At 59.1% G+C, this 108,321-nt stretch carries 141 protein-coding genes (1 of these 141 cut by a window edge); 121 read left to right on the plus strand and 20 right to left on the minus strand.

Translation table 11 applies throughout. The annotated features are described in order from the left end of the window. Positions 1-74 precede the first annotated feature (74 nt). The 28 genes from SB822_RS00590 to SB822_RS00725 all read left to right on the plus strand — a co-directional run bounded on the left by SB822_RS00590 (position 75) and on the right by SB822_RS00725 (position 22,049). Positions 75-317, plus strand: a complete 243-nt coding sequence (locus SB822_RS00590; protein ID WP_410853667.1) for a hypothetical protein — start codon at positions 75-77, stop codon at positions 315-317. Positions 318-490: 173 nt separating this feature from the next. Continuing rightward, positions 491-853 carry a hypothetical protein gene (locus tag SB822_RS00595; protein WP_410853668.1) on the plus strand — a complete coding sequence of 121 codons (363 nt, stop codon included), beginning with the start codon at positions 491-493 and terminating at the stop codon, positions 851-853. A gap of 178 nt (positions 854-1,031) precedes the next feature. Then, positions 1,032-1,937, plus strand: coding sequence for a hypothetical protein (locus tag SB822_RS00600; protein WP_410853669.1), 906 nt, complete (start codon positions 1,032-1,034; stop codon positions 1,935-1,937). 214 nt (positions 1,938-2,151) lie between these two features. Further along, positions 2,152-2,325, plus strand: a complete 174-nt coding sequence (locus tag SB822_RS00605; protein ID WP_410853670.1) for a hypothetical protein — start codon at positions 2,152-2,154, stop codon at positions 2,323-2,325. 642 nt (positions 2,326-2,967) lie between these two features. After that, positions 2,968-3,567, plus strand: a complete 600-nt coding sequence (locus SB822_RS00610; protein ID WP_410853671.1) for a hypothetical protein — start codon at positions 2,968-2,970, stop codon at positions 3,565-3,567. 191 nt (positions 3,568-3,758) lie between these two features. Further along, the gene (locus tag SB822_RS00615; protein ID WP_410853672.1) at positions 3,759-4,061 is read left to right on the plus strand and encodes a hypothetical protein; all 303 of its coding nucleotides are present in this window, start codon (positions 3,759-3,761) and stop codon (positions 4,059-4,061) included. A 207-nt stretch (positions 4,062-4,268) separates the two neighbouring features. Next, the gene (locus tag SB822_RS00620) at positions 4,269-5,144 is read left to right on the plus strand and encodes a hypothetical protein (RefSeq protein WP_410853673.1); all 876 of its coding nucleotides are present in this window, start codon (positions 4,269-4,271) and stop codon (positions 5,142-5,144) included. Between the two features lie 245 nt (positions 5,145-5,389). Further along, on the plus strand, positions 5,390-6,223 hold the full coding sequence (locus tag SB822_RS00625; RefSeq protein WP_410853674.1) for a hypothetical protein: 834 nt from the start codon (positions 5,390-5,392) through the stop codon (positions 6,221-6,223). Between the two features lie 192 nt (positions 6,224-6,415). Next, complete coding sequence (locus SB822_RS00630; RefSeq protein ID WP_410853675.1) at positions 6,416-7,159, plus strand: hypothetical protein; 744 nt, start codon at positions 6,416-6,418, stop codon at positions 7,157-7,159. A 326-nt stretch (positions 7,160-7,485) separates the two neighbouring features. After that, a complete protein-coding gene (locus SB822_RS00635) occupies positions 7,486-8,037 on the plus strand; it encodes a hypothetical protein (RefSeq protein ID WP_410853676.1) in 552 nt (183 codons plus the stop codon). 164 nt (positions 8,038-8,201) lie between these two features. Next, a complete protein-coding gene (locus SB822_RS00640; RefSeq protein ID WP_410853677.1) occupies positions 8,202-8,585 on the plus strand; it encodes a hypothetical protein in 384 nt (127 codons plus the stop codon). Between the two features lie 252 nt (positions 8,586-8,837). Beyond that, on the plus strand, positions 8,838-9,116 hold the full coding sequence (locus SB822_RS00645) for a hypothetical protein (RefSeq protein WP_410853678.1): 279 nt from the start codon (positions 8,838-8,840) through the stop codon (positions 9,114-9,116). Between the two features lie 236 nt (positions 9,117-9,352). Then, positions 9,353-9,820, plus strand: coding sequence for a hypothetical protein (locus SB822_RS00650; protein ID WP_410853679.1), 468 nt, complete (start codon positions 9,353-9,355; stop codon positions 9,818-9,820). Positions 9,821-10,283: 463 nt separating this feature from the next. Further along, a complete protein-coding gene (locus tag SB822_RS00655) occupies positions 10,284-10,760 on the plus strand; it encodes a hypothetical protein (protein WP_410853680.1) in 477 nt (158 codons plus the stop codon). 240 nt (positions 10,761-11,000) lie between these two features. Continuing rightward, positions 11,001-11,657, plus strand: a complete 657-nt coding sequence (locus SB822_RS00660; protein ID WP_410853681.1) for a hypothetical protein — start codon at positions 11,001-11,003, stop codon at positions 11,655-11,657. A gap of 164 nt (positions 11,658-11,821) precedes the next feature. Continuing rightward, positions 11,822-12,412: a hypothetical protein gene (locus SB822_RS00665; protein ID WP_410853682.1), complete on the plus strand. Its 591-nt coding sequence runs from the start codon at positions 11,822-11,824 to the stop codon at positions 12,410-12,412. A gap of 168 nt (positions 12,413-12,580) precedes the next feature. Continuing rightward, the gene (locus SB822_RS00670) at positions 12,581-13,036 is read left to right on the plus strand and encodes a hypothetical protein (RefSeq protein ID WP_410853683.1); all 456 of its coding nucleotides are present in this window, start codon (positions 12,581-12,583) and stop codon (positions 13,034-13,036) included. A gap of 180 nt (positions 13,037-13,216) precedes the next feature. Beyond that, complete coding sequence (locus SB822_RS00675) at positions 13,217-14,047, plus strand: hypothetical protein (protein ID WP_410853684.1); 831 nt, start codon at positions 13,217-13,219, stop codon at positions 14,045-14,047. A gap of 184 nt (positions 14,048-14,231) precedes the next feature. Then, a complete protein-coding gene (locus tag SB822_RS00680) occupies positions 14,232-14,984 on the plus strand; it encodes a hypothetical protein (protein ID WP_410853685.1) in 753 nt (250 codons plus the stop codon). Between the two features lie 190 nt (positions 14,985-15,174). Continuing rightward, positions 15,175-15,384, plus strand: coding sequence for a hypothetical protein (locus SB822_RS00685; protein WP_410853686.1), 210 nt, complete (start codon positions 15,175-15,177; stop codon positions 15,382-15,384). A 152-nt stretch (positions 15,385-15,536) separates the two neighbouring features. Then, positions 15,537-16,151, plus strand: a complete 615-nt coding sequence (locus SB822_RS00690) for a hypothetical protein (RefSeq protein ID WP_410853687.1) — start codon at positions 15,537-15,539, stop codon at positions 16,149-16,151. A gap of 209 nt (positions 16,152-16,360) precedes the next feature. After that, positions 16,361-16,744: a hypothetical protein gene (locus SB822_RS00695; RefSeq protein WP_410853688.1), complete on the plus strand. Its 384-nt coding sequence runs from the start codon at positions 16,361-16,363 to the stop codon at positions 16,742-16,744. 288 nt (positions 16,745-17,032) lie between these two features. Continuing rightward, a complete protein-coding gene (locus tag SB822_RS00700; protein ID WP_410853689.1) occupies positions 17,033-17,647 on the plus strand; it encodes a hypothetical protein in 615 nt (204 codons plus the stop codon). 197 nt (positions 17,648-17,844) lie between these two features. Continuing rightward, a complete protein-coding gene (locus SB822_RS00705; protein WP_410853690.1) occupies positions 17,845-18,084 on the plus strand; it encodes a hypothetical protein in 240 nt (79 codons plus the stop codon). 324 nt (positions 18,085-18,408) lie between these two features. After that, on the plus strand, positions 18,409-19,872 hold the full coding sequence (locus SB822_RS00710) for an Eco57I restriction-modification methylase domain-containing protein (RefSeq protein WP_410853691.1): 1,464 nt from the start codon (positions 18,409-18,411) through the stop codon (positions 19,870-19,872). A gap of 403 nt (positions 19,873-20,275) precedes the next feature. Beyond that, positions 20,276-20,980, plus strand: coding sequence for a hypothetical protein (locus tag SB822_RS00715; RefSeq protein WP_410853692.1), 705 nt, complete (start codon positions 20,276-20,278; stop codon positions 20,978-20,980). A gap of 182 nt (positions 20,981-21,162) precedes the next feature. After that, positions 21,163-21,399 (plus strand): hypothetical protein, encoded by a 237-nt coding sequence (locus tag SB822_RS00720; RefSeq protein ID WP_410853693.1) that lies wholly within the window; start codon positions 21,163-21,165, stop codon positions 21,397-21,399. Between the two features lie 254 nt (positions 21,400-21,653). Next, complete coding sequence (locus SB822_RS00725) at positions 21,654-22,049, plus strand: hypothetical protein (RefSeq protein WP_410853694.1); 396 nt, start codon at positions 21,654-21,656, stop codon at positions 22,047-22,049. Between the two features lie 87 nt (positions 22,050-22,136). Here SB822_RS00725 and SB822_RS00730 read toward each other — a convergent pair whose 3' ends face one another. Continuing rightward, positions 22,137-22,307, minus strand: coding sequence for a hypothetical protein (locus SB822_RS00730; protein WP_410853695.1), 171 nt, complete (start codon positions 22,305-22,307; stop codon positions 22,137-22,139). 317 nt (positions 22,308-22,624) lie between these two features. Here SB822_RS00730 and SB822_RS00735 point away from each other — a divergent pair, with 317 nt between their 5' ends. The 9 genes from SB822_RS00735 (at position 22,625) to SB822_RS00775 (ending at position 28,765) form a co-directional block, all read left to right on the plus strand. Continuing rightward, positions 22,625-23,248, plus strand: a complete 624-nt coding sequence (locus tag SB822_RS00735; RefSeq protein WP_410853696.1) for a hypothetical protein — start codon at positions 22,625-22,627, stop codon at positions 23,246-23,248. 141 nt (positions 23,249-23,389) lie between these two features. Further along, on the plus strand, positions 23,390-23,842 hold the full coding sequence (locus tag SB822_RS00740; RefSeq protein WP_410853697.1) for a hypothetical protein: 453 nt from the start codon (positions 23,390-23,392) through the stop codon (positions 23,840-23,842). A 276-nt stretch (positions 23,843-24,118) separates the two neighbouring features. After that, positions 24,119-24,361: a hypothetical protein gene (locus tag SB822_RS00745; protein ID WP_410853698.1), complete on the plus strand. Its 243-nt coding sequence runs from the start codon at positions 24,119-24,121 to the stop codon at positions 24,359-24,361. Positions 24,362-24,565: 204 nt separating this feature from the next. Further along, on the plus strand, positions 24,566-25,009 hold the full coding sequence (locus SB822_RS00750; RefSeq protein WP_410853699.1) for a hypothetical protein: 444 nt from the start codon (positions 24,566-24,568) through the stop codon (positions 25,007-25,009). A 178-nt stretch (positions 25,010-25,187) separates the two neighbouring features. Continuing rightward, positions 25,188-25,829, plus strand: a complete 642-nt coding sequence (locus SB822_RS00755; protein ID WP_410853700.1) for a hypothetical protein — start codon at positions 25,188-25,190, stop codon at positions 25,827-25,829. A 187-nt stretch (positions 25,830-26,016) separates the two neighbouring features. Further along, positions 26,017-26,397, plus strand: a complete 381-nt coding sequence (locus tag SB822_RS00760) for a hypothetical protein (RefSeq protein ID WP_410853701.1) — start codon at positions 26,017-26,019, stop codon at positions 26,395-26,397. 231 nt (positions 26,398-26,628) lie between these two features. After that, positions 26,629-27,153, plus strand: a complete 525-nt coding sequence (locus SB822_RS00765) for a site-2 protease family protein (protein ID WP_410853702.1) — start codon at positions 26,629-26,631, stop codon at positions 27,151-27,153. 179 nt (positions 27,154-27,332) lie between these two features. Continuing rightward, positions 27,333-27,992, plus strand: a complete 660-nt coding sequence (locus SB822_RS00770; RefSeq protein ID WP_410853703.1) for a hypothetical protein — start codon at positions 27,333-27,335, stop codon at positions 27,990-27,992. Between the two features lie 116 nt (positions 27,993-28,108). Beyond that, a complete protein-coding gene (locus SB822_RS00775; protein WP_410853704.1) occupies positions 28,109-28,765 on the plus strand; it encodes a DNA ligase in 657 nt (218 codons plus the stop codon). A gap of 37 nt (positions 28,766-28,802) precedes the next feature. Here SB822_RS00775 and SB822_RS00780 read toward each other — a convergent pair whose 3' ends face one another. Beyond that, positions 28,803-29,597, minus strand: coding sequence for a hypothetical protein (locus SB822_RS00780; protein ID WP_410853705.1), 795 nt, complete (start codon positions 29,595-29,597; stop codon positions 28,803-28,805). 34 nt (positions 29,598-29,631) lie between these two features. On the opposite strand from SB822_RS00780, the gene SB822_RS00785 reads away from it, so the two are divergent. From SB822_RS00785 to SB822_RS00825, 9 genes are all read left to right on the plus strand, one after another. After that, positions 29,632-29,760 carry a hypothetical protein gene (locus SB822_RS00785; RefSeq protein WP_410853706.1) on the plus strand — a complete coding sequence of 43 codons (129 nt, stop codon included), beginning with the start codon at positions 29,632-29,634 and terminating at the stop codon, positions 29,758-29,760. Between the two features lie 43 nt (positions 29,761-29,803). Continuing rightward, a complete protein-coding gene (locus SB822_RS00790) occupies positions 29,804-30,964 on the plus strand; it encodes a hypothetical protein (RefSeq protein WP_410853707.1) in 1,161 nt (386 codons plus the stop codon). Positions 30,965-31,302: 338 nt separating this feature from the next. After that, entirely contained in the window at positions 31,303-31,671 is a 369-nt protein-coding gene (locus SB822_RS00795) for a hypothetical protein (protein WP_410853708.1), read from the plus strand. A gap of 319 nt (positions 31,672-31,990) precedes the next feature. Further along, positions 31,991-32,287 carry a hypothetical protein gene (locus SB822_RS00800; RefSeq protein WP_410853709.1) on the plus strand — a complete coding sequence of 99 codons (297 nt, stop codon included), beginning with the start codon at positions 31,991-31,993 and terminating at the stop codon, positions 32,285-32,287. Between the two features lie 187 nt (positions 32,288-32,474). After that, positions 32,475-32,990, plus strand: coding sequence for a hypothetical protein (locus tag SB822_RS00805; protein ID WP_410853710.1), 516 nt, complete (start codon positions 32,475-32,477; stop codon positions 32,988-32,990). A 345-nt stretch (positions 32,991-33,335) separates the two neighbouring features. After that, the gene (locus SB822_RS00810; RefSeq protein WP_410853711.1) at positions 33,336-34,244 is read left to right on the plus strand and encodes a hypothetical protein; all 909 of its coding nucleotides are present in this window, start codon (positions 33,336-33,338) and stop codon (positions 34,242-34,244) included. Between the two features lie 462 nt (positions 34,245-34,706). Beyond that, on the plus strand, positions 34,707-35,702 hold the full coding sequence (locus SB822_RS00815; protein ID WP_410853712.1) for a hypothetical protein: 996 nt from the start codon (positions 34,707-34,709) through the stop codon (positions 35,700-35,702). 375 nt (positions 35,703-36,077) lie between these two features. Further along, positions 36,078-37,073: a hypothetical protein gene (locus SB822_RS00820; protein WP_410853713.1), complete on the plus strand. Its 996-nt coding sequence runs from the start codon at positions 36,078-36,080 to the stop codon at positions 37,071-37,073. 360 nt (positions 37,074-37,433) lie between these two features. Continuing rightward, the gene (locus SB822_RS00825; RefSeq protein WP_410853714.1) at positions 37,434-38,456 is read left to right on the plus strand and encodes a hypothetical protein; all 1,023 of its coding nucleotides are present in this window, start codon (positions 37,434-37,436) and stop codon (positions 38,454-38,456) included. 209 nt (positions 38,457-38,665) lie between these two features. On the opposite strand, the gene SB822_RS00830 is transcribed toward SB822_RS00825, so the two are convergent. After that, positions 38,666-39,226: a hypothetical protein gene (locus SB822_RS00830; RefSeq protein ID WP_410853715.1), complete on the minus strand. Its 561-nt coding sequence runs from the start codon at positions 39,224-39,226 to the stop codon at positions 38,666-38,668. Positions 39,227-39,980: 754 nt separating this feature from the next. Beyond that, on the minus strand, positions 39,981-42,677 hold the full coding sequence (locus SB822_RS00835) for an IPT/TIG domain-containing protein (RefSeq protein ID WP_410853716.1): 2,697 nt from the start codon (positions 42,675-42,677) through the stop codon (positions 39,981-39,983). A gap of 1,085 nt (positions 42,678-43,762) precedes the next feature. On the opposite strand from SB822_RS00835, the gene SB822_RS00840 reads away from it, so the two are divergent. The 6 genes from SB822_RS00840 (at position 43,763) to SB822_RS00865 (ending at position 46,396) form a co-directional block, all read left to right on the plus strand. After that, positions 43,763-44,023, plus strand: a complete 261-nt coding sequence (locus tag SB822_RS00840; RefSeq protein WP_410853717.1) for a hypothetical protein — start codon at positions 43,763-43,765, stop codon at positions 44,021-44,023. Positions 44,024-44,048: 25 nt separating this feature from the next. Continuing rightward, positions 44,049-44,345 (plus strand): hypothetical protein, encoded by a 297-nt coding sequence (locus SB822_RS00845; RefSeq protein WP_410853718.1) that lies wholly within the window; start codon positions 44,049-44,051, stop codon positions 44,343-44,345. A gap of 140 nt (positions 44,346-44,485) precedes the next feature. Next, positions 44,486-45,199: a hypothetical protein gene (locus tag SB822_RS00850; protein WP_410853719.1), complete on the plus strand. Its 714-nt coding sequence runs from the start codon at positions 44,486-44,488 to the stop codon at positions 45,197-45,199. A 31-nt stretch (positions 45,200-45,230) separates the two neighbouring features. Further along, positions 45,231-45,449 carry a hypothetical protein gene (locus SB822_RS00855; protein WP_410853720.1) on the plus strand — a complete coding sequence of 73 codons (219 nt, stop codon included), beginning with the start codon at positions 45,231-45,233 and terminating at the stop codon, positions 45,447-45,449. A gap of 79 nt (positions 45,450-45,528) precedes the next feature. After that, on the plus strand, positions 45,529-45,810 hold the full coding sequence (locus tag SB822_RS00860) for a hypothetical protein (protein ID WP_410853721.1): 282 nt from the start codon (positions 45,529-45,531) through the stop codon (positions 45,808-45,810). A gap of 283 nt (positions 45,811-46,093) precedes the next feature. Continuing rightward, the gene (locus SB822_RS00865; RefSeq protein WP_410853722.1) at positions 46,094-46,396 is read left to right on the plus strand and encodes a hypothetical protein; all 303 of its coding nucleotides are present in this window, start codon (positions 46,094-46,096) and stop codon (positions 46,394-46,396) included. A 101-nt stretch (positions 46,397-46,497) separates the two neighbouring features. Here the strand turns inward: SB822_RS00865 and SB822_RS00870 are convergent, their stop codons facing one another. After that, complete coding sequence (locus SB822_RS00870) at positions 46,498-46,863, minus strand: hypothetical protein (RefSeq protein ID WP_410853723.1); 366 nt, start codon at positions 46,861-46,863, stop codon at positions 46,498-46,500. Between the two features lie 179 nt (positions 46,864-47,042). Between SB822_RS00870 and SB822_RS00875 the strand changes: the two genes are divergently transcribed. The 14 genes from SB822_RS00875 to SB822_RS00940 all read left to right on the plus strand — a co-directional run bounded on the left by SB822_RS00875 (position 47,043) and on the right by SB822_RS00940 (position 56,161). Continuing rightward, entirely contained in the window at positions 47,043-47,405 is a 363-nt protein-coding gene (locus SB822_RS00875; protein ID WP_410853724.1) for a hypothetical protein, read from the plus strand. 42 nt (positions 47,406-47,447) lie between these two features. Beyond that, positions 47,448-47,687, plus strand: a complete 240-nt coding sequence (locus SB822_RS00880; RefSeq protein ID WP_410853725.1) for a hypothetical protein — start codon at positions 47,448-47,450, stop codon at positions 47,685-47,687. A gap of 121 nt (positions 47,688-47,808) precedes the next feature. Beyond that, positions 47,809-48,345 carry a hypothetical protein gene (locus tag SB822_RS00885; protein WP_410853726.1) on the plus strand — a complete coding sequence of 179 codons (537 nt, stop codon included), beginning with the start codon at positions 47,809-47,811 and terminating at the stop codon, positions 48,343-48,345. 474 nt (positions 48,346-48,819) lie between these two features. After that, entirely contained in the window at positions 48,820-49,305 is a 486-nt protein-coding gene (locus tag SB822_RS00890) for a hypothetical protein (RefSeq protein WP_410853727.1), read from the plus strand. Positions 49,306-49,317: 12 nt separating this feature from the next. Continuing rightward, positions 49,318-49,632: a hypothetical protein gene (locus SB822_RS00895; RefSeq protein WP_410853728.1), complete on the plus strand. Its 315-nt coding sequence runs from the start codon at positions 49,318-49,320 to the stop codon at positions 49,630-49,632. Between the two features lie 1,696 nt (positions 49,633-51,328). Next, positions 51,329-51,619 (plus strand): hypothetical protein, encoded by a 291-nt coding sequence (locus tag SB822_RS00900; RefSeq protein ID WP_410853729.1) that lies wholly within the window; start codon positions 51,329-51,331, stop codon positions 51,617-51,619. 452 nt (positions 51,620-52,071) lie between these two features. Continuing rightward, a complete protein-coding gene (locus tag SB822_RS00905) occupies positions 52,072-52,254 on the plus strand; it encodes a hypothetical protein (RefSeq protein WP_410853730.1) in 183 nt (60 codons plus the stop codon). Between the two features lie 131 nt (positions 52,255-52,385). Continuing rightward, positions 52,386-52,742 (plus strand): hypothetical protein, encoded by a 357-nt coding sequence (locus SB822_RS00910; RefSeq protein ID WP_410853731.1) that lies wholly within the window; start codon positions 52,386-52,388, stop codon positions 52,740-52,742. Positions 52,743-52,760: 18 nt separating this feature from the next. Further along, positions 52,761-53,012 carry a hypothetical protein gene (locus tag SB822_RS00915; RefSeq protein ID WP_410853732.1) on the plus strand — a complete coding sequence of 84 codons (252 nt, stop codon included), beginning with the start codon at positions 52,761-52,763 and terminating at the stop codon, positions 53,010-53,012. A gap of 81 nt (positions 53,013-53,093) precedes the next feature. Beyond that, the gene (locus tag SB822_RS00920; RefSeq protein ID WP_410853733.1) at positions 53,094-53,810 is read left to right on the plus strand and encodes a hypothetical protein; all 717 of its coding nucleotides are present in this window, start codon (positions 53,094-53,096) and stop codon (positions 53,808-53,810) included. A 158-nt stretch (positions 53,811-53,968) separates the two neighbouring features. After that, positions 53,969-54,460 carry a hypothetical protein gene (locus SB822_RS00925; protein WP_410853734.1) on the plus strand — a complete coding sequence of 164 codons (492 nt, stop codon included), beginning with the start codon at positions 53,969-53,971 and terminating at the stop codon, positions 54,458-54,460. Positions 54,461-54,711: 251 nt separating this feature from the next. Continuing rightward, entirely contained in the window at positions 54,712-55,185 is a 474-nt protein-coding gene (locus SB822_RS00930) for a hypothetical protein (RefSeq protein WP_410853735.1), read from the plus strand. A 46-nt stretch (positions 55,186-55,231) separates the two neighbouring features. Next, positions 55,232-55,405 carry a hypothetical protein gene (locus tag SB822_RS00935; RefSeq protein ID WP_410853736.1) on the plus strand — a complete coding sequence of 58 codons (174 nt, stop codon included), beginning with the start codon at positions 55,232-55,234 and terminating at the stop codon, positions 55,403-55,405. 447 nt (positions 55,406-55,852) lie between these two features. Beyond that, positions 55,853-56,161 (plus strand): hypothetical protein, encoded by a 309-nt coding sequence (locus SB822_RS00940; RefSeq protein WP_410853737.1) that lies wholly within the window; start codon positions 55,853-55,855, stop codon positions 56,159-56,161. Between the two features lie 88 nt (positions 56,162-56,249). On the opposite strand, the gene SB822_RS00945 is transcribed toward SB822_RS00940, so the two are convergent. Beyond that, on the minus strand, positions 56,250-57,515 hold the full coding sequence (locus tag SB822_RS00945; RefSeq protein ID WP_410853738.1) for an IS256 family transposase: 1,266 nt from the start codon (positions 57,513-57,515) through the stop codon (positions 56,250-56,252). 246 nt (positions 57,516-57,761) lie between these two features. Between SB822_RS00945 and SB822_RS00950 the strand changes: the two genes are divergently transcribed. From SB822_RS00950 to SB822_RS00960, 3 genes are all read left to right on the plus strand, one after another. After that, positions 57,762-57,938 carry a hypothetical protein gene (locus SB822_RS00950; RefSeq protein WP_410853739.1) on the plus strand — a complete coding sequence of 59 codons (177 nt, stop codon included), beginning with the start codon at positions 57,762-57,764 and terminating at the stop codon, positions 57,936-57,938. 70 nt (positions 57,939-58,008) lie between these two features. Beyond that, a complete protein-coding gene (locus tag SB822_RS00955) occupies positions 58,009-58,254 on the plus strand; it encodes a hypothetical protein (protein ID WP_410853740.1) in 246 nt (81 codons plus the stop codon). A 36-nt stretch (positions 58,255-58,290) separates the two neighbouring features. Further along, positions 58,291-58,800, plus strand: coding sequence for a hypothetical protein (locus SB822_RS00960; protein ID WP_410853741.1), 510 nt, complete (start codon positions 58,291-58,293; stop codon positions 58,798-58,800). 123 nt (positions 58,801-58,923) lie between these two features. Here the strand turns inward: SB822_RS00960 and SB822_RS00965 are convergent, their stop codons facing one another. Both SB822_RS00965 and SB822_RS00970 read right to left on the minus strand, forming a co-directional pair. Next, entirely contained in the window at positions 58,924-60,303 is a 1,380-nt protein-coding gene (locus SB822_RS00965) for a hypothetical protein (protein WP_410853742.1), read from the minus strand. Then, complete coding sequence (locus SB822_RS00970; RefSeq protein WP_410853743.1) at positions 60,300-61,733, minus strand: hypothetical protein; 1,434 nt, start codon at positions 61,731-61,733, stop codon at positions 60,300-60,302. Before SB822_RS00970 ends, SB822_RS00965 begins: the two co-directional genes overlap by 4 nt. A gap of 324 nt (positions 61,734-62,057) precedes the next feature. Here SB822_RS00970 and SB822_RS00975 point away from each other — a divergent pair, with 324 nt between their 5' ends. From SB822_RS00975 to SB822_RS01140, 34 genes are all read left to right on the plus strand, one after another. Continuing rightward, positions 62,058-62,351 (plus strand): hypothetical protein, encoded by a 294-nt coding sequence (locus tag SB822_RS00975; protein WP_410853744.1) that lies wholly within the window; start codon positions 62,058-62,060, stop codon positions 62,349-62,351. Positions 62,352-62,684: 333 nt separating this feature from the next. Continuing rightward, complete coding sequence (locus tag SB822_RS00980) at positions 62,685-63,128, plus strand: HNH endonuclease (protein WP_410853745.1); 444 nt, start codon at positions 62,685-62,687, stop codon at positions 63,126-63,128. Between the two features lie 1,061 nt (positions 63,129-64,189). After that, on the plus strand, positions 64,190-64,444 hold the full coding sequence (locus SB822_RS00985; RefSeq protein WP_410853746.1) for a hypothetical protein: 255 nt from the start codon (positions 64,190-64,192) through the stop codon (positions 64,442-64,444). Between the two features lie 42 nt (positions 64,445-64,486). Next, the gene (locus SB822_RS00990; protein ID WP_410853747.1) at positions 64,487-65,287 is read left to right on the plus strand and encodes a hypothetical protein; all 801 of its coding nucleotides are present in this window, start codon (positions 64,487-64,489) and stop codon (positions 65,285-65,287) included. A gap of 835 nt (positions 65,288-66,122) precedes the next feature. Further along, complete coding sequence (locus SB822_RS00995; protein ID WP_410853748.1) at positions 66,123-66,794, plus strand: hypothetical protein; 672 nt, start codon at positions 66,123-66,125, stop codon at positions 66,792-66,794. Positions 66,795-67,000: 206 nt separating this feature from the next. Continuing rightward, entirely contained in the window at positions 67,001-67,579 is a 579-nt protein-coding gene (locus SB822_RS01000; RefSeq protein ID WP_410853749.1) for a hypothetical protein, read from the plus strand. Positions 67,580-67,759: 180 nt separating this feature from the next. Then, positions 67,760-68,584: a hypothetical protein gene (locus tag SB822_RS01005; protein WP_410853750.1), complete on the plus strand. Its 825-nt coding sequence runs from the start codon at positions 67,760-67,762 to the stop codon at positions 68,582-68,584. 201 nt (positions 68,585-68,785) lie between these two features. Next, positions 68,786-69,805: a hypothetical protein gene (locus SB822_RS01010; RefSeq protein WP_410853751.1), complete on the plus strand. Its 1,020-nt coding sequence runs from the start codon at positions 68,786-68,788 to the stop codon at positions 69,803-69,805. A gap of 189 nt (positions 69,806-69,994) precedes the next feature. After that, entirely contained in the window at positions 69,995-70,786 is a 792-nt protein-coding gene (locus SB822_RS01015; protein ID WP_410853752.1) for a phage protein NinX family protein, read from the plus strand. Between the two features lie 281 nt (positions 70,787-71,067). Beyond that, positions 71,068-71,955, plus strand: coding sequence for a hypothetical protein (locus SB822_RS01020; protein WP_410853753.1), 888 nt, complete (start codon positions 71,068-71,070; stop codon positions 71,953-71,955). A 363-nt stretch (positions 71,956-72,318) separates the two neighbouring features. Continuing rightward, on the plus strand, positions 72,319-73,167 hold the full coding sequence (locus tag SB822_RS01025) for a hypothetical protein (protein WP_410853754.1): 849 nt from the start codon (positions 72,319-72,321) through the stop codon (positions 73,165-73,167). 193 nt (positions 73,168-73,360) lie between these two features. Further along, positions 73,361-73,546, plus strand: coding sequence for a helix-turn-helix domain-containing protein (locus SB822_RS01030; RefSeq protein WP_410853755.1), 186 nt, complete (start codon positions 73,361-73,363; stop codon positions 73,544-73,546). Between the two features lie 147 nt (positions 73,547-73,693). Beyond that, entirely contained in the window at positions 73,694-74,170 is a 477-nt protein-coding gene (locus SB822_RS01035) for a hypothetical protein (protein WP_410853756.1), read from the plus strand. A 39-nt stretch (positions 74,171-74,209) separates the two neighbouring features. After that, complete coding sequence (locus SB822_RS01040) at positions 74,210-74,521, plus strand: hypothetical protein (RefSeq protein WP_410853757.1); 312 nt, start codon at positions 74,210-74,212, stop codon at positions 74,519-74,521. 61 nt (positions 74,522-74,582) lie between these two features. After that, positions 74,583-75,146, plus strand: a complete 564-nt coding sequence (locus tag SB822_RS01045) for a hypothetical protein (RefSeq protein ID WP_410853758.1) — start codon at positions 74,583-74,585, stop codon at positions 75,144-75,146. A 271-nt stretch (positions 75,147-75,417) separates the two neighbouring features. Continuing rightward, positions 75,418-75,954, plus strand: a complete 537-nt coding sequence (locus SB822_RS01050) for a FadR/GntR family transcriptional regulator (RefSeq protein WP_410853759.1) — start codon at positions 75,418-75,420, stop codon at positions 75,952-75,954. Between the two features lie 36 nt (positions 75,955-75,990). Then, complete coding sequence (locus SB822_RS01055) at positions 75,991-76,527, plus strand: hypothetical protein (protein ID WP_410853760.1); 537 nt, start codon at positions 75,991-75,993, stop codon at positions 76,525-76,527. 141 nt (positions 76,528-76,668) lie between these two features. Continuing rightward, positions 76,669-77,052 (plus strand): hypothetical protein, encoded by a 384-nt coding sequence (locus SB822_RS01060; RefSeq protein WP_410853761.1) that lies wholly within the window; start codon positions 76,669-76,671, stop codon positions 77,050-77,052. 96 nt (positions 77,053-77,148) lie between these two features. Continuing rightward, positions 77,149-77,388, plus strand: coding sequence for a hypothetical protein (locus tag SB822_RS01065; RefSeq protein WP_410853762.1), 240 nt, complete (start codon positions 77,149-77,151; stop codon positions 77,386-77,388). Between the two features lie 88 nt (positions 77,389-77,476). Next, complete coding sequence (locus SB822_RS01070) at positions 77,477-78,169, plus strand: hypothetical protein (protein WP_410853763.1); 693 nt, start codon at positions 77,477-77,479, stop codon at positions 78,167-78,169. Position 78,170: 1 nt separating this feature from the next. After that, a complete protein-coding gene (locus SB822_RS01075) occupies positions 78,171-78,383 on the plus strand; it encodes a hypothetical protein (protein WP_410853764.1) in 213 nt (70 codons plus the stop codon). Positions 78,384-78,917: 534 nt separating this feature from the next. Then, positions 78,918-79,112, plus strand: coding sequence for a hypothetical protein (locus SB822_RS01080; RefSeq protein ID WP_410853765.1), 195 nt, complete (start codon positions 78,918-78,920; stop codon positions 79,110-79,112). 495 nt (positions 79,113-79,607) lie between these two features. Then, positions 79,608-79,895, plus strand: a complete 288-nt coding sequence (locus tag SB822_RS01085) for a hypothetical protein (protein ID WP_410853766.1) — start codon at positions 79,608-79,610, stop codon at positions 79,893-79,895. A gap of 28 nt (positions 79,896-79,923) precedes the next feature. Further along, positions 79,924-80,922: a CAP domain-containing protein gene (locus SB822_RS01090; RefSeq protein WP_410853767.1), complete on the plus strand. Its 999-nt coding sequence runs from the start codon at positions 79,924-79,926 to the stop codon at positions 80,920-80,922. Between the two features lie 68 nt (positions 80,923-80,990). Beyond that, the gene (locus SB822_RS01095; RefSeq protein WP_410853768.1) at positions 80,991-81,623 is read left to right on the plus strand and encodes a hypothetical protein; all 633 of its coding nucleotides are present in this window, start codon (positions 80,991-80,993) and stop codon (positions 81,621-81,623) included. Then, entirely contained in the window at positions 81,617-81,847 is a 231-nt protein-coding gene (locus SB822_RS01100) for a hypothetical protein (protein WP_410853769.1), read from the plus strand. Before SB822_RS01095 ends, SB822_RS01100 begins: the two co-directional genes overlap by 7 nt. A 272-nt stretch (positions 81,848-82,119) precedes the next feature. Further along, positions 82,120-82,470 carry a hypothetical protein gene (locus tag SB822_RS01105; protein WP_410853770.1) on the plus strand — a complete coding sequence of 117 codons (351 nt, stop codon included), beginning with the start codon at positions 82,120-82,122 and terminating at the stop codon, positions 82,468-82,470. A 369-nt stretch (positions 82,471-82,839) separates the two neighbouring features. Further along, positions 82,840-83,256, plus strand: a complete 417-nt coding sequence (locus SB822_RS01110; protein ID WP_410853771.1) for a hypothetical protein — start codon at positions 82,840-82,842, stop codon at positions 83,254-83,256. A gap of 218 nt (positions 83,257-83,474) precedes the next feature. Beyond that, positions 83,475-84,278: a CsgG/HfaB family protein gene (locus SB822_RS01115; protein ID WP_410853772.1), complete on the plus strand. Its 804-nt coding sequence runs from the start codon at positions 83,475-83,477 to the stop codon at positions 84,276-84,278. A 195-nt stretch (positions 84,279-84,473) separates the two neighbouring features. Then, positions 84,474-84,953, plus strand: coding sequence for a hypothetical protein (locus SB822_RS01120; protein WP_410853773.1), 480 nt, complete (start codon positions 84,474-84,476; stop codon positions 84,951-84,953). A gap of 82 nt (positions 84,954-85,035) precedes the next feature. Then, positions 85,036-85,329 (plus strand): hypothetical protein, encoded by a 294-nt coding sequence (locus SB822_RS01125; protein ID WP_410853774.1) that lies wholly within the window; start codon positions 85,036-85,038, stop codon positions 85,327-85,329. Between the two features lie 155 nt (positions 85,330-85,484). Then, positions 85,485-86,150 (plus strand): hypothetical protein, encoded by a 666-nt coding sequence (locus tag SB822_RS01130; RefSeq protein ID WP_410853775.1) that lies wholly within the window; start codon positions 85,485-85,487, stop codon positions 86,148-86,150. A 140-nt stretch (positions 86,151-86,290) separates the two neighbouring features. Next, positions 86,291-86,521: a hypothetical protein gene (locus SB822_RS01135; protein WP_410853776.1), complete on the plus strand. Its 231-nt coding sequence runs from the start codon at positions 86,291-86,293 to the stop codon at positions 86,519-86,521. A 170-nt stretch (positions 86,522-86,691) separates the two neighbouring features. After that, on the plus strand, positions 86,692-87,441 hold the full coding sequence (locus SB822_RS01140) for a DUF5131 family protein (RefSeq protein WP_410853777.1): 750 nt from the start codon (positions 86,692-86,694) through the stop codon (positions 87,439-87,441). Positions 87,442-87,649: 208 nt separating this feature from the next. On the opposite strand, the gene SB822_RS01145 is transcribed toward SB822_RS01140, so the two are convergent. Together SB822_RS01145 and SB822_RS01150 are read right to left on the minus strand one after the other, a co-directional pair. Continuing rightward, complete coding sequence (locus SB822_RS01145) at positions 87,650-88,519, minus strand: hypothetical protein (protein WP_410853778.1); 870 nt, start codon at positions 88,517-88,519, stop codon at positions 87,650-87,652. A gap of 208 nt (positions 88,520-88,727) precedes the next feature. After that, complete coding sequence (locus SB822_RS01150; protein ID WP_410853779.1) at positions 88,728-89,351, minus strand: hypothetical protein; 624 nt, start codon at positions 89,349-89,351, stop codon at positions 88,728-88,730. A gap of 241 nt (positions 89,352-89,592) precedes the next feature. Here SB822_RS01150 and SB822_RS01155 point away from each other — a divergent pair, with 241 nt between their 5' ends. The 3 genes from SB822_RS01155 to SB822_RS01165 all read left to right on the plus strand — a co-directional run bounded on the left by SB822_RS01155 (position 89,593) and on the right by SB822_RS01165 (position 90,839). Continuing rightward, positions 89,593-90,087 (plus strand): hypothetical protein, encoded by a 495-nt coding sequence (locus tag SB822_RS01155; protein ID WP_410853780.1) that lies wholly within the window; start codon positions 89,593-89,595, stop codon positions 90,085-90,087. Further along, complete coding sequence (locus SB822_RS01160) at positions 90,084-90,443, plus strand: hypothetical protein (RefSeq protein ID WP_410853781.1); 360 nt, start codon at positions 90,084-90,086, stop codon at positions 90,441-90,443. The genes SB822_RS01155 and SB822_RS01160 overlap by 4 nt, the downstream gene beginning before the upstream one ends. 69 nt (positions 90,444-90,512) lie before the next feature. Then, positions 90,513-90,839, plus strand: a complete 327-nt coding sequence (locus SB822_RS01165) for a hypothetical protein (RefSeq protein WP_410853782.1) — start codon at positions 90,513-90,515, stop codon at positions 90,837-90,839. Between the two features lie 54 nt (positions 90,840-90,893). Here SB822_RS01165 and SB822_RS01170 read toward each other — a convergent pair whose 3' ends face one another. From SB822_RS01170 to SB822_RS01195, 6 genes are all read right to left on the minus strand, one after another. Next, positions 90,894-91,349 carry a hypothetical protein gene (locus SB822_RS01170; RefSeq protein ID WP_410853783.1) on the minus strand — a complete coding sequence of 152 codons (456 nt, stop codon included), beginning with the start codon at positions 91,347-91,349 and terminating at the stop codon, positions 90,894-90,896. Continuing rightward, positions 91,346-92,014: a hypothetical protein gene (locus SB822_RS01175; RefSeq protein WP_410853784.1), complete on the minus strand. Its 669-nt coding sequence runs from the start codon at positions 92,012-92,014 to the stop codon at positions 91,346-91,348. The genes SB822_RS01170 and SB822_RS01175 overlap by 4 nt, the downstream gene beginning before the upstream one ends. A 68-nt stretch (positions 92,015-92,082) precedes the next feature. Then, the gene (locus SB822_RS01180) at positions 92,083-92,403 is read right to left on the minus strand and encodes a hypothetical protein (protein WP_410853785.1); all 321 of its coding nucleotides are present in this window, start codon (positions 92,401-92,403) and stop codon (positions 92,083-92,085) included. A gap of 1 nt (position 92,404) precedes the next feature. Further along, a complete protein-coding gene (locus tag SB822_RS01185; RefSeq protein ID WP_410853786.1) occupies positions 92,405-92,908 on the minus strand; it encodes a hypothetical protein in 504 nt (167 codons plus the stop codon). A gap of 179 nt (positions 92,909-93,087) precedes the next feature. After that, a complete protein-coding gene (locus SB822_RS01190) occupies positions 93,088-93,906 on the minus strand; it encodes a hypothetical protein (protein WP_410853787.1) in 819 nt (272 codons plus the stop codon). 164 nt (positions 93,907-94,070) lie between these two features. After that, complete coding sequence (locus SB822_RS01195; protein ID WP_410853788.1) at positions 94,071-94,301, minus strand: hypothetical protein; 231 nt, start codon at positions 94,299-94,301, stop codon at positions 94,071-94,073. A 483-nt stretch (positions 94,302-94,784) separates the two neighbouring features. On the opposite strand from SB822_RS01195, the gene flhD reads away from it, so the two are divergent. Together flhD and SB822_RS01205 are read left to right on the plus strand one after the other, a co-directional pair. Then, positions 94,785-95,108, plus strand: coding sequence for a flagellar transcriptional regulator FlhD (flhD, locus tag SB822_RS01200; RefSeq protein ID WP_410853789.1), 324 nt, complete (start codon positions 94,785-94,787; stop codon positions 95,106-95,108). A gap of 102 nt (positions 95,109-95,210) precedes the next feature. After that, positions 95,211-95,525, plus strand: coding sequence for a hypothetical protein (locus SB822_RS01205; RefSeq protein ID WP_410853790.1), 315 nt, complete (start codon positions 95,211-95,213; stop codon positions 95,523-95,525). 60 nt (positions 95,526-95,585) lie between these two features. Here SB822_RS01205 and fliA read toward each other — a convergent pair whose 3' ends face one another. Next, the gene (gene fliA, locus SB822_RS01210) at positions 95,586-96,332 is read right to left on the minus strand and encodes an RNA polymerase sigma factor FliA (protein ID WP_410853791.1); all 747 of its coding nucleotides are present in this window, start codon (positions 96,330-96,332) and stop codon (positions 95,586-95,588) included. A gap of 581 nt (positions 96,333-96,913) precedes the next feature. Between fliA and SB822_RS01215 the strand changes: the two genes are divergently transcribed. The 6 genes from SB822_RS01215 (at position 96,914) to SB822_RS01240 (ending at position 100,766) form a co-directional block, all read left to right on the plus strand. Further along, positions 96,914-97,318, plus strand: coding sequence for a hypothetical protein (locus SB822_RS01215; protein ID WP_410853792.1), 405 nt, complete (start codon positions 96,914-96,916; stop codon positions 97,316-97,318). Positions 97,319-97,479: 161 nt separating this feature from the next. After that, positions 97,480-98,418 (plus strand): hypothetical protein, encoded by a 939-nt coding sequence (locus tag SB822_RS01220; protein ID WP_410853793.1) that lies wholly within the window; start codon positions 97,480-97,482, stop codon positions 98,416-98,418. Between the two features lie 297 nt (positions 98,419-98,715). Beyond that, the gene (locus SB822_RS01225; RefSeq protein WP_410853794.1) at positions 98,716-98,922 is read left to right on the plus strand and encodes a hypothetical protein; all 207 of its coding nucleotides are present in this window, start codon (positions 98,716-98,718) and stop codon (positions 98,920-98,922) included. A gap of 65 nt (positions 98,923-98,987) precedes the next feature. After that, complete coding sequence (locus SB822_RS01230) at positions 98,988-99,482, plus strand: hypothetical protein (RefSeq protein ID WP_410853795.1); 495 nt, start codon at positions 98,988-98,990, stop codon at positions 99,480-99,482. Positions 99,483-99,605: 123 nt separating this feature from the next. Further along, positions 99,606-100,205 carry a hypothetical protein gene (locus tag SB822_RS01235; protein ID WP_410853796.1) on the plus strand — a complete coding sequence of 200 codons (600 nt, stop codon included), beginning with the start codon at positions 99,606-99,608 and terminating at the stop codon, positions 100,203-100,205. Positions 100,206-100,292: 87 nt separating this feature from the next. Then, complete coding sequence (locus SB822_RS01240) at positions 100,293-100,766, plus strand: hypothetical protein (protein ID WP_410853797.1); 474 nt, start codon at positions 100,293-100,295, stop codon at positions 100,764-100,766. A gap of 62 nt (positions 100,767-100,828) precedes the next feature. Here SB822_RS01240 and SB822_RS01245 read toward each other — a convergent pair whose 3' ends face one another. The 3 genes from SB822_RS01245 to SB822_RS01255 form a co-directional block, all read right to left on the minus strand. Then, positions 100,829-101,146, minus strand: a complete 318-nt coding sequence (locus SB822_RS01245; RefSeq protein WP_410853798.1) for a hypothetical protein — start codon at positions 101,144-101,146, stop codon at positions 100,829-100,831. Positions 101,147-101,339: 193 nt separating this feature from the next. After that, a complete protein-coding gene (locus SB822_RS01250; RefSeq protein WP_410853799.1) occupies positions 101,340-101,672 on the minus strand; it encodes a hypothetical protein in 333 nt (110 codons plus the stop codon). Between the two features lie 1,205 nt (positions 101,673-102,877). Further along, positions 102,878-103,321, minus strand: a complete 444-nt coding sequence (locus SB822_RS01255) for a hypothetical protein (protein ID WP_410853800.1) — start codon at positions 103,319-103,321, stop codon at positions 102,878-102,880. Positions 103,322-103,987: 666 nt separating this feature from the next. On the opposite strand from SB822_RS01255, the gene SB822_RS01260 reads away from it, so the two are divergent. The 7 genes from SB822_RS01260 to SB822_RS01290 form a co-directional block, all read left to right on the plus strand. Beyond that, positions 103,988-104,407 carry a hypothetical protein gene (locus SB822_RS01260; protein WP_410853801.1) on the plus strand — a complete coding sequence of 140 codons (420 nt, stop codon included), beginning with the start codon at positions 103,988-103,990 and terminating at the stop codon, positions 104,405-104,407. Positions 104,408-104,594: 187 nt separating this feature from the next. After that, on the plus strand, positions 104,595-104,909 hold the full coding sequence (locus SB822_RS01265; RefSeq protein ID WP_410853802.1) for a hypothetical protein: 315 nt from the start codon (positions 104,595-104,597) through the stop codon (positions 104,907-104,909). A 176-nt stretch (positions 104,910-105,085) separates the two neighbouring features. Beyond that, positions 105,086-105,523 carry a hypothetical protein gene (locus tag SB822_RS01270; RefSeq protein ID WP_410853803.1) on the plus strand — a complete coding sequence of 146 codons (438 nt, stop codon included), beginning with the start codon at positions 105,086-105,088 and terminating at the stop codon, positions 105,521-105,523. A gap of 250 nt (positions 105,524-105,773) precedes the next feature. Beyond that, positions 105,774-106,703 (plus strand): hypothetical protein, encoded by a 930-nt coding sequence (locus SB822_RS01275; RefSeq protein ID WP_410853804.1) that lies wholly within the window; start codon positions 105,774-105,776, stop codon positions 106,701-106,703. A 318-nt stretch (positions 106,704-107,021) separates the two neighbouring features. Next, a complete protein-coding gene (locus SB822_RS01280) occupies positions 107,022-107,294 on the plus strand; it encodes a hypothetical protein (RefSeq protein ID WP_410853805.1) in 273 nt (90 codons plus the stop codon). A gap of 85 nt (positions 107,295-107,379) precedes the next feature. Further along, positions 107,380-107,649: a hypothetical protein gene (locus tag SB822_RS01285; RefSeq protein WP_410853806.1), complete on the plus strand. Its 270-nt coding sequence runs from the start codon at positions 107,380-107,382 to the stop codon at positions 107,647-107,649. A gap of 248 nt (positions 107,650-107,897) precedes the next feature. Beyond that, positions 107,898-108,321, plus strand: the 5' portion of a protein-coding gene (locus tag SB822_RS01290) for a hypothetical protein (protein WP_410853807.1). 179 nt of this gene lie beyond the right edge of the window; only the first 424 of its 603 coding nucleotides appear in the window; it begins with the start codon at positions 107,898-107,900; the stop codon falls past the right edge of the window.

A 108,321-nucleotide genomic window follows, 5' to 3' on the forward strand; every position in this document is an offset into this window, starting at 1 on the left:
GCTGAGGTACCTGCTTCATCCGAGCGTCGCTCTTCTCCTTTCAGTCCGCCTTTTGAGGCATAAGGAGAAAATTCATGAAGACCCGTTTTATGACCTGCAAGGGTCGCGCGTTCAATCACGTCCCGAACGATTCTGGCGAAAACTGCGAGCATTGGTACGAGGACACCGAAACCGGCCGCCAATTTGATGTCCGCGAATTGCCCACGGCTTACCTCGGTGCCGACCGTGCTGACGTCCTTGCGGGCTGTCAGGACGCGCAACGCCGTGCTATTCGCCGCGCGCTCGCTAATGGACACGACTTCCGTCGCATGATCTGAAATCCCCGCCACTTCGTGGCGGATACGCCGCAGTCAGCCCGATCGCGCCATGCGCTTCGGGCGCCCGTCCTCCGGAACGATACGAGCACGCCGAGCCGAAGGCCGCCTTCGTCTGAGCGTGTTTGCTCGACCTTTCACAACCGTCCCCAAGGGACATGAGAAAGGAGCTATCAATGCGCAAATTCTATGAGGTCTGTTTCCGCTGGAACAACAACGATTCCGAAGAGGGAACGTTTACCGAAACGACCTTCGCGAACGATGAGGATGACGCGGAAAAAATCGTCGCCACCTCGATGGCACACTCTTCGGACTCGGGAATCAATGCGGACGATCCGGATGCGCTCGCGCGCTACGTTGCAGAAGCGAGTGACCGTCTCGAATACGTCACTGATCTCCAACTGTCGATCCCGCACCACATCGAGTCGGTGTTCTTCGACGAACTGTACCCGGATGGGAAGCGTCGCCAGTTGAACATGGAGGCGCTCGCGGAATTGCCGGGCGAGCACCGCGATCGGGTGCTGGCGCCAGCCCGATAGAAAATTGAGCGAACACGGTGGTCCTGCTTGCGCGGGGCCACCGCGCCGCCATCGCTGTCATGACGACTGTGTCAATCCTCCCGGCCTGTCGCTGCGAGTTTTCCGGTGAAGCTGTTCACCCGAGAGCTTGTGATCTCGAGCCTTTTCAACGCCGATATACGGCACGGAGGCCAGTCTTATGAAGGTTCGACTGTTTCATGTTTCAACTTCGGAAGCGGCTATCAGCCATTTTCACCCGCTCGCGCACTTCGGCACGTTCGCCACCGCGCTGCGCCTTGCAAGCTGCACAGCGCTGAAGGATCTGCGGCGCACGTTGTACGAGATCGAGATTGACTTGCCGTCGCTATTCCTGATGACGCCCGATCTGAGCGGCGCTCTTCGTGGAGATCTCCATGTCGCGAGCGCCGTCGCGCAGATTCTTGGAGCACAGCACGGCTGGGGCATTTCGAAGGTACTGCCGAAGACGCTGCTCGACAGTATCGTGGCCTCAGCGATCAATCACGGGCCGAACCGCGCAGCCACGCAGCTCGTGGACGCGTTCAGATCGCACGACTACGCGGCGATCTGTTATCGGAACCGGCACGACTCAGTAGCGGATGACTGGATGCTGCTCAACCGGGACGCTTTTCGGGTTGTACACGTCTCGCACTGGAGTGCGGCCGCCGCAAAGGACGGCTCGGGTTTGCCAGTCACGATGTTCGAGTTCTGGCAGGCACCGCTCGCGGCAATCATCAACGCGCGACTGTTTCTCGTGACCCGCCCGCGCACCGAGTGGACGTACGACGGCAATTTTGTCTGCCGTATGCAGCGGGTGGTCGAAGGTCTGGATGAACAGCAACGCGCACTGGCGGCAGGGTCGTATGTCTCCGCCGCCCTGTTGCGACTTCGCCTCGAAGAGTCGTTGCAACTGGTCGAAGACTGCGTGTCCTTCGGCGCATGCAATCGCGAACAGGCACTACCGGTGATTGACGATCTGCGCGCCGTGATTGACTCGCCGCTAGACGATGAGGCGGCAACCGTACAGGTACGGTTGCGCACTCCTTTCGTTCCGGCCGGCGTGTCGATGGAGCAGCTCGCGGCATAGGTTGTAAGGAAGATGCCGAACACAGCGGGGCCAGCACGGCCCGCTGTGAGTCCGGCAAAACATTTTGAGGCGTTCTGGGGTAACCAGTTCGGTTGGTTACCCAATGACGCTCCCGTCCCGTCGACCAATCAAAGAGACCGGGCACGTGTCGTCAGGTGAGCTTCTACGGGAGCGATCCTTTCCGGTTTTATGTTCCTGGCTATCAGGAGGTTGCATGGTGGAAGTCGAGCAGTGCATGGTTGCAATCCACAACGCACGTGGTGGCCTTCTCACGATCCGCGGGCACGGATGGGTACGAATTCGGCGCGGCCGTATCGTGGACGGGCAATGCACGGGCCTAACCGAATACCTGCTGATGCGCGCGTTCTGGGAGCAAACAGGCTTCTGATTTCTGGTCGCGGTGGCGCGGCCGGTGTATCGGTGGACATCGGAATCTCTGGCGGCTTAGCTTGCATCGTGTGGTGCCCGAGTTAGGCTGAGGCTCTCGCCTCCCTCGGACCGGCCCATGCTATCTGCGATTTTCGTTGCTCTCCTCGTGACGGCGCTTTTTGTCTTCGTCATTGCGCGCCGTGCTGTTCGGCTAATCACGGCCGCCGGGTCGACAGCGCTGTTCGCTCTGCACAGTTTGGGCCTTCCTTCGGATGTCTATCACTGGCATACACCGTTACTTGGCGTCGCCGCTGGTGGCGCGAGCGCACTTTGGCTTGTGCGCAAGGTTCTCCGGACGATGCGCTGAGTCTTTTGGGCAGGCAGCACTTGCCATTCCTATGCTGGAGCTATTACCATTTGCGAAGCCGCTCAAACGGCATCCCCATAGCACTAGAATCCTCCGGACGCCGACGCGTTGGAAATCGCCCTGCGCGGATTTGATGAATATGCACGTGTGTTTGCGCATATATTTGCGCCGCTCCAGCCCTTCCCAATGAGACTTCGTGGTCAGTCACAGCAAGCTGCGCTAAGGCCGCGGTTTTAGCCGAGCTTCGCTCATCTCCTTTTTCTATCGCCCGCACAGGGCATGACGAGGAGAGCCATGAAAACGAAGATGACGTCGCTAGATGTTCAGGATTCGCTCCAGGAGCGAGTGCTGATGTGGAAGGATCAGTTCCCGAAGGATCAACCGGGCTTCTGCGAGCCCTGCCACGCGTACTGGAAGGTCGACCTCGCCTTCGCACTGACGAAACTTGGCGATGCGACGGAGTGGATACGCTTCTTCGACGCTGAAGTCAGCATGTGGGCAGCGGAAGGCGATCCCGGCCGTTTCGACAACATGCTCGATGCACCCATCACGGAGCCGGTGGTCGTGCTGCAACGCTCGGGCAAGCACTACGTGTGGGACGGTAATCATCGCATCGGTGCATCCTTCAAGCGCGGCTTGACGAGCATACCGGCGATCGTTGGGGTGCCCTTCAACGCGGGCGGCCACTATCTGCGCGCCCTGGACGATGGGCAGGCGAAGGTGGAACCGTTCAATGCGAGCTTCGCGAAGTTGTATATGCGCAGGCCCGAGATTGATCCTGCCAAGATCGTCGATCCGTTCAACCGCTTCTTCGCTGAAGGCTGTCCGGAGTTCAACCCCGCAATACTGGTCGAACGCAATCTGGTGACGGGCTTTCTGCCGGCCACCGCGTAGCAGATCGATCTCAAAAAAAGCCAGGCAGTATCCGGAGAAGCCCGATCCCGGCCACCCTTGAAACGGAATAATGTCAAACCGCGCGGCACAATCCCTCGTGGAGGATGCCGCGCGATTGATATGCTATCCGGTCATTCGCCTTCGGATTTTTATGCAATCGAGGCGAGGCACAAGATAAGGAAAGCTCTCAATTGAAGCTACAACTCGACAGATTGACGATGGGCGTCGCACCGGGAAACGACGAGTCAGCGAAGTTGCTCGTCCACCTGCTCGCTGGATATCTGATGGCAGCTATCTGCGACGAAAACAACCCTCATCCCCTGGGCAAGCTGATAGTCGGTCTGCATAACGACAAGGGCTTACTAACTGTCTACTGCACTTCGTTAGAGCGAGCAAAATCGCACGAAGCCGCTATCAAGGAAGGCTGGATGCGAGTCTCCAGATCCGAACGAGTCCAGTTTCTGGACGCAATGCACGAAAATATCGTTGGCTGACAGCGCCAGTAGCAACGGGTTTCGGAATCACAATCACACGCGCGTACGTTCGGTAGAGGCCTGTGCTTCTCCCGAGCGTTGCACACCCTTGTGCAAGAAACTGGGCTATTCTAATCGGATCCTTTGCTAGCGGATTTCTGTAATAACCCACGAATTCATGATCGCTCGCCTCCTTTCAACGCCCTCCACTGGGCAAAGAGGAGTCATATGATCAACGAGGAATATCTTACGACGGCCGTGTGCCCGACCCAGCGCTGGAAGTTCGGCCGCCAACACTGGCGCGTCGATCGCGATGAAGGCTTTCGCAAAAGCGACTTTGCTGTCGACATCGTGCCGGACAGTGTAGCGAAGCGATTTGTCACTGAGCACCATTATTCGGGGAGTTATCCCGCTGCAGTTGAGCGGGTCGGCCTGTTTCACGGCAGCCATCTCGTGGGCGTAGCGGTATACAGCATTCCCATGAACAACGCCGCAATCCCCAAATACACTGGGTGCGACCCTTCGGCCGGACTTGAGCTGGGACGCTTCGTTCTTCTCGATCACGTCCCCTACAATGCAGAGAGTTGGTTCTCCGCAGCATCTCGCAAACTGCTGAAAGAAGTGCGGCCCGCAGTGAAGGCCGTAATCGCATACTCGGACCCGATGCCCCGTGTTACAGAAAGCGGGCGTTCAATCATGCCGGGGCACGTCGGAATCTGCTATCAGGCCGGTGGGGCCGCATATCTAGGCCGCTCGGCTGCACGAACCCTTCACCTGACTCGCGACGGTTTGGTGGTGAGTCCGCGGTCAATCTCGAAGATCCGTCTTCAGGAACAGGGAGCGGCCGGTGCCGAGAAAAATCTCGTGAGGCTCGGTGCTACGCCTCGCGCTTTCGGGCAAGACCCGGCTGATTGGGTCGCGAGTGTACTGGCAAGCGATACGTTTATCCGGGTTCGCCACCCCGGGAACCACACGTACGCGTGGAGCCTGGGACGCACTCGTGAGAAACGGAAGCTCGAAAAGTCGTTCGCAGCCGCGAAGCCGTACCCGAAGCAACTAGACCCGGTTCAACATGGGCTGGACCTCTTCGCTGCGGATGCCTGATATGCACATGGAACCTTTAGGTGATACCGAAGGGCTACTGCGGCGAGTCGACGCCGGTTGGTAGCTCGCTCGCTTAGCGGAAACATGCCACCCGTACCCCATGTCGGGGGTACCGGTGGCTCTTCTAGCCCGCCTTGAGCTCGTGGCACCTTCCGGCCAGCGCTACTTCGAGCGCTGTCCCGAGGCTGTCAACTCTCCGGTTTTGCCAACGCCCGTTCAATGGGCACAACAAGGAGAGCACCCACATGAATCAGCAAGCCATCAATGCACGGAACGTCCCACAGGCACGATCGACCCGTTACTTTGTCTCCTACCAGACCAAATCGAATGAAGTCTGCGACGTAACGATCGAAGCGGACTCGGAGCGTGCAAGTCGTGAGGCTGTGTTGGCTCGCGCCGACTGCAAGGCGATTTTCTCCTCGGGCGAGGTCGTAGCCAAGATGCCGAGTCTGCGGGTTAATCGAGAGACGGGGTATGTCGAGGCAGTGGGAACCCGTCGACTGGTGGCCTGCTTTCGCAGCGATCGTGGAGAGAAGGAGCTGGAAGGTTTCAACCTCGGCTTTTTTGAACCGTCCCTTCACGCGGGAATGGACGAGAAACTTCGCAAGATCGCGGCCGATACGGGATATCGATATCGCCGCGATGACCGGAAGCAGGCTCCAATACCTTCAGAGTTGGCTGTTGAGACCCTACGAGTCGGTGATCGAGTCGACCTGAAGTCGTGCCCGTTCCTCAAGGGGCATAGTTCTGCCGATTTCGAGTATGCAGTGGTGGAGTCTGTCGAGCGGGAAACGCCGGACTGCGTCGCCGTGGGATACGAAGACATCGACGTGGTTGGGTATCCGGTGGGGACCAGGTTGACGGTTTCCCCTGAGACGTTCGCGAGCCGGCGCCCTCACCTCTGCGAGTTCTGCGAGCAGGCTGCGGTAGCGGTGTTGCCGCAGTCAACGGATCAAGGGGCTACCGTCCGGATGGTCCGCTGCTGCGCCAATCACCGTGCGGTATGGTGGGATGGCGCCGACTGGGACGGTCGACATCTCGAGGTCGACATGCCGACCCAAGAGTTGCCTGTCGTCTAGCCGAAGCCTGCGTGTTTGTCCCTGAGCAAGTAGTCGTCAATCTGTAACTCACGCCCGCCGGACGCTCCCCACGGAGCCCGGCGGCCGTTTCAGAAGCGCACCTTCAGGCCAGCGTGTAGCGCGCGCTCGCCTGAGTGTGTCCCACTCTCCGCTTCATCTACGCCCTTGCTGGGCATGACAGGGAGAGAATCAATGAATACGCAACTGAATGAAAGCGCAGATTTAGGCGCAACGCCAGCACCGGGAGTCTTACGTGCTTTCGCTCTTGCTTTCTCGTATTGCTGCGCACCGGTAATGGAGAGCGACGCTAGCGTTCTCACAACCGGCCGCGGCTGGGTTTCGGTCCTGGCACCAGACAGCGAAGCAGCGCGTGAACTGGTGGAGCGTTTCTTTTGCTCGCAAAAGGCAATCAACTCGTTTGAGGCAGCAAACCAGTACCGGATGATTTTTCATAATCTCGGTGAAGCACAGCGGATCATCCCGGGACACGGTGAACCCTACATTGCCCGTCCCAGCGCCGATGCTTTCCATTTCGTCAAGCAAGGGCGCGGGGGGCAAGTCGTCTGGCATTCAGTCTCTTTCGATACCCTGAACGCCTGGGAGAAAATCGAGGGTCGAACTCGCAAGCGAGAGACCCTGAATTGCGGAGAGCTCAACGCGAGGGTCGCGCTCGCCGTGGCCGAGTTCGAGGCATACGTGTTCCCGGACGGTGCGACCCTCACACATCGCGGGTGGGATGAGATGTGGGATGTCAGCGACCCCTATCTCTTCAAAACATTTGTGCGGGTCGAGTGGGCCGATGCCGAACGGGGGGATGACCCGGATGAGGTGATTCTTTGTGTCCGCTTTAATCCAGACGGCACGGTAGCACAGGTAGATGGGGTGCAAAACCACCGCTTTGCGTTCGGCCGGCGCGGTACCGTCCACGCTGCGTAATAGACGCGTACGGCGGGCACTGGAAAGTTGTCCTCGGCCCTGTCGTCGAGCGGTTCAACTGGAAAGCCCAAATTTAGCCCGACTCTCCGCGCCCCTCTCCGGGCGCGGAGAAGAGCGGAACATTGCATTCGCCTGGGTGGAATTGTTATTATGGCCGCTACCGTTCGATCGGTATGCCCTCGAAAAGCCTCACATAGCACCAGCACCCGTCTGCAGAGGTCGCGTCGCAACTTCCGTCGTCTCTGGCCAGCGTTCCAGGAGCGCTTACCAGATATTGGCACCTCTCCCTTTCGATAACGCCTCAAGGGGCAAAAAAGGAGAGATTCATGAATAGCAAATCCGCCGCGCAACAAAACGAAGCAGGTGTCGGTGTTGAGAACGTCGCGTACTTTGCCGGATACGTCAGCTTCAAGGGCGCCCGGATCGACGTCCAGTTCAAGGCGCCAGCAGCGGCAACCGACGCGGAAATGGACGCGGCTTTCGTTGCGGCGCTTCAGCAACAGGCCGATCTCGACTATCTGGTGATCGGTGAGTCGATTGAGTCCAGCATCGACCATGGCCCGAAAAGCGGTGCGCAGCCAACCGGCACAACGACGCCGGCCAGCATCGATATCCAGCAAGTGTCCACCGACGATCTGCTTGCAGAGATCGCTCGACGCCAGGCGCTCGCTCAGGTGCACGGTGCTATCGAGGCGCTCTACGATCAACTCGAGCGCACTGGCAACATGAACCACTTCGACGTCGCCACCGCTCTCACTGCCTATCACGTGTACCGGCTACGGCGAGAATCTGCGAAGGTGTATGGAACGCCGAACGCAGATGAAAGCGCAAAGTACTGGCAAGTGAGGATCGACGAACTCGGCCTCGCGCCGCGGTAAGCCGTTCGCACGCTCAAGTCTGGCTGGCACTGCCCTCTCGGGGGCAGTGCCTCATCAGGCTTATCTCCGATGGCTGTGGCCACTTTCGAGACCGATTTATTGACGGTCTCGTAAGCAGCTCCACCGGTTTTCAACGCCTATCAACGGCACTAACCGGAGTCCATATGAACACTACGACCGACGTCGTCGCACACAACGAGCATTCGGCTTGCACTCAGGCCGTTGAAGCCTCGAAGGCAATCGACGGAAGCATGGCGCACCATCTCCTGTTCCACCTTCTTGATCAGGCTATCGGTGACGTGCGCAGCTTATTCGGCGCGGCGAGACATCGAGACTGTTCGACGAAGGTCACGGTTATCGCGACGTGGCGGCAGCCGGCAGGATGCGAACAGACGACCTACACGAACCTCGACGGCCTCGAGGTTGCAATCGACGAGTTGGAAATCATGGGGCGTGAAGCGGTCCGGATCGAACTGGTCAACGCCGCGCGAAACCTGCGTTTCGCGTGGGAGGTTGAGGGTAACGCTGGGCATTTCAGTTACCACTAGCCCGATACAGCGAGAACCGCGATACAACCCGCCGAACGTCCCCGTGGGCGCGGCGGGCTGCTTCCTGCGGCATGGCTTTGCTTGCACCGCTGGTCGGTGTGTCTATACAATCACCTCGCGCCGTTTTGATCGGCATTACGGAAATGACTTACGCTTTCGGGCACGCTGGGCTCAATCCGGTTGGGTTTAGCCGAGCGTCGTCCGCTCGACCCTTCTTTCACGCCGTCTACCGGCAAACAGAAGGAGTCTTTCATGAAAAAAGCAAATGCTGCGAAGTCTTTATGGATCGCGGCCGTGGAACACGAGAGTGACCCGGGCACTATTCCGGTACTGTTCTATCAGGAAAATGAACCGTCTGACCGGGTGATCAAGTCGCGGTTTGCCCGTGCGGCAAAGCCGTCTGAACTGACGGTCGCCGCAGGGCCGTTTAATCTTTCGGAAATTGCGCGACGTGACCCGCAATGCATGACTGCCTTGCAGTCGTTCGCGTCCGACATGGTGAAACTTGCCGAGGCAGGCCCCAACGCTTGACACGGAGCACCCGCGCCGGGCCGTCCCGCTGGCGTTAGCTAGACAACACGCGCTGCCCTTCGGGGCGGTGCGCCTTCGCCCGCGAATCGCCTTTGGGCGTTGGTCGCAATCGCTGGGCGCGCTGCGCGATAACGAAAATCTGCTGGCCCTTGTGATGAGATCTACTCTCACCAGAACGGCTGTCTGGCCGCTCCAGATTTACCTTGCCTCTTCAGGCATCCAACTGGAGCCTCTCTATGAATCGCAATTCAGGTCTTTTTTCGACCGTCGCAGGTCAGCGCAATATGCCGTCGATGTATGACGTGGTCCTCCCAAAAGCGAAAGAAGTCGAGTCGATGCTTCGCAGCCTGGGTTATACCGGCCGCGGAATCCACGAACTCGTCACTTGCGCTGGCGCGGACCTCGATTGGGATGTATCGAGGGCTGCGAGGAAAGTCGCTTCAATCCGCAATCAGGCTGTGCATGAACCGACTTTCACCATGTCACAAAGGCAGATCGAATCGTTTCGGGACAGCGCAGGGTTCGTCGTGCGTGAGCTCGACAGCATGCTGGCCCGGCGTTACGGCCGCGCCGATGCATCGACGTCTCACACGGGGCTCTCGCGGATCGTCCGGTTCGCCGGTCGGGCGTCGAACGTCACGCTGGCGTTACTCGTAATCGCTGCAGTCGTGGGCATGATCGTATCGAAAATACCCAGTTTTTAACCCGCAATCAGGCCCGCGAGTGTCAGATGACACTCGCGGGTCACATATTCGATCGTGGGCCAGGGAAATTTACCCGAGCACCTTGCATGCACGTCTCGAAGTAGCGTAATCTTGCGACTGGCCACCTCTGTGGCATTACGCCGAGGACTCGAATATGCCGAGTCCCATCAATTGAATAGTGTTTGTGCGGGTTTCTCCGCGTGCTGCCGCATTGGCGCACTGCGTCCGCCAACCACTTCATCTTAATCAAGCAAGCAATCCATCGAGCACGCGACCTCACTCCGGCACACTGGAGATGATCGGCTTTGCACGCCTGCGTTTGCACATCCGCTCCCTTGACCACTCGACCTGAAGCGGCTTGCACCTGGACCAATCCAGCTGCCAGTACCGCTTTCCCCGCCGTCTCGGCACCGAAGTGTTCATTCATCAATTTGAAACGCCCCCATCGGGCATAGGAGCAATCATGCGTGCAATCATCATCGCAGCCGTTCTCGTTCTCGTCAGCAGCCTCACGGGTTGCGCAGGCAACATCGCTGGTATGGGCATGGTCGACGCACCGTCGTTCGAACGCTCGCAGCAGTACCAGTCGCAGAATGTGCAGCATGGCGTGGTCATTCAGACACGTGAAGTGAAGATCGATGCACAGCCGGGTTCGGGCTTGCAGGGCGTTATCGCTGGCGCTCCCGTTTCCCTTCTGGTTAGCCAGATCTTCCACAAGAGCAGCTGGACCACGCAACTCGCAGTCGGCGGCCTCGTCGCCACCGGTACTGCGGCGCTGGCCAACGTTGCAAGTTCGTCGCGCGGCGTGCAGGCGATCGTCCGTCTCGACAACGGACAGATCATCTCTGTTGCGCAGCCGATGGAACAAGGCAATGCAATCCTTCCGGGTATGAAAGTTCTGGTGCTCGGTAGCGGTCGTCTCGTGCAATCGCGGTTCTAAGTCTCATCAGAACTCTGAAAACGACAGCCCCTCATCGCGAGATGGGGGCTGTCCACCCTCCCCGCTTCGTCCTTGTCTGATTTCCGCAATGTGCGCGGTGCCGCCGCACACGGTTTCCCGCCGTCTACCGCTGCGGTTACAACGCCGTCGAGAGCCTTCTGCTAAGTCGCCACTCAGCAGAGTGCGTCTCACCTCTCCTCTTTCTTAAACGCCATTTCGGCAATCGTGAAGGGGATATCCATGAATCGCAACCATCAAACCCGCCTTACCTCGGTCGCAGCAGGAGCAGCGCTGTGCGCATCACAACCGTCTGCGCGTGCCTGGACGACGGCGATCAGCTTCAACGGCATTCGTATGCCGATGGAGTGCGCGGTCAAAGAGCTGGGCGACTGGAAATTCAATTACGATGGCCAACCGTGGCGCACCGTTCAGCTCTTTGTGCCAGGTTTCGCCGGCGGCGGCCATATCGTGGCTGACGCTGCCGTCGTGTTCACCGACGAGGAGTGCTCGACTCCCATCGACGTTGGCGCGGCACCGCCAGCGCGGCAAGTTGGCGCTCGGTATGGCACCAATCTCGCGACACGCAATACGGGAGAGCCCTTCTGGCCGAAGTTTTTTCTGCTGGCTAGTTGCACGTCGATCGACCAGGCAATGGACGCGTACTACCGACCAGAGCGTCTGAACCGGCCTGGCGGAACGCGCGAGCGTCTCATCGCGGATCGGCAGGACGACTTCGACAGCCAGGGTTGGTGCGTGCTGGCGAGTTACCACGATTCCACCGTCGGGGTCACGGCATACGCGAAGGGTGTGGGTAGCGCCGTGCTCGTCTACCGCGATTACATTCCCGAGCGTGAGCGCTGGTTCAACTCCATCGGTACATCGCAGGCCTCAAGCTAACCGGTTCTGATACAGCGCGCGGTTCTCCCCCGGGAGGCCGCCGCGCAGTGTCGCCGCAAAGGTGACAGGACTTTTCGCTGAGAACCTCTTCTTATCGAAGCGTCTCTTTCTGACCTTCCCGGCTTACTAACGCCCGACCGGGCACTACATCCGGAAGCAAAACCATGGACAAAGAAAGCAGTTTCCTGAGCCGCGAGAAGGTCAAGCAGGTTCTGGCCGCCCACGACGAGTCGTGCAACGTCGAAAAGGTCTTCTTTTACCCGAGTCTCGAAGCGCTCGTCGAAACAGTTCGCGGTAATCGCGTCTGGGCAATCGGTGAAATTTTCGTCTGCGCGTTGGACGAACAACGCTTTGTCATCATGAAGCAGATCGCACCGGACAGTTGCGAGATGATGACCGTCACGCACAAGGGCTTCCACGATGTCCTGACTGCATACCGGTTCGAACAGGATGAACTCGTGAAATATGTCACCTCGTGCGTGGGCATCGTCTTCGACGGCGCCTCGCTGGTGCTGGACGAAATCAACGGCTGCTACCTCGGTGTCCACCCGGACCACCCCGGCACCGTCGTGCGGTACGAGCGACACGCTGACGGCTCACCGATGACCGAGAACGCCTGCGACGTCGACCATCTCGTTGAAAAGCAGGACGACCTGCTCGAGCTGGCATTTCCCGGGCAGCAATTTCGCTCGTACGCGATCCTGAACGCGGAAGGCGCCGTCACGAAGCAGTGGACGCCCCGCCGGCGCGGGTAGGTTCAAGGCGTGGACGCGGCGCCCGTGCGGTCCTCCTCGGAGGCCGCACGGCGTTTTCTGGTCATCAGCGCCGCCCTCTCGAGCGCTCCGTTGAGACCCAGGTCTTAACCGAGCGCTTCTGCGCTCCGTCCTTTTCGTGCGCCGGTCACCGGCATAGAAGGGGCATTCATGAACCAGCAAGCTTCAACATTTCACGGACTTCGTCTTGACGCCTTTCCGTTTTGCGAGTCGCCGCTCGATATTCGGTGCGGCTTCGCATTGGCTTCGCTACTGGGGGTCGAGGATTTCGAGTCGTTCAATTCGGTTGGGATTGATCCCATCTCACACTGGGAACATGCAGCTGAACAACTCGGCTATCAGGCGGACGCCGGGGAAGCGCTGCCTCCCCTGTTCGTTGGCACTTCCCTCGCAGACCGGTGGGAATGCGGACGTCGTGATCGCGATCTCACTGATTTCCATGAAAGTCAGGAGGGCACACAGGAGGAGTGGGACGCACTGTCCGCCGAGGAGCAGTCGGCAGAGTGGGATGAGTTTCACGAACTGTGCGCCGCCGGCGTCGGTGAGCGCAGCTACTACTATCGGATCCTGATGGACCGCTGGCTGGTGGGCTACGTCGGCCACTGATGCAATACAGTAAATGTGAGGCTGGTCGTGCTTTCCGCTGCGGAAAGCCGACCTGTCCCGCCCCGTCCGCGATCGTGACGAACCCGTTGTGCTGAAGGTTTCGCCTTCAGCAGAGCGGTGCTCACCCTGCTTCGGTTTTGCGACGCCCTCTCTTGGGCACACAACCTGGAGTAGCCATTCATGAATAGCAATCGCAGTTCACGCGAAGCACTGTTTCGCGAAGACGAAATTTCCCTGCAGTGGATGACATCCGAGACCGTGGGTCTGTTTGCGGCCACGAACGAGCAGATCGCGATCGCGCGGCACGTCCTCTTCGACGGCTGGCGCAAGCGAGCTTTCGAGCGTGATGAGGCACCGCCGGCTGATCTGGCGGGGGCATGCAAATTTGCCAGCCTCTTTTTCAAGATCGCATTCGGTGGGCGGATCGAGGGCGCGCACGAGCACCAGTTCAACGTTCTGAAGGACCGAACCATCGATCTGTCCAATCAGCAGCAGTTTCGCGGCGTCGGGCACGACGAGTCGTTCTTCGGCAACGAGGAGCATCTCGACAGTATGCGCAGCTGCCTGCCGCGTGTGCTGATCTGGATCTCGGCGCTGGACGCCCTTCTGTCGCGGCGTATCTGGTCATCGATCCACGTGGGCTACGGTATCGAGCACCCGCGACGCGACCGGAGTGCGGAATACGAGTGGACGGCCGAAGTTCAGGCAATGTTCTCTCCGCGCTACCGCGTGTTGCGAGACGCGCTCATGGCAAACGGCTTCGAATACACCGTCATAGGCAGTTCTCTGTGTTTCCGGCGAGCAGGCGTTAACGTCTGGTATCAATGTGGCTCGCCGCCTACGCAAAGAACGCTCGATCTGCTGCGGCCGTATTCGCAGTTCACGTTGAAGACGGAAAAAACCTGTCACGAGGTTATCTCCGACCGTCTCCACCGGAGCACGGACGAAGTCCTCTCGCAGATACTGGCGGCATTCGAAGTGCAGGCTCAGGCCTTACTCGAACCCGCCTGACGTAAGTCGCGCAGCACCGCGCCCCTTTGGGGAGCGGTGCCTGCGGCAACGGGCGCGCAGCCTCATCGATCAAATATCACACGCTGTGGTGCTTTCCGCTCAGTCACTTGCCTGACCCGAACGCATCGCGCTCTGGAGTTACCCCGCCGCATTTCCGGCATCTACCAGAGGAGGATTTCAAACCATGAACCAGCAATCCAGCAACGCACTACCCGCAAGCATGACCGTCGCGCCCTCGACGCTTAAGCAGCACACCACGACGGTTGACGGGAGGATTACGCTCCCGGGCGTGTGGACCGAGCTCGAGCCGACGCTGTTCGCGCAGTATTTCAATGGCCGCACCGCCTGGATCGAAGCCTCGCTCCTCAAGGAATCGATCTATTTCGCGGGAAAGGTGGGCATCGTGCTCGGCGGTATCCTGAACGACTCCCAGTTCGTCGATTCGTTGACGGTACCGGACTCGGACCCAACAGCGATCGAGGCTGCTCTCGCGCAACTGATCCAGAAAATGTGCGATACCGCCAAGGTCGTCGACATGCGACCTGATCCTGACCTGCGGCACCCTTCGGTGCTCGAGTTCGGCGATATCGTCGAGACGATTTTTCTGACGGACGAATTCGTTGCTGAGGTGGAGAACTGGGACGAAGGCACGTTTTCATTCTGTGTCGACGATCAGGCCCGCGTGCGAACCGGAACCGGCATCGTCGCCTATGACGATGCGTCCGATGCGGACATGAACTACGTGCCGCGAAACGCCTACGAGGTGACCACTTCTCCGGCGAACTCGCACAGTGCGTATCTGGAAATCACGTTGCCGAACCCCGCCGTCGATCCGGTGCGGTATACGCGTATCCGCGAGGCCATGCTCGATGAAATCAGTCGCCGGATGGCTACGGCCGACGCCGCCAGCGTGTCGCCGACTGTCGAAAACGCTTGATTGCAGCAATCCGTGCCACCTTTGCGGTGGCGCGGGTCTGCATGCGCATTCGCTCCGCATTCGCAACTTTCCACCGTCTTGACGCGTCATCGGTCGCGACACACGTCGAGCGCTGCGGTGAGACTTGCTCACCAGAGCGCTTTCGCTCGCTCCTTTTCTACAACCGCTAGAGCGGTACCAGGAGCAAATTATGAACAGCAATGTCGATCAGCAAGCAGTAGCCGAAAATCCGGACCACGCCGAAATTGCAGCCGAGTTCGCCCGCCTTCGTGCGGTGTCGCCCGGCTTAAGCGCGGCCGTGTTGCGAGAACTCGTCGTTGGCACCTTTTGCCTGAAGTGGTCGATGTTCCAGGACGAAGTGGCCGAAGTGGTTGACTCGTACCTGGCACTCAAGACGTAATCCGCCCAGCGGCCGCCCTCACGGGGCGGCTGCACGGTTTCTTGCGCGCCGGCGGTTACGTGGGGCACATCTAACGTTCGGAGCCGTTGTTACACTATCCTGCCGCAGCTATGCCGCGACAGAATGCAACCGTACTGGGACCGAAACGGACAATGATGAACGCTGGCGAAAACGTGAACCGGATATGGAAGAAGCACCGGCAGGCAATGAAGCCAACACCCGGCAGCTTCAATTCCTGCCGCCCCGTTGAGTTGACCGACGGGACGCGCGTCGAGGCGCTCTATCGTGGTCGACGGGGGCCGATCTGGCGTCTCAACAAGGAGCCGCGCCGGTTTGAGCAGGTTCTCGAATACGCCCACGGGCTTGACGACAGGCTCGCTGGCACAGGCCGCGAGGCGAATGACCAGTCCTCGACATCCAGCGTGCCGCCGCCGGCAGTGAAAGCAGACGAGCCCGCGACTTTACGGTGGCGAATGTCCGTCGCACGGATACTTGGCGGCGCGCTGCTCGTCTGCGCTGTCGCGGCCGTCGTTCTCTATGGACGGACTGTGACTACGACGCCATCGCCCCTTGAACGCGAAAGCATGCGCGCCCAGCTCGCGCGGGACCACGCCCGCTGCGTTGCGGTCGGCCAGCAGTATATGAGGGAACACGCTGCTGATCGTCTCGCGCTCGAGGACGCCGCTAGCGCACAGAGCGCTTGTGACGTTGCAGCGCGTACACAATATCCGAAGTGGTTCCGGGATCACGTCGATTCCGGGTGGTGACGACTGCTCGCAGTTTTGTGGTTGCCCCGCGGCCCCGTTGCCCGCTAGAATTAGGGCGTGCCGTTCGATCGGCAGCCAAAACAATCGCGACAACCGCCTTGTCGGGCAGTTGTGCCCTACCCAGTGCGTTCCGCTGAACCGGCGATGTCAGCCGAGCGCATCGCTCGTCCTCCTTTTAACGCCTTCCACAGGCAATCAGGAGCGACTTCATGAATACCACGAAAAGCAAGCCTTCTCATACTCAGCCTCCCGCGCGCAGCCGCGTGGCCGCGTCTGAGTGGCTCAACCCGAGCCAGATAGCCGTTCTGGAAACATACGACCGAGGCGAGTTCAACCACCTTGTGCGGTGTGCGACGCAGGAGGAGTTCGACGCCCAGCTCGCACAATGCGGTGACAGCCTGCTAAGGTTCCTGATGACGGATCTGTCGGAGCAGCAGGGCTGCACGTCATCGGGCGATGCGATCTCGCAGATCAACGGGTCGATCTCACGCCTGAAAGAAGCGCTGGCCGGTGCTTACAACGCCCAGGACTGGTTCCTCGACGCGACGGCGAGATCGGCACTGCAGAAAGATCCGATCCTCAATACCCAATAAGCCTGTCTGGAAGCGCGTACCCCCAAAGGGACGCGTCTTCCGCTCGCTTACGCAAGCCAACCCGGCTTGCATAAGCGCCGGTTCCTGATGAAACGTCTCCCTCGGGAGCGCTCGCCCCGGCCTGACGCTCGGAGAGCATGCGAATCGCAAAAACATCGTCGCGCATTCTCCCAACGGGAGATTCGCGACGCCCGCGCGGGATTCGGTTGAGACGATCAGTTTCACCCGAGCATCGCACCGCTCTGCGATTCACAAACGCCTTTTTAAGGCATTCACGGAGCGAACGACATGAATGAAAATCTGGCCATTTCCCATAGCGCCATAGCCGAGCAGCAGGTCGCAAACGCGCTGAGCGTACCGAACCTTCTCGCCGTGCTGCGAGAAGCGCGCGCGTGGTTCAGCACGGATGGCCCGCTTGCGAAGCAGATGGACGCGGTCATCGCTGGCGTTTCCGCCGCGAGCAGTCCCGAAGCCACCCTGCGGAGCATCCTGATCACGAAGGCAATCGCCAGCCTGGCCTCGCGCGGCGATATCTATACCGACGATCACGGTCACGAGCCGAGCGTGGCAGCCGCCGGGAACATCGATATCTTGAGCGACATGCTGTGTGGCAGCGAGACTACCGAGATCCTGAAGGGTATCCTGCTCGCCGACAGCGAATCGATCAGCGACGTGACGGTCTGCGTCGATGGGTCGATCCGGTGGGAAGCACCAGCGGATATCGAATGCTGCGGCAGGACATGGCAACTGCGACTCGCTGATGGGACGTTGTTCGCGGTCGACGCGTATGAGCCGATTCAGGATTACGAAGCGCGCTGGGTCGTAAAGGACGCCGCGACTTTCTACCAGCACCTGTTGTCCATCACGCACGACTTGATGACGGTCGTCACCGCAGCAACGTAACCGCGACGAAAAGCAGCGCATCTCGCACTGAGATGCGACTGCTGACGTTGCCACACACCGCCGAAGTGACATCGCCTGAGATAGCTAGGCTAAGCCATCGCTTACCCGAGCTACCCTCGCCCCGGGCAGATCACGACCCGCAAGAGCGACCTCTCCCATTCTTACTGCCTGTACAAGGCATAACTCTGGAGAGCCTCATGAATTCAGCAATCACCCCTGTGAACGAACATCCCACAGCTAGCGTCGGTCCGATCAAACGTCTCGTCTGTTGCTGTTGCAGCGGAGAAGCGTTCGGCCGCCAGTGGTGGAACCGCGACACGGGCTATGGACTCGGCAAGTGCTGCATCGATTTCGCGAGTCGCGGTGTCAGCGAAGAAGAAATGAAGTCGAGCTACGGCGTTCGCGGTATCCACTACGACGTTCCCGAAAACGACTAGGCAGCCCGACGGAAAAATCTGATGCGTCCGGCTCGCCGGCGCATCAACCGCAGTCGTCCGTGCACCGGCCCTGGTGTTTGCATCACAGGGATGCCGTTGCCTTCTCGAACGCGGTGATGAGGCGCACTCATCAGAGTGTTTGCGCGCGTCCTTTTTTAGGCACCGCTGAAGCGGTAAGAAGCAGCGCCTGCCTCTCAGATGCGTCGGTTGCAACGTTGCCTTTCCAAGATTCGATGTGTTCGCTTCGCTGAGGCTCACCTCAGCCGAGCGAATCCCTGCTCTCCGGCTTTTTACGCCCCACTGGGCACAACTGGAGAACCTTTCATGAATCGCGATCTCGACCTTGCAGTGATCTTTCCCGAAGCGGCCGCACCTGCCGTGGTATCTGGTGCCATGCAGTCGCAGCTTCAGTTTTACGATGACGAAGAAAGCATCCGCATTGACGCCGTCGAAAAGTTGCATTTCGCCACGGCCATTTACACGGCCAGCGACGTTGTCGATCAGCTTCTGGAACGACTGGACTGGCCAAATGGCACGAACCGGCTTCTCGACCCGTCCGCGGGCGACGGAATGTTCCTGGTTCGAGCGATCGAGCGTCTGTTCGCGTCGGGAGTCAGGCATGTCGACGTCTGCAGCCTCATCGAGGGCTGGGAGATCCATCCGGGAGCGTGCAGCGATGCGAGGACGCGGGTGTCGGCCGTGTTGATGCAACACGGTTATTCGGCCAGTGATGCAGCGGACGCGGCCCAACGCATGATCGTCAACCGCGATTTTCTGGCGGACGGCCCCATAGGTCCGTACGCTCACACGATCGCCGGAAATCCTCCCTATCTGCGCTTAGTCAATGTCCCCCAGTACCTGCGCGACCTTTACAGCAGCGTCGTGCCGGACTACGCGAAAGCAGATCTTCTGCACAGCTTTCTGGAACGGTGCTCGCGCGCGGTACATCCTGGTGGGCGCATCGCTTTCGTAACCAGCGACAGGTGGCTCGCGAACGCCAATGCCTCGCGGCTCCGTGCGGCATTGGGAGAAAGTCTGTCGCTTGTGCATCTGGAGCGGCTCGATTCAGCCACGGCCTTCTACCGTCCGAAACGGAGGGTCGCCGGATCTCCGCCGCGCATTCACCCCGTTTCTGTCGTAATGGCAGCGGGCAAAGAATGCGGGCAGGCGATATCAGGTGAGCCTATCTATCCGGGCGTGGATGCGTCGATCTACGCGGGCCTTCCCACCCTCGATGAAGTCGCAACGGTTCGTATCGCGCCCTGGCTTGGGACTGCGGGGGTGTTTGTGGTCGATGCTCAGACAGCCAGGCATCTGCCTCCGGAGTATCTGGTACCGGCGGTGGACACGGACGACGTACGCGACGGAAAGCTCGGTCAGCCAACGCGCTGGGCGATCCGCACGCGGCCGGATGAAGAGCCCCCGAAGGAGATCATGGACCATCTTCAACGGAACATGCACAGGATGGCGGCGCGAGGTAAGCAAAAGAAGCTCTGGGTTCCTCCCGAACCGTTTCATTCGCTGAACCTCGATCAGGAATCACTGCTCGTGCCGCGGATAGCGACCGGGCCCAAAACCGTTCGCGTGCCGCCGCAGCACCTGGTTTTGAACCACAATCTCAGCGTCGTAACTGCTGGTGCGGCGAGCTTGAGTGAAATCGAGCGCGCGTTTGCCTCTCCACTTGCGATGCGTTGGGTTCAGGAGCATGCCCCTCGCCTGGAAAATGGGTACTACAGTCTTACGACGACGCTGGTTCGCAAGATGCCGGTAGTCCTTGAACAGCTTTAAGGCTGATTGGTACCCCGGATCGTACTTAGCCAGCAGTATGAGCGTCCGCACACCGTCGAAAGACGGTGTGCGGCGTCTTTTCTGGCCGAGCCAGCCAATGAGGTGCCACGCTAGACCCCTTGCTCTGTCTTGCGCATTTGCAATAGAATACGCAGGCCGCTCGTCGGCATTACTCACACATAGCAGCTCGCGGGTTCCCCGCTACAAGTAAGTCAAACCGCAGTACGCAAGACTGTTTGCGTATGCGCGTCTAGGGCACTCTCTGCCCGTCCAGCAAGCATCGTTGAGATCTCTCTTATGGGGATAGCGCCAGCGGTTTCGCGTAGACGCGAGGCCTTTTTCGCTATTGCCATATCTCTCCTTTTTCAATCGCCTGAGATCAGGCAACAAAAGGAGTGTCAGCATGAACCAACAAGCAAATACGGTCCAACCGTCGTCGCCGACGTATTTCAATGTCGACGGTGTCGAGGCAGCCCAGCCCGACTGGTTCGTTGAGCGTATGAAGGAAATGGAGCGCCTCGCGCCGACCGGCGGACCCATGTCACTGAACAAGCGCGCGGATCTGCTGGAGTGGCTACACATCGAGGGCGTCGTTCCACTCGTCGGCGGCGGTGTAATCCGGAACTGTGTGCTTGGGGCCGATCCCGAAACGCGCGAAGGCGTGGGTATCTCCTTCATCGAAGGCGGTGTGGCGACCCCGATCGTGGTCTGGGGTAAGTCGATACAGGGCGTTCACTTCGAGGAGGCCGCAATATTTGCGCTGAACCGCTACGCGCAAGCGTTGCGCGAAGGCACGAAAATGCCGTCGCCGTCGTCGCAAGCACTGCGGGACCTCTATCCGAGCAAGGGCAGCATGCCGCGCAAGGTGATCGAGCAGCTCTACGCAACACGTGACGCTGAACTCGCCGTGCTCGCGGCCCAGGCGTCGATCGGTGCGGCCGATCTGATCGGTCTGGACTGGAGCGCACGCGCCAAGGTGGCGTCGGAGCAGTTTTCCCGCTGCGACGCGGTGGCGCGCAACTCGCTGCTGCGTGACGGACATCATCACGTTCGCAGTTGCGCTTCGCTTGCACAAGCAGATCTCGTGAAACAGGAAGGCGCCGTCTGACGACGGTAAAGGTGGCTTCACATCCCTCGGGATGTGGAGCCACCACCCTCAACCGGTCCCGCTCGAGTTGTCGCGGTAGACAGCCTGCAGCGATGCTGCGATGAGCCTCATCTCTCATCCGAGCACCGCTCATCTCCTTAACCCCGCCGGCGACGACGGCAATACTCTGGAGAGTCTGTCAAATGAAACATCGAAATTCCGCACGCACAATCAAAACGAACGCGCTCGCGTCTGCGACGCTCCTGCTCGTGCTTTGCGCGACGCTGATGGGCTGCACGGCAGTACAGCCCGCGCAGGCACCGACGACGCGCCCGTCGATCGTTATCACGCAACCCAAGGGCGAGCCCGGCGACTTCATCCTCTGTGAGGACGGCCGTGTGCTGGTGTTCCCCCTTCGCCATCCGAAAACCTGCAGTTGATCTGGTAGCCCATCAGCAGCCCGATCGTCAGCGCCCGGTGCCGTCGCAAGACGCGCGCCGGGGGCTGGATTACAGCAGGCTGCGTGTCTCACGACTTCGGCGCGCAACCTCCATGAACTCGGTAAGCCAGTAGCCGCGCGGCGACAGCCAAGAGCGCGACACGCCTCCCTTACCTCGCCAGAGGACGGAGACGTGTCGCGCCCGATTTCGGGCGCTCACTTTGCCCCTGCGGGGTTGATGAGGAGGCTGGGACGATGCGTAAAATTTTTGATTGCGGTCATAAGGGCCAAGGGCAGTACTGCCATCGCTGCGCAAATGAACAGGCAACACGTGCCAACGCGGACCGGCAAAGACGCGAGGTCCGGGCAGCGACAAGCAGAGTGACAGCGATCGACCTGAGTCCGGTGGCCCATCTGAATTCGGTATCGCTGCGTGCGACAGGTCTGCTGGAACGTCTGGCAGCAGGTGAGCACCCGCTAGCCATGAAGGGCAAGATTCTATCGTGTACGAACGGGAAGGTCTTTTCGATCCCTGTCGGCACTGAGTACAGGCTGCTGGTAGAGAGCAAATCGCTCAGGCCACTCAGGATCGTGTCGCATCAGGCGTACAACACGCTGGCAAACAACAGACCAGGAAAACCCATTCTGTAGGCCATCCGACCGGTTACACGATTGCGCGCGACGGGTGCGCCCGCCGCGCAAAGTGACAGCCCAGGGCTGGCGTTGCCCACGAAACCGTCAGTGGCGGCCGGGGTCGTGAAACGGGTCTTCGTTTAAGCGTTTGCGCAGTGCGGTCGTCGTAATCCCGAATTCACTCATCTTCTCGCGGATTTCCCGAATCATCTGGCGGCGTGCGCCAGCCTTGATCACTTCGATCTTGAGGTTGACCGTGTCGAGTTCGGCTTGCAATTCATACAACGTTGGCATGGAACACCCATTCTCCTTGAATCACGCCGGCCATGGTTGAGAGGTCGGCATCCGGGGGCCCGGGATATTCCGGGTTCCGCCAGGTGATAACGGCGGGAGATTCCCGATACTTTAGGGGCTGCCCCGGAAACAACGGCGTTGCGGTTGGCCGAACAGTTCCCTGTCGCGGCGCTGCCGTTGCCGCGGGCGATAAAGTCGAATCAATACCACGCTCCGTTAAGCCCTCTACCCGGCTTACCAAAGCGCGCCTGCGCCTCCTTTTCGTACACGCCACATCTGATGGCAGAACAGGAGAAATCATGAAACGAAATATGAGCGGCAGGGCAGGAATCATCTGGTCGCGTACACGCAAAGCAACCCGGTGTGTTTCTTCACGCGGCGACGACATCATTGTGTCGGCGGTTGCGAAGCGATTCGGCATACCGCTCGCGGCAGTGCGTGATCTCGTGTCGCTGGAGATCGAGCAACTGCGCGATCGCGATCGCGAAGGCGACAGGATCCCGCCCAACCAGATGGTGCCGGCGGAGTTCCAGCGTCACGAACTCGGCGCGGCAAAGATCGCGTCGTTCAACTCCGAAGTTGAAGAGTCGTATGTCAGCTTCCTCGACGAATTCGACTCCGCATTGCTTGTTACGGCGGAACATGAAGCGGGAATCCGGCGCCATCCAACCTTCCAGAAGTACGTGGAGATGTCGCGCGCGGGGCACGAACCACCGTACATCTACGTGACGTCGGGCGATCGCGAAGGCGTCTACGTCTCGACCAACCGCCGTCGCACGCTAACGGCACAGGAACTCGGGAAGCGAATCAGGGGTTGGCACAGCGTGATTAACGCCGAGACCAACCTTCCGCTGAAGTACGGCGACGTAATCCGCGCCTATCAAGCAGAAAAGACGGTGCGGCAAACTCAGTCCGGGCATTGACGCACGGACGAACCCGGCTCCCCGATATAGGGGAGCCGGGCGCCGCTGCGGAAATTGCCAGAACGTTCTGGTGAGCGATTGCTCACCGAAGCGCTTTGAACCCTTTCGCGTAGCCAGTTCGTCTGGCAGGAGGGTTGGATTATGAACAACAGCAATATGACGTCAGAATCGCGCGGCGCGCTGGTTGGATCGCGAACGCTGCGCGTTACGGCCTTCACAACTTCGAAAGGATCGATCTACACCGTTCACGAAGATGACACGACGAGCCGAAATAAGGCCTATCGGCCGGAACATGGTCGCGACGAGGTCGGTCAGCAGCCGCGTTCCCAGCACACGTTCTATGTGACGCAGGAGCAGGCCGATGCGCTCTCGCTTGTTCAGACACACGGTTCGGCAAAGTGCATCGCGCGGCTCTCGACTGGGCAGTACGGCGTCGCGTACATGTCTGGTAAGGACGCAGGTAAGATCGAGCGCCGCACGGTTGTCGATGCGGCGGCCACGCCGGCGATCGGGCTCCTGCCTGTGGAAGTATGGGAGGGCGGATCTCGGGTGCACTTCGGCAACAACATAGTCGCAGTGCAATCCGCCGGGTAGTGAGTTGGCAGGTCTAAACCGCGGAAATTGGAATCTCCCCGTCGATGCCTTGGGCACTGACGGGGCCTTCCACTCTTTGCGGCAGGTCAGGTAGAATGCCTCAGCCGTTCAAACGGCATTACCAGCAGTGTCGGCGTAACGCCGACGACATGAACTCGGCACGACATATCAAGCCGGATGGCCAGCACGGTCCGATGAGAGTGGGTCGCTCACCAGACTGGAGTTGTACCCGGTGCTCCTTTACCCTGCCTTCCAGGCACCCAAGGAGAAATTGATATGAACCAGCAAGCCGTCGTTAAAGTGCAAGAACTGCGTGGCATCAAGGTTGGAACACGCGTCGTTGTGCAAGACGTTCAGGCTCATCCGCCCGAATGGCACAAGGGCCGAGTTCTTTCTCTCTGGAGCGATAACAGCGCAGCAATTGTGTGGGACGAGCCGATTTATCCCGCGCGCGACCGCCGTCTTTACGACGATTTCGGGCACGTGGATATGCACAACGTGAGCGTCCTCACCTCGTAAAAGCAGTAAGCCTGCCTGTCCTTATGGACGGGCAGGCATCCCGTCCCCGTAAGGTTCGTTTTTTTCTTGTCGACACTCCGGCCCTCCCCTGGCAATTTCCCGCTCCCGCAGCGTGTCCGTTCTGTTGAGTCCAATCTGGATTGACCAGAGCGAGACCTGCTCGTACTCCTTTCAACAGCCATCGCGGCAACAAGGAGAAAAAGCATGAACACGCAACCAGCGAATGTCCCGTCAACCCGCATCACTGTCCCCGTGCCGTCGACCATAGCCTACATGGCCATCGGAGCGCACGCTGTCTTGCGTTCGCGCGGCGAAAATATTGCACTCAACGAATTTAACGGTCAGTGCGGATTCGTCGAGGTGCTTTGCGAACAGGCTCTGTTTGTCGATCGCGTCGCCCAACCCTTCTCTGACGCAGGTGAGCATCCGGGGGTATTCGTCTACGAAGTAGCCGAGCCGTTCGGCAAGGAATACGCGAAGGCGCTCCTCGCGGAAGGCATCGGGGCTGACGCGAAGAAGGTCCTCCGCAACGTAATGCACGAGGCCGGCTATGACAAGGCCGCACTGGCTGCCGCGATCGAAGCAGCTGCATCCACAGACGCTACGCGTCGACGGGAGGCGGTGCCTGCATTTCGTAATCGGGAATAGAACGCCAGGTTAAACCGCGTGCCCTCACGGGCCGCGGACAGCCTCCCGCCTTCAACCACTTCCAGCATGATCAGCGAAGACTCAGGTCTTCGCTAAGCATCGCTGTACGGCTGCGCGGCTTCTAACGCCCCCCTCGGGCAAAACAAACGGAGTTGACATGAAAGACAGCAATGAAGCGGTGAGCGAGATCGGGCTTGTATTTCACCCGCATGTCCGTGAAATTACGGACGCGGCCGCCGACGCGCTGATTGGCATACCGGCAGAGCTCAACGATCGCTTCGGTCATGAGGTCATCGGCGAGCGCGCAGCGCTTTTCTGTACGGTGGAGATCCAAGGCGTGCGCGTGTCGCGCGAGTCCGATGTATCGGAACGCGTGTGCACGGTCGATAACGTGAGTCCGCACTTCTTTTCGTGCTATGCGCGGTTGAAGCCGTTTCAGGACGAACGCGGCGTATCGTGCATCGGTGATTTCGGCACCCACGCGCTTGCGTTGCAGTATGCAGTCGAAATTGCAGGCCAGTACGGCTGGAATATCGACGATCGCGTTCCGGAAAGCCTTAAGAACCCGCCGGTGGCAGGTAGCCAGCCAAGCATGCCGCACAGTCTTTATCGCGTGTCTGCTTACACGGGCAAAAACCACAGCGTGCATCTGGAGCGACGCATCGGAGCTTCCTCCATGCACGCGGCTGCGGCGATTTTCGCGGCATCGCTTGGTGAACAGACGTACCCGGGGCGTGTGGAACGTCCCGCAGATGGTCACCGGGTCATGTCTTACGGTTGGACCGGGCATGGCCAACGCGTCTGGGTGGCAGAAGAATAAGTCTGCTGCCGTCCGCGCCGAACTCGGTTGCTTTCAATCCGGAAATCTCCGCTGCGCGCTTCCCTACCGGGGAGCGCGCAGCGATCCACCGCCTCATAATCCCCTGGCCGCTGTCAACCAGCGCTCAGCGGACTATGTCTTTTCTCCTTTTCCAACGCCATTGCATGGCACGAGTGAGGAGTTTTCTATGAACCAGCACCTGATCCAGAACGACGCGCCTGTACGCGTCGCCAGCGCAATCCTCGTGTTCGAAGACAACGGGGTCGTAAAACATGCGGTCATGTCGGCGAGCGAAGGCAACGAACGGCTCAAGGAAAATGAGCGACAACGTAAGGGAGGATCCATCTTCATTTTCGAAGACGACTCCGCGCAGCTTTATTACGATCTTTCGCCTGATCTTCGCTCGCGCGTCGAGGAAGCGAAGGTCAAACTTCGCCGATCGTTGCACTGGCAGGCGGTGATGGACAAGCATGGGGTGCCGCAAGATCCTGCAATTCGCGCAAGCGTTGCTCAAGTTCTGGAGCAAATCGTCGGTGAGACGCTCACTGCGAAATTCGGCTTGAACTGATATCGCAGTCTAAACATGAAATGCATGGCCCGATCGCTCCTGTTCCGGAGCGGTCGGGCTATTTTTTTTGGACCTGCGGAATTCGCCAGAAATTTGCAAAGGCTGATGGTCTTGTTACATTAACCGTTCGCCGCTATGGGAAGTATTGCGGGCCTCACGCTTAACGGTCAGCTCGCGGCAACAATATTTCAAAGCGGCTCTATCCAGAACTTACTGCGCAAGGAATCTTCAATGTCAATCGTCAATCTCATCAATGCGGCCTGGTCCCATGCATGGTCGATGTCCCCTGGCTATAGCATTCTCAGCGCACTGCTCGCCATCCCGATTTGCTACGGCGCAATCCTGGGGCACGAACTCGCCCACTGGACGACGGCCCGAGCATTCGGACTGCGCGGGTCCATTCGGTTCTTCCCGCGACGACATGTGTCCCGTGTCTGGTTTCTGTCGGTGCTTGGCGTCAGTTTCGACGATGCGGCGTTCTCAGCGCTTGCTCGTTGGCAAGCGCGATGCATCGCCGCGGCCGGGCCGGTGTGGGATATCGCGTTTGCGATGACCTGCCTGACTGTCTGGTCTGCAGTACCGGGAGCCGTCTGGATAGCGGGCGGTGTCGCGCTCGCCGGGGTAGTCTACTTCTTCACGAGCGGAATGAACATTATTCCGATGCCGCTGCGTAACGACGCGTGGATTTTTCTGTGGCCTGAGTCTGCAATCGACGATAAGGCGGTCTTGAAGAGCCGCCCACCCCTCGCTGGCTGAGCGTGAATCCCCGCCCGTCGCGCTGGCGGGGCTTTCGTCGCGGCGGCGTACGGCTTGCTCACGTCATCCCAAAGTGACGCCGACCCATCGCGCGCGTATGATCTCTGACGCTTCCGCTCGGCTTGAGCGGCACTCAATCGGGGATCGGGATGAGATTCGACGCGAATCACAGTTTCAGTATGGACGCGCCGCCGAAAGAGCGCGGCGAATATGCCGTGCGTCTGTCAAATGGCGACGAAACGACGGCGCGATGGGACGGCGCCGGCTGGGTTGGCCTGACGGACGTCGCCGCTTACAGCGGCCGCCTCATGTCGCTTACGCTCGACCAGCAACTCGAGCGCATCTACTCGATCCTCGCGGGGACGGCGCTCCGCACGACAAACGCAACCTCCAGGCTGGCGATATCCCAGGCACACGCTCTGGAAATGGCGCGACACTTCGCATCAGAAGCGGAGGCTCGGGGCGTCAAAAAGTCGCTGGTGGACGCACGACGTCGCAATTCGCTCGGTTTCTATGGCGTCGCTAAGGCGCTCGGCGTCACCGTCGATTCTCTCAAACTGGTCGACGAGCCCGCGCCCCACGAGACAACGCGAACTGACTTTGCGCTGATCGAAGCGTACAACCGCCAATTTCCCGGGCTGTTCCTCGAAACCGCCCGGATGGTTGATGCGCGGCCTGGCGGCCGAACCCTCGAAGAATGGGCAATTGGAGCGCTTGAGGGTCGTCAAAAGGCCATTGCTAAAGCACAACGGAGAGCGCAGAAAGCGGCTGCCGCAGTGGCCGCAAATGAATTGCGGCCGGCAACGGCAACGACGTCGCCTGCTGACGAGGAGGCTTAACGGCGCCCGTCAGATGCGAGCGCGACTGCTCGACGCCGCATCCGGACACATCGGGCATGGCGCACGCTACCATGTGAGAGCGTCGCGGCGCGTATCACCGCGAGAGGAGGACTTGCATGGAGCGTGAGCGGCTGTTCGATCCGACTGACCTGATGCACCCTACGCTGCGCAGACGCCCGTTTTCTGACGCGGACTGGTTGTTCGAGTGGAAGCTCGACGGGTTTCGTTGTCTCGTAGAAAAGTTGGGCGACCAGGTATCGCTAACCAGTCGACAAGGCAAACCTTTCAACCGTTCATTCCCTGAGATCGTAGAGGCCGTGGCGGCTGTCCCTGGCGATTTCGTATGGGACAGCGAACTGGCGATCGGCGACGCTCGGGGGACAACGCCCTTCAGCCAGCTTTTAACGCGTTCCGTCACGACATCCGCACGGAACATCCCCTCCGCCGCGCGGCGGCATCCCTCGCGAATCTTCGTCTTTGACGCGATTCGCTCCGGCAAGCGAGATCTGCGCGGACTGCCGCTTACCGAGAGGAAGGCTCACCTGCGGGATGCATTCGATGACACGCCGATGCTTGTGTATGTCACCGACGTTGAGGGTGTCGGCGAGCTCGTGTTCGATCAGGTCAAGATCTACGACTTCGAGGGGATGGTGGCAAAGCGAAAAGCCTCAAAATATACGCGCGGACGCTCACTCAACTGGATCAAGATCAAAAACGCGGACTATAGCCGGCGGGCCGCGCTTGGTTTCGGGCGTGCCAGCGGGTACGAATAGAGGCACCCTCCTCGTGGGAAAGGTGTCTTTTCGAACCTCAAGCGTCGGCAAGAATGTCTGCTGCCGCCTTCGTTCGACCGGTCTGGATGAGATGAAACAAGCCGCGCTCAATGTCCACGACTCGCAGACCATTTAGGTAGCGGTCCCGGATACTTGCTAGCCGGGCGCACCACGCTTCATAAGCGTCCGAATTCGTCTTGGTCACAGGTATCCGGTTCGAGTACGCCTTGACTGTGGATAGAACAGATGACGCCCGATGCTCCGTTGTTTTCATGATCTGCAGATCGAGCGTCGCCGACTTTTCAGGGTCGAGAAACATCCGCACTTTGCTGACAAACGAGACGCCGGAAAACTCGGGCAGCCCCAACTGCTTAATGTCTAAAAGCGCTGGCCGGGAGTTGCTTGAGAATAAACGCCAGGCGGCTTCCAGTTGATGCGCGGTGACCGACGAACGAAATCGCGCGACGCGAAATTCTGCCCGTCCCATCCTCTGCGCAAAGCCCCACCGGACGATATTGGACAGGCCGTCCTTCACCTCACCGTGGCTTAGCAAATCTCTACGGATTTGCGCCTCCACCTCAACCATTGTTAAATCCTTAACCGGCTTGTTCTCCTTGAAATCGAAATACGCTGGCGGGAAAGCGTAGTCGTCGATGGCGGTGCGGAAGATCTCGATCTGCGGGGGCGTAAGTGGCATGACTGAATGAATGAGGCGCGCAGTAAAGGCACGAATTGGGAATGATGGCGGAAGCGCGAGTGAGTTCAGCAATTTACCATCGCGGGGAAGATGGCAGGGTAACCGTTGAAACGAGTCAGGATCGGTCGTTGCCACGCTACTAAGTGGGGGGCGGTTTTCGTGTTCCTGCGTGCCTCCTTCCCAGATCGGCCCGTATGTGCCTGACGCGCATGAGTTCATCATCGGTTCGATGAGCGATCCACCCGTCGCGTTTCATATCGGACCGGGCGACGAAGATCAGTTTGCGCTCCAGTCATAATGATGGTCCTGAAACCGCCGCTCTCTTATAAGCCATGCCGAAATTGAACCTGCGCACCCTCGATCCGCTTTGGGAAGCAATTCTGGCCGAACCCGCTCCCCGCCGCTACGCGGCCCGCGCGCGCGAACTCGAGCTGAAGGTCGTGGCGGCCGGGTGGGCAATGCGACACGAGATCGAAGACATTATTGTGCTTCAGGATCCGCGCTTGCTGGGACTCGACGTCCGAGATCTTGCCGAATCGTTGGAAAGGCCGTTTGTGACAGTCTATTCCCGGCCGCGCCTTCGCTTCGGAACGTCTGTCGGTCACGAGGCACTATCGGCGCCAGACGTGTGTGCCCTGCTGGTTGCCCTTGAGGCGACAGGGTTCGAAATCGACCCATCGGGGATGGTATCGTCGCTGCTGCCCACGCTCACCGGGAAAAAGCTTCTGACATCGGCGGAACTGGACCTGCTGCACTACGAGCGGGTTCGCCACAAGGCCGAAGTGACCTATTGGAGTGATCGCGAGCCTGCAGGCGACGAAGACGTGCGGGAGTTCAAAACCAGCACGGGCTATCGGGTATGGGCGCTAGCGGGCGCCGACGGCGCTCGCAGGTTCGCCGTCAAGGGCGCCCGCTTCCGAGCGCGTCCGCCCGCGCAGCCGGTCGACTGTCCGGTTTGCGGCTATAGGCACACGCCCGGCGACGCGGAGAGCACGCATTTTCACCGGCTTTTCCATCGCAAGGAAGTGCGTGTCCTTCATGCGGTCGCGAATCCCCGTTTGGCTGGCAGACTCGGAGAGACGCAGGCGCTCGTGCTGGTGCCCATGGCATCGGACCGCTGGTTGCATCAGCTGGTCCATGAGCGGGCGATCCGATTCAAGCGAGAGATGCGCTTCGATTCCATTCAGTACCCTCGCCCGGGAAAGATGGTAGAGGAACCGGCGATGGTCGGATTTCTGTTTATCAACGACGGCCCGGATTTTCCTCCGCACTCGGTCGTGGGCGCCGGCGCGTTTGTAAAACGCGAAGAACGCTGGGAGCTTAACTGGATCTGGGTAATACCGGCTGCGCGCAGGAAGGGCGTGCTTCGCGCTCGATGGCCAGCGCTGGTGGATCGCTTTGGGGACTTTGACATTGAGGCACCACTATCCGATGCGATGGCAGCGTTCGTTCGATCCCATGGCTGCGACCGACAGAAAGCGGGGCTCCTCGCGGATCAGTGAGCGATGTTTGGCAAAAAACGCGCAACTCGCTAGAATGGCGTCAGGCCGCCTCTGCGGCATCCCTCTTCATCTATCCCGGATTCGGCGCGGCGGACCTTCAGCGCGCAGCCAGCGCAAGCTGGACGGGATATCTGCGTTCAACAGGCTTTCCCCTTTCGCGTCACTATTTCGCGCAAGCTGGCCAGACCTCACGCCGATGCTCTCGTAATTGCGGACTAACGTCGTCGAACGCTGCCGTGCCGGGTATTGGGCATAGATTTCCTGACCTATGCCGAGTGTCCCGCACACCTCCGGTTTCTCAAACCGCCCTCTTCGGGCAGAAATTGGAGTAAGACCACATGAACGAGTCAGCTGCGACAATCGCGCCACCGCAGGGCGATCGCATGGCGGTTCTAGTCGCCGATCTGCGCAAGCACGGCTACTGCCGCAGTCCCAACAACATCCACAGTTTGCCGGGGACGACCTGGTACGCCGGTGGTCCGGGCATTCCCGAACCGCCGCAGCACGGTTTCGTCGACGTGTATCTGCACGAAAGCCAGTTGTCTATCATCAAGCACCGGTTCGTCGGAGTACCGTATGTTCGTGGCCGTTACGAACAGGACACGGTCGCACGTTTCGATACCGTCGACGAGTTCATCGAATGGTGCAAGGTCAATGGCGAACTCTCCAAACCGGGCCTTCCGGCTTTCTCCAACTCGTGGGATTAACGCGGCTGATGGTCTGGCCGGCAAACCATGCCCATCGTTCCTACGGCGGACTCTGACTGGTCAGGCTGTCTTTATAACCGTGGCTGGAATCGGGAGTGAATTTGCGACTGGCAGGACAGAAGGTGGTGACCTGATGGTCGGTCGCCGACGTTGTCCTGGCAAGATGGCCCGTCTCTTCGGAGACGGGTCGCATCGCGCAGATCTCGAAACCTTGCGTTTGTCGGGCACCCTCCGGTAAGCCTCTCGTCTCACCCGAGTGTGGACCCCTATCTCCGCGGATTTTTAACCGCCGCAATCTTGCGGCATCACGGAGAGCAAGATGAATATTGAAATTGTGGCCGTCGTTGCGAGTGCACGAGTACAAGGGGGTGACCAGTTGTCGACACCCACGGCAGCAATCGAGGCCCCGCGTACCGAGACCATCGGACTCTATCTCACGAAGAGCGGGAAGGAAGGCGCACGCGTGCAGCGCACGGTGCATGCCAATGGCCGGGTTAGTCACTCGTGGACGGGAGAATGGGGAGCAGGCTCCGGCTCGCTTGAAGGGATTCGGTCATCCCTCGAGTCCACGCTCAAACACAAGCGCGGTTACCAGACCATCATTAAAGTCGCGTAGCGCCCACGTCAACCAGAATGAACCGCTGAAAGCCGTCCACGACGCAACCCTATCGGGTCGCTGTGGGCGGCTTTTCCCGGCACGAACTCGCCTAGCACCTTCTGGCCAGCGCTTACCGCTAACCAGAGCGTCGCTGCTCTCCTGTTCTAAACGCCGCAACGCGGCCGAACTCGAGGAATTGTTAATCATGAACCAGAAATTCAACGAAGCTGGGAAGCTGCCGGACAACGAGCACGGCCGCCTTCGGCTTCGGAAGACGGAAAATCACGGGGAGCTGCAGCAGTCGCTTGACCTCAATGACACAGCCGAACTCGCGCTACGCAAGGGGCGCCGAGAAATATCTGCGCGTCAGGTCGAGGTCGTGATACCCACGCAACGAGATCGGAAACAGCATTTGAACGTGAAATCTGGTGGCACACCGAATATCACGGGTTGGTCACAAGGCGATCGCCTGACGTCGCTAAGTGACGTCAAGGTCGGGGATGTGCTTCTCAACATCAGTGATCAGTTCGACGCGCAGAATCTGGTTCGTATTACCAGGACCGGCAACGACATCGTCAGTCGCGACGAAATCGCCTATGGAGTGTTCTGTGACCCGGTCGACGTGGCCAACACACGGGCACGCGGGGATCTTGAATTCTCGATTTGGAGCTTCGAGCTCCAGGGGACGAGACAAGCGTACTACCGCGCGATCCGCTGCTGATGAATCCCGAGGCGTGCGCAATAGCAAGTTAAACACGTAAGGAACGCTCGCCAACCCTCGAGGGATGGCGAGCGCTGCTACTTGGGCCGCTCCGACGTCGGGCTTGAGGTGCGTCTCCTTGACATCGTCGCGGTGCGGCACGTGGCCGATGGCACGATCAGACTAGAATTGCTATCGGGCCGTTCGACCGGCAGCATCAGAGCTGAGATTGACCCCGGCGTCGAGCGTCGGCGGTGACATGAATTCCCTCTTCCAGCGCACTCCGGCCAGCGCCAACGCTGCCCCGAGCGTAGCTCGTTCTCGTGTTTCTAAACGTCGCAAACGCGGCATCAAACTCGAGACCAAATGATCATGAATCTGAACGCCAACGAAGCTGTGAAACTGTCTGTCGTGGCCCGTTATGTCGATATGGACCGGAAGTGGTATCTGTGTCACGCCGCGAGGTATCAGAACGCCTTTCGTAACGAGGTCAACGGCTTTGGGACCCGTGGTGAAGCCGTTCGGTTTGCTGAGCAGGCGGGCTGCGCAGTTGAGTATCATGAGTACGATCGGCTGCAGGTACACATAGATCGGAACGGCCAGAAGAAAAGCACGCGCATCACTTCGGGTAACGACCCGGACGCTGCAATTGACGATCTGTCGGCCGCCATGCCGGAAGATCGTTCGCAACTGCTGGATGCGGCGATGCGCGCCGTCGAGGATCTACATGCGGCCGTGCTCGCGCTGGACGAGATATCGCTCAATTCCGCGGCCGATCGCTACGACGCGGCAGTCCTGAAGCTGAACGGCGGCACGTCTTTCGGCTGCAACGACCCGTCGAATCCCGAGGCAGGAGGAACTCTCGCCGAAAACCATTGCAGGGCAGCGCCTGGCCTTGTACCGAAGTGGGGGCAACGAGGTGAGTTCCTTATTACCGTTTCAGGAATACCGGCAGTGGTCGAAGTCGATGACGGATTCCGCCGCTTTTATGCCTGTTTCCGTTTTCACGTCGTTAATCCGCATGGGCCATTCATTAGCGAGACTGGGTTTCGCAGCCACTTCGAGGGGTTCGAAAAAGGGAAGACCGTCGAGCAAGTTGCGATCACAGTTTTCTCTGCGCTACTCGCCGAGGAGGGGCACAGGATGCTTACTCCCGAGTACCGCGATCGTAGGGCGAATGAGCCTGTACGACCATGGCTTGACGCATCAAAAGTAGCGACCATGCGGGACATGGCGTTCGAGGAGCCAGGTGGACAATTTGCGCTTGGCTTCTAAACGTCGCCGCACAGGGGAATCGGGCGGGATGCATGCGCCGGGTTGCCCGCTGCGCGGGCATCATCGAGCGTGTGCCCCGTCAACCTGGAAACTCGCCCGCCGCGCCTCCTTTATCAGGGGACGCCGGCGGGCATTTTTTCTCAGCGTGTTCGCAATTTTCCGATGCCGGCGTGCGCCGAGATGTGTTCGATCCGCTATCAGTTGGCCACGTCGTCGAGCGGCGAGTAGCAAGCCGTCCAAGCTCGGTGGCTTGGTGGGCGCCGGCGCCTTAAGGCATACTGGTGACTGCCGTTCGATCGGCACCCCCACTCGCAATACGCCCCGACGCGCGCTGCGCCGCCGGCTATCTGGACTGCCCTCTCGCACCCTTCGGTCAACGCTCAATGAGCGCTAACCCGAGCGTCGCCCGCTCTCTAGTTCAATCACCGCCGCGACCGCGGCAGAACTTCGAGGAGCAACCCCATGAATAACAACCAAAACAAGGCCGCAAAAATGCCGACGATCAAGCGTTCTTTCGGTGCTGTCGTTCCTGGCACGGGACAGATCGTTGGTGGCGGCACGGCGGAAAGCGCGTCGATTCGCACCCTGGTAGAACGCGCTGCCGACATGCTACGTGAGACGTACGGGATGAGCGTGCACACCCGCTTCAACAGTAATGGCCAATCTGGGGGAGCCTACCTCGTCACGGATGGTGCATCGAGCGGCCTTATGTCCAACTCAGACGTCGGCGTAAGCGTGAGTGAGTTCTCGGTCTCGCGTATCAACGATCGGGAACACGTCGTTGTTCTCGGAGGAAACCCGGACGGCCCGGACAAGTTCGTTTCCTTTCACGTGAGCGTGTCTGCCGGATATCTTCGGGACGTGTCGCTTGCCACAAACGGTACGGGGTCCCACCGCTATGCCTACGTCCTGGTACCTTCGCTGGAGAGCGCCGTCGACTGGCTGGCGGGGCACGTGAATCTGGAACAGGCTGCTGGCCGGAAAATGGCAATAGTGCAGAAAGAGATTGTCGAAGTCGGTTTAGCGGGGGACGGCCTTGTGACGTCTAGCGGTGCAATGGCCACGCTGGATCTCGCCACTGGGCTTGTGTATGGCGTCAAGCCGATCAGTTGGCATGACGATGACGACGACAGCGAATCGAGCATTGAAGTTTGCCGGAAGACCATTCCGATTACGCGGAACAAAGACGGCGAGTATTCGATTCCTCCGGATCTACTGGCGGGATTGAAGGAGGCAGTGCTCGACGATCTCAGTGCTGGGCTGAAGGTCCGACGTGCCGATGGTTCGATTCAGGACGGATTTGTCGTCTGGGATGGGGGTGCGGACGTGGCCAAGTGCAACGACCTTGACGGTGCGACACGGGTAGCCCAAGCATTACGGATCAGCGGTTCCGTTGAGCATATCTGGGTGACGAAGGGTTCAGACTTCGAGAACGTCTACGATGATCCGAAACCCTAGCCTCAACCTCACCTGCCGACGTTGAGCGGGTTATCATCAACCTGAAACGCCGCCCGCCGCGCCTCCCCTCCACAAGGGGAAGCCGGCGGGTTTTTTTCGTCGGGCGGTTTTTGCGATTTTCTGAGGGGCGAGCGGCGGATAGGTTACCGTCTAACACGTGGTTGCTTGTCGCGCGCCGCCGACTTCAGGCATACTGGCGGCTGCCGTTAGATCGGCACTACTCCCGCAACATGCCCAACGCGCGACGCGCCGCCGGCTATCTGGAATACCCTTTCGCACCCTTCGGTCAACGCTCGATGAGCGCTAACCCGAGCGTCGCTCGCTCTCTCGTTTAATCAACGCCGCATTCGCGGCAGAACTTCGAGGAGCAATCACATGAATACGACTCAAAACCAAGCTGGGAAAATTACGGAAATCACTGACGCGGATGTCGCCGCAGCGAGGGCGGCTGGCTTTACCGTGCATCACGGTGAGCCTGATTGCCCGGATGTAGATCTGCGCGGCCGGTGGTGGTGGGTTCTCGGCCAACCTGGTTGGTCTGGCTACGACACAGGGGAAGGCGATTTCGAGACGGAACGAGAAGCATGGAGTGACGCGGTTCGCACGCTCCGAAACGATCCGGAGTTAAGCGTGAAAATGCCGCAGACCAGCGCACCCGACCCCGCCGACGTTGCAGAGTGGGTGGGGCTGCACTATCGGCGAAACTTTGACGCAGAGTCTCCCGAGCAACGAAAGGAATGGACGACGCGGTTTGTAGAAGCGCACGCCGAAGCTGCCCAGGATCCAGCAGGCAAAATGCTGGAAGCCACGCTGTCGGACTCCGAGTGGGACAGGTTCGAACGTGCCGGATATAACGCGATTCAACGTCTTGGCTTCGATCTTGGCATCGAGGGCGATGACGAAGCGAAAGTTCGAACTCTTCTCGTGTCACTGCAGGCGTACTGCGTGACATATGCAGTGGACCTTGAGGCGCAGCTGACGAGGGTACGCGAGCAAATCGCATCAGGTGACCTCCAATCGCCTCGTTGGGGAGACTGGGTGAATCTGCCTGAGGTTGCGCCTGTAGCAGGGAAGGCGGATCAGGTTCGCGATAACGTCGGAAAGGCTTTGGCCGTGCCGCATGCGGCCGAAATCCGTAGTGAATCCATGGATGCTTCCGGAGTCGTTGTCGCGAACGCAGCGGTGAGTGGTGCCGCGCCGGTGAGCGCGGCTGTGCTTGACTTGCTAAAAGCGTTGCAAACTCTCATCCCGCATGTCTTGCACTACGCAGCCATGCCTGCGGCTCACCCGGACGCGCATAAGGACGCTGCCAACGCCCGCGCTGTCATCGCCGAGGCAACCGCCCATCAACAGGAGTCAGCGAGCAAGTAAGCATTTAGATGAAGACAGTCTTTAATACAAATTAAATCAGCAATACCGCCCGCGCCGCCCTCCTTCCGGAGGTGTGACGCGGGCTGTTTCTCCCCCCCTTCTCGCAACTTCCCCAGTTCGAGCGGCGGCTTGCAAAAAGGTCCGGACTACACGGTGGCTTGTCGCGCTGCGCCTTTTTGAGCTTAACGACGGCAGCCGGTCGCTCGGCAACATCACATTCGAAACCGGCCTCGGCCTCGCGCCGGCGGCGCGATGAAAATCCCTCTCCGACCATCCGGCCAGCGCCACTCGCCGTTGCCCCGATCGCCGCTAGATCTCCCGTCCTTTAACGGCCCAAACGGCAAACACGTGGAGAAAATCATGAATCAGAAAACCCATGAAGCTGGGGACCTGCAGCCCAGCCAGCAGCAAGAAGCAGATGACGCGCACTATCGCGCACTTGCCAGTGAGGTTGACAACTGGACAGGGGGCTCGGTGTCGGACATTCCCCAAGCCGCCCTCGACCACTTTCCGGAGCTACTTGAAGCCGAAAGTTTGAAACGTACCGTTCCTGAGGAATGCCGGGGCTTGGTGCGAGGCAAGCGCACCGAGGTGGATGTGCGTAACTCGGCCGCGTACACCGAATACTGCGTCCGCTTATTCGCGGTAGACGAAGCCGGACACGCGTTGATCCGGAAAACGAAGTACCACGCTTACGAAGACGTTGACGATCATCGGTTCGAGACTATACCGAAGGGCGAAGCGCTTTCGCTGGTCGCGCAATATCGCAGGGATGCGGCGACCCTGGCGGAACCGCAGCAGGAAGGGAATATGCGGGAAGGCCGTGGCTTTCTCGCAGGCAACCCGAGCTTCAGCTACTACGCCTTCTCGGCCGATGGCTATCTGATAGCGGGCTTCGATCGATCAGACGATGCCACGACCTACGTGAAACGCGACCCGCGCTTGCGTGTGCTTTCCCGAGCTGAAGTGGCCCAGCAGTTCCCGCGCCAATATCAGGAAGCGCTGTATGAGCGGGAGTCGGTTGAAGGAAAAGTTCCGGAAGCAGCAGCCCGCCAGGAAAACCGCCAAAGCGGGAGATCTGAGCGGGCGATTTCGCGCGAAATGCACAAGCGGCTGCTCGCGCGTTACCTTGGGAGCCTGACGCTTGGTGACGCCAAACAGATTTTCGAGGCAATCGAATGCGGCTGGCGAGAGCAGTTGAACGGCAACATGGGCTCTCAACTGAAAGCCGATGAGAAGAAAGTCCAGGCGGTCAACGTCGCCGTGGAGCATATGCTCGCGCACGACCTGAAGTACATCGACGACATTCTGGCGGAGGCCGGGTTCCGATTGGATTCTTTGCAAATCGCCGCGAATTCGTCGGCTCCGACGCTTGGCATGTAGTCACCGACTCCCAACACCCAACCCGCCGCCTCTTCGGAGACCGGCGGGTTTTTTCTTTGGTGTGTTTAGTTGTAGACGGATTAGCCAAGGCCGGTACGTGTTACCACGAGTCGAAACCGACGGCAGGTCGGATCCGGCCTATGCCCCGCCATCAAGCCGAAGGATTATCCATGGAGAAATCCGGGTGGGTAAGCGCTCCCGTTCATGCCTCATTTTGGATGATTCACCAGAAAGACGAACGTCATTCTGGGGCTGTTCGCGAAATTGAACACTGATATCGTCGTGGTACCTGACGGCAAATCTTTGCTAAAGGTATCCGAAGCTCCCATCTGCCTTTTCGTGCAAGCGGCAGGTAAATCATGCGCACCGCACACCGTTACGAACAGTCCGTCCTGGCCCGGTAATCCTTTGGCGCCAGTGAATCCTTTCAAATCCGGAAGAACGGACTGAAGTGAAACATCCACTGGACCGTGGCGAGACATCGAAACAGGAAAAACGCGGGTCGCTCCTGCGTCGAGAGTCGCAGGGCCAAGTTTCTCCGTCACGATTTGCACTGGGTCTACGAGGTCTTTTATCGCTTCCTCAATATGAGACCATTGATCCGAAGAGACGATAAGAATCGCTCCGACCGCCCCGAGCAGGATCTGGCGAGGAAGGGTTTTGAGTACTGGTACCCTCACGCCAAAAAGACTTAGTCCTCCGCCTACAATTGCGGCTACCAAGAAGGTCAGCCCGAACCCAAAGGTAGTGCCGGACAATGAATTGGACATTTGCCAACACCGCTGCGTAAGGTTTTTGGGCCGCATGACCATTTGGAACACAGGATGCTGTCGGCGGTCACCGGCCAGGTGCGACCTCGGGACGGAATCCCTGCCGCCATCAAGGCTACACCGCACTTTCACTGGCATCCGCCAGAATGGGAGCCACAGCCGCCACTATTTTTCATGGTTTTCATATGCGTGGCGATGCAGGTCTTTGATAACGACGCCCCGGCGATCCTAGATCGCGCCAACTCGCCTCCTTTGCAAGAGGCTGTGTTTGCTTCGTTTAGCGGCTTTCCGTATGGGAGCTACACATCCGAAAGTGGCTTCAACTGTAAGGCCAGCGATTGTTGGCGGTCACGTACGCCGGCGGACGCGAGACTGTAAGCGAAATAGTCCTCGCGTAAATTGCGTTTTATGCAAGACGCTCACTACGCGAAGCCGTCTGCTCGGACGCTTGACATGTAGTCATTGACTCGCAACACCCAACCCGCCGACTCTTCGGAGACCGGCGGGTTTTTTCTTTGGCGTGGTCGGCGGGATTTCGGACTTTCGCCCCGCTTTCGATTCGCGGAATTCTCCGATGTCCGTGTAGCACCTCGGAAAACGGTGTTACGGAAGCAGCAGCCCTAGCCTCACCAAGTAGCTCCATAAGTTGCATCTTGTGGTCCGCGTCAAGGCGCTGCTTACTCTCGATAACTTTGGTCCGTCGCGGAGGCTTCCGTCGCTTTGGCGTTTGTTCGCGCGGCTCTCTAATCACGCTCTAACGCATTGTGACGACCGTATTCGACGTGGCTTCCGCCGCGTCGGGCGAGTTAAGAACTGAGGCGACGCAAAGATATTGCCCGGGCAATGGCTTTTCTTTCGCTCCAACTTTCGTCGTAGCGCCGCCGTTCGGCGGCTGCGTGAGATCGAACCTGACGCGGAAAATCCCCGAGGCGTCCGTCTTCGCAAGCGCAACGCGTAAGCGATGTGCCGGATCCGTTAAATCGACGCGAATCCGCTGATCCGGTACGCTCGGCGCAATGTGACCGTTGAAGCCGATTGTGTCGCCTGTGGAATGCTCACGATCCTCCTCTATCATCACTTCGACCCGCCGTTTCGGCGAAACACGCGCCGTAATACCGCCGATCGGGCTGATGCGCGTCGGAGGTACTCCGCCGCCAAGCGGAATCTGATAGTTATAGGCGACGCCACCGCGGATCCGCACATCGGCGCGGCGTGGCACTTGACGCTCCTTACCGACATACATCATGTAGTCGACGGTAGGAATGACGGCCAGGTTGAACGTCTTTTCCTCGAGCCCGTCGAGCCAGACCCATTGATGCGGGAACTGCACACGATAGCCACGAGGAACGCCGGCTAGTGAAATATGAATTTGTCGCCTGTCTTTCTTCGGATTGCGAACCGCGACAGGTATTAGCACAGCATCGGGTACGCTGCTCGCCGGAGCTTCAAAATCGAGCACGTTCTCTTGTGCGAAATTGTTTCCGCCGGTGATTTCACCAAGCTGCTCCTCCGCATAGATTTTCAGACACGTGTGCTGTCCAATTGCTGGAACCCAATTCACGAACGTATCCACAAACGCCCCGGCGCTGATATTCGGAATTACCGTCGTTTTCAGAGGCGTCCAATTGCCGTTATCGCCAACGCCTGGTGGATCGACGGCGTAATACGTTACACGAACGTTTGTCGCGCCTGCGGAGCCGTCGCAGTGAACGCGCCCGAAGAGATGATTGATTTCATGCGGACGCGGTTTATCACCGTTGCCTTGCGGCCGACCTTGTGAGTCGTTGGGCTGGTCAAAAGAACCGAACGGCATGCGATCGACCCAAATGTCCGGCGTCTGATAATTGCTGTCCCAAGGATCTACGCGCAGATCGAACGCGCCACTCGGGTCGTCGCTGATCGCCTGCGCCCATGCCACCCGAACGCTGCACACGCGCGGCGACGATGCGACATTGTCGTCGAGTACCGTGATCGTCAGCGCGCGTGCCGGATCACTCGCGACACCGCCGGTTGCAAGCACCTGATCGTCGTGAAGCAACGTTACGTATCGCCATTGCTGGTTGGTGTTATTAACGTCAGTGAGAATCTTGTAGACGACGACTCCGCCGTCGCGCGGCGAACCGCCTAGCGGTATATTCGGATCGAAAACCTGCCCACTTGCAGCCGGCGGGCGCTGCCGCACTTCTACGTAGTAGAAGAGTCCGCTCGAGACACGGATGCGCAGCATGTGATAGCGGCCGCCAGCCGCATTTTGGGTCAATCCGTGCGCAACCAATTGATAATCTTGTTGGAACGGATTGCGATCCCACTGCAAGTCCAGAATGTTCGTACCGTCGCACCAGCCGAGCTTATCGTGATGGTACGCGCAGAACCCGGGATGCTGATCGTGATTTCCCATGATCTCGAAGTCTTGCGCGCTCGCCGCGAGTGGATCTACGAGATCTGACGAATAGACGTCTTCACCGAGTGTCGCGGTCTCGTCGTCGGATTGCGTGAACGAGGGCGCTGCGGAGATGTTGTGACCTGTTTCGTGCGCGAACCGTCCCCAGTTCGCCGATTCTTGAATCTCGATGTAGTTGATTTCGTTTGCGGTCGAGATGTCGATATGAGTCGAACCGTTGTTGTAAGAAAAAAGCTGCGTCGACAAATTGCCCCACGCGCGGATGAAATGTCCGTCCAGAAATATTACGCACGCCAGCATGCCATAGTCATCGAGCTTCAACCCGGCGTCGACGCACGCTTGTGCACATTCGGCTGCGAGACGGGCAACTTGCGTGCCGTCGATGTTATCGCCGGCGCTGTTGAGGTAATCGGACGTGTTGCCCGTAATCGTCTTCCAGTTTGGAGTTACGTCAACGGCGACGTTCAGCCGAGTGTAACTTTGTTGGTCGTAAAACGTATGTACGTTGTTCCAGGCGTCCACTACTGCCGTACGCGCACCCGCCGGATCGGCCGGCACTTTATCAGCCGGATTTACCAGTGCCACCGCGACACGAAGCTTTCCGGTCGACGGTTGATCGCCCGCTTGGCCTTGTCCGTGGCCTTCAAACTCGATCGGCGGTCCGTCGGTCTCGTCTCCCGCTTTCGGATAGGGGGGAAGCGTAAAAAGATATGGGCCACTTACGGTTTTGAGGCCGACTGTTAATCCTATAGGACCGGTCACGACATCGGGCGGCGCAATTACGCGAAGTTGCGAATCCGTCGCAGTGATGACGCGCGCCGCCTTGCCGCCAATGGTGACGGTATTGTCCTCGCGTTTTTCAGCGAATCCGTGTCCATTGATCTCGATTAAGCTTCCGCCGTATCCCGCGGATGGTGTGAAGCTTGTGATATCAGGCCCAGTCAGGAGCGGTACGTAAGTTTTGAGCCATTCGTAAAGCTTCGAAAGTTCGCCGCCGATCTTGATAATCTCATCGCGAAGAACTTCAGAGCTAAGATTATGACCCTCCATAATACGCCTCCCTTATATGAGGAATCCCGCAATTCGGGCATGACGCTCGCCTAGGCAATACTGAGAATGAATATCACGGGCCGCGACGCTGCGCTCGTTATGTAGTCTATGCGGACGCTATGACCATGACACGGCCCCTTGGGGGCAGTCAGAATAGCCGGATGTGTGAGTGATTTTGTAAGATAAACTAGTATAACGGTCGGCGATTTTCAAGAAATCGAGTGTTACAGTGAATTAAATAAGCAATAGTCCGGCCGATCGATACGAAAACTAAAACTAACGCAAATTTCACAGTAAGTGAGAAATGTTTGCCAAACCAAATGTTTCTGTGTGGTGCATTGTGAAACTCGATGATTATTCCGTGACTACATCAACTGATTTTATAAATAAATGCCCTACATTATTTCCGGTATTGACTCAGGTGCCTCAGCCGTTCGATCGGCATCAGTGCTATCAACCGGACCGCGACGCGCCAACGCCTTCGGTGAGCCGGATTCCCGCCCCGCACTCGTGCCAGGGTGTTTGTTCGTCCTCGTTTCGCAACTTTTCCTTCAATCCGAAGGTCACCAAGGCCATCGACGCGTACCTGAATCTTCGAATCCAACTCAGGCACGGCGTCACGGGTGCGGCAAGCCGCGTTTCGAGGGCTGGAGCCGGACGCCCCGCTCTTCCGCCGCGCCGACGGCGAGATCCGACTCGTTGAGTCAGGTGTTTCGGCGGTTACACGCCCAGGCCGGGACTGAGGGCGGCCACGCACTCGCCGGCCGCAGGACCTTCGCAGTCCGGCTGCACCGCAAGGGCTACGACACCCGCCACATCCCCCGGGCTACTGGCCACGGGACGCTCACGGCGACGAACCGGCTGATCGCAAGCGATCTGAACATGCTTGGGGATCTTGCCGCGGGTGTGTTCTGAGCGTAGACCGGGCGGATTGTCTGACGCGCCGGCGCTTGCCGCCCGCTAGCGACGGGACCGGACCGGAAAAATATTTCGACCGAGGCCTAAATTTCCGCCATTTTTAACCGAATAAGCACTGTGACCACGACGAACGCTCGCCGCGCGGCGACCGCAACAGGACAAGCCCTATGAAGACACACCAATCCCCGCCGGTCGGACTCGAAGCGTGGATCGCGGCTACAGCGATCCTGTTGTTGTTCTTGCATCTCATCCCCCTTCTGGCGTCCTTTTACGCCTTCTCCTTGCTGGTTGGCCTCCTCGCCGTCGCGAGCGGAGCAGGAAGTACATTCATTTCGTTCAAGGACGGCTCCGGGTGGCTCGGGGCGCTGCTTCCGCTGGGCCTCCTCGGCTGGGGGCTGTCCGCCCTCTTGCACCTGCCGCCCCATTGACGCGCACAGCCCTCGGAGAACACGTATGGCCACGATGAAACTCCGCGCCCTGCTTGCGTGTCTGGTTTCCGCTACCGTTGGCGCATGTGCGGTTTCGCCGAATGAACCTGTTTTTGCCGGCGATGAGGCGATCACCAGGGTCTCCAATTGCGTTTGCTACGCAAACGTTGAGGGGCAGCAGCTCAAACCATGGGAGTTCGCCTGGGGTGATGCCGCTAAGCTCCGCAAGCAGCTGTCCCGCTGTACGTGCGAAGCCGACATCGACGTGCGAAACGTGCGTGACCCGCAGCGCTATGTGACGCCTGGCACGGTCGTCAAATGAGGCGAGATCGGAAAAATATTTGCAGGACACCCCTGAACATTCTCGCCCCGGTTCCGATTAAGGTCGTAAGCAGGCTGTAGTCGCCAGCGCGGCGTCGGCGCTTGCTCGGGCAAGGTGGCTAGCTCGGCTACAACGAAAACATGGTGATCAGCGCCCCGCTGTCGGGCTGTCGCCGGAAAAAGACGAGGCTGAAAATGGTTTTTATGACGAACATCGTGCAATACCTGTTGCAACTCGCGTACTGGATGATGCTCGCGGTGTCGTGCATGTGGCTCTACCGCAACACGGTTAAAAACAAATACGCTTTCGCGAAGGGCAAGCTAATCGGCGCGGTTGGCTCGGTGCTCGGCCTGATCGCCTTCGATAGCTGCATGAACGCTTTCTTCAACTTTGCGCGTGATGCGTTCGGCGACCGGCCTGATATGTATGAACCGGGTGTGTATGAGCGCATGTACCGCGTGCACGGACTAGCGCACCTTCCGGTCGATTCGGCGGCGGCAATGCTCTTAGTCGGCGTGGGTTTGCTCTATTGGGGCGTGTTCTCGTGGAGATTCACGCGCCCGGAGCTGAGTGACTTGCGGGTTGCAGATCGCAAACAGGCCAAGGCGGAAGAAGACGCCAGGAACGCATTCAACCTGGCTGGCGAGGTAGTCACGATCCGAACCACGGTTGCGAAGGGGGGGCTTTTCTCAAGCACGGAGCGGTTCACCGAGATTGAGACAACCGAGGGCGTGCTAGTCGTCAACGGCGAAGTTGGCACGATCGCGAAGGGCATTCCGGTCTATCGCAATGGTTGGGGCAAAGTTCGTGTTGGTGGACTGAGCACCCGGACCTTCGATCTTCGCCACGCTTGACAGACCGGAAAATTCGGGAAAAAGGAAAGCAATGAAGAAGTTGTCGCTGCGTGTCTTTCAGCTTGCCGTTTTTGTTGGCCTTCTGCTGATGCTGAAGAATCTATTGCCGCCTCCGGCGACGTTCGATGGGATATTCAGCCCTACCGTAATCCTTGGGGTCATTCTGATGGCGATGGGTACCCTCGGCATCGCGTTCCTTCCCCCTAGCGCCGACTCAGCCAAAGATCATCGCTACCGCTGCGACCAGTGAGCAGCTCGCGCCCGCCGGTGCTATTGCTGGATCGGCTTCGGCACGGTTCGTAGGGGGACAACAGCTAGGAAAATACACCATGAACGACGAAAACGATGATCTGTTGAAGACCGCTCAAACCGGACACCTTGGCGGTCGCACTTCGCTCGCGCAGAGTGACGGTGTTGGGCACTCTCTTGTGTTCGGGCCGACCCGAGCGGGCATGTCCCTTTTTCCAGTTTTCAAAGAACTGTTCAAGGATTTGGAAAGTGGGCATCCGGGCGTCAAGGCTTCGCTCGGACCAGCGGGTAGCTCCGAGGCGAAGCGTGTCCCACAACGGGACCGCGCTCCGTACTATCGCCGATTCGACAAGCGCAAATAGACCGGAAAATCGGGGAGAGCAACTAATGACATTGAAATCGAGACTGGCCGCGTGGCTTTCAGAACGTGAAACGCTTTCGAACGGCATTCAATCGCGGTACACGCGCGGCCAAGTCCTTCGCGGACAGCTACTTTGTCTTTTGGCGCTTGCGGTCTTCCTCCCTGCCGCGATGCTGGTCATCTTTGTGCTAGGAAGCGCGTTAGGACATGAGTCGGTCGGGAGCCTCGCTGCCCACGGGGCGAAACTTGGCATCCTGAGCCTGCTTTGAACCGGGACAACGGCCATGACTACTTTTGGACACCTGAGAGTAATGTTCCATGCCTTCCGGTTGGCGGCATGTTTCAGCGCTGGGTTGCTCGGGATCGCTTTTATCGCTATGGCGGTGTTTCCCGCCGCATTTCAAATGTTGGACGTATCGCCGTGGGATGAGCACACGTCGCACGTTCACTTGATCGCGGGTTGCGTGATCGTACTCGTCGCGGCAGTCGTCAAACCGCGCAACCGGCCCGCCGCTTTGGATCACATCGCCAACGACAGACAGGCGCATAGGCGCGGCAAGACAGATGCTGCCTGGCCCTTCAAATAGCTCGGAAAATCGAAAAACTGGGAGAAGCAAAAGATGAAGCCGAAGCGTCTGATCTATGGCGTTGCAGTGGTTGCAGCGGTTATTGCTATCGTGTACGCGATTCAAGGCAGCATAGGGATGGCCTTGGTTGCCGTCTTGGTTGCGTCTTGCTCGTTGCTCAATTCGGCACGTCCGGGTGCAAACCGGGCAGCTGGCCGAAACGACTTCAAGCGCTTTTTTGGAATTCGATAACGCATCGGAAAATTGAGGAAAACGCCATGTTCGAAATTTGGGCGATCGAGGCCGATGGTAACCGCGTCTTGGTGCGCAATGACGTAATTGATCGGAGCTTGGCCCGCGGGTTGGTTAGTGAAGGCAATAACGGCGCGGCTATTCGAGGCGAGCCGCACCGGTACGTCGCCGTTCCCGACCCGGATGCGGTCGATGCAGAGAGCCTGAATTGAAACGGAAAACAGCTCTATGTCCAACGTGACGCCAGCATTCGCCGTACGGGCCGCAATAAGCCTTCTCCGTGACTCTGCTGAGTCGCGGAAGATGGCGAACGGCGAGCCGTTGACTGATGCCGTTGTGCAATTTCATCGTGACGCAGCGGACACGTTAGAAGAGTCGTTGTCAGACCTTCGGGACCACGAGTAGGAAAATTGATATGGATAACGAGAAATTGACTGACCTTGCCAACGAGACCAAGACGCGATTCGCATCCGGTCAGAGCATCATGCTCGGCGCGGGGACTTCGGCACAGGCTGTCATGATGACGGCCACAGATGATCCCCACCATCACATGCTACTTGGCGCGACTGGCAAAGGCACGGCTGCCTACTCTCTGCAACAAGAAAGCAAGATCAAGTGCGTCGATTCGATGACCGTCACGGTCCGTTCGATCATCTGCCCGAATTGCGAAGCGGAGCAGGAAGGCTGGCTCGCTGATCCGCGTGGCCGCGACCATGAGTGCGACGCGTGCGGCGAGACGTATCGAGTGCCGGATAACATCGCTGTGAAGGTGTTCTGAGTTCAACCGGGACACCACGGAAAATTCGGGGAAAGCATGTTCATGAACATCGCAATCAAACCATCCTTCGCACGTCGCTGGCTTGCGGTGTCGCTCGGCCTGTGGGTGAAGATCGCGCCGGTGTTGGCGGTACTCGGCATCGCACTGAAGCTGTTTGGGATCGGCGCATGGGCGGCTATGCCGTGGGCGTCGATCGTGTTTTTGACGGCGCTTGCCGCGATCCCGCCGCTCGCGGTTCTTGGCGGCTGGCTGGCCCTCATGACGCACGACTGGAACCGATAGGTTGGAAGCGTCCAGCTTGCGGACCTGGCCGAAAATCTTGATGAGGAATCGTGCGTCCAGAAGGGCCGCACCGAGGCACTACGAGCGAACGGGATACATGTGTCGGGGGCATAGGAAAAATATGGACGTAACCAAGATCGACGACGACGTGCTGGGTAGCCTGCGCGAGCGGGGCCACAACGACGAGGATATCGCCGCGATGACGCCGGAAGCCGCCTTCTCCGAATATTGCAACTGGCGAGGCCTTTCAGGTTTCGGTCCTGTGCTTGCACGGGCGCTCGACGGATTACGTGGTGCGGCCGCTTCGCAGGGAGAGAGAGCGAGTGCGGAGCGGACTAATCGCCTCCTGCCGACACGCCAGGCTCAGCCGTTTCTCGACGCCATTATGCATGGTGATGAGCCTTCGATCGCTGCATTCGCAGGCAATGTAATTGCGGTATTCGCCGCGGCGCTAGAAGAGACAGGCTTGCCGGTCACGCGAGACCAGATCCTCTCCTGTATCGACACGCAAGGCCAATCTTTCACGCTGTTGGCCTGTTCCACTTCAGTGCGCGACCGTTTGGCAGAGATTCAGAGCCGCCCCAAAGAGTGGTACCAGAAGATGATGGCTGAAGCTAAAGTCCGGGTTTCCCAGATGGATCAGAACAACCTGGTTTGAGCCGCAGACTGGAAAGACAGGAAAAGCGGGTGCATGCTAGGTATTACAAGAGGACGACCTATGCTCGAGGAAAGCAAATTCGTATGTTCGTCGTGCGGAGGCGAAGCGGAAATGAGCTCCAGCTTTGTCAACTTGATCGCCGCCATGGGCTGGAAGGATGCTTCAGATTTCCCCTGTCCCAAATGCCGAGGTCGACTCGTTCGCGCCGACAGCCAGAGTCCCGTCTCTCCGGAAGCGACGGAAGGAGACGTAGGACCCGGTCACGTGGGGGCACATTCGCCGGTCTCCTCGTCCAATGAGCCCGCACCGGGCGCGGTGAACAAGGTCACACCACGCTGTGGCGCCACAGATGATTCAGTGGAAACAATGTTAAGCGACAAGGGTAGCCTAGCCGTCAAATGTAGAGTCTGCGGGTGGTACGGCTATCGGTCCGACGCCGAGCGCGACCATCGCCCCGGATGTGACGGCGAGTGCGTGCCTCTCGAAGAGATCTTCCCGCATATGTCGGCACCTCTCCTCGAAGTGCTTGGAGCCATCGACCGACGTTGGAGTCTTGACGACATGGAAGGGATGCACCCAGTTGGCATTCATTTGTGGGCGATGCGAGAGAGGACCTCGGAACAATTCGCTTCCCGTCTGGTGGATGAGCTGAAGCCGGTTTTCCTTGAAGCGTCTCAAGTAGGAATATTCGTCGGGCTCGTGAAGAAGCTCCCGGAGCTTGAGGCAATAGAAGCGGAGTTGTATCCGTCCGCCCACGATGGCGAAGCCAGCGTATCGTTCGCGACCAAGGTGCCTCTGGATGTCTTTTTGAAGGCGTTTGGTGACCTCCCTGTCGATTCGCAGGAAGAGACGAAAGCGCTTCGAAGGCTCGTGTACTGGCAGACGATCGGATGGCGAAGTGCCGGCGCAGAAATTGTCGACGTTCGTTTCAACTGCAATTTCGCGCTGACGCGCCCGTAAAACGGAAAAGCTATGGGAACCAGCTATATACGGTTTATGCAGTCTGCGGACGATCCGGTGTGGGGTACTCAGGCGTTAGATTGGATCCGCACAGATCTGGTTCGGGTGTACCGAAACCGGCTGAAAAAAGCTGTCTTCGAGTGGGTTGGTAACCCAAATCTGCCGTTCAAGCTCGATGAGGTGCGCAAGCACTATCCGATCTGTGTCTACGCGGCAGAAGGCAACGAGCGCACTTTGGTCGAATATCGCCGGGTGCTCCCGTTCCCCGATCGGGCAACCGCGGACGCTCGGCGCATTTCGGGCGACGGAAACGTTCAGACCGGGTAACGAGGAAAAGACCGTTATGACAGAGACGACGAAGCGGCTGATTTTGGCAGCGTGTGGTGGCGCAGCCCTCGGAATCGTTGCAACCTGCTTTGCAGGGTTATGGATTGTGTCGCACGGCCACCCTAGTTCTGCCTCGATCGCTGCAGCAGTTCAAGGCACGATGGTAAGTGGTTTGTTGATAGTGCTCGCGTTCAAACCGCGTCGAAGGGACACCAGTGTTGTCGCTAACTAACACAACGAGCACGGCGCCGTGGCGCCCCGCCCGGCCGGTTGCCGCATAGGAAAAAGGTAGATAGCAATGAGACTGAAATACAGCGCAGCCTTACTGCTGAATCTTCTCGCGGAGTACGTGCAGTAAGAGCGACTCGCCGATTCGGCGGTTGAAGCAGCCTAACCAGTCGGAGAATGCGCCGCCGGCGCGGCACTGGAGACCCCGATGAAACTTTCAACGTTCGATATTGTGGCACTCTTCACCGGCCTCGCGGGGGCCGCTATAGCGCTGTTGGGCTATCTGGTAGCCTTAGGCGGCTCGTCTCATCCTATTAGCGCTGACCAATGCTGGTTCGCAGCGGCAGCTTGCCTCCTCGCGTCAGGCGCTTCTGTCGTGAAGGCGCGTATCAGCTAGAGAATCGGAGAATTGACGCAGATGACGGACACACACGTTCTCGCCGGGAAAGACTATCTGCCAGGCGACCCGCCGCCGGATGGATATCTCGCATGGCATGAGTGGGCCGAGATTCAGAACAAAGCAGGTCTGCGTCAGTGTCAGTGCGGACGCTGCGGAAAGTGGAAGTTTCCGCAAGAGCTTGGTGAGCGGATTGACCGCTCGACACTGCAAAGTCGGCGCGGTCCCGTGGCTATGGAAAGCAGGGTCTGCCTTACCTGCGAAGCCGTGAATGACGGACTGACAAACACCGGATCGGGAATATCGTGACTGAATACCACTACACCTGCGATAGCTGCGGTAACCGGACTCGCGTGTTCCTCCACGGAGAGCAACACGACGGCAAGTCCGATATGGTTGTGTGCGATCTATGCGGCGATGATGTGACCGTCGAATTGGTCAAAGCCAACTGACCGGTAAATCGCCGCCACGCGTAGCACTGAAAAACAAAGGGGTAGGACGTGGAGAAACGACCGAACATGCCAGCGCTGATCTACTTGCTAGTCCTGTGCGCACTAGGGACGTGTCGGACTTTATGGCTACTCGGCCACGGCGAGCATGTGCAACGACGATCACGCTTGCACATTGCACAGCATTACATTTTTCTTTGTCTGGTTTTGTATTGGCATGGCACTTGTAACCGTTGTGCGGTGGCGCATGCTAGGCAAGCGCGGTCGCTAAGCTTGACTAGCGGATCGGAAAATGGGGATACCTATGAAGTTGCTCATGCGGAACGCTGCAGGTGAGGTCGGAGAAGTCGATACGACCGAGATGCAGCCGTGCATCATCGCCGGCGGGCCGGCCACGTCGTTGGTAGAGCGTCTTAGCGCCGCGGAGCGCGAGGCTCTGGACGCATGGGCTAACGAGCAGCCACCGGGCGAAGACGGGGCTGTGAATTTGCTGAAGTGGCCCGGTTGGGTTGATGCGTTCGCTCGTGCGCAGCGCGGGTCGAAGACAGTCCAATAGACCACGGAAAATTGGCGCGCGAGCGCACTGCACCGGCCAGTAGCCGGGAGAATAAACAATCCGACCATGAAGACTTTTGCTATTTCGACTCTCATTGCAGCTTGCGTTCTCTCAACGTCTGTATGCGCTCAAACCCTGAGTCGTGCAGATGAGTTCGATATCAAAAACACGGCTGAGTATGCCGTCAAGAAGGCGACGATGAAGACGGGTGAGCCGGTTGCCACACAAGGCGGCTATTTCGTGCCGGTGACGGTAGCAGGCACGAAATGCAAGGTGTTCGTCCATCCGTACATGCCGCAGTCTGAAATGGCCCCGCCGATCCGTTGGGATGCGGATGCAGCTGCCTGTGCCAAGTGACCGGAAAACATAACCGATGGTGACTAACCCCCACGGATGGCGACACTCCAAAGAGCGGAACTGCCCTTCCGTCATTACCGCTATTTCCGGATAGGCTCAAGTTCGCGATGGAGCGTGCGAGGCTGTCGCCCACCCAATTGGCGAGAACGATAAATTGCAGTATCGGGGTCATCTCCAACATGCGGGGACGCAAGAATGGGAGCTATAGCGGCCCTTTTCTGAAGCAGATCGCTGCAGCCCTCGAGGTGCCAGCCGAATGGCTCGCCTGGAATGGTGATCTTTATTCTGCGGATAATGCCAGCCGACATGCCGGAGACGACGTTATTGGAGAACTTGCGGTGACGGTGGCGAGGCTCCTCGCAAAGGGGATCGTGAGCAGAAGCGAAGTGATTGCGATGATCGGCTTGCTTCGGATTCGAGAAAGCGAGGCGCGGGAAAACAGGAAACCATAAATGGAAGCAATCTTGCGCCGCACGCAGAGGGTGCGCGACTACGGTTTCTGGATTCTCGGGCTTGCGGGACTGACGTTGCGCCTTACCGGGCACAGCACGGCGGCTACGGCGCTGTTCGTGGTTGCTATCGCGCTTGCACTTCCGGACGGCTTCCGGTTCGTTAGCCGCAGGCGTCCTGGATAATGGACCGGAAAAATATTTGGAGGACAACCCTGAACATTCTCACCCCGGTTCCGATTAAGGACGTAACCGGGTCCTCGGCGGGATCAGGGAAAGGTGGTTAGAACGGTCACAAGGGAAACAGCGAGGGGCTTATGAAACAACTTCTAATTTTTGGCGCGTGCATCGCCTGTGCTGTTAGCGTTGCACATGCCGCGGACCACTCCGATGCTGGGTTTCGATCGCCAGATAGCTGGGAGGAGACGGCGAAAGTAACCGGCGGCCATGATGGTCAATTTGTGTCTGCGCCGGAATGCAAGGCGGGCGGCGTCCCAGTAGCGGATGTCGTTCCTGAGACGCCCTCGCGCGCATCAGTGTCCGTCGACATGACCTATGCGTTGCAGCAGGAAAACTCAGGATGGCGCCTCTCGATTGTCCGCGCTGATACGCTCAAGAGGACGCCGGAATCGTCGGAGCGAACTGCGACGGTAACAACGTACTGCGCGCTCTAGCGCCGCATCGGATGCGACATGACAGATACCGTGTCACCGTTGATCTTCGTCATTCTCGGTCTGCTGGCGGTTGCGGGGATCATCGCGCAAACACCTCTGGGCGCGCCCCTCAAGGGATATAGCGTGTTGCTTCAATCCCTAGCGACGAGCCACCCTTGGCTGGCTTTGGCGGCAGTTGTGATGGTGGGCCTTTTGCTCGGTGTTGCTGCGATTCTCGTGGACCGACTTTTGTTTGCCCTCTCAAAGCGCCGCTCGGTCGAACGGCAATAGGAAAAGCACGCACAGCAGCGCCCCGCCCGGCCGGTTGCCGAGCTTAGAAAAAAACACTGTATGTTGCAAAGAATGCTCGCTATGGAAGGAAGAAACAGGAACAGCGCGATCGCGTCGTCGCTACGGTCGCGACAATCGCTCATTAGTGGCTTCTGCGATGCTCGTTCGCTCGTGCGGGCCGGGCTTCTTGCATACACGCTCGCCCACACGGCCGTTGGTGCCGAGGTCGTCGTGAAGAAGGCGCCCGATTCAATCATGCACACTCCGTCCGAGGCGATACTGAGCGCTTGCAATCTCACGGTCCCCGGCCGAGACGAGACGCACGGGGAATCCGGCCTGAAAGCGACGGACGTTGGTTGTCATGGCATTGTCCGTCAATTAGGCTTTAATGTTTATCAAAACGACGATCTGACATTCGTAGCGTCGCACGTGGGTTTAGCTGGTACCGGAGTGCATATCGACGCTGAACAGGGTAACGAGGTAATCGCAAGCATGCGCGCCGATGGGGTTATATCCTTGGCGAATACGCTGTTCAACAAAGAAAGCTTCTGGTCGACCCGACACACGGACAGACTCATCATTTTTGAGGGGTTTGGTGGCAGTCTGTTCTTCGATCGAAAACGTCGCGCTTTTTGTACTTTTCGTGTCCCGCTCTGGCCGGAGCTGAATCCGCTTCGGGACTACTACGTTCTCGACGACGGAAGTCTGGTGTTCGTTGACTGGGACAAGTACAACTCGAGCACCGTCAAACGTCGCGTGTCATCGACGACTATTGACGAGATTTGCCCGTCGGCATAGCCGTCGACGCGGTTGGGACGGCAATCCCGCTCATTGCTTAAACCCAAACTGATCTGATCGACTGACGCAGGGTTATCGGGGCTGAGAGTGAACGAGAAAACTCGACGTAAGAAACTAGCACGACCCGCGCGGCATGCCAAGGCGGGATATGCCCGCTGATGCCATTTGACCAGGCCCGTTCGGTAGTCGCAGTACGGACCGATCAATCTCTCGATAAAACCAGGAAAGGAAAGAACGTGAAGAAGACTATCGTCGCAACCATCGCAATGCTCGCTCTAGCCGCTCACGCGGGCGAAAACACCCAAGCCCGCGCGGACGTACTTGAGGGACAGTCGTTCAAATGCGCGAGCTTCGTAAAGGCCGTCGTCGTGCTATCGAACCCCGACAACACGGCCGTCCAATGCGACGTACTGAGCGACGTTCGCGGCAACGGATCGAGCGCGGTTGTCATTCCCAAAAAGAGCCGGTTCTTCGGTTGGAAAAAGGGAGCTCGAGTGGAATGGACTTCATGGACCTCGCCCGACGGAACGGTCGTCGGTGACGCGGTTCTTCATGGTGCAGCATTCGCTTCGAACATTGATCGAAAGGCCGATGTGTTCAACGTGATAGCGCTGCGCGATATCGTTGTCCAGCGCGCCGATTCGAACTGATCGGGAAACCGTTACGATTTCTTGCCGCTACCGGCGACGGTACTGTTTTCTGTCGCGACGGCCGAAACGGCGGATCGTGTCGCCCGCTGGTTCGGTCGAGCGTGAAAGACGATTGCCTAGATTACCGCGTCCGCATAATCGTCTACGATCCATGAAAACGATGCGTATCTCACCCTCCCCGCGCGACAGCCATTACGATTGCAATGGCTGTCGCCAGCAGAAGTTGATGCGAGGAAAGTAAAAGGATGATCATGAACAAGAAAATGCAAATTGCGCTGATTCTCGCCGTTGCAGCTGTGGGTTCACTCGCCGCGACTGCCAGCGCCTATGCTGCCGGCGAGGCGGCAGCAATCCACCTGAAGATCCTGAACTCGAAAGGCTTTGAAACGTTCTCTCAGACCGCCGTGACAACGAAGGGCGAGGCGACCTTCAGGCAACAATATGGATATCTGGTAGCCGTCAGTTATACGGATGGCAGGAAGCCCGATCCTGATCTGACCGATGGCTCTTGGAGCTTGCAGATCAAGCGTGTCCACTTTCAGGCTGATGGAAAGGCGGCGATCGATGCGGATCTTATCGATAGCCCCGCAGGCATCGAAGGCCGGTCCGCGTCCGTGCAACACGTAACCCTGACGGTGGCAAGTGATCAGACCGGTGTAATTCACGGCGCGAACGGCACTGACTACGTGCTCTCAGTCCGGAGTCTGAAAGAGGCGGCGAACTAATCGCCCGGAAAACTCGCCGCCACACGTGGCACTGGAAAACAACGCTATGACGATGGAAGAAGTCGAAGCTGCACTGAGTGCCGCATACGACGCTAACAAGGCTGACACCGGCCTGTACAACGCCGGATTGAAAATGGTCGTGTTCGATGTGGTGGACGGCCGAAAGACGTTCGCATGGTTCGACCACGCCAAAGATCTATCCGACACCTTGAACGTCTAACCGGAAAAATGCCATAGCGCGCAGGTTCGTGTTAGGCCGGGAACCGAGCGTCGGCACTCGAAAAAATGAGGCAAACCGACAGTTGAACTATCCTAAAGCGTTACGTTCCGATCGCCGTATCGTCACGTCGAATCTGATAATGGTGTTGTCGGGTGTTTTAATGCTCGCACTCGTCGTGATGGTGGGCAACCGCATTAGTCACCCCTCAAACGCGTTCCTCGGGTCGTTTGTGGTAGCGCTCGCTACCTTCGTACTCGCTGTTGCGCTTTTCGTGATTGCGGCATGTATCCGTTCGGCGGGGCGCGCAAACGGAAAAAAAGCGCAATGACGGCGTTTTCTCGCCAACACCTCAGGGTTTCCCGCGAAATTCGGACTTAGGTAGCAACGAAAAAGCACGGCGTCGAGTGCCCTATCCGGGCGGCAGCCGAAACCATAACCGGACAAGAAATGAAGACGATTGCTTCACTCATGCTGTTGGCTTTGCCGTTCGCGGTGCAGGCACAAGCAGGATCGGATGGCGGAAGGGTCAAAGAGACAATCACGTGCTCGGGCGATGCGCCATACAAGTACCGAATAGCGTTCTCGTACATCGGGGGGCGAAATAGCAAGGACGAAGTGGGCAACAGTTCCGGATTTTATTGCCTTGAACGCGAGGTCAAGAGAGAAGCCGACTGGAACTGGCTTCAGAAGAAAGTTGAAATCGAGCCGAGGGTTACTCGGATCACGATTATGAGCGCCGTGCCAGTCGCCAATTAAGGCCGGGAAAGCCGGCGCTCCGGAACAAGGAAAAATGGATGGAGCTAACGTCAAGAGTGGTGTACGGGCAACGTTAAGGCAGGGGCTATCAGGCGGCGAGTTTCTGCTGAACCGGTCGATCGTCTTGCACCGGTTCACCGTCCTTGAAGGCAATGCCCTCCAGCAACAGCTTGATCTGTTCAGGGCCGTTGATACGGCGCCAGGTTTTCTCGGCTTCCTCGATCAGCTTGAATGCCAGACCCAGGAAGGTCGCTCGCGACACGCAGTTGCGCGTTCGCGTAGTGCGGTGGCGCACTGTCGCGAACGTCGACTCGATCGCGTTTGTCGTTCGCAGATGCTGCCAGTGGTCGGCCGGGAAGTCATAGAAGGCAAGCAGGCTTTCGCGATCCTTCTTCAACGTCTCAGTGGCCTTGGGGTACTTTGCCGCATAGATCGTCACGAAACGATCGAAGGCGGCATGCGCGTCGGCGCGCGTGGCGGCCATCCAGATCGCCTGCAGATCTGCTTTGGCTTTGCCTTGCTGCGACTTCGGCAGCGCGTTCAGGACGTTGCCCATTTTGTGGAACCAGCAGCGCTGGCCTCGCGTCGCGGGAAACACTTCCTCCAGTGCGGCCCAGAAGCCCATCGCGCCATCGCCAATGGCCAGCAGCGGACCAGCCTGCAGGCCTCGCGATTTCAGGTCGAGCAGCAACTCCTGCCACGACGCTTTCGACTCGCGATATCCGTCGCCGATCGCCACACGCTCCTTGCGTCCATCCGGCCTCACGCCGATGATCACCAGCAGGCATTGCCCGTCTGAATTTTCGCTTCGCAGCCCGGTGTGAATACCGTCGACCCACCAGTACACGTAGCGCGATTTCGACAGATCACGTCGGCTCCAGCTCGCGTGATCCTCGGCCCATTGCGCTTTCAGACGGCTCACCACATTGGCCGACAGGCCTTTCGCGTCATCACCGAGCAGCACGCCCAGCGCCTCGCCCATGTCGCCCGTTGAGATGCCTTTCAGATAAAGCCACGGCAACGCGGCGCTCACACGCGGCGACTTGCGCACATACGGCGGCACTATCGATGAATTGAACTTCACGCCTGATCCTGACCGATCGCGAACCTTCGGCACCTTCACCGGAATCGGCCCGGCCGCCGTCAACACTTCGCGCTCCGGCAAGTAGCCGTTGCGCACCACGGCGCGTTGCCCATGCATGGTCTTGACGTTCTCGAACCGTTCCAGCAGCGCCGACAACTCCGCTTCGATTGCCTGTTGAATCACCTGCCGGGCGCCGTGCCGCACCAGTTCGTCCAGACCCAGACCGACTCCCGATAGACCAACGACTTCTTTTTCCGTAAACTTGCTCATGGTGGATGGTTTGTTGTTTGCTGGTTTCCGACTTCGACAATCAGATTCTCAGCTGAATCCTCCACCGCCTTCAATCCTTCGCCCCAATCCCCCGTACACCACTTTCGACTTTAGCTCAAATGGATGATTGAGACAGTCAACTATCGATGCGGTCAAACCGACGTGGTCGTGCCTGACGTTCCAGTAACCTCAACACGAATCCCGCCCAAAGGGCGAGAGTCACATCCTGCGGTCAAAGATAAGCAAATGGCCCAGCGCTTCATTGAGGCAACAATCAGAGTCGGTGTCGTCACGGATGACGATGTTGCCCTCGGGCGTGTAGAGGTTACCGTGGAGGCTCGCGAAAACCGCTCTGGCCCTTGGCGCGTGTTTGTTTTCATCGGCGGCACGGATTGCATTTTCTTCGAGCCGGTGTGTCACTGATAGCGGCCACCGAACCGCCCGTTTATCATTCGACCTGTAGCCAGAACAGTAGAAAGGAGCTGAACTCTCGATGCAGCGTATCCCCAACAACGAAACGAGCCCGGTTGGCTTTGCCGGTCGAGGCGTGTTTCCCTTCTTGGCCTGCGTGTCCATAGCTCTGCTCTGCGTGTTGCACTTTTGGCCGGACCTCCACCTGGTCGCTGAATCGATCGCGCTGTTCCTTGCGCTATTTTTCGCATGGATGGCCATCGACCAGGTGCGCGGACGAATTGTGCTCATTTATGGTCGATCGGCACAGCGCCTGCATAAATATTAACGATCTGATCACGGATAGCAAAAAAGGCGCGAGACCATGAAAAAGACCAAAACTGTTGGGCTGTTGCTACAAGTGACACTCGCGGCGTCTGTAGCTGCTCACGCGGGCGAAGCGGTTACTGTGGATCATGCTCGTTTCGAAGCTTCGGTGGTGTGCTCCGATGGCCATATTGCCGTGACGCATCACGCGTCGGTTTTGGTTCCGCAGGGCGACGATCACCAATTCTTCAGCCCGCATGGTCGCCTGACCGACCCCTATTCGATTGCCTGGGTGATTCGTAGCACCTGCTCGGCACGAAGCGACGCAGTCGCGCGATTTGACGTGCAGAACATCACCGATACAGGGTTTCTCGTGAAGGGAACGGTCGGCGACGGAGCCTACGACGGCGCAGACTTCGCTGTTCAGGTCGTGAGCGACCAGACGACCGTGCCTCTCGGTGAAGGTGCACGGCTGGTGGTCCGCAGGGTTGCGCTCGACAAGCGCACGTACCCGGATGCAAACGAAGCCATCAGGGCTGCGAGAGCCGCCGCACCACACATCGACTAAACACCGGAAAAAAGCTTGGTGCGCGAGAGCCCCGCAGGGCCGGTAGCCGTCTTGTTCGACGCACAGCGGCAAGCCCAGGAAAGCCGCGGGCCACGACGCGGCACACGTCCGGGCCATCTGCCATCAGTTCCCGCGGTTCCCGGGAGGTTGATCCTTGGGGCCTCGAAAGCTACATAGCGCCGGGCCGGTTTTCCGGGAAGGTTTCAATGAAACTATCCAGTCCACCGCGTCTGGCGAGTGAGTTCGCAGCCACACCAGAGCGTCCGTCTGCGTCGAAAAGCCCATCTTGCGAATCAGGCGGGACATACGTGAAGAATATGGGCTCGCGGCATCGTCCGCCCATGCGCGCTGTAATTTCGCGAGAAGCGCGCTCCTGAAGGCGCCGATCAAGGCGGCTCCAACTTCGGCCTGATTTGAGAACGCCTCGAGCTCCGCCATCAGTTCTTTTGTTGTCAAAGACGACAGGAAATGATGCGGGTAGTGCTCTCGAAGGAACTGGCGCACATCGGGCTCGTCAAGCTGGTATCTGGCGCATATTTTCTCGATCGCTTGCTCGCCGGAGCTGGCCATACCAGCGAGAAACCCGGCAAGGTCGGGCGCCTCACCCGAGCGAAGAGGCGGATATTCTTCCGGATGCGACACGACATGCAGAATATCCAGAAGAGGCTTTACATCGACGTCAACCCGGTTTCGCCTGCGATTCCCCGACCAGGACAGCCGTTCTTCGGGTTTCGCCGGCTTCCCGAGAAATTCGCGAAGGCTCTTGTCCTGCAGGTCGACCGTAAGCGCCGACATGCTGCCTTTATAGAACGTCAGAAGGTCTTCAGGTGTAACGCTGAATTCGTCGCAAAGGCGCAGGTAGCGGCGATGCCACCGCAATCCACCTCCATCCGAAATCAGGTTTGCCCGGTCGACAGGATTTTGCAGGAGTGTCGTGTTGCGCACCAGGAGCTGTGCGGCGGCGCCCACGCACATTAGTGCTATCTTGACGCGACAGTTGAATGGATGGGCAAGGCGCCTGATTACGAATTCGTAGCAGGAGAAAACGAGCCTTCGACGAACGACTGCCTGATCATCGGTATCCAGACTCCCAGTATCCCGGAGCTCGAGCGCCAGGTCTTCCAGCGCGAGAGTGAACGCGGTCATTCGCGGTGACTGCCCTGGCCGGCCAGGCTCCGGAAATCGCACGAAATCTTCAAAACTCCAAGTTGCGCCGTGCCGAGCAACCTTCTCTACCGGCGGCAGCACATCTATCGCCAGCTCGTTCCTGGCCGTCACCCTTACTTCTATATCGAGCGAAGGCCGCCTGACCCGCCAGTTGGCCGGTTGCAAATACTCTGGGTAGGGGTCAAACGTCAGAGATTGAAGCGCACCTAGCGAAAAGCTGTCCTGTACGTCGGATGTGGATCGCAACGAGCAAACTGACTCGTACTTGTCAAGCCAGTTGAGGATTGAATCCGGGTCAAGAGGCGCGTCCGCAGCAGTCAAATGTTCCTGACTCACTTCGTGCCCCCCTTCTCGGCGGCCTTCCTCTTCGCCATCGTTGATCTTCGTTTTTCGTTCGATGCTTCCTTTGCGCGGGCTATTTCGCGGTGTGCTTGTACCTCAAGCCGCGCTGCTGCGGCCGCGGTCAAAGGGGCATGTTTATCCGCCCACGCGCGTAGCTCCGCAAATGTGTCAAAACCCCTCCCCTTCGCCGCCCAGTCGAGAGATCTGACCGCGGATCGGCCTGAGGTGCGATAGTGAGATTCCTCGATCTTTCCGGCCATCGCGGCATCCAGGCGGGCGCGGATTGTGTCATCGAGTCGCCACACACCTCGCTTCACCGGCTCCATACACTTGCGGAGATACTCGGACGGTGGATCGAGGGTTTCAAAAATCTCGGGATGAAATTTGAGCAGCCAGTCGAACGCGTCACCCTTCTCCAGTCCCGCATCCCGAGCGAAGCGCTCGAAATACCACATGCGCTCATACCGGTCCTCCGGGATGTGCAATGGTTCGGTCTCGAGCTCTTTCAGCCGTAGTGCCGATCCGAAATTCTCATCCAGGAGCTTAAGGAGACTTCGGACGTCGGCCTCTGTCACTTGCTGTGTGTGCGAATTTGCCAGGTATTCGGCGAGCAGGCTGACTCGTTGCTTTGAAGGGGCTTTGGAGAGTTGGGTTGCCGCAAATTTGTAGAGTTCCTCCGAATCGAGGCCCGAGCCTTGAAGAAGGTTCCAAAGTCTTGCCGGGACCCATTTTGATGCACTGAGGTACGGCTTGGGCTGTGGAGCCATCTCGCCGCACGACCGGAATTCCAAATAGCTGTTCTCGCCATACTCAACCAGTCTGTTACGCAACGACACATCGAAATGCAGCGAGAGCTGATGCAGTTTGGCCCTCACCAACAAGGCGCACAGATGACGCTCTCTTTTGAGCCGCGGATCATGGAGCAACTCACGCCCGTGTTGTCGATAGTCTCGAAAGTCGGAATCCGTCAGGTCGGCGTCTATACGCAATTTCAGAATTGGGCACCAGTAGTCCCGACTACCGTCGACCGAAAATCGCTGGAAATCTCCTGGGTCCCCTTCAAGGCGCTGGCGGAAAGGGCCCAGGTAAACGAGCACTGGCGGTTCGGCAGTCGGAAGCACATCCACAACCAGTTCATCGTCGCGCTGCGTTAGATATACGGACACGAAAAGCCGGGGCCGTAAGCTGGCCCAGTTTGCTCGGTGCAAGTTTGACGACTGCAAGGGGTCGCGCAGCAACTCCTGAAGCATGCTAGGGCCAGCGTGCCATTTAAAATGCCGCCGGTAATCGTCCTTGGGAAGACGGTCCCTTTGGCTCGCTTTGTCGCGCATCATGCCGCGAACTGCCTCGACAAACTGGATGGAGGCAGACGGAAAGGCGTTTTCGGGCAGACGGGTCACGGTAATCAAGTCCTCGTTGTGCAAAGCAATGCTCGTCCCTTTTCCTCGCCCCATTTTAGCCTTTATCGCCGAAGAGGCTCCGCAGAGACTGCGGAGCGCCAGTCGCATGCGTCGCGGCTAACAACGGAAAAGCCCCGCCCGCCCGCGTGCGCGTTCTTTGCGCCCGACTTCGTCCAGCCTCCGTCGCATCTTCCCCTACGCCGCGCCGCACGGCGTATCGAGGAAAAATATTGCCCATCGACCCTGAACATTTACCGTCCGTTGTCGATTAAGAACGTGACCGGGTTGCCTGCCTAGCTATGGTACCGGCTCACGGAAAAGCGACTAGACCAGCACAAGGAAAAGTTTGTGGGCGCATATCAACGCAACGAGACCGTCGGGTTGGCAGCGCTGCTGCTCTTCCTGATGGCCTGCTTTCCGGACCACGTCACGGTGATTGGGGTCTTGTTTCTTGTTTCGGTGCTCGCGTTGGATGATCTTTCAGAAACGGCCTTCCTGCAGGCGATGCTGGATGGCACGATCAGGCAGACGTCCACCGAGCCGGTGATTTACATTATTGACCCGTCATGCAGGTTCAAGTTGTTTGTGTGGCGGCAAGCGCAGTTCATGCAACCTGTCCGGAACGTCCCGAGGAGCGACTAGGGAGGGCACGACGTCGGATTTAAGACAGCGCGCTCGCTCACTGGTTGCTGAGTCGGCCGGGGGATGTGCGAGACCATTCCGCGTATATGCATCTCGGATGCAACCGGCGTCCTGCCGGCGTGGTTGGTCGGTTGCCGGTTCAAGGATAACTATTGTGGGCATCAAACCCGAGTATGAGTTTGCGGTTGAGTGAGCGGCGCAGCGGTGTGCTACCGGAGGAGCGAGGTGGCGATCGGATTGTCGATGGCGGCACGCGGCGGACCGTAAGTTTGATTGACTGCTAGCAGTGAGCGCCGAGCGAGGCCGAGTCGTACACGGTAATTGCGATAAGACATGGAACATCAAACCGTCCGCGTTGTTAGCGACAATTGCGAATCGCTCGCGAATTGCACGCGAGCACGAGCGGAATTCATGGTATCAAGAGGGAAAGCGGAAGTGTTCGCGGTCGCCCCCTTCACGATCCGCTTGCTTCGGTCGCCGGGCGACGGCGCGTCACCCACGCCATCGACAGGGCTAAGCGGTAATCAAAAGAAGAAGCGTAAGAGAAAGGTCGCTCGGCTTCATGAGCGCGATGGGTCGAACTGTTTCTACTGCGGCAAAGTGATGCCTCCCGATGATATGACTCTTGAGCACCTGTTGGCCAAAGCCGACGGTGGTTCCGATCACCCGTCGAACCTTGTACTCGCCCATGCGGCTTGCAACCAGATGGCCGCCGACATGCCGGTGATCGGTAAGGTGTTGCTCCGCGATCACCTGCAACGGAAATCTCGCGAGTGATTTTGGCTCTCAATTGGACGGGCGCGCCCTACGTGCTGCCCGTCCGGCGCCCGAGGTGCAGTCGGCGCGGAGCCCCTCACCTGCCGGCGTCCGACCACAGGAGAACTGCCTGCCATCTTTGAAGTGAGGCTTCGCAAATAACAGAGGGCTTCGGAGCAGGCACATGGCCACTGAAAATATTTGAGCGCCGCCCTGAACATTCCCGATACGTTGCCGATTAAGGTTGTGACGTCGCAGCTGCCGCCACTCAGTTCGCACGGTTTGAGCATTGTGAAATCTGGGCGCGCAGAGTTGTCGCGGGCCGCTGGTCACGCCGGGACTGGCTCGATCTATGTCGACTTTTAATGGGGGGATGATGGAGAAGCATGGGATTCTGGTTCTTCTGTGTCTGACGACGGCGCTGATGCTTTTCACGGCATTGATTGCGCGCCGCTATGCAAGACCAGCAGCACGCGATGGGAACCGTATCGCGTTACTGGTTTGGGCCGCAGGCTTGAGCGTTGCCTGGTATGGCTGTGGGTTTCCATTCATAGGGTTAGCCATCCTTTTGATCGGGGTTGCGATCGGGGCGCTTTGGTGGCGGACGGGAAAGCGGATGCAACATGCAAATTCGCAGCGTTAGCCTACGCAAGCCTACGTTTGTCGACGTGGCCGGTGACCACTGTGCAATCGCCGCGATCAATCTTGCGGCGTCGGAGGTCGCGCACGCTATCGTGCTTTGAATCGGGTGAAAAAGATGCGAGTTTGTGATGCCGCGCTGGAAGTTATGAAAGAGACCCGGAACCCGAGCCTGATGTACGGGGACGAATGGCTCTGTCATCGGATCGCAGACCGAATGCGGTGGGCGCACGAAGGCCCGTACACGAGCCAGCGTGTGCTTCGCGCACTCGCAAAGACGCCCGGCCGCCTCGTCAAGGGACTGGTGCGCATGCCGGGTGATTGCTGTGCGCGTGGTCAAGCAGTTTTGCATTTCCAGTTGCCCGAGCCGGAATATGGCCAGCTAATGAACGAACTGAGATCACCCACTCCGCGGGTGGGATGACCTAAAGGGCTTCGACACAATGGCTTCGATTGAAAACTCTGGCGTGCTTGACCCAGCCGAACTGAGAGACATGCCGGACCATATGCTGGCAGTTCAGGATCTGGTTCAGCAAGGTGCCGTGCATGCCGTCAGTTTCTTGCTGCAAAACGGCTGCAATGAACAGACGGCGACACAGATGCTTGCGTCGCTTCGCGAAAACTCCCGGCATATTCGTGAAGAAGCCTCCCGCAGAGGATCTCCTCTGTTCGAACAGGATCCGCTTGCGTTCAATTAGCAAGACCAAAGCTGGCGCGCAAACTGAGTGAGGAGAATTGCCATGTACGTCGACCCGCGTGTAGCCCACGCACGAGCCAGGCTGGTTCTAAGCGAGCGAGCGGTCAACCCCAGCGATCTGGACGCAAAGGTTGCTGGTATCGTGTCCGCAAGTCTTTACAGGGGCAAGGGTACGTTGAGCCTGCGAGAGTTTCGTCGGCGAGTCGAGACCTCACTGGCAACCGCACTAAGGGGACAGGGCTTCGGTTTTGACGTTCTCATCGACACCTCCCCGGACAAACGCTACGGGTTTCTGGCACGCATCACGGTGGCGGACGCCATCAACGGCTTACGTGGTGTTAGTTATTCTATGATGTGGGGTGAACCTGGCGTGCAAATTGGCGAATGGCTCACGATAGCGCCCCATGCCGTGGCTCGCTGTCTTCAGCGAAACGGCAGTCTGCGCCTTTCGGACATCCGTTACGAGCTGATGTGTGCTTCGGCCATGGCGTTGCCAATGGCTTACTTCGCGCAGGAACTTGGCTGGAAACAGGTATTTGTCCGAACACCGGCCGGATTGTTCGTCGGAGACTGGGGCGGTACTGGAATGGTTTTGCGCACCTATTTCCAGCCCGGCCTGAACGGGCGCAGTTCGAAATGGACGCAAATTAGTGAATTGCTTCCCGGGCTCCCGGCGGAGCCGATGACACAAGATGAACTCGACGGCTTTGCTAGAACCCTCGTCGGGTGGCTCAGAGCGAACCGGGCAGCGATCGAGATGCACTCAGCGTTTCTCCGCGAGCCCCATCAACGCGTGGAGGACCACCTCGATGCGGCCTGGCAAGACAAGAGCTTAGCCGCTTAACCGAAGACTTTGCCAACGCTGGCGCCTGGATAGCTGCGCGTGGCTCTTTGTGTCCGACACCACCCTCCTGGCAGCCCGTCGCGCTGTCGCGCAGATCGCGCGCGTGCCCCGATCGTGGGCCCCTCGCCCGGACGGGCGCGCCCTACTTGCCGCGCGTGCGGCGCCTGATGTACAATCGCCGCCGTGCCGCTAAAACGGCAATCAAATACTCAGGTTGGTGCGCTAGTGGTGCGGTGCCCAGACCAGTAGTCTCCCAGAGCATATTCAGCTGAAGCCCTCTTCACCTGAGCGTTGCTCGCCGGTTTTCATCGCCCCGAAGGGCATAACCCGGAGACTCTCCCATGAAAAGCGATCCCCAGAAGTTCTACGACCCGGCCGACGTCAGTCGCGATCCCGAGGAAGCCGCGGTATAAATCGCGTTCTACCGCGCCAAGCATCGCTGATACGTGCTGCTGCCCGCCGCCGCGCTCTCTCGGCGTTCGTACGCCGCATTTTCGGCTTCTGATCAACCCGCACCCTGGCCCACCATCCGGACTCCCCGGATCGCGGCCTCCGCTCTCGCAACGCGATCGCCATATACGCCCGGCAAGTCCGCTGCCCTCAACTCCAGATCGCACCCTTGCATCAGCCTCGTGCCACCGTCGACGCTGTTTCAAGCGTGTCAAGCGCTCCTCCCGCTTATCAACAGCCTCTTTCGAGGCATCACCGGGAGTCATTCATGAACGTGGAAGCAAAGACGCAAGGCAAAACCGTCGCGAAACAAATGGTGCGTGTGCTGTTCGGCTACACGGAGTCAGTCTTGCCGCCGCGATGCCGGAATCCGCGTGATGTCCGGATGGATGACGGCAGCATCGTCATTGGCATTCCGGTTGTCACGGGTGAAGCCGCACCGGTAGCACTGCGTGCCACCGGGCGAAGCCTTACCACCGACAAAAGATGGACCGTCGAATACCGCTGGTGGAAGAACCAATTGTGGACGAGCGTCAACGTCGACAGCAATTCGGAGCCCCGCGGCCGCCATTCGGGAAAGGAAAATTGGGACTGGCCCGCTTTCCCCGAGCAGATCGACGTCCGTGACGGACATCGGAACCGGAGCCAGGAGTACGGATATTCCGAAGACCGACCGTCGCTTCCTCAAGCAGACGTTGTCAAAGGCATCAAGGCGTTGTCGCGCGAGCATCTCGTCATCGACGGAAAGGCGTACCGCACTGCACGTGAACACTGTTACAAGGTCCTGACATTCGGCCTTGGCCGCAATCACGGTGGTACGGGCTTGTTCGTCGACGCCGCGAGCAATGCGCGGCACGCGCGAAGCGAGGGTTTTTTCAATCTCTTCGAACGTGAAGCAGCGATCCGGTATGGCACGGAGGTCGCGCAAGAGCGTGGCGACACCGATAGCCTGCCGATGAAGGTGAACTGTGACGTCGAGTGGGAGATTCTCCTTCCGGAAGCAGTTCGCTTGCCCGCGCGTGAGCAGAACCGGGCCGCGCCGGCCGTGAAACGTTAAGCGACAGGAATTTCTGTCACCGAGGCCCACGCCATGTCATCTGACACGGCGCGGGACCTCCGTTTAAGCGACATCAAGGGCATGCGTTCGATCGCGGATACAAGCCCGACCCAGCACTCTCCGGCCAGCGCCAGACTCTGTCCCGAGCGTCGCTCATTCTTCCCGCTTTTCTACGCCGACACCGGCAACCAGTGAGGAGAAACTTGATGAATCGGCAAACCGATGGAAAGAACGCAGAAAGTAACGAACCGGTCGCGCGCCCGGCGAAGCATGCAGACGTACTGGCGCAAGCGCTGACAGACCTGGTGCAGGCCGTCGAATTCAGCCCGCTCGGCGTTGGCGCGATCAAGGCGGTAGCGGCAGCAAAAGCTGTCCTGCAAAAGCAGGTCGCATCTCATTGGTCTCCACTGTCGGGTGCGATGAGTGATGAGCAATACATCGCTCACCGCGGTATGGCGTGTCCTTCCTGCGGCAGTCGCGACATTGGCGCTGGCAGCATGGAAGCCGACGGCGATAGTGCCACCCAGGATGTCAGCTGTCGCGCATGTGGCGGAGGATGGGCGGACGTATATAAACTCGCCGGATACTCGGACCTCGACGGCGGCATCGACACTGAAGCGGTCGAGGCCGTGGTTATAGACGTGCGCGACAGAGCATCCAAGTACGGTTTTTCGATCGACACCGCGGAACAGGCGCGTGAGGTAGTCGCGGAGACGTGCGACCTCCTCGATTCGTCTGTCACTGAAAGAGAAAGAGAGATCGCTGTGAACGAACTCACTTCCTGAAGACTTTCTGAAAGGACTGGCAATGCCCGCGCCGCCCACCTTCGGGCGAGCGCGCGGTCGCTTCCATTCGCGCGTACTTTGCTCATTGCACGATCCGCTAAGCGCCCCACCCGCTTACCAGAACGTCGCATGTTCTTCCCTCTTGCAGCGCTGTGAAAACAGCACCATTCGGAGATGAACATGAATCAAGAAACAAACGCGGTCAAGAAGATCGACGACATGCACGAGTTGATCGGGGATCTCGTCGACTACGTCGAACGCTTCGCGGATTCGAACGGCGAGCCGAGCGACGGTAATTGCCGGGAGATCATCCGGAAGGCGGAGTGCTGGCTCGAGGCTGGCTCGATGACGCTCGATCCGTTCGACCTCGTTTCGGGGCTCGCGGTGTACGCCGAACGCTTTGCTGACGCGAACGACGAACCTGCCGATGGTGATTGCCGAAAGGTGCTCGCGCGTGCCGCTGGAATAGCTGCAAGTCGTCCGGGTGTAACTCCGGCGCCGGTGGTCGCGCGTTTTCGCGCCGACGGCAACATGAACGAGGCTGTAGCAAAGATGCGCAAACTCATCGAGCAGCAGTCGCCCGAGACGCGTTCTGGACTGGAGTCGGCGTTCAACAACGTGCTGATTGCCTACGAAGCAGTACGCGACCAGTTGTATAGCGACTGGCGCGCGGCGAAGGCGCAGGCAGCACAACTGCCTGAGACCAAGCAGACAGTCGATGGCCACCCGGCGGGTGGCACATGGGAAACTCGCACCATCGCCCTGCCATCGTTCGAAATCGTCGTCTCGTCAGATGGCCAGGGCTCGGGTACCGTAACCTCAACGCTCGACGAAGAGGCCGGTCCCGATGGAATTGAGTTTCTCGGTGTGAAGCTCCTGGTCCTGGGGCACGCGCGTGCAGGCGTAGACATTCTCTCGCCCGGTTACATCGCCGGCCTTGACCTGGGCGTCGAACACATCAGAAACCGCCTGCAGGAAATCGCCGAGTCCTCCGACGAGCTCTAAGGCTCCCGTAACCGAAAGCTGAATCGCTCAGTCAACTCGCGGTCCGCCGCCCCACCGGGGCCGGCGGATTGCGACTTCTGCGCACGTTCCGCACCGACCATATTTCCGAGCATATTCCGGCCAGCGCGCCTCGCTGCCCCGAGCATGTCCGCTCGACTGTTCCATAACGCCGCAACCCCGGCACCACGAGGAGCAGAAGAAATGAAAGAGCAAACCAACGAAGTTGTGCAAACGGTAGAAAACCAGGCTGTGACTGGCACGGTTGACAAGGGAGTGTTACATGCGCTCGTTGGTCGGGTGCGCGGCGCCTTCCAGTCCGCTATCGACGTTGCGTACTGCCCGTCGAGCGAGCCTTTCAAAGGTGCGTCCAGACGGTTTTATGAGGCGCTGGACGGCTTGTCCTCCGTGATCGATGCAATCGGCGTTGGCGCTCCCCTGGCTTCAGCCACCGCGAGGACGTTGGACTATCTGATCGCGGATAACGCAGAGGTGCCGTTCATCGCGATCAACTTTGTCGGTGACGATCCCGACGAGTTCGAGCAACTTGCTTCGTGGGCGCTGCCCGTCGACGAAGCGTCGCGCGAAGAGCTCGAGCTGCTCGTGATCGGTGCGGTCACGGCTGCAAACGAGTCCGGCCAGCGTACGGCCTCGGGCCTGCTCATGGCCTGTGCAGCGCATTGCAGAACGCGTCGCAACGATGGGCCGATGACTGACACCCAGACACTGGCGTACGACAGGCTTGTCAAGGCGGCCGCCCGGGCCGCCGGCGAGGTGCATGCTTCGAAGCCGGTTCCAGATGTGCACTTTGCGCTGGCGGCATCGGCGCGCGAGTTTGCACAAAGTAATGCTATCGCGCGCGTCGGCGACGTCGTGGAGACGAAGTGGGGAGACTGGAAGTCTTCGCACCGGGTGCGTGTCACCGCTGTAGGCGCCCATCTCGTTTCACGATGGGACGTTGACCGGAAAGATTTCATCGCCGGTTTCGCAATGAACTACACGGCCGAGCGGCTGCGCAAGGATGGCACTTCAGCCGAACGAAGCGCGGGATGCGGCATCTGTCTGACCAACCTGCGTACGGACGATGGGCAGGAATGGGATCAGGGTGGGCGTGGTCACGAGGAGATGGGATTCAATCACGCCGGGCTATCCTGGCTGATCGACTCAGCCTCCCCGCGTTTGCGCGCGCCTGGTTTTGATAACGAAAATGCGTCGGTTGCATAGCGGCTTACGCGACGCAAGCTGATTCCAGCGCTGGCCCTTCTCCGGAAGGGTCAGCCGCTGGCACCTATTTCGATGGGCACTCTTTGAAACAAGAGGCCGCTCAGCGTTCTCCGTATAGCGCGACCCGCTATCCAGAGCTAACGCTCTGCCCTTCTATCAACGCCACACCGTGGCACACAGGAGGAAATCGTGAATCAGCAAGTATCAAACAACAGTCCTGAGGCCCGACACCTGTCGCCAGCCTGGTCCGATGCGCACGACGCGGCGGCCGCAACCGAAGGATGGTGTATCAGCGACAGCACCGGAAGCGTCAACGGTCCGTGGCAAGTCCAGCGTATCGACGATCCGGGCGCATTCGAGTTAGCGGCGGGATTCGCCCCGGGTGTACTGGCAAGCGACGACGATGCGCTCAGGCTTGTCGCCAACGGCAACGGGGCACACCACCTCGCGGCGCGGGTTTTCATGCAAGCGCACAATCCATCCGAGTTTGAGGCGATCCTGAAGTTTCTGGATGCTGCACCGGGAGGTTCGCCCACCGGCGTCGCGACCGTGAAAGCAGCGGTCGCGAATCTCAGCGGTTACGCCTTGAACTGGGCTGTTGCGAAATGCGAGGGCCTCGACGTGACTATCACGCCGTCGCTGTCGGGTGGCTGGAACTGCGTGGCAGACCGCTTTCGGCCGTCCGTCGACCCTCGGGACGGGGTGCCGATCATCGAGCGGGACGGGATCACCATACGAAAGCACAAGCAGTCGGGTACGTGGTACGCGATGGCCCTCGATGACGCAGGTGACGGCCAACGGGTCGATTGGGCGGAGTTCACATTCCGTGGTGGCGAACGCTATGGCGCCCATTCGTATGAAATCCGCAAGCGGCGGCAGAGCTTCGCCGGCCCGACCGCGCTCGTCTCGGCGATGCGCTGCTACGTAGCCTCCAGGCTCGGCGCAGAGCCAGAAATACCGGTTGTCCTGCTCAACCTGTAAGCAGATTCTCGGTCACGTCCGCACCACTTCTCCCGCAGGAGTGGTGCAGGTCGTGCTTACGGTCGATATGTCGCGGCGATTGTCGACTTACGTTGATTCATTTATGCTGTGGGCTGCCGTTTGATCGGCACTCTTCTATCTCAACTTGGCCGAAGCCCTTCTGCGCCGGCCCTGTCAGATCCTCCCGCATCCTCCGGGTAGCGCGTCGCGCGCTTTCCAGAGCATGCCCTGCTCCCAGTTCTTTCAACGCCGCATCGCGGCAGAACACATGGAGCGAAAACATGAACACCAACAATACCGCGGAAAAATCGGTGCGCGTCAACGTACGCCAGATCGTCGACATTCTCAGCAAATCCGACGACGAAGGGGTCGCAGGACTTTACGCGGTCATCTTCAACTTCGATACGACGGACGTGCCGGCGAGCAAGCTCGCTTCGATCGCGCTCGACATCTTTCACGCACGTCAGGGCATCGACTGCCTCGATGATTTCAGGATCGACGTCATCGATTCCTCCGGCAACCCTGTCGAGCAGGACGAAGCGCACGACGACTATTCGCGAAGCGCTTCCGGTCATGTCGAGAAACTCACCGACACCCCAGATGAATTGGGAGTCGGAGGGCAACCGGCAGGACGCCACTCTGTCGTGATCGAAGTTCCCGTCACGGCACAGGCGCCTGCAACGCCCGAAAGGATCCGCGCGACGGTTCATCGCCTGATCGAAGTCGGTCTGGAAGCCGCTGGCGCGGCTGTTGCGAGTGGCGGCGCCGACAAGGAAGCAGCGCAGTTTGCAATCGACCTGAACATTTTTCCGCCGACAGTCAAGGCCGCGGTCGTGGCCGCCCCGCTCGCGACCTCTGTTCGCACTGGGGAGGCCGTCATCATCGACAAGCAGGTCGGCGGCGAAGGTCAACGTACGTTTTTCAGAAGCGTGTTGTCGATCGACGGCTCGCGGTTTCTGATCAATATCATCGTTGACTCGGTAAAAGAGCAAAGTCGCGCGACGATCTCCCGCTGGTCGACCGCCGGTTGGCAAGAGGTTTACGCGCTGCACCCCGCTGAGATGGAGGTCGACTTCACGATGGGGTACGGAAGAAAGCCGATACGCGAAAGTGAATTCGAGCAGGTGACGTCTCGCCTGATTCGCGTGGCGACGGGTGTGTGCGTTTAACAGATCGCCGCGGCGCTAGTCCGAAGGGGCGTCGCACGTAACGTGTTCACCGGCCTCACACGCCCGCATGAAAACATCTATGGGGAAACTTGGTTGCTCTGGAAACCGAGCGACCTTAGAAACCGAATCTCCCTCGGAATCCCGCTCGCTATCCGTCACGGATTGCGGCGTGGTTCGGAGGGGATTCAGAAAATAACGACGGACAATTGCGGATGATGACGCCACGCGCCTACGGCTGCGTGATTCTCCATAGCGATCGCTTCGCCAGCACTCTCCGACCAGCGCAATCTACGCTGCTCCGAGCGTCGCTCGCTCCCGTGCTTTTTAACGCCGCATAGCGGTATCAAACTCGAGGAGCATCAAATGAATTCCGCAACCAATAAGACCGTGACGCAGCAAGCTGTCATCAAACTCGCCGTGCCGGGAACGGGCTATATCTGCTTTGACGGTGTGCCGAAGCTGGCGGTCGCCGTTTTCAGCGACGGTAAGCTCGATCTCGTTGGGGCGGACCTCGGCGACAGCGTTTACTGGACGCCCACGAGCGACGAATGGTCGTTTCGCTTCGGCCTGACCCGGGCATCTGATTTTGACTTCGAATACACGCTCGATGCAAAACTCGTCGAGGGTGCGTCAAGCGATGGGGCCGACGATCGTTGGGAAATTTCGGAGAAGGGAATGCAGTCCGACATCTGGTCCGATCTCCTTTCGAAGAACGGCCTGACGCGAACAGACGAGACGACCGCGTTCCGCGCGGCAACGCTCTACGTCGAAGCGTTCTCCTCGCACGCATTCCCTGACGCGCGTTGGGCGCAGGTTGAACTAAGCCCGCAGCTCGTAGGACGCATCAAGGAGTTGCGCGACCTGTGCCGGAGTTTGGGGCTTGCCGACGTTCGCGAGTTCGGCGCACCGGCGGCCTGGAGTGGCGAGCAGCAGTGGCGCCCGGACATGCCGCATCTGCGAGTGAGCCCGGAAGACTTCTGGTACGAGGTAAGGCCGAAAAATGTCGACGCTGAAGTGCGCACGCAAGCAGTGACGATCGACACGATGGTCGCACTTCTCGATCAAACACAGTCCGGTCAGCATGACACCGGTACGTTCAAATGGATCGACGGCAAGTTGTACTGCGACGGCAGCGACGCTGAAACGCTTGCCGAAGCAGTCGTCGACTATCTGGACGAAGAAAAAGAGGCGATGCGTTCCGAAAATGCGTAAGCCATCCTGAGTTCGTTAGGCCCGCCGTGTCTCTTCGGAGACCGGCGGGTTTTTTTTTGGTCTCGAATCGGCGATGGAGGATGACCGTTCTCTGCGGCCGCGTCGGGAGCATGTCAGCGCCTTGCCTTGTGTATAGCCGAGGAGAAAATGTTCACTTGCACGCCGTGTCCATTGAACATTAGGTTAATCATCCATGACCCCAGCAGATTTTTCTCATGCCCTTGCGCGTCTCGGGTGGACTCAAACGTCGTTTGCCGAATACGCCGGCTACACCCGAAAAACAGTCAGTTGGTGGACGACCGGCAAGAGCCCCGTACCCACGCTGGTCGCCAGGCACATGGATCTGCTGCTTGCCATTCGCGATCGCCTGCCGGACTGAAGCGCACGTGGGCCGAGACCGCGTCTAATCAAGCCCGGGACGACGCGAGCCGCGATGCTCGAAAAAAAAGTGTGGCCCGATCTGAACATTTGAATCCGGGCGCCGATTAAGCCCGTAATGAGCTGGCACTCTTCTTGAGAGAGCAAGATGAAACGATTGATTTTCGGGTCGCTTTTGACATTCGCCGTGGCCGCACAGGCGGCGTCAGGAACCTACACCCCCGAGGGCAATACTGCGACGGTGCTTGGAGTCGACTCCGAGCATCGAGGCTTCCGCGATGACGTTTGGCAACTCATCAACGATACGTACGCGGGCAATCCAGCGGTCCAGGCGGGCGCCGAGGCGGTAGCCAGGAGCTATCAGAACAGTATCGGCCCGGTCGCGCTCAACACGGTGGATACAAGCGCGATGGTGTTGCAGGATGCTCAGGTTGGCGCGTGTGCCGCATATAACGCGGGACCTGCGCATGCCGCCGAGTTGATACAGGCGATGCACGAGGTTTACGCCAGGACGTTCAACACTGAAGCCCGTATCACGGCGCGGCGGGCCTATGTTTCCGCCGGGAAAAACGTGGGTGCCATCCATCTTGACTACAAAAAGTGTGCTGAAACGGCAAATCGCTAGGCCTTAACACAACTCCGGTATGCGCCGGGAAGCAACGTTATGAACCACGAGAAGGCATTTCTGAAGTTCATCGACAGGGATAAGCGGGCCAACCTGAGCGATGGTATCGAATTTTTTGCAGTGGGCCTCATAGTGGCCAACCACATGGTGAACGGTGTAACGCCCACGGGATCAGGCAAAGACTACGCCGTGGAATACATCGACCCTTTTGGCGTCTACAACTTCGAGTGGCGCGCCCAGGAGGATATCGAAATCAGCGCAATCAGCGAGGGGGACTACGAGAACCTGAAAGCGTGTTTCGACCGGGTCGAGCTTGCAAGAAGAAAATGGACCCCCGCTGACCTGGTGTAAGCGTGCACAAACCGACCGGCCGGCCGCCGGGAAATTTGCAGTGAAGACGAGGGTAGTCAAAATGAATTCGGTTGCAGACCGCATCGCGGATAAAGGCGCAGAGCACAGCACGGCCGCCACATTACAGCATGGCGCAAGCTACCCGGGTGCGCGCCGCCTCTGGAGCGACGTTGCCGAGTTCGACGGAATGTCGGACAGGCTGGTCCTTGACGCGCTCCGATCCACGTTCGATGCGTCGCGGGCTCCGTTAGCCCTGAGGCTCCTGGACGTCGTAGTTCGTGGTCTTGATACCCTGAACCGTGAAGCGACTCCGGGCGTGATAAGACACCACGTGCTGTTGCGCAGCGATCACTTCCTCTATGCAGTCCTTGCGCAGTGGATGGTCAGGAACCACGAACGGCAGGAGACTTGGGACAAGGATCTGGCCAATCATTTGGCTCCGAAAGACCCCCGTGGGGTTGTCGCGGCGGCTGCCCTCTACAGGGATCTCGTTAATAAAGGCGCCGAGCCGGACGAGCTCGCAGACTGGATCGTTCTGCTGCTCGAGATTCCCCGAGACAAGTATGTGACGATCGCGGCCATAGCTGCAGAGATACTTGCCTACCTGCACGTCGGGCGGGCATAACGAAGCGATCGAAGTTCGGGTGACATCATCCAGTGGTTGAAGCGCGCGGCGAGTTTAGCGAAGAGCACCAAGCCGCGCTCCATGGTTGTCGGTCACTCGTCGCCCACACGGCGTGGCACGCACAAAAGCACTCTACGCTCAGAAAATATTCTGCTCCCCCGACCTGAATCCGTGGCGATTACAGCCGAATAAGGCAGTAGCCGCGCCCGGGCGCGCAATTTTCAGGTGCGCGCGCGTGTCGCACACATCACTGGACCGAACAGAGAAAAGAATGGAACGCGTAGACCCTTCGAAGAATGCTGGACATCTTCATCCGCCGTTCGAGCAACGAGCGCCGTTTTCGCCGAAAGTGCAAAGCGTGATGAACCGCCTCGCCGCTGACATTGTCGCAAAACGGTACGGAACAGTCCTTCCACCGCAGGATGTTCTGGCTGCAAAGCTCGGCGTCAGTCGGACGGTTCTGCGCGAGGCCGTGTCGATGCTGATCGCACGCGGAATGCTGGAAGCAAGACCGAGGACCGGTACTCGCGTTCGCCCGTGCCGGGACTGGATCGTCGTCAATGAGGACGTTTTGCAGTGGCGCGCATCGAGTGGCGGCACCCGTTATCGGATCGAGCAGGAAGGCGATTCATATGGACTTTACGCTGTACAAGATAAGCGCGGAAAACCCCAACGACTGGCCAGCGTGAGCGGCGCGTCGGAGGAAACCGTCCGGATCATTCTTGGTGCGCTTGAGGCGCTCATGCCAGATCCCGCAGAAATCCAGGCGAGTGCGGCGAAGGTAAAACGGCCCACGCAGCCGAATTGAGTGATGACGCATTGAACGATTGAACACAGGAAAGGTATGGATATTGAAACTGCAGAACAAATGCTGACGGATACCATTAAGGCGATGCTCGAGTGCGGCAAGTACCAGTCGGCACAGGCCGTAGTGGCACGGGTGCCGGCCCGCGATCAATTCATGAACGTGACTTGCGTCATGTTCGGCGGATCGGAAGAGGAGCTCAACGTCGTCGCGGCGCGCATCGTGGATCACTCTGGCTCCGAGCCTGTATTGCCGACGCATGTCGCCCTTGCGGGCGTTACTGAGCAGGCATCGCGGCAACCCGGCTTGGCTGTGGACGACCCCAGGCACCGGGCGCTCAGCCTCGCGGGACGCGCGCTGATTCGTATCCGCGTACTAAGCCGATGCGCACAGGACGACAGTCAGCGGCATGAGGCGAGGCTGCAACTGATCGAGAGACTGGCCGATAGCGCACACAACCTGCCGCAACTTGTTTTAACCCTCGGCGAGGACGCGTGGGCAACTCACGAAACGCTCGCAAGCGAAATCGGGCTGTGCGAAACCGCTCTCCGGGAGGCAGCGTCATTCAAACTGTAACGATTGAGATCGCCTCTGCAGACGGCCGAGCCGGCAGTGGCAACGGTTGCATCCCTGTGATTGGCATCCATCATCGCAGACGGGATCGCTGTATCTCGATCTATCACCCCTATCTTCCTTAATTCACGGAGAGCAGCACAAATGGACAACAAGACCACCGCGAGCAATGAGGTCAAACACGAGTCGGAGCTTCTACGCGTCATGTCCCACGATCCTGCCGACAACTTCCAGGCCGCGGGCCAGATGTGGGTGGCGCTTTGGATTGCGGGCGTCCTGTTGGGTTCTGTGCTTATCGGTCGGTGCATCGCCACCACAGAATGGCCCTGGATGAGCATCGTAGCTGCTCAGAAATGGACCGGCGCGCCTGTTTGTATTCTCGTGATTCTGCGGCTCGAAATGGACCTGGGCGGAAGCCCGCTCGCCCTTCTTCTCAAGATACTGACGCCCGCTGTGGCGGGGATCGCGTTGGGCTGGCTTACCTGCAGCGAGCCCGTTATCCGTTGGGTCGCTCATCTCGTTGGCTGATCGCGACGGTGTTTTGAACTGAACAGCAACACGACGGCCTATATGCGCGCCGGCAACGGGCGCGCTCGACCAAGCAGTGACGATCAAGGTTTACTGATGACCGAGGTTCCCGAGGAGTATAGATCGAAGACACCGGCTCGTCTGAGCGCTCTGGCAGAAGAATCGGGCCTCTCGGAAGTGTTGAGAATGGCGCTCACCGATGCCGCCGCCGAGATCGAGGGTAGCGAGGAAGCCTATGCGGTGCTGGTGAATGAAATCCGAGATCTCCGGGCGAAGCTCGTCAACACCGAAGCGAATCTGCGCTCCGCACTCGCGCTGATCCCGCGGCGCGGGTAGTGATCGCACCGCCGTCAGTCGGAAACATTGAGAGCGCCGCCAGCACAGAGGCGGCGGACGCCTTGATACCAGTCTAATGGAGTTGCATATGCCCTACCTCATGGCCGTGATGTGCCTGACCATCGCTTTCCTCCTCTTCCTTTGCCATCGGTTCTGGCAGGCTTCTCAGGCTGCACATCCCGTCGCGGACATGTACTGGAGCACGGAGAAGCATCTTCAAGAGGCACGACGCCTTGTGATCGCACGCGACGAAATCCTCGCACAGCTTGGTGAATTGCTCGATCACTGTGGGGTCGCTTTAGAGGTTCCAGGTTACACCCAGTACGCCCACGATCTGAAGGTGCTCGGGGGCATTCTGCGTCGACGCATCAGGGAGGAAGGACTGGAGGAGCGCGCAGACGTGCAGCAAGCCTTGTCCCAAATCGCTGGCCGGTATGGGTTCGAGCCAAACGGGGGAAATCCGCCGGTAATCGGCATCCACACGATGGTTCGAGTGGCCGAGGAGATCATCGAACCGATCTTGCGCCAACGAACCAGCGCACCGCCCATCTCTACCCTGCAGGAGGATCCGGCAGTCTCGTTCTGGTTGAAGGATGCTGCGAAGTCGCTGCTAATCCGGGACGCCGTCGACGCATTGGCTGATGCAGAAATCCTTGCCGCGATGGCGAGAGCGCGCCTGGGCGAGGCGTTGGGGGCCGTGCCGACCGGAGCCAATCACTATCTGGGGCATCCGGAGTGGACGAGCGATAGCCCATTGGTCACGAAGGGCGCACGGGTCTAAGGTGCTCCCGTTCAAGGGCGCGGCGGCTCAGGAATCTGCGGGGCTGACGGAATCCGAGCGTCGGCTTGCCCAGCGCTTCGGGATCTCGAAGCACGAGTTGCATGACGCGATCAGACCACTGTTCCTGCTCATGCATGAGCACGGAATCACAAATATTGCGATAGACCGTGATGGCACCAAGGCACGGATCGTGGTGGATGATGTGTCTCTTTGAACGGCTGACGCAGACATTGGGTTATGGGCGGTATGGAGAAGCGGTTGCCGCGAGAACGCGAATTTGCGCTCGCGGCGGCCAGCCTCACCATAGGAGGTGTTCGACCGATGAAAGTTGCTGATCTGATAGAGAGCATGCCGCCCACAACCATTCCAGACAATTCATGACACTGCCACTGAAATCCCAGAAGCGACCGAAGCGAGTTCACCTCGCAACTGAGAGCGGCGGTCGATCGCGCTGCCGGTACACGTCGCGCCCGAGCACCCGCGCAGCGTTTGTGCCGCTTGCAGACTTCCTTACGATGCCCGCCGACATGCGCTGTAGCGAGTGCGAGAAAAAGGCCGCCGCCGACGGGCTTCTACCAACATAATCTGGCGAGGCTGCCGCACGGGGGCGCCGAGAGTCGTTGAGTGCAGATCGACTGCCACGGTGAGGCCGTTGGGACATAGGCTCGCGCTTCAGGGAGCATGCATCCCTGGCGCCACTCCCAGCGGAGGTGAAACGGGAGAAATGACCAGGAAGGTGTAGAACATCATGTACGCGTTGGGCAACGCGCAACGCATTGTCGGCGACGCTGATAATCCGCACCTAGGGAAGTCCACCCTCGAAGGCGCCGCTGTGATCGATAAAAACGGCTGGCGTATCTGGGTCGATCATCACATCACGGGCGAACGGGTTTATGAGAACGGGCGCGAGCGCGCGCACCGAGCAGACCAGGCGGCGACATAGAGCAGTCACGGATCCCGAGCTCCGTCGGAAGACGACGCAGTCACGGGTAGCTCTCGTTAAGCTTTGCAATCGAACAGACGGTCGAGTTGGACTGTCGCGCCTCCAGCGCCGCTGCCTCACGTGCGCATAGCTTCAACTGTCAGCGCGGCGTCGCAGCAGACACTCAGGTTGAAACGCATACCCTGCTGATTCCCGCTTCGGCTTCGCCTGTCCTGGGCCGGGTCGACAGTCTCCTTCTCCTTCCGCTTCTCCTCGCCCCTAAAGCTCCCTCAGCGCTCCAGGCGACCGCGTCGGTTGCATACGTTCGACTCATTGATAGATTGGATCTCGAGATGGGCGTCGGTTCCGCTGTACCGGATGACGTCGCATCAAAAAAAATCCTGCGTGATCCCCTGAACAAACCGCGAAGCCTGCCGATAGAGATTTCGTGCGGCGACGTTCGGGCAGGCAATGACGCACGCAGCTTCATACATGGCTTATCGAGGAACACATTCAATGAAATACGCCGGAATCGAATACGAAGCTTTCGGACCCAACGGGCCCGTCATGCGCGAGGCGCGAACCATACACGAACTGCCCTCCCCGCCGATGCGGCTACAAGCTTTAGGTGGCGCGACGGAGGGGATCGCCGCAGCTATCGGCTTGGCTGCACAGCGAATCATTCCTTTCGGAACGCCCGTCTACGTCGCGTTCGGGTTGCGACCTGCAGACGCGAAAAGGCATATCCACGCAAAACTGTTGCTCACCCTCGGTTGCGATGTGTCTCTCGCTTATTGCGGTTGAAGTGTGTGCGTCCTGAATTCGAAATACCATGATCAATAAAAAAACCATCCTTGCAGCGAGCGTGAGCGCTCTCGCGATACTCGCGGGTTGCGCCACGAAACAGCCGCCGAAGGCGTCTGCCCACGCGCCTGAGTACACCGGGCCGGTTATCACCTTGCACCCTGCGCCCGGCCCTACGACGTTGTCGCCATCGCCTTCTCTTCCAACGGCTATCGAGTTCGTGAACGCCCGCAGACAGGAGGTGGGACTTCCAGCGGTTGCAGTAGATGACAACATCGCCGTTGCGGCCGCCGACCATGCGCGCTACCTGCAGATCAACCGCGCATCCGGACACGATGAGGCGGTCGGATTGCCTGGATTTACGGGCGTCGACGTGACGTCGCGGGTAAGACTACACACGACGTCCGAAGGCGCCAGCGAAACGTTTGTGGAGTACGGTGGTCAACACACGCCAGAGCTTCCGATCGAAGATATATTCAACGCCCCAATGCATCGAGGCATCGTTTTTTTCCCGTGGAAGCGCGCTGGTGAGGCGTCCAACACAGGCGACAGTGCGATTACGGTTGTTGATTTCTCCGACCTCGCGCCGGGGCTTAAAGAAACCGAACTGATCGCCTATCCGTATGACGGCCAGGACGACGCGCCAACTCTATGGGTTGATCTTGAGCGGCCCGATCCCCTCGGGCCAGGCTACGCCGGCCAGACGGTGGGATTCCCTCTGACTTTGTCGGGCGGCGCCAATGCGCACATCGAACTCTCGGCTTTCGACCTGCGCGACAAACATGGCAAAAAGGTCAAATGCCACATCGCCGCCCTCACCCCGGCAGACGCCGCACGCAACACAGCCGTGTGCACGCCGCTTGAGCCGCTACGTGCGGGTATGCGTTACACCGCGCATGCGACGGGACATCTCACGCAGACATATGTTTTCGATCGCGCTCCGTTCGATCTGACGTGGAGTTTCCAGACGGCATCTGGCACCAGCCATCCCGCCCGCCTGATCGCTCAAAACGCCGTTGCCCGCTGAGGGGCGTAACGCTGTATGGCGGGCGGAATCCTCCGAGCCGCCATCACAAACCTGAAAGAGAGTTCCGTATGTCCGCATTGTCGACCGTTACCACCTCGCCAAGTCTGATCGTCCTCCTCGTGCTTGCTTTCGCGATGCTGGTCGGGCCGACCGTCATTTACGTGATGTATGTGAGAAGAACGCAAGCTGTTGGCGGGTCCGCCAGCATTAGTCCAAGGTTTATCGTCGGGCTGGTCGCTGTAGCCGCAGTGTTGATAGCCGGGCAGACGTCTCGCATCGCCGCTGGCGGGTCCGAATTCATCCTGTTGTCGGAGGTCACCGACGGCGAACTCTTTGCCTCGGCATACTCGCGTTACTGCGATGCGAAGGAATTTGGAGCGCCTGCGGAAACAATCAGAGATCGCGAGGAAGTGTTGAAACGACGGTTGGTCGGCAAGAAGATTAATCTGGTCGACAAAACCGCGTTGAAAGTGACCCCGTACACGGGGACGAATCCACCCCCGTGCGCAGACGAGCACGTCTTCGCCGACGTCGATCCTGATGTAGCCGCGATCCAACGGATGGCCACGATGAACGCGACGGCGGTGTATGCGAGTGCGTTCGAGTGGATTTTCTGCGCGGTAGCGCTTATGTGCATGCTGGGCGACCGGTTGCCCGCCCGCCGCAAGCCCTCGAAACCGGTTGAGGCGCAGAAATGCTAGCGGTCGACGACGAAGAGGCAAACCTCACGGTCCTGGAAGGCGACGACCGAAAGCGCCTGGTCAACTGGATAGACGAGCACCATCCGGCTGAGGCTACCGTCGATAACGGCGATGGCACGCTGACTGTGGCGGTCACCTGTTGCCATCAAAATGGCAGCCGGACCGTTGACCGGAGTTCAATCCCGGCGACCCTCTCGGCGGCGCGCGACTGGCTCGGATACTGAGGCTCTCTCTCCTTTGCGCGGTCGCAATCACAGGCACTCGCGACCGACACTCCCGTTTCTCCATCGCCCGAGCGGATCAGGCGTTTTCACGTCTCCGAGTGCCGGTCGGGCGAGTTCTTGCGCAAGTTCGTCGAAAAATATTTCCGCTCCGCTCTGAACATTCAGTTTCGATAGCCGATCAAGCTGCTGAGGAGGAGCGGTTCGCCCTTTTTGAGGGATTCGGGCCGCCCCATAGAACACTGACTTCGTCGAAAAGCAATCGGAGCATCGACTTGACAGAAACAAAGAAGCGCCGTGGTCGGAAACCCAAGCCTGCGGATCAGCTTGCGACCTATCTACTGAGCGTCCGGTTATCCCAGGAGTTCGATCAGTACCTGCGTGACCTCTGCGCAGACAGAGTCCGCAGGGGCGAGGTCCTGAAGCGCCTCCTTGAACGCGGACGAGCCGACGGCACCCTCGAGAGAACCGTTCAGGAACTGGAGAGCGAGCGGAACTCGGAACTGGCAACCCTGCCGTCGGACGAACTTTTGCGTCGGCACCGGAAGGCCCAGCGCAACCTGACCGAGCTCGAGCAGGCGTTGTCTCAAGCCTCGCTCCCCAGAAGCACAGAGCTGGACGCTTGAGAGCGAGGGCGATCGACGCGTATGGCCTCAAATTCCGACTCAGTTGTCGAACTTCCATCTGCCAGATGGGAGGGGCTCGTTGTCGCTATAGCTGAGTGGGGGCTTGTTGCCGGACATTGCGCGCTGGCGGTGGGTGACCAGCCGCTCTGGTTCGGAAAGCTTTGGGAGGTCGCCTCGAACCGCCGGCGATTTCCCCGCGCTGATTCGATATGGGTGCATCCAGATGATCGGGCTGACTTTCGCAAAAAGATCACCGATCGATCTGTCGACACCCGCAGGACAATTTTCTAGACAGCGGCGCCAGCCCGGATCTAGGCCTTACATCAACCACTGCGACGTGGATGTCGCCCATAACCAGAGAGCGCAGCTATGAAAAATCTCATCGCACTTACCCTGTCGGTCGCCGCCCTCGCCGTTCTCCAGTCCGCCGCGATCGCAGCGCAGACAGCAGCCGCCAAAGCAGATGTGCTCGTGCTGAAGGACTCCCGCGTCTTCAAAACGTACACGACGGCCCTCACAGATGACGGTACATGCCACATGCCAGCGAATCCGGATCAGTTGAAGCCGGACGATTGCGCCGTCACGCGTCAGAGTTCCGTCATCGGGGGCGAATTGCTTACATGGAACGACGGCCAGTGCACCGACGATAGCTGGAGTCTCATCGATGAGCGCAAATTCGACGCTGGCGCGGAGGGGCGAGGCATGGCGTTAGTGTTGCCAACGATCAACGTTGCCCATCGTCAGTACGCTTGCGACGCGCTCGGAGGCGCCCGCTCAGCCGGATAACGGCGGGGAATCCATTGCTGACGCGCTGGACTTTGCGCCGTGCGGCCGACGCATGACAGTGCCACGAGTCCATTGCAGCGTTTGCATCGAACAAGGCCGGCGATAACCTCAACGGGAGCTGGCTGTTATGCAGCCGTTTTTTGCTCAAGCCAGGTTTGCTTTTGGCCGTCGCGAGAGTGGGCCTCAAACACACATTAAACCAAAAACAGGATAAGCAGATGATTTCGAAGTTGACCGCCGTAGCAGCAGCGTCCCTCCTTCTCCTTTCGGCCTGTGCAGACATGCAGCTGGGCGGCGGCAACAAGTCGCCCGACAGCACGGGCGTGGCTGGCGCGAAGTCGCAGTCGGCCGATGACGGCCTGAAACACTGCGCGGCACCGTTGGGCACCGTCTCGATAAACGAGGACCAGACAGCACCCTGGTACGGTATCCTCACTGGGCAATATCAATTGACGTCAACCGTCCCGGTGCTAAAGCTGCTTGTTCAAAGTTCTGGGTGCTTTATCGTGGTGGATCGCGGCCGCGGTCTCGATGCCGCGATGGCTGAGCGCCAACTTAACGCCACCGGTGAGATTCGGAAGAAGTCCAAGCTCCACAAGGGCCAAATGGTCGCCGCCGACTACAATCTTAGCCCCTCCATCACATTCTCCCAGCAGACGGGCTCGGGTTCCTCCAGTCTGCTTGCCTACGTGCCAGTGGTCGGTGGGGCACTTGCTGGCGTGGCAGGCACGATGAACACCAAGGAAGCGTCGACGGTGCTAACGCTAGTCGATACGCGCTCGAGCGTTCAACTCGCTGCGGCAACGGGTTCAGCTCGCAATGTCGATTTCGGCATGCTGGGGAGCCTCGTAACTTCCAAAAACGCGGGCACCATCGGCGGCTACTCGAATACACCGCAAGGCAAGGTCGTCGTGGCGGCATTCTCCGATTCGCTCAACAATCTTGTCGCATCGGTGCAGCAATACAAGGCGCAGAACGTCAAAGGCGGCCTCGGCACCGGCGGCCAGCTGCATGTGAACTGATCGGCAGTTCAGCACGGCGGCGCCCTTGCGAGGGCGCCATTCATTTCCCTCTCCCCCCTCAAAAAGCGAACCATGAATCGTATCTCCCTCTGCATCGTCCTCGCGGCCGTATTGGGCTCGACGTCCGCCGTGCATGCCACTCCCATAGACGTGGCAACCATGCCCGTCACAGGCCATCTAATCACGCCAGTTGCCGTGATCGATACCGACTGCCCCGAGAATGGCGCCCTTGCGCAAGCTGCTGGTGGCGCTGCGGTGCTTGCTTGCGCGGACGGAAGATGGCGGGACTATCGTTCACTCGAACAGGTAAAAATCCGCCTGAATATCGACGATCCGGGCGCGGCCAATGGAACGGGACATTCGGAGCAACTGATCCTCGGCCAGGTCGGAATGCCAACACAGGTCGAGAACAGCAGCGTCGAAGTCAGGGACGTCAGGACGGAAGGCGGCTCTATTGTTCATGAACCGCAAAAAAACAGCCTCTTGCTGAAGGCGAACGTGGTTTCAATCGGTGCTGACAAGAAAGCTCACGTGCTACTCGACATCGCGAGTCGCGTGGGTGGACGAGTCTGGATGCACCACGTGGACACGTCCCTGAAGATCGACGAGGTGACGACGGTGGCAACGGACGATAGCGGCGTGAGGTACGCCCTCAAGATCTCCCGTCCGTTGTAAGCCGGCACCGCGAAGTCTGAACGCCAGGCGCCCGGGTCAATTTCTCGGGCGCAACATCCTCGGCTCTTATCCATATTAGGCCATGCACGTCACTTATGAAATTCACGACTCGATCGTTCCTGTCGTTTGCCTGGGCGTCGCCGGACTTGCCGACTTGATGCAGGTGATCTTCACCGAGCAGACCCGCTCTGGAAAAATGCTGCGGTTGGTGTGCGCCCTATCGCTGTTGATGCTGTCCGCGATGTTCGCCGCGGGGCTGTTTGCGTTTTCCTGTATAGCAGCGGTTCTGCTCCCTGGAGTAGTCGCCCAAGGGTTCCTGTTCGCTCGCAGTCACAGGGAACACAAGGCAGCCAAAGCGAGCCGCTCAGCGGTCTGACGGACCCGTCTCCGGCCGGCACGATAGCAGGCGGTGAATCTTCGTCGACCGTGCAATTCGTGCAGTTCATTGGCTTCTTCGCGGCACCGCGCGCTTCTCCGCGCCGGGGAAGTACATTGCAGCTGCCCCGACGTCACCCCTATGAGGAGAATGTCTTGCGATATGTCCTGCCAGTAATTCACTTCCTCAATGCGCAGACCGCCCTGCAGGAAGCTGATGTCGCCTTCGCGTGCGGAGCCGACGGTGTGTTCCTGATTAGTCATCACGGTGACGACGACGCACTTTTCGAACCGGCCACGGCAATCAAGGGTCGCCACCGCGACAGGATCGTCGGGCTGAACCTGCTTGGCCGTACCGCCATTGATTGTCTTTCCGCAGTCGTGGATCTTGGCCTTGATGCTGCATGGGCCGATTACGCTGGCGTAACGTCAACACACGTCACAGCAATGGCCGACGAGATAGCCGGAGTGTTGAAGACAAACCGGGCGCTGCAGTTTTTCGGAAGCGTGGCGTTCAAGGGCCAGCCGCATGAGGCCGATCCGGCTGGCGCCGCGCTCGCGGCCAGTAACCGGGGCATGATCGCCTGCACGAGCGGTTCTCGCACTGGTAGCGCACCGGAGTTCGCGAAGATAACTCGAATGCGTGCCGCGCTGGGCCCCGAAACGCCGCTTGCGATCGCATCGGGAATGGCACCCGAGACAGTCCACCTGTACACGGGTGCGGCAACGCACTTCCTCGTATCAACGCACGTGTCGCGTGATGGATACCACTTCGATCCCGTCCGTTTGCGCCAGTTCGTCTCAGTGGTGACCGGGCGATGAAAGCCCACCCCCTTGCGACCTGGGTTCAGAAGCGGCTCGCGTCCGGAGTAGTCGAGGACGTCACAGGCACCCGCTCGGTCGCACGGTCACAGAACTCCCGGCCGGAGACTGTGACGGTCCTCCTGCGCGAGGACGTCCCCATGAACGCATGGGGACATGCATCGCTGCTCCTCGATGTTCTGTTCTTCCAGAACCTGTTGCCGGAATGTCACGTCGCGGTCTTTCCGGACGATCATCCAACTGATGCCGGCGTGTGCTATATCGAAACGGAAAACGTCAAGCTTGGGCGTACCTCCGAAGAAGTTTCGACGGCTATCTGGAAGCTCGTGGTCTGCTGGCGCGAGAACGGTTATCTTGACCTCCTGGATTAGGCCACATCGCGATTTGGCCCACCGGTATCGCCGCCGCCATTTGTATCACTACAGCGTACCGGCAGACTGTAGCGATCCCCACCGCTCACCGGATCGGATTACGCGGGCGACGACTGTGCCTTGGCACTGCATCGCTCCTCTCAGAGACATCTTTCGACCAGACATTCCCCATGGCAAATCAATCGCAGATTGAATGGACTCAGCTGACTTGGAACCCGACCACGGGTTGTACGAAAGTGTCTCCCGGATGCAAAAATTGCTATGCCGAACCGATGGCTGCCCGCTTGAAAGCGATGAAGGCGCCCGGCTACGACGAAGGCTTCAAACTGACGCTCCAGCCCTTGCGTCTTACTCAACCGCTGGAGCGAAGAAAGTCGAGTGTGTACTTCGTCAACTCAATGAGCGACCTGTTCCATCACGACATTCCCGATGCATATCTTGACCGGGTATTTGACACGATCGCCCGCTCGCCGCAGCACACCTTCCAGATACTGACCAAGCGGGCGGACAGGTTACCTGAATACTTCGCCTCAAGAAAATGCCCGCAGAACGTCTGGCTTGGCGTATCCGTCGAAGACCAAAAATACGGGCTGCCGCGAATTGACTATCTTCGACAGGTTGATGCGGCCGTCCGGTTCCTTTCGGTTGAACCGCTACTCGAAGACCTCGGGGCTGTCGACCTGTCAGGCATTCACTGGACAATCGTGGGTGGAGAATCCGGTCCCCGCGCTCGCCCAATGCGGGAAGCATGGGTCACAAATCTCAAAGAACAGGCGGATCGCGCCGGAGCAGCTTTTTTCTTCAAGCAATGGGGTTCCTGGGGCCCGGATGGAGTCCGACGCGCAAAGAAGGCCAATGGGCGCTTGCTTCACGGTCGTACCTGGGATGCCTATCCGTCTACGATAAAGATCGCCGCGTGACGCCGCTGTACCGTGAACGTCTGTCACTGCTAAGCCCCTGGAGTATGTGCGACAGATGGACGGTTGCGGTTGGCTTTGGTCTGATGCGTATCACGAAGAGGGGCAAGAACTTCGTGGCCACCTCGTTCAACGCACACAAGTTTCCGGCGTGACCGGCAGGACCACGGAAGGCAACTTCTAGCCCTCTCCTGTCGGACCATACAACTCTTTATCGCGAGAACAGACGGGCAATTCTGTCGCGCACCAGCTGGGTTATCGACCTTGCGCGAGCGTCTTCATTGTGACTTTCACGGACGTCCGTGTCGGGCCAGGCTTCGCCCTTCCACGGGCTTTCGACCGAGATCTGACGTAACCGCGCGGCAAGCGTAACTTCGAAAGACCGCGGGCCGCTGTATTTGCTCACCCGCTCGGGGAGGTACAGATAGTGGTCTGTCTTGTTCGATGTCGCGCCGAAGCCCGGCATGTAGATACGGACGGCGCCGCGGAACACGCTGTTGTCCCGTCCAACGTCCGCGGTCAGACGAAACGACTGGTGCGTTGGTACCGCAGCGACGTGAGCGAACCCCTGCAGGACCGTTGCCGCGCGCACGGGGTCGAGTAGGTAGCACGACGGCCCCGATCGAGGGATGTTCTGGGAAATCGCAACGACCGGTAGCACGCGCGCTGACGAATGGAGCAGGTTTCTGAACTGCACGTAAGAATCATCCCCGATTGTCAGCGGCCGCGCGACAACAGGAACGCCGGCGTCGAGCAGCGTGTGACGGTGGATGAAGGTTTTGATTAGCGACGGTGTGCTGGACGGCGTACGCTCCCTCTCGTCGCGCATCACGGACACCCGAACGCCTACTTCGTCATGAGTGTCACGGTCGGCGACAAAGGCCTCAAGTTTCCACATTCTGGGACTATAGCCCGTTCCACGATGCTCGACTTCGAAGCGCCAGAGCCGATCACCGCCTGCCGCTTGCATCCGCAGTTCACCTTCCGCAACGACGAAAGGCTCACCGTCGAACGCCGACGCGGGAATGTGGTGTGCCCACCCTCCTCGCCCCCGTCGCGGGTTACGCGCCCAGTTCAGCACTGACGCTCGTGCATCGATGCGTTGGGCTGCCGATCGCCGGTCGGTCGGAAACCGGAACTGCACCACCGGTTGGAATGATGTCTGGTGAGTTTGGACCTCGGTCGGAGCCAGATCGGAAGCGATTGCTGAGGCGGCGCGATTCATCATATAGCGAAAGGGAGGTTGTGGAACCGCGCGTATGCCGCGGTGGACGCTTCAGTCTTGCGGCTTACTGGAGACCGCCGAGCGTCGCTTCCTGATAGTGACAGCCAAGCAGAATCCAGCCGGGCGTTTCCTTCTGATCGACGAGCAGACGGGTCTCGTGGCCGCTGCCGGCCTTACGATAGTCCGCGCCATGCCAGTTCATATGCTCTCGCATCGACACCACGCCAGCGTCTTCGCGCATTCCGCCTATACGCTCGGCCCATTGTTTCGCCATGTCGAGCTCGCCGCCCTTTGGGGCGGGGATGGCCATTAACATTTCGTGTGGCGAAAGCATTGCCACGACGGTGGACTTCGTGCCCCACGCCCGTACCGGCTTCTGCGCTTCCCAGCCAAGCGTGATGGCACCAGACTTCCCGGCTTGCCGCGAGAGACCGGATACGGCGTTGTTGTCGATGCGATCCATGAACCGGGTGATCTGCTTCTCGCTCAGCTTGCATTCCAAAAAATCGCTGATGGTGCGTTGATCTGCGGCCGATTGGGCATGAGCTGCCGGCAATACGGACATCGTGGCCAGCGTGATAGCAACATACAGTGCAAGTCTGGAAGAAGTCATAGTTTTGTCGGTCTGGTTTGGGAGCGGTATTCCCGACAGTTGCGCGGTGCGCCCTCGCCCTGCCGGTTCGATCATAAAGGCTATATCGGTTGGATCGCGGTTTCGTTCAGGGGGCCAGTGGCGCGGGCGGCCAGTACAGGGCTTCATAGAGAGGCACTGATAAAATGTCTCGGGTTGAGAACGGTTGCGCATCGAAACGCGCAGGCTAAACTTTTTCCTTCCTGCACCGTTAAAGGTACACGAGCAAACACGGTGATCGTCAAGAGCATCGTGGCCTTCAACGCGCTGTCCAGACCGCTACTTCAGCCAAAGAATCATGCTTAATGCCTTCAAGAAGCCGGAAATTGGTTTTCCGCAACAGATATGTGCCGGGCTGTACCTGTCAATGGGCGCGTTCCTCGCGATTGAGTCCAAGTCCTGGAGCCCCTTCTTCGGGGCAGTGTTGTTTGGCCTTTTCATGTCCATGCCCAGCATCTCGCTCGCAACTATCCGACGCGGCGGGCACTGGCGCAGCGCTGGCATCGCCGTAGCTATCCTCTTCGGGTCGTTGTTGCTTTGGGCCTGTGCGGGAGTGGCCGAACGGCTGTATTTCTTGCATGGCGACACCTATCCCGCATGGCTATCCAATGGTGATCTCGGCAGCGTGAAGGCTGCAGAGAACATTTACGGCCAGGTCGAACACCTTTGCGGCCACAGCGGCCCCCGCATGATCGACTACAAATCGCATGGGCAGATCGTCTTGCGCTGCGATCCGTCGGCCTTCTGGCCGTTCACGAGGACCTATGTCGGGCACCAGGGAGATGCACAATGAGCCGGATCCGACGTTCTGCCACGTGGGCTATTCGCAACCTCGGATTGCCGACGCTGATGATGGCCGTGGGGATCGCTGCGGCGGCGGTCAATCAAGCCTCCGAGGTTCCGGCGCAGGCCTACACCATCATGAGTGACAACTGGTCTCGGCTGCACCCCGACACGCAGCGCAAGATCTCCGAATTGATGGCGCGAAGAGGACGGATCGACCACTGGCACTACACAGACCTCTTTAGCGCGATCATCAATGACGCGGGCGGTATCGTGATGCCCGCCCCGGATGGCGATCAGGTGGCCGCCCGCCAGCATCTGACGGCCGTTATCCGTGGGACAGGATCAACTAAAGACCTTCTTTGATTCCGACGTGCGGACACAACGCCGGCACGCCACGGATACATGGCATCCAGGAGCGAGGCATTTCCGTCTATGAACTTCCCACGCGGCTACATTTCGTCTTTTTCTGCACCCGCTGCAGCCGATGAACTGACGGCGAACTCGATGGAATGGCTATCGGCGATGTTGCGGCCGATCGAGCATCCCGCAACGGCAGCCGCTGCCGATCGCGCGTGGCGTATTCTTACGGTGGAAATCTCGTTGCCCGGGAAGCTTCTTGAGTTTTTGCGTTCCGTCGACGACGCCCTCGCACAGGCTGCATCTGAGCCGGACATCGTTGAAAAGCATTCGCAGCGCATCGCCACTGTCAGGCAGCGGCTCGATTACACGATTCCGGCATTGGTGCGGCGAATCAACTAGTTGCATTGAGAAGCAACGTGCAGGTCGTGCGCGCGCTTGCCTGGCCGGTCATGCCTACGGTTTGCAACCGTAGTTACCATTGGGATCGCGGGTATCGCAGAGCGCGAGGAGATTCCGGTCGGTCTTATGCGAGATAAATCCAGGCACGGCCGCGTAAGCGATGATCGGGCGCGGCACGCGATATTCCCATTCGTTGGCGCTGATCTGCCTGAAATAGACGATATCCGTCAGGTGGTCTGCTGCGTACTGTTGCGATACAAGGCCAAGTTGCCCCGCGCGGTACATCAGAAAAGAACTGGTGTCACTTTTCAGGAAAAGCAGATTCGTCACAACGCAATAGACGATCGCGATGCCGACGGCCGAGGTGATGACGGAGTTCAAGCGGGCAAGCCGCCGGGTTTTCTGCGGCCTGGCTCGTTCTGAAAGAGTGTTCATGTTGCTGATTGTGGGGTAGCGGTTGACGCCTGCGATTTTACCTAACTGCACATGGCGTCGGCTCGGAGCAGTCAAGTCTGTTCTGCGACCACCGCGCCGGCAGCGGCATCATCCGCACTGTCGTAAATGGATCGAGCGGTCAGGAACTTCGGGTTAAAAGTCACTGGGCGTGCGTGGGCGTCCGTCACGAGAATTCCCTTATTGCACGCAAGCCACATGAGACTGTCAACCACAGGAATACTGTCTCCTGTTGCCTCGCTAAGCATGGTCGCCAGCGCCATGCAGGCGGGATAGCGGACCCTGACGGGTGCCCGCGGCTGGTCGGGAAATCCTGTTAGCCGCGAAATCCATACGTCGGGCTTTAATGCGTTCGCACCAAAGTTTTTTGCGAGTTGATACATCGTGTCATCCCCGATGAAGGGGATAGCACGACACCACCGCAGGAGCTCGTTGCTGTCCGCGATAACCGTCGCAAGAGACTGAAAGTCTCGGTCCCGGTCGCGCCATGCCCGCTCGATGGCGGCTGCCTTCGCGCGGTAGCCAAAAACACTCACGACGGGCTCGCCAGCTTCGATGGCTAGCAGCACCTTCTTCTCGATCGTGCGGGCCGCCTGCGCCGATCTGCCAGCGCAGAGTATGACCCAGATGATTTCGCGGGCCATGTCCTCAGCCGTAGCCGGAGGTCGAATGCTTTCGCACCAGTCAATCATGCGCTGCGCGTCGGGATCATGTTCGATCAACCAGGCTCGTACTTCCCGATAGAGCGCGACGGGCACTCGCGTAGCGGGATCTGGAACGTGATAAGACTTCACAGGCGCGGCCCTCCTTTGCTCGGATGGCGATCAACGACAGTTCGGTATTCCCGTACCATCATTCCGATCCCTTCGTTTCCCAGACGGATAAACTCGATGAATTCGTCTTTCGGCAGGCTGTCGACCCATTGGCCGAAGCCTTCTTCGCTGAGTGTGTCGAAGTTGGCCGCCATGTCCAGAATCTTGGGGCGCAACCGAGCCAGCGCGTCGCTGCTATACGCGTCGGCTGCGATCGGCCCGGGCGTGGATTCATCCGAGGACGTGCGCTGCGGCGCCGTACGCAAGCGAAAACCTGAGAAGCCCTTCGACTGTTTCATATCAATGTGCCGGCGTCGACATTGCCGCTGCTGCCGCCTTCTTGACGGTATCCGGGTCGAGCGAACCCAAGACGCCCGCCGGGCCATTCGGTGAAGTGTGCACGAAGAGATCCCGGGTGCGATCATCGATGAACACCATCGAGCCGACACCGCACGATACTGCGTCAAACGCTGCCTCGCCCGCCTGCATTTCAACGAGCGCTAGCTCACCGAAGCGAGGGTCATGGCCAAGCGCTACGACGACAGCTCCAGGGAGCAGGCAGTGCGTGCCGACATCGTGCGCCTTTCCGACGCGCGCCCAGTCCTGCCGTCCCGCATAGATCGCGCCGCTGTACGTGGTCGACAGGACATCGCCGGCCTTCCACTGCTGGGTTGCCTGTGCCGTCGACGCCTGGAGGGCGAGCATTTCTTCGTCGGTGCCGTGGTAGGGCTTACCGACGCCAGCATGCGCGATGTTGGTGGTAAGGAGGCTGGCTGCCAGAACTGAGAGGAATGCCTTCTTCATTTTCTTCCTTCGTGATTGAGAACAGCGGCGAGCGCAGCCGTGCCACAACTCCGAAGAGCCGAAGCCATGACGGCGCCCATAGGCCGATAGATGCTCAATCGGAAGAAATCCGGCGAGATTCAGAGGCGGCGCAAAAAAAATTTCAGGCTGCCCGGCACTTTTGATGCCGCACGGTGGAGTTACGAAGATGTGGGAACGTACTCGGGCGCGATACAGGTGCCCACAAAGCGCGCGCTCCTCGGCAATGCCATAGGAGGGATGGGTCTATCCGCTTCGTATGCATCAAGCGCAAGTGGGGCACCGCTGGTGTCATAAGCGCGGCATCCGACGCCTGACATGTGAAGCAGCCGGTCGTACGTGGACGTGCCGAGCCGATAAAACCCTGTATCGGCACTGCGGCGAACCAGGACACCGTCTGTTTCAGGGGAATTCGGCACGACGGACGATTCGTGGAGTGCGATCCGCACATCGGCATAGGCGCCGTAGAGAACAGGTGCGAAGTAAAGGTCTGCCACGGCCAGTGCAAGGAGCGTTGCCACAAACTGATTTCTGCTACTGCATGTCTTCTTCGCGTTGCTGGCTGCCGCCGTGTACGCTGATAGAGCAGGGTCTCGATCAGCGCGCACGCCTTGAAAGATCGCGCGGACTGCTGAAAAGAGCATGGTACCCGCAACCGCCCACATCAGCCAGGTCAACCACGTTTTGTGTACCAGCGAGACGTCCGCGTCCACAATGCTCGCGTCCCGCGCGATGAGCTTGCCGCCAGCCTCCCCTCCGATTTCGAAAGTTCGGTAGAGCCAGTTCCCACGAACGTCAGCGTTCTGATACACACAGCTGTTGTCGGCGAGTTGATAAGAGCGTTCGGTGATAGCGCTTTGACAGAACGACGGTTCCGTGACGTGGACGAAGACGTGATGTGCCGTCTTGGTGTAGGTCACAGCGCTTAGCGCGATCCCGAACACCACGATCCGGAGCAGCATTGTCAACGCGGTTTGCATCGTCCACCCTGTGTAGTGATCATGGTTGCAGAAACCGTGCTGCCCAACGGGTCTGAGCACGTTTTGACGCTCAGGATACAGGCAAAGCTAGCCGTGAGGCGACGCGAGCGCCGGGCGGGCCGCCGTGGCGAGCATCCCGGTGCGGTCAGTTATTGAACGGAGGCTTATCCTGGCTTCGTGGTGTCGCCATCCAGCCTGCCCTGATCCGCGTGGCATCGCGCCTTGTTAATCGCGTCAGCAGCGGCACGCTCGAAACGGCCGAACGAATCCGGGAACATGTCCCAGATGAGCTGCACCAGATCGAATGTTGGCGACTCGCCGACGCGGCGTCGGCCGCTCCCAGCCCGATCATCCTCTGGTGGCGTGTTTGTTTCCTGCGAGTTGCTGAAGTGCATGTTTCCTTGCTGGCATTTGCGCCTGACCGCTGCCGCCTCGATTCTGGAAGCGGCAGGGATCAGACTTCGTTTGGCGTTCGACGTTAAACGCTAGCGACCGCGCTGTTTCGATATCGAGAAAGAGCGGCGCGCAATTGGAATCTGTCCATACCGCCTATATCGGCAATCCCTACGCATTGTTCAGAGCCCCATCTCAATCTCGCCGCTGATTCGCGAGTTTCTCGCTTCGCGGGCCGGCAGATAGCCGACAAGAGCGGTCGCCTCACCGTTCCGCACCCGTGCAGCCCACGACGATCGATTGAGGCCCGCACGATGAAAAAAAAGTTCAGACCTCCCCTGAATTTTTCTCGCCTCCAGCCGATAAGGGCAAAGCGTATGTAAAGCCCTATCGGTCCGTGCGTGATGTATGCGCGACGCTACAGGCGCGCCTGCTAAACGACCAGCCAGCATCACCCTGTCAAATTCGAAAGTTGAGGATCAAGGATGAGTAGTGTCCCGAGCGTGGTCGACGAGATCCGCGAGATGAACCTGGCGTATTTGATGCTCGCCCAGCGGATGCTGCGCGAGGACAAGGCAACAGGTATGTTCCGGCTGGGCCTGTCCGCCCAGCTTGCCGAGGTACTGAGCAGTCTGACTCTGGCGCAGACTGTGAAACTTGCGAGCGTCACCCAGGTGTTGTGCCGGTTCCGCTTTGACGACCACACTGTGCTGGCCGCGCTCGCTGAAAAGGCCAACCGGCCCAGCGCGGTCGCTAACGCGCATGCGGCGATTCTTTTGGCTGGACAGCCTGCCGAGCAGATAGCCTGAGTTTGCCGTGTCAGTGACGCCGGAAGGCCGAACGCGCGCAACCTCAGCTTGCGTTTGAAGGTCCTCGCGCGACACTGGGTCATCACAACCGGAGATATACCGATGACCCCAGAGCAGGTGAAACTCAAGGAATACCGCGCCAAAATGGCTACGCTCGCAGATCTGTGCGATCGCGACGGGATCAATCAATATGAGGCGCGCGACTCTCGTCCGAAGACTGGATGCCTGCCGCCGATTACGCGCTATGCGCGTGTCGTGACGGTAGGCGGGAGTGATGTCTATGTCGATCAGACCGAGATTCGCAGCACGCGATTTCGTACCTGCTCGCGCATGGTCTGTGTCGCCGAGAGCGTTGACGCGGGGCGGCGAATCGCTGACGCGTGGGTCAGCAGCATACCGCAGGGCTGGTCTGCGTAGCTGGGCGGTGATTGCGTGTGACGTGCGGCGTGCCGGGCGTCGCGCTGACCACCACGACTGCTATTCAGTCAGCATGCGCTCGGCGAGTTTCGTGCGGATTGCCAGGATGGCGGCATCACGAAGCTGGCAGACCCGTGCCGGGCAAATGCCACGCTTGGCCGCTATCGCACGGATGTTTTCCTGGGAGTCGTAGATTAGCTCCAGGATGTCTTGATATCGCGCGGGCAGTTCAGAGATGACTTCGACGATGCGGGCCCGCGTGTCCTGTTCTACGAGTAATTCGAGGGGATCGAGGTCGGGCGAGGGAAGCAGGTTCAGGAACTCCTGCCTTTCGTGATGTCCACCGTCCGTCAGATCCGGTCCCGTTATGTCGTCGAGATAGATCATGCGCGAGCGGTTCGAGTCGATGAGCATCGACTGGTATTGCTGAACGGGCACATCGAGTTCGCCGGCGACTTCCATGTCGCGAGCGCGACGACCGATTTTCTGTTCGACCTTGGATGTCGCGCGTTCGATGCGTGTCTCGTCTTCGCGAACACCTCGGGGCGCAAAATCGTTCTTGCGCAGCTCGTCGAGCATGGCGCCCCAGATCCGTTGCGACGCGTATGTCTCGAACGCTGTTCCCTGTGACGGGTCATAACGCTTCGCGGCGCTGAGCAGCGCCAGCGTACCCTCTGACATCATGTCGTCGATGTCCACCGCGTTAGGCGGGACTTTCGCCGTAAACTGCCTGGCAAGTTTTCTTACCAACGGCCCATATTGCTCAACCAGTTGCTCTGGGTCTAAACGACTCGACTGCTCAGACATCTCAAAAACCCCCGCTCTCTCGGAACTGCTTTTGGTCTAACACAACACTCATTAGCAGACGTCTTTCGAGAAAAGCGATTGACGTCAAATTTTGTTAGACGAGAATTTACACCGTGACATAAATTTGATGTTAGTGAAATGTTGCGTTTGCTCACAAAAAATCTCCTAAAGTTTTTTTAGTGCGTGCCGTATAGGGCGTACCGCGCGGCATCTCAGAATCGTTGCGTCGGACCCACATCTGTCACCTACGAAGTGAACATCGATTCGTGCCTTTAATAGGGGTCAATTTGATTTGACCGTGGCTTGCGGGACCGAGTCAGACGCCTCTATAATCACCGTGCGCCGACCCTTCGGCATTACGTACTCGTCCCTCTCTGGCACTCGCCAGAATCAAAAGGCCGCTCGCTTTCTGTGGGCCGAACCTAGAACTTTTCCACTAAGACTCTGCAACTTCGCGCGCAACCTCGCCGCGTGTACTTTGCGTCATCCGCTTGCGCAAAAGATGAACTCTTTTGCAGAAGCCGCGATGGCTTCCCCGGTTTTCAACGCCTGACCTCAGGCATCGAACGGGGGTTCTATCAATGGAACAAAGCAATTTCTTTGAGCACGCAAGCCTCGCGACGGATGAGGCATCCAGCGTCTTTGCAAAAGAAACCAATCTCACGACGTCAACGTCTATTGAGGCTGTGATTCGAGAGCTCGAGGAGTTCTTCTCGCAAACCGAGCATTGTCATTCGCTCGTCGCTGCCCTTTCGAGCGCGCAGTTGCGCGGTATCGTCGAGCGCCGCGCACAATGGGCCTATGCAAACAACCAGGCCTTCCGCCACGAATGCAAGAGCCGTGGCGCGCCGGGCTATCTCACAGGCTTCGTCCGGACGTGGATCAGCGAAGTTATGAAAGAGTGGTATCCGCAAATGTACGTCCAACTGCCCGTGAGCTTTCGCGTTACAGGGCTGCCCTCGCTGCGTGGGAAACGGGCGCGATAGCGAAATAGGGGGAAAACTGGGCTTGCCTTGTTTTCCTCCTTCGTTTAGCAAATTCACTAAACACGCCGCCTCAAAAGGTTTTTCGCCGAGTTCAACTCGGCAAAGGGCCTTTGCGCCGACCTCTTGTCAACCGCCCATCGTGGCAAATACAGGAGTCTGTTATGAAAATCGCAACTGCAGCAGATCGTATGCGTGAACTGGTTCTGCTTTCGCTCGTCCAGGGGACGATCGAATCGCTCGCGGGTATCCGCAAAAGCCTGCCGGTGAACGCCGGGACGACCGAAGCCCTCGGTCTGATCGACGGGCTGATCGACAAGCTACGCAATGACGAAAAGTCGGCAGCGCCACGTCTATTCGACGGTACGTGGGCGCATCTGTTCGAGGGAAACACGGAAACCGAGTGCCGTGTGCTCGTCGACGTGCGCGACGAGAAGCTCATCGCGGCACAGGCACGGACCGGGCACACCTGGCGCTCCCTCAAATGGGACGAACTGGTTGACCTCGCCGACTCCTTGTTCAATGCGAACGACGTCGCGGCCGATCCTGAGGAGCACGGCCTTGAAGTCACGGTCTCGATGCCAGACTGGGCGCCGACCGATATCGTGTTCATGCCGACGCCTGCCGTGCGACCGATGGATCTGTCGGGTCACGAGGCATTCAAGTCGATACGACACGCGCGAAGCGTCTACCCCGGAATTGCCACAGGAGACTGGGTGGCCGTTCGCGCAGCGGACGTAGAAGGCCTCGTTGTCGTTGATTCAACGGGTGTCGCGTTTGGAAAAGGGATCGGCCAGGAAAGTCCCCTTTTCGACTACGAAACGCTGCAATTCGGCCCGATGGTGCTCAAGCACGCGCATTCGATGGTTCGCGAGTACCGGCTGGAAGCGAGTTTCACCGGCGACGTCGGTCTTTACGACGAAGCGCGAATGTCGGTGCACAAGGGCGAAGATTGTGTTGCGGACGTGCTGGTCGGCTTGAGCGAGTCTGGTGAATTGCGAGTGATGCTCACGACCGATGCAATGGGCGACGGCGATCACTCCGTCGAGATTTTCCCTCTACGACCGCATGACGACGCAGTCGCCGTCAAAGCAAATATCTAAGCATGAAAGCAGGGCGCATATTCTGCGCCCTGCTCCACCGTTTTACCTGACCCGCCGCCATCGTGGCGGGCTGCTTTCCCCCTTGCCTCTCCGCTTATCAGTTCAGATTGTGCGTCGTTCACGCAGGCGCTTCTCAGTGCCAGCAACAAAAGCGCGCGACTTTCTTTCGGTTTTCTTCGCTCCTGCGCGCCTGTTGCCCGCGACAATCTACGTGTTTTGCGCAGCTCGCGCTAACCGCCAGCAACTCCGGCAGCTATCCAATTTCCTTCCAGCCCCTCCGATCAGGACCTCGCACTCATGGCCCGACATCGCAACCGCTTTCAGAACAACCAGCCTTCGCGCGACCACTCGGGGCCCCAGCACCACCACCACCATTACTACTACGGCGGCCGCAGAAGCAACTTCGTCGGGAAGTTCATGTTTCTCCGCTGGCTGTTGCGAATCGCAATTTCGGCGTTCGCGCTCTATGTCGGCTTCCATTCACTGCAGCACTTTATGCACTAACGCGGTCGACGAGCGGCGCTCGTCGGAGACCGCTCCCTGACCCGCCTACCCTTGAGAGCTAATGCATGCGCCCCGTTTTCGGACAGAAACTCATCAAAACAGCTGCACGCAACAGCCGGCGACCGTATGAAGTTCACCGGCATGGCTGGGGCAAAAGGCCGGGCCGCTTTATGCCTTTCGCACTGGTCAGTCTTATGTTCTGGTCGCTGATCGCGCGAATAGCCCTACGTGAAGGGCGCATTGTGGTCATTACCGGGGCTGAGGCAACCGGGCACGGAATGCTGACGAGTCTGCTTCCGGGGAACGTGTTCGGCGGCCCGGAACTCAACGAGCAGCCGCACGCTCGCCTGTTCGAAATTGTCCCGGAAAAGGGGCACTTCACGATCGATGGCCCGAAGGATTTGCCTGATGGGCAGTTCTGGGAACTGCTTGAGTATTGTGCGGACGCGGAGCGCTCTTTCACGGTCACCGCTATGGACGCCGAATGGCTCATGACCGAGATGAAACGGTACAGCCGCCTTCCTGGCGCGCGCCGGATCTTTTGGCTTTCTCTTGTCTGAGGCGTTCGGACGGCCGTTGCTGCTATCAGCAGGTATACAATCGGCGTCCGGTGAAGAAGGTTGACTTGCATCGGTCCTTCTCGCCTGCACAATCAGCGCAGAAGGACTTTTTCTGAAAATGCCATGGAAAGCACACGTGACAAGGTGATTACGGGTACCGCGCAAGCGGAGGCGCTGCTACGTCAGTACGGTGCGCATGGTCGGGGTTTTGGCGAGATGGTGCGCGACCTGATGGATCGGGGCGTCATGCCCAAAGGTGTCGGCCGGCGAGCGCTGTCAGCCAACAGCGTGCGCAATCGCGTCGTCCACGAATCCATCTCGCCAGACGACATCGAGCTGGACCAGTGGGCAACGGGAATTGCGGCGTTGACCAAATGGGTCAAACAGCAATCGGCCGACGGTGCCAGCGAACCGTCGGAGCCCGTCACGCGCCGCCGCTTCTGGCAGCGCAACGCGCCCCAGAAGTTTGCCACGCCGCCCGCACAGCCAGCCCGAGGCCTGTGGATGGAACCGTGGGTCGTGACGTCTGCAGTGGTCCTTGTGGTGGGTATCGGCGGCACCGCATGGCATTTCGGAGAAGCCTTCGCGCAAGGCGCGCCTGCCGCAGCCCAGACGGTCACCCGAAGCGACTCGCAGTCGGCAGATGCTGGAAACGTACCAACAGCGCAGGCGCAAAAGCGGCTGAAAAAGCATTCGCACATCTCGAACAGCAACGCGGGCTGAGGACGCCGGCGCGCCACCCGCCGGATTTCGTTCGGCGACCGGCGCCCTGGCCGGTCCCCTTCAACACCACACTACCCATCCCCCTTCATGAATCGACGTCCCGGGGCGAGCCGTGCGCGGCCTGCCAAGCCTTCATCAAAGATCGTTGCCCTGACGCTGTCGTTGCCGCTTGCCGACACTGAGCGCCTCGAACAGATCCTCAAACCCTGGTGCGCCCTGGACGCGCTCGCGGGTAGGCACGGCACAAGGCAAACCTTCTACCCCCTCGCCAACGCGATTGCGCTATCAGGTGCGCTGTATAGCCTCGGGCTCGAAGCAGAAGAGAAGGAAGCGGTCATCACTGGAAGCGCGGCGATCGCCGCAGCCTTTCGCCATGCGGTGGCGCACAGCATCTGGGCGATCGATCTGGATATCGTGCCGATGCTCGTGAAGGCCCTTGAAGTGTTCGACCGCCAGCTCGACCAGGCGACGCGCGCTCAATTTCAGGCGGCGCGTGAGTTTGTAGCAGGACGAGGTTCGGCGCGCGCGGCGGCTGACGAACGCCTGCCGCGCGCAGCATGATGTCCTGATCCCGGTTTGATTACGGGACGGGGGCGGACTACCAGTCGCGCCCCCTATTGCGCTCAGGCCGCGCGCACGCCGTCTCGCAGTTGCGCAGAGATGAACTCGACTGGCGGCATCAGGCGACGTGCGCGACGGACCGTCCACGCCAGTTCATATGCGATGGCACAGACGATTGAAACCGCGAGAATCCCCGAGAACTTCGCTGTCAGCAATGCCTCAATGCTGCCAACGTATTGCAGCGCCGACGTCTGTGTGAGCGTATGCAACGCGAGGTTTCGCACTTCGGCTGCCTCGAAATTGACCTGGATGATCGTCACGAGGAACGCTGCTCCCAACGCCGCCAATGTGGCTGCAATCACAATGAGCGCGGCCAGCATGACGGTATGGCAGACGAACGTCGCAATGCGACCCGCCCGGCCACGGTCCCGAAAATACCACCTTAGCGCCAACCGGGTTTGACCTGCTTGGCGCCTCCCGCCACGCCGCATACCGACGCTATTCGCAGTTGGTGTTACTTTCATCTCATGTTCTCCTGATGTGTCAAAAATGTGCTGACTGAGGTCCGTGACCTCAGTTGAATAGTTCCTGGATCTCCGCCTGCACGGCGTCGATGATCGTCTTGATGGCGCCGGCGAATCGGTCGCCGACTGTGGAGACGATGCCGGCGTTCTCGCCGAACGAACTCGCGGGCACCGGCTTCATCAGCGATCGCCAGGTTCCCTTGGGGCCGCAGACCATGACGCCGTTGACCTCATAGTTGTACGTTGCACCCACGGGGCTACAAGCTGCGCCAAGAGTCTGGGCAACTGCGTCGCCGCAAGGCGCGAGGGCAACACCCAGCGCGATGCTGATGCCAGCGATGACGGTTCGGGGTGCGACGCTGCTTTGGGCGCTATTCTTCATGATGTCTTGCTCATTTCTCCAGGGTGACGTAGCCATTCTGTTCGCGCCGCACTACGCACGAAGAGCCGCAGTGAAAACAAACAGAAAAATGGCCATTGCAATCAGCGCGCAAACGCCAGCTGCATGAATCACGCGCCTTGATGTGTTCCGACAAGAAATTGACCGCATGCGGGCGAGCACGGGGTGCTCGGATAGCGTCATCCGCGCGCCACCACAGACGTCGACGGCTGCAGAGCTCTCAGGCTGCCGTGCCGCCGCGCGCCTCTGGCGTGTTTGACTGTCATTGTTCATTGGCGTTATTGCAGTGCGCTGTGGTGTGCGATCCGGAGCCGCGCAACCATGCCGTCCCTAGAACGGGCCGCAGAGCGAGCCCGGAAAAAGCTGTGAGGACCTCCTTCGCCGAGCCGATGTTTGTCGGTGGTGACAGTGATCGTGTCGCCATCGCTGGTGGCCATCGCTGCTACTCTCATCAACAGTTTCCTGCGCCTAACATCCACATGCGGTCCCTTTTGCCTGGGCGTGATTTGGGCTGGGCGCCCTGATGACTTCCAAGGAAGTTCCGGGCCTATGTCGTGCTCGACCGAAGCGCCACCGTACCGCGGATTTTGAATCACCAATACCTCAGGCTCACTTCAAAAGGCGCATGTTCACTCGCCACATTCGGGGCGCACCTTCATCGCTCCAACTCCGGTGTTGCGAGGAGTTCACGCCACGAAATGCCGATTTGGTGTGCACTGCACGCAACACGGTCTTTGATTTCATTGAAGAATATGCCAGCCGGCTGTCCCACTGTGGGACGGGAAGCAAACAGCGAGGCCTCGCTGCGCTGGCCAATTTCGCTGCCCGGGCGGGCAAAAAAAAGACCGCTGGCGCGTACCAGCGGTCAAAAAAAGCGAACGGATTTGCACCCGGGGAGGTGCTATCCCTTTACGAGGTGCCGTGACGCCGATCGATTCCCGGGGAGGTCACCAGCGGCGACATGGCAAGAAGAATTGTGACCCGATTCGGGTTGCCAGCCCGGCGGAATGCACATGGGCTGCAGGCCGCTAATCGTTTGCGGCAACGCGCCACGGCGGCCGGCGTCCGACGCGATAGCCAGGCGCCACCGCCACGCACCAAAGACCGCGGCGCGACGGCCACCGCGGCCCGGACGGCGATCCATGGCTGCCCCCCATCCCGGCAGCGCCAGTCAAGAGAGGTGTCTCTCACTGAAAAGTGCACAAGAGGGCGACGCGGGTGCTGTTATCGAGTCGGCTATCGCGGTAAGCGCCCGCATAGACGTGTGTCGCGGCCCCTGCCTGTGTGCGGATAATGTCGAGAATTGATCGCGTCTCAGAAAGCTTGAGCGCTTCGCCGCCCATGATCACAAACATGCCCGTTGCATACGTCAGCGAAGCCTGAGGCGCGGCCAGACTCTTGAGAGCCCGCTGCGCCGCCTCTGCGGCACCGCGTTCGCCCGAGCCGTCTCCCAGACCGACCAGGAGGCGCTTTCCTCCCGTGATGGCGGTCCGCATATCTTCGAGATCAACGCCCATCATCCCGCACGGACCGAGCATCCTTGCCATGCCATCTATGACGTACGACGCTACACTGGAAAATGCATCCAGATTCACCTTGAGCACGGCATCAACGTGGCCGTCGATGCCCACTCTCGAGCGGACGCGATCGGATTGTGAATCAGAGCCAACCGCGACCAGCGCTATTGTCAAGGTGTGAGCATCTCGCAAGAACTTCAGGGTCGCTTCAACTGCTTCCGTGATCTGAGCCGCCGGGTCGACCAGTACGAAATTCAGACCGGCTATTGTGGCTAGTGCACTCTTCGGGACGACAGCGTCTTGGGTGGGGGATTTTTACGATGGCCCCAGCCTCAGCATGCTGGATCAGTCTATCGGCGATCAATCCACTTTCAGTCCCGAGACAGAGGACGCCAACCGCCGGCGAAAAGGGTGCGGCCGGGAAAGATGAATCTTCAGAGACCATGGCGAGCGTGACCGTGATTTATTGACCCGTATTGTAGTCGGACACCCTCGACCGTTGAGCAGGGTTGCTTGTCGCTACTGCTTGCAGGACCCGTGGAAATGCCGCTAAACTGCGTCTGCGCCGCTCAAACGGCAATCCTCTATTCATCCGCCACGACGTTGATCGACGGCCCTTGCTGGCATAGCTCGGCCAACCCGCCCTTTCTTGCTTTTCGGGTTCAGGCGCGTGACATTTCCCGTGTACAGCTCCTGCGTTAAGCGTGTCCACCGCTTAACGGAGTGGTTCGCCCCGCCTCCTTTTCTAACGCCGAGTCCCGGCAAGCATCTGGAGGATCTATGAACCTGAATGAGAATGTGCTCACCCCTTCGCCTGTGATCGCCACCAGCACCACGGTACTTGCGACCACCGGGCGGTCTTCCGTATCAACTATCCGTGAAGACATCGTGGCCTCGATCGCTATCGCTGTGAAAGAATTTGGTGGCGCAGCGAAACCGACGTACGGGTTTCCGGCCGAAATCAAGTCGCTGCGTGAAGCGGTTGTGCTCATCGCCGATAAGGAAGCTGCGACGTTGAGCGAAGCCGAGATCGAGGCGGCGTGCATGCAGGCGGCGCCGGGATATCCGGGGCTGACCTTCTATCGACAGCACCCACTCCACTGGCGTGTCTGTGTGAACTGCAATACGGCGCGCGGCGAACACCGCCGATGGAGTAGCGTGCTTGGTGAACTCCTCTGCATCCCGGAAGATAAGCAGTAGTCGCCCGCAGTCATTTCGCGGCCAACGATCGCGCCCGCACTCTGTGAGAGTGGCGGGCGCCTGGCCTTTGTCGATCAACAATGCGGCGCTCGCGCACATTCAGGACTCTTTGGATCAGCATCTCGCTCATCCAAGTGGTTCGGCCTCTTTCACACTGCCCTTCTGCGGCAAAAAACTGGAGGCTCTTATGACACAGCAAACCAACACGCAATTGCAACTGAAGACGACCGCGCCGCCAGCTGTCGAGCAACACGTCGCCATCTTCGTGCACAAGCTGCGTGATCATGAACGCGCGCTCGATGGCGTTCAGCGCGCACGGGGAAATGGTTACATCCTCGCGCTCGAAGTGCGTGACCGCATCGAGAACATCGCGCACTGCAAGGCGCAACTCGAAGAATTCCGCGGTCTCGCGAAGAGCAATGGTGTCGATGCGAATGCGGTCATTTCGCGACTTGGCGGCGAACCCGATTTCGTGCGGTTCGGTGCACCTGCCACGCATTAGCAGCATGCGGCGGTCGTGGGGGAACCATCCCCCACGCGCTGCCCCGTGCCCGTGCAAGGCAGGCGCGCCACTACAGGGATACTCCGATGAATCACATCAAGATTCATCCGAGCGTCGTCTGTTGGTTTTCCCTCCCTTGTAACGCCCATCCCTTGGGCATCTGACGGAGGATTCAAATGAACGCTGAAACCAACGAGGAGCAGGAGTTTCCGGACAATCCGGAGAATCTCGATCCTACCAGGCCCGGCCAGGAAAAGTACTATCGGGGGCTGGTGATCCGCATGGAAGCCGAAGGCGTGTTCTACGTTGTCAACGACGACAACGACAACATCCAGGTCCTCGACACCGTGGCACGCGCCGAGGAATGGATCGACGGCTTCTGGGACGAAGAGTACGCCGGCGTGCGAGTGCGGGAAGCGATCGACATGAAGGTCTGGGCCAAGCTCCATCCTGAGATCGCCGAAATCGAAGCGTACTCGGTCTGTGGCCTTGCCATCGTCCAGCTGCTCAACAGCATTTCGCATACGCTGCGCATCGTCGAACTCGAGCCTTCGATTCGCGCGCTGCTCATCAAGGAAGGGCTGCATCAAAGTAATGTCTGGTATTTCGGCTGAGATGCACTGCGAAGGCCGCGACCGTTGTCACTGACGGTCGCTCCTTCCCGGGTGTCGATCCGTCGCCTCTCGCCGCCATCCAGCCTACTGCAAACGAGATCTGTGTTTTTCGCGCTCGCGATGACACAGATCTGCCTCTCCCCTTGCACCCCTAGTTCGCTTTGCTCAGGCCGCGCGCCTGACCTGAGCGCACTTTCACGCCCATAGCTTGTTCAACGCCGATGACTCGGCAATAACACGGAGCGCAAACATGAATCAAAAAGCGGACTTGACTGGTGTGAGGGGCGATTTCGCAGTCGTCAACGTTGCGGCATTCAAGAAGCCGTGGATATGTCTCGAGGAAAATGGTGCCAGCCATGAATTCGACGATGAAGCCGCAGCGCGGGCTTTCCAGCGTGAGCAGCGCCTGGCGAGCGGTCGCGATCCGATGACTGGCGACCTGGTTGGAACCAGCATGCCCAATGCTGCCGTGGTCGAAGCGTATCTACACGTGAAGTCGCTCTTTCCGGAGGTACGGATGGTGCGATACGACGCGCAATCCGACTGCTCGTATACGACGATCGACGGTGTTGCTCCGTGGTTCGCCGGACATGAGATCGACCGTCACCTGCTCGACGATGCGTGCTGCAGCCTGGAAGACTTTCCGGTGATCTATCTGGAACCCGCGCTTCTCGGTGCAGCAAAGGTCTATGCCGAGGCGGCGAAAAAACCGTTCAAGTTCTGGGAGGAGAAGGTCTCCGAGGCCATGAACAACCTGCGCGGTATCAAGGTCGAGTTTCAATCGAACCTGTCGAACCACGCGTCCAACGCCCGCGAGATTGAACTTTCTGGCCAGATGGTGACTATCAAGGTTGCCGGAATCGATCCGCGTGTGACCCTCTGGCATGAGGAAGCGCTGCCGTTTCTTCAGATCCAGTTCGACGACGGGTTCGTGTACAACGCGTACGACGAGGAACTGTTCAGCCACGACAAGCGGCTTCATGCGCTCACCGCGGCCGTATGCGGTGGCTTCGCCATTGCACGTGACCTGGGCTACACGGGACCGACGGCCCTGAGTGCGCAGGCTACGCCGGAAGTCAAACGGGAGTTCGTGAACAGGCTGGACGTATTCCGGGTCACGGAGTGCTCGCAAGGCTCCAACTGTCCGCCCGCTTACCGCGTTGCTCGCAAGGCTGCATAAGCCCTCGGGTATAACGAGGAAGACACGCAAGCTGCGCATGCGTGTCACTTCTGTAGCAACCCAGCCCGCACCGCCTTCCCAGGCCGTGCGGGCTTTTTATTTTTCCGGTGCGGCCAGAGACCAGCTCGTCTGTGTCCCGTGGCTGTTTCAATCAGAAACGACTCTTTTTTGTAACAGTCGAGGAAAACGCTGCGGTTTTGGGTGCCTGCCGCTTATATGTGTAGCCACCTCGCGAATTTTGGCGAGTGGCATTCCTGAACCACATATTTTCACGGAGGCCACGTGCCTGCTTATCATCGCCCCACGACCACTACCTCGATGTCCATTGCTACTGACGTGCTCGCACGGTTAGAAGCACAAACCCGGTATCACACGGGCCCACTTGCCGAACTGTGCGGACTCGATCCGATGCTCGCCACCCAGTGGGCATCGCTCACCTACGGCATGCGCAGAAAGACCGGGAGTGCTTTTCATCGTCTCGTGTCGCAGCGCGCACGAAGGCCCGGCTCGACGCTCGTGCGGCGTCTGAATGTTGGGCAAGGGCTCCCTGGAGTGACGGCGCTGTACGAAGTCGTCCCGGCGGAAATCTGAAAACGCGCCGCTGATGCGTTGCGCGACTCTGCAGACAGGAAGACCGGCGCGCAGCTCATGTGGTGCCCGTCGGTAGGCAGCCGCGATGGCCAGCGCGATGATTATCGCCGCTTTGCGGCGCAAGGCGTCTCCGGGAAGCACGCGGGCTTATACAGGCGCGTTAGCCATCACCACGTTGCAAGGTAACTTTCCGGCCATAGCGCCGTACCTAATGTGGGGGGATCGCATGTCGACCATAGTCAGTCTGGGTAGCTTCGCCGTCGGTGGCGTGTTTTTCGTTTCAGGAGTCGTCAAACGCCGCTATCTCCTGTGCGCACTGGGTTTTGTTTTGCTCCTGGTCGCGCGCCTGGTGTAACAACTCCCCCGGCACTCGCGGCCGGGGGCTTCCCCTGAGATGCACTTCCGGACTTGATCGCTTTATTCCGCCGGGCTTAGAATAATGACTGCCGTTAGATCGGCATCTTGAATTCATTGCATGTCGCTGCCAGATGTCGTCTAGAGAGGTGACATCATCACGGAATAAGTCTTCGAGACTGGTTCGGCGCACGCGCACTCCAGCCAAAGTCCCCACTCGCAATATCAATCTCCATCTCCAAGCCTCCTTTGCTGAACACGCACGCGCGGACTGAGCAAAGCAGCGCCCTCCATGGCTTTTTAATCGCCGTTCTCGCGGCATTACTCATTGGAGGAGTTATGAATCAGCAAACCCCCGTACTGTCGAGCCACGCCGCACCGCAGGACTGGCAACCGTCCTTTTCGCCATGGCGTCACGGCGGCTGGTACGTCCACAACGTGCGCTATCCGGCAGGCTCTATCGGGTGCGTGAGCAACAACTACCGCGACAAAAAGTGGCGAATCGTCTGCGACCCGCGCCGCGGCGATCTCGGCGAGCCGGGCGATCACACTTTCAAGACACGCAATGCGGCAGCTCGCGCGGAGTTTGAGCTTGCGGCTGAAGCTCACGCCCGAATGCCCGAGTGGTTCCGGGAAATTCCGGACGTCCAGTTACGCTATGTCGCGGCCGGTC

Source organism: Paraburkholderia sp. SIMBA_054, assembly GCF_046534875.1.
GTDB classification, from domain to species: Bacteria; Pseudomonadota; Gammaproteobacteria; order Burkholderiales; family Burkholderiaceae; genus Paraburkholderia; species Paraburkholderia hospita.

Excerpts from the sequence above, each read along its gene's own strand:
- SB822_RS00725 (WP_410853694.1), top strand. The coding sequence starts at position 21,654 with ATGCGTAAAATTTTTGATTGCGGTCATAAGGGCCAAGGGCAGTACTGC.
- SB822_RS00830 (WP_410853715.1), bottom strand. The coding sequence starts at position 39,226 with ATGTCCAATTCATTGTCCGGCACTACCTTTGGGTTCGGGCTGACCTTC.
- SB822_RS00670 (WP_410853683.1), top strand. The coding sequence starts at position 12,581 with ATGAACCAGCAAGCTTCAACATTTCACGGACTTCGTCTTGACGCCTTT.
- SB822_RS00680 (WP_410853685.1), top strand. The coding sequence starts at position 14,232 with ATGAACCAGCAATCCAGCAACGCACTACCCGCAAGCATGACCGTCGCG.
- SB822_RS00855 (WP_410853720.1), top strand. The coding sequence starts at position 45,231 with ATGAAGAAGTTGTCGCTGCGTGTCTTTCAGCTTGCCGTTTTTGTTGGC.
- SB822_RS00850 (WP_410853719.1), top strand. The coding sequence starts at position 44,486 with ATGGTGATCAGCGCCCCGCTGTCGGGCTGTCGCCGGAAAAAGACGAGG.
- SB822_RS00770 (WP_410853703.1), top strand. The coding sequence starts at position 27,333 with ATGGACGCGCCGCCGAAAGAGCGCGGCGAATATGCCGTGCGTCTGTCA.
- SB822_RS01060 (WP_410853761.1), top strand. The coding sequence starts at position 76,669 with ATGGACAACAAGACCACCGCGAGCAATGAGGTCAAACACGAGTCGGAG.
- SB822_RS01115 (WP_410853772.1), top strand. The coding sequence starts at position 83,475 with ATGATTTCGAAGTTGACCGCCGTAGCAGCAGCGTCCCTCCTTCTCCTT.
- SB822_RS00650 (WP_410853679.1), top strand. The coding sequence starts at position 9,353 with ATGAATCGCAATTCAGGTCTTTTTTCGACCGTCGCAGGTCAGCGCAAT.
- fliA (WP_410853791.1), bottom strand. The coding sequence starts at position 96,332 with ATGTCTGAGCAGTCGAGTCGTTTAGACCCAGAGCAACTGGTTGAGCAA.
- SB822_RS00655 (WP_410853680.1), top strand. The coding sequence starts at position 10,284 with ATGCGTGCAATCATCATCGCAGCCGTTCTCGTTCTCGTCAGCAGCCTC.
- SB822_RS00875 (WP_410853724.1), top strand. The coding sequence starts at position 47,043 with ATGGATAACGAGAAATTGACTGACCTTGCCAACGAGACCAAGACGCGA.
- SB822_RS01095 (WP_410853768.1), top strand. The coding sequence starts at position 80,991 with ATGTCCGCATTGTCGACCGTTACCACCTCGCCAAGTCTGATCGTCCTC.
- SB822_RS01240 (WP_410853797.1), top strand. The coding sequence starts at position 100,293 with ATGAATCGACGTCCCGGGGCGAGCCGTGCGCGGCCTGCCAAGCCTTCA.
- SB822_RS00640 (WP_410853677.1), top strand. The coding sequence starts at position 8,202 with ATGAACACTACGACCGACGTCGTCGCACACAACGAGCATTCGGCTTGC.
- SB822_RS01070 (WP_410853763.1), top strand. The coding sequence starts at position 77,477 with ATGCCCTACCTCATGGCCGTGATGTGCCTGACCATCGCTTTCCTCCTC.
- SB822_RS01270 (WP_410853803.1), top strand. The coding sequence starts at position 105,086 with ATGAACGCTGAAACCAACGAGGAGCAGGAGTTTCCGGACAATCCGGAG.
- SB822_RS00620 (WP_410853673.1), top strand. The coding sequence starts at position 4,269 with ATGATCAACGAGGAATATCTTACGACGGCCGTGTGCCCGACCCAGCGC.
- SB822_RS00690 (WP_410853687.1), top strand. The coding sequence starts at position 15,537 with ATGATGAACGCTGGCGAAAACGTGAACCGGATATGGAAGAAGCACCGG.
- SB822_RS01230 (WP_410853795.1), top strand. The coding sequence starts at position 98,988 with ATGCGCCCCGTTTTCGGACAGAAACTCATCAAAACAGCTGCACGCAAC.
- SB822_RS00885 (WP_410853726.1), top strand. The coding sequence starts at position 47,809 with ATGGACGTAACCAAGATCGACGACGACGTGCTGGGTAGCCTGCGCGAG.
- SB822_RS01195 (WP_410853788.1), bottom strand. The coding sequence starts at position 94,301 with ATGCACTTCAGCAACTCGCAGGAAACAAACACGCCACCAGAGGATGAT.
- SB822_RS00625 (WP_410853674.1), top strand. The coding sequence starts at position 5,390 with ATGAATCAGCAAGCCATCAATGCACGGAACGTCCCACAGGCACGATCG.
- SB822_RS00695 (WP_410853688.1), top strand. The coding sequence starts at position 16,361 with ATGAATACCACGAAAAGCAAGCCTTCTCATACTCAGCCTCCCGCGCGC.
- SB822_RS00660 (WP_410853681.1), top strand. The coding sequence starts at position 11,001 with ATGAATCGCAACCATCAAACCCGCCTTACCTCGGTCGCAGCAGGAGCA.
- SB822_RS00880 (WP_410853725.1), top strand. The coding sequence starts at position 47,448 with ATGAACATCGCAATCAAACCATCCTTCGCACGTCGCTGGCTTGCGGTG.
- SB822_RS01035 (WP_410853756.1), top strand. The coding sequence starts at position 73,694 with ATGAAACGATTGATTTTCGGGTCGCTTTTGACATTCGCCGTGGCCGCA.
- SB822_RS00645 (WP_410853678.1), top strand. The coding sequence starts at position 8,838 with ATGAAAAAAGCAAATGCTGCGAAGTCTTTATGGATCGCGGCCGTGGAA.
- SB822_RS00815 (WP_410853712.1), top strand. The coding sequence starts at position 34,707 with ATGAATAACAACCAAAACAAGGCCGCAAAAATGCCGACGATCAAGCGT.
- SB822_RS00940 (WP_410853737.1), top strand. The coding sequence starts at position 55,853 with ATGAAGACGATTGCTTCACTCATGCTGTTGGCTTTGCCGTTCGCGGTG.
- SB822_RS00715 (WP_410853692.1), top strand. The coding sequence starts at position 20,276 with ATGAACCAACAAGCAAATACGGTCCAACCGTCGTCGCCGACGTATTTC.
- SB822_RS00765 (WP_410853702.1), top strand. The coding sequence starts at position 26,629 with ATGTCAATCGTCAATCTCATCAATGCGGCCTGGTCCCATGCATGGTCG.
- SB822_RS00775 (WP_410853704.1), top strand. The coding sequence starts at position 28,109 with ATGGAGCGTGAGCGGCTGTTCGATCCGACTGACCTGATGCACCCTACG.
- SB822_RS00895 (WP_410853728.1), top strand. The coding sequence starts at position 49,318 with ATGGGAACCAGCTATATACGGTTTATGCAGTCTGCGGACGATCCGGTG.
- SB822_RS00925 (WP_410853734.1), top strand. The coding sequence starts at position 53,969 with ATGCCATTTGACCAGGCCCGTTCGGTAGTCGCAGTACGGACCGATCAA.
- SB822_RS00605 (WP_410853670.1), top strand. The coding sequence starts at position 2,152 with ATGGTGGAAGTCGAGCAGTGCATGGTTGCAATCCACAACGCACGTGGT.
- SB822_RS00700 (WP_410853689.1), top strand. The coding sequence starts at position 17,033 with ATGAATGAAAATCTGGCCATTTCCCATAGCGCCATAGCCGAGCAGCAG.
- SB822_RS01065 (WP_410853762.1), top strand. The coding sequence starts at position 77,149 with ATGACCGAGGTTCCCGAGGAGTATAGATCGAAGACACCGGCTCGTCTG.
- SB822_RS00910 (WP_410853731.1), top strand. The coding sequence starts at position 52,386 with ATGAAACAACTTCTAATTTTTGGCGCGTGCATCGCCTGTGCTGTTAGC.
- SB822_RS00595 (WP_410853668.1), top strand. The coding sequence starts at position 491 with ATGCGCAAATTCTATGAGGTCTGTTTCCGCTGGAACAACAACGATTCC.
- SB822_RS00980 (WP_410853745.1), top strand. The coding sequence starts at position 62,685 with ATGGAACATCAAACCGTCCGCGTTGTTAGCGACAATTGCGAATCGCTC.
- SB822_RS00915 (WP_410853732.1), top strand. The coding sequence starts at position 52,761 with ATGACAGATACCGTGTCACCGTTGATCTTCGTCATTCTCGGTCTGCTG.
- SB822_RS00930 (WP_410853735.1), top strand. The coding sequence starts at position 54,712 with ATGAACAAGAAAATGCAAATTGCGCTGATTCTCGCCGTTGCAGCTGTG.
- SB822_RS00635 (WP_410853676.1), top strand. The coding sequence starts at position 7,486 with ATGAATAGCAAATCCGCCGCGCAACAAAACGAAGCAGGTGTCGGTGTT.
- SB822_RS01140 (WP_410853777.1), top strand. The coding sequence starts at position 86,692 with ATGGCAAATCAATCGCAGATTGAATGGACTCAGCTGACTTGGAACCCG.
- SB822_RS00590 (WP_410853667.1), top strand. The coding sequence starts at position 75 with ATGAAGACCCGTTTTATGACCTGCAAGGGTCGCGCGTTCAATCACGTC.
- SB822_RS00810 (WP_410853711.1), top strand. The coding sequence starts at position 33,336 with ATGATCATGAATCTGAACGCCAACGAAGCTGTGAAACTGTCTGTCGTG.
- SB822_RS01235 (WP_410853796.1), top strand. The coding sequence starts at position 99,606 with ATGGAAAGCACACGTGACAAGGTGATTACGGGTACCGCGCAAGCGGAG.
- SB822_RS00945 (WP_410853738.1), bottom strand. The coding sequence starts at position 57,515 with ATGAGCAAGTTTACGGAAAAAGAAGTCGTTGGTCTATCGGGAGTCGGT.
- SB822_RS00995 (WP_410853748.1), top strand. The coding sequence starts at position 66,123 with ATGGATGACGGCAGCATCGTCATTGGCATTCCGGTTGTCACGGGTGAA.
- SB822_RS01180 (WP_410853785.1), bottom strand. The coding sequence starts at position 92,403 with ATGAAACAGTCGAAGGGCTTCTCAGGTTTTCGCTTGCGTACGGCGCCG.
- SB822_RS01285 (WP_410853806.1), top strand. The coding sequence starts at position 107,380 with ATGGCCAGCGCGATGATTATCGCCGCTTTGCGGCGCAAGGCGTCTCCG.
- SB822_RS01125 (WP_410853774.1), top strand. The coding sequence starts at position 85,036 with ATGCACGTCACTTATGAAATTCACGACTCGATCGTTCCTGTCGTTTGC.
- SB822_RS00820 (WP_410853713.1), top strand. The coding sequence starts at position 36,078 with ATGAATACGACTCAAAACCAAGCTGGGAAAATTACGGAAATCACTGAC.
- SB822_RS00955 (WP_410853740.1), top strand. The coding sequence starts at position 58,009 with ATGCAGCGTATCCCCAACAACGAAACGAGCCCGGTTGGCTTTGCCGGT.
- SB822_RS00905 (WP_410853730.1), top strand. The coding sequence starts at position 52,072 with ATGGAAGCAATCTTGCGCCGCACGCAGAGGGTGCGCGACTACGGTTTC.
- SB822_RS01050 (WP_410853759.1), top strand. The coding sequence starts at position 75,418 with ATGGAACGCGTAGACCCTTCGAAGAATGCTGGACATCTTCATCCGCCG.
- SB822_RS01010 (WP_410853751.1), top strand. The coding sequence starts at position 68,786 with ATGAAAGAGCAAACCAACGAAGTTGTGCAAACGGTAGAAAACCAGGCT.
- flhD (WP_410853789.1), top strand. The coding sequence starts at position 94,785 with ATGAGTAGTGTCCCGAGCGTGGTCGACGAGATCCGCGAGATGAACCTG.
- SB822_RS00960 (WP_410853741.1), top strand. The coding sequence starts at position 58,291 with ATGAAAAAGACCAAAACTGTTGGGCTGTTGCTACAAGTGACACTCGCG.
- SB822_RS01245 (WP_410853798.1), bottom strand. The coding sequence starts at position 101,146 with ATGCTGGCCGCGCTCATTGTGATTGCAGCCACATTGGCGGCGTTGGGA.
- SB822_RS01090 (WP_410853767.1), top strand. The coding sequence starts at position 79,924 with ATGATCAATAAAAAAACCATCCTTGCAGCGAGCGTGAGCGCTCTCGCG.
- SB822_RS00795 (WP_410853708.1), top strand. The coding sequence starts at position 31,303 with ATGAACGAGTCAGCTGCGACAATCGCGCCACCGCAGGGCGATCGCATG.
- SB822_RS00805 (WP_410853710.1), top strand. The coding sequence starts at position 32,475 with ATGAACCAGAAATTCAACGAAGCTGGGAAGCTGCCGGACAACGAGCAC.
- SB822_RS00630 (WP_410853675.1), top strand. The coding sequence starts at position 6,416 with ATGAATACGCAACTGAATGAAAGCGCAGATTTAGGCGCAACGCCAGCA.
- SB822_RS01085 (WP_410853766.1), top strand. The coding sequence starts at position 79,608 with ATGAAATACGCCGGAATCGAATACGAAGCTTTCGGACCCAACGGGCCC.
- SB822_RS01045 (WP_410853758.1), top strand. The coding sequence starts at position 74,583 with ATGAATTCGGTTGCAGACCGCATCGCGGATAAAGGCGCAGAGCACAGC.
- SB822_RS01135 (WP_410853776.1), top strand. The coding sequence starts at position 86,291 with ATGAACGCATGGGGACATGCATCGCTGCTCCTCGATGTTCTGTTCTTC.
- SB822_RS00935 (WP_410853736.1), top strand. The coding sequence starts at position 55,232 with ATGACGATGGAAGAAGTCGAAGCTGCACTGAGTGCCGCATACGACGCT.
- SB822_RS00710 (WP_410853691.1), top strand. The coding sequence starts at position 18,409 with ATGAATCGCGATCTCGACCTTGCAGTGATCTTTCCCGAAGCGGCCGCA.
- SB822_RS01055 (WP_410853760.1), top strand. The coding sequence starts at position 75,991 with ATGGATATTGAAACTGCAGAACAAATGCTGACGGATACCATTAAGGCG.
- SB822_RS00675 (WP_410853684.1), top strand. The coding sequence starts at position 13,217 with ATGAATAGCAATCGCAGTTCACGCGAAGCACTGTTTCGCGAAGACGAA.
- SB822_RS01160 (WP_410853781.1), top strand. The coding sequence starts at position 90,084 with ATGAGCCGGATCCGACGTTCTGCCACGTGGGCTATTCGCAACCTCGGA.
- SB822_RS00900 (WP_410853729.1), top strand. The coding sequence starts at position 51,329 with ATGAAGACTTTTGCTATTTCGACTCTCATTGCAGCTTGCGTTCTCTCA.
- SB822_RS00840 (WP_410853717.1), top strand. The coding sequence starts at position 43,763 with ATGAAGACACACCAATCCCCGCCGGTCGGACTCGAAGCGTGGATCGCG.
- SB822_RS01225 (WP_410853794.1), top strand. The coding sequence starts at position 98,716 with ATGGCCCGACATCGCAACCGCTTTCAGAACAACCAGCCTTCGCGCGAC.
- SB822_RS00835 (WP_410853716.1), bottom strand. The coding sequence starts at position 42,677 with ATGGAGGGTCATAATCTTAGCTCTGAAGTTCTTCGCGATGAGATTATC.
- SB822_RS01185 (WP_410853786.1), bottom strand. The coding sequence starts at position 92,908 with ATGAAGAAGGCATTCCTCTCAGTTCTGGCAGCCAGCCTCCTTACCACC.
- SB822_RS01275 (WP_410853804.1), top strand. The coding sequence starts at position 105,774 with ATGAATCAAAAAGCGGACTTGACTGGTGTGAGGGGCGATTTCGCAGTC.
- SB822_RS00860 (WP_410853721.1), top strand. The coding sequence starts at position 45,529 with ATGAACGACGAAAACGATGATCTGTTGAAGACCGCTCAAACCGGACAC.
- SB822_RS01110 (WP_410853771.1), top strand. The coding sequence starts at position 82,840 with ATGAAAAATCTCATCGCACTTACCCTGTCGGTCGCCGCCCTCGCCGTT.
- SB822_RS00600 (WP_410853669.1), top strand. The coding sequence starts at position 1,032 with ATGAAGGTTCGACTGTTTCATGTTTCAACTTCGGAAGCGGCTATCAGC.
- SB822_RS00750 (WP_410853699.1), top strand. The coding sequence starts at position 24,566 with ATGAACACGCAACCAGCGAATGTCCCGTCAACCCGCATCACTGTCCCC.
- SB822_RS01265 (WP_410853802.1), top strand. The coding sequence starts at position 104,595 with ATGACACAGCAAACCAACACGCAATTGCAACTGAAGACGACCGCGCCG.
- SB822_RS00705 (WP_410853690.1), top strand. The coding sequence starts at position 17,845 with ATGAATTCAGCAATCACCCCTGTGAACGAACATCCCACAGCTAGCGTC.
- SB822_RS01215 (WP_410853792.1), top strand. The coding sequence starts at position 96,914 with ATGGAACAAAGCAATTTCTTTGAGCACGCAAGCCTCGCGACGGATGAG.
- SB822_RS01080 (WP_410853765.1), top strand. The coding sequence starts at position 78,918 with ATGTACGCGTTGGGCAACGCGCAACGCATTGTCGGCGACGCTGATAAT.
- SB822_RS00760 (WP_410853701.1), top strand. The coding sequence starts at position 26,017 with ATGAACCAGCACCTGATCCAGAACGACGCGCCTGTACGCGTCGCCAGC.
- SB822_RS01205 (WP_410853790.1), top strand. The coding sequence starts at position 95,211 with ATGACCCCAGAGCAGGTGAAACTCAAGGAATACCGCGCCAAAATGGCT.
- SB822_RS00985 (WP_410853746.1), top strand. The coding sequence starts at position 64,190 with ATGGCTTCGATTGAAAACTCTGGCGTGCTTGACCCAGCCGAACTGAGA.
- SB822_RS01005 (WP_410853750.1), top strand. The coding sequence starts at position 67,760 with ATGAATCAAGAAACAAACGCGGTCAAGAAGATCGACGACATGCACGAG.
- SB822_RS01000 (WP_410853749.1), top strand. The coding sequence starts at position 67,001 with ATGAATCGGCAAACCGATGGAAAGAACGCAGAAAGTAACGAACCGGTC.
- SB822_RS01250 (WP_410853799.1), bottom strand. The coding sequence starts at position 101,672 with ATGAAGAATAGCGCCCAAAGCAGCGTCGCACCCCGAACCGTCATCGCT.
- SB822_RS01260 (WP_410853801.1), top strand. The coding sequence starts at position 103,988 with ATGAACCTGAATGAGAATGTGCTCACCCCTTCGCCTGTGATCGCCACC.
- SB822_RS00865 (WP_410853722.1), top strand. The coding sequence starts at position 46,094 with ATGACTACTTTTGGACACCTGAGAGTAATGTTCCATGCCTTCCGGTTG.
- SB822_RS00735 (WP_410853696.1), top strand. The coding sequence starts at position 22,625 with ATGAAACGAAATATGAGCGGCAGGGCAGGAATCATCTGGTCGCGTACA.
- SB822_RS01030 (WP_410853755.1), top strand. The coding sequence starts at position 73,361 with ATGACCCCAGCAGATTTTTCTCATGCCCTTGCGCGTCTCGGGTGGACT.
- SB822_RS01025 (WP_410853754.1), top strand. The coding sequence starts at position 72,319 with ATGAATTCCGCAACCAATAAGACCGTGACGCAGCAAGCTGTCATCAAA.
- SB822_RS00920 (WP_410853733.1), top strand. The coding sequence starts at position 53,094 with ATGGAAGGAAGAAACAGGAACAGCGCGATCGCGTCGTCGCTACGGTCG.
- SB822_RS00800 (WP_410853709.1), top strand. The coding sequence starts at position 31,991 with ATGAATATTGAAATTGTGGCCGTCGTTGCGAGTGCACGAGTACAAGGG.
- SB822_RS00825 (WP_410853714.1), top strand. The coding sequence starts at position 37,434 with ATGAATCAGAAAACCCATGAAGCTGGGGACCTGCAGCCCAGCCAGCAG.
- SB822_RS00665 (WP_410853682.1), top strand. The coding sequence starts at position 11,822 with ATGGACAAAGAAAGCAGTTTCCTGAGCCGCGAGAAGGTCAAGCAGGTT.
- SB822_RS00685 (WP_410853686.1), top strand. The coding sequence starts at position 15,175 with ATGAACAGCAATGTCGATCAGCAAGCAGTAGCCGAAAATCCGGACCAC.
- SB822_RS00990 (WP_410853747.1), top strand. The coding sequence starts at position 64,487 with ATGTACGTCGACCCGCGTGTAGCCCACGCACGAGCCAGGCTGGTTCTA.
- SB822_RS00845 (WP_410853718.1), top strand. The coding sequence starts at position 44,049 with ATGGCCACGATGAAACTCCGCGCCCTGCTTGCGTGTCTGGTTTCCGCT.
- SB822_RS00745 (WP_410853698.1), top strand. The coding sequence starts at position 24,119 with ATGAACCAGCAAGCCGTCGTTAAAGTGCAAGAACTGCGTGGCATCAAG.
- SB822_RS01220 (WP_410853793.1), top strand. The coding sequence starts at position 97,480 with ATGAAAATCGCAACTGCAGCAGATCGTATGCGTGAACTGGTTCTGCTT.
- SB822_RS00950 (WP_410853739.1), top strand. The coding sequence starts at position 57,762 with ATGGCCCAGCGCTTCATTGAGGCAACAATCAGAGTCGGTGTCGTCACG.
- SB822_RS01280 (WP_410853805.1), top strand. The coding sequence starts at position 107,022 with ATGTCCATTGCTACTGACGTGCTCGCACGGTTAGAAGCACAAACCCGG.
- SB822_RS01190 (WP_410853787.1), bottom strand. The coding sequence starts at position 93,906 with ATGCAAACCGCGTTGACAATGCTGCTCCGGATCGTGGTGTTCGGGATC.
- SB822_RS00610 (WP_410853671.1), top strand. The coding sequence starts at position 2,968 with ATGAAAACGAAGATGACGTCGCTAGATGTTCAGGATTCGCTCCAGGAG.
- SB822_RS01165 (WP_410853782.1), top strand. The coding sequence starts at position 90,513 with ATGAACTTCCCACGCGGCTACATTTCGTCTTTTTCTGCACCCGCTGCA.
- SB822_RS01040 (WP_410853757.1), top strand. The coding sequence starts at position 74,210 with ATGAACCACGAGAAGGCATTTCTGAAGTTCATCGACAGGGATAAGCGG.
- SB822_RS01155 (WP_410853780.1), top strand. The coding sequence starts at position 89,593 with ATGCTTAATGCCTTCAAGAAGCCGGAAATTGGTTTTCCGCAACAGATA.
- SB822_RS01020 (WP_410853753.1), top strand. The coding sequence starts at position 71,068 with ATGAACACCAACAATACCGCGGAAAAATCGGTGCGCGTCAACGTACGC.
- SB822_RS01100 (WP_410853769.1), top strand. The coding sequence starts at position 81,617 with ATGCTAGCGGTCGACGACGAAGAGGCAAACCTCACGGTCCTGGAAGGC.
- SB822_RS01150 (WP_410853779.1), bottom strand. The coding sequence starts at position 89,351 with ATGATCGAACCGGCAGGGCGAGGGCGCACCGCGCAACTGTCGGGAATA.
- SB822_RS00740 (WP_410853697.1), top strand. The coding sequence starts at position 23,390 with ATGAACAACAGCAATATGACGTCAGAATCGCGCGGCGCGCTGGTTGGA.
- SB822_RS00720 (WP_410853693.1), top strand. The coding sequence starts at position 21,163 with ATGAAACATCGAAATTCCGCACGCACAATCAAAACGAACGCGCTCGCG.